The sequence below is a fragment of the Chitinophaga sp. OAE865 genome (assembly GCF_040546735.1).
Lineage (GTDB): Bacteria > Bacteroidota > Bacteroidia > Chitinophagales > Chitinophagaceae > Chitinophaga > Chitinophaga polysaccharea_A.
The window spans coordinates 1,918,155-2,033,497 of sequence record NZ_JBEPOF010000001.1; the positions used below are offsets into that span (position 1 = coordinate 1,918,155).

Sequence of the window (115,343 nt, forward strand, 5' to 3'; positions counted from 1 at the left end):
TGCAGATACTTTAGCCATCCGTTTACAGGCAGTAGGACTGAAGGAGCAAAGCACCGGTTCGGGGAAACAATTGGATGTGATATCCAATTCTGTTCAGCACAACGTACCTGCCTGGAGTATTTTTGCCATGTTTTTCATTGTGATACCTATTGCAGGGAACATGATCCGGGAAAGGGAAGATGGCAGCCTGTTGCGGATGAAACTGATACCGGGATCTTACCTCGCTATCCTTGCCGGTAAGATGCTGTTTTTTGTAGGAGTTTGTGTTCTGCAGTTTTACCTGATGATGCTGGTGGGTATTTATGTGCTGCCGCTGCTCGATCTGCCGCAGCTGGTTATGGGCCATCATCCTGGGGCAACATTACTGGTAGCAGGCGCAATTGGGTTGGCAGCAACGGCTTATGGTATCCTGATTGGCACGGTATTTAAAACGCCTAACCAGGCGCTTAATTTCGGAGCTATCTCTATCGTGATCTTGTCGGCTGTTGGCGGTATATGGATTCCGTTGGAGGTAATGCCCGCCAGGATGCAGCTGCTGGGGCATTTGTCGCCTTTAAGTTGGGGGCTTGATGCCATCAACGATATTTATTTGCGTAACGGAGATATGGCATTTGTGTGGAAGAATGTGCTGAGATTAATACTTACCGGACTAGCCATGCTGGCCATAGCCGGATGGGTGGAAAAAAGAAGAATGAACTGATAAATGTTTTCAAAACAATAGTAAAGCTGTATTTTTACTCCCCACAAGGGCATTCGCCTGTTGTGAACAACAGGTGATAAACCTACAACATTATGGAAGAATTAAAAAAGAAACTGAAAGAACAAATCATTGAGGCGCTCAACCTTCAGGACACCAAACCGGAAGACATTGATGACAATGCACCGTTATTTGGAGAAGGCCTGGGACTCGATAGTATCGATTCACTTGAATTGATGGTATTACTGGAAAGACAGTATCACATCAAAGTCGAAGATCCCCGCGAAGGCCGTAAGATTTTGCAGTCAGTTCAATCTATGGCAGAGTTTATCCAATCGAAACAACCGGCATAAGTAAGCAGGCTACATGGCGGAAAGAGTGTTTATAACAGGGATAGGAATGATCACCGCTATTGGTGATAATGTAGCCGGAAACCTGCGCAACCTGCGGTTACAGCACAGCGGGCTGGGATATAGCAGCTATATTGATACCGTTTACAAGAATGTATTGCCGGTTGCAGAAGTGAAACATGCCAGCGATTCCCTGTTTGCACTTGCCGGCATGCCGGCAAAGGAGGGGTATACCCGTACCACCTTACTTGGGTTGGCTGCTATGCGGGAAGCATTGCAGGATGCAGGTATTACCGACATACAATCTGCCCCCACAGGCTTTATCAATGCCAGCACAGTAGGCGGCATGTGCGATACCGAGAAGTTATATTTTGATATCATTGATCCTGGAAAGACAGGATCCTTTTTACAATACATAGATACACTGGATTGCGCAGACTGCACACAGCGTATAGCCGATACCGTAGGGTTCAGTGAACATATTGCCACCATCAGCACCGCCTGTTCTTCTTCTGCCAACGCGCTGATGTTTGGCGCGCGAATGATTAAGCAGGGCATGCTGCCACGGATGGTATGCGGCGGCACAGAAGCGCTCACCCGTTTTACATTAAATGGATTCAACTCACTCAAGAATGTGGATAAGCAGTTTTGCCGGCCATTCGACCAGCAACGAACCGGTTTGAACCTGGGTGAAGGTGCGGCATACCTGGTGCTGGAAAGTGAAACTTTCGCCCGGGCCAATAACAGTCGTATCCTGGCAGAACTGAGCGGGTACTGCAATACCAATGAAGCTTTCCATCCAACGTCTCCCTCGCCGGATGGAGACGGCGCCTATGAAGCCATGAAAACGGCGCTTGAAATGAGCGGGCATTCACTGGAGGAGGTATCCTACATCAATGTGCATGGTACAGCTACCCTCAATAATGATGTTTCCGAAGGAAAAGCACTGGAGCGTTTATTCGGCGATAAAGTGCCCCTTTTCAGTTCCACTAAACCGTTTACCGGTCATACACTGGCAGCGGCAGGTGCCATAGAAGCCATTTACTCTATACTGGCTATTCAACATGGGTTAATTTTTCCCAATCTCAATTTCTCGGAAAGAATGGAGGAATTGACTATCAGCCCGGTTACCACCCTGATGGAAGGGTACCCGGTAAATCATGTTATTTCAAATTCATTCGGCTTTGGGGGCAACAACGCTTCCCTGGTGATCAGCAAATATGAAGGGTAAGTGTTACATACAAGCAATGGCGGCCATCTCCCCGCAGCCAACTTTTGAAGGGGATATTTTTTCGGCGCAGCTGGTACATACAGACAGTAATCTGCTTGCCTGTGCAGAGCCTGATTATAAACCGTTTATTCCGGGTAACAGCCTGCGTCGTATGACAAGGGTGCTTAAAATGGGATTAACGGCTGCGCTTAAATGTAGCCAGGAGAGCGGCATTACCACACCAGGCCCTATTGTTACCGGTACCGGCAAGGGCAGTTTGCAGGATACTGAAAAATTTATCAAAGAAATCGTTGAGTACAAGGAAACCGCGCTGAATCCTACTCCTTTTATTCAATCCACCTACAATTCTGTAAATGGTTTAATTGCCTTACAGCAAAAATGTACGGCTTATAATAATACTTTTGTACACCGTGGTTTTTCCTTTGAAAATGCTTTACTGGACAGCATGATGTTGTTGCAGGAAGGCGCCACGCATACGCTTACCGGCGCTTTTGAAGAAATTACAAAGGAGCATTTTTACATTAAAAGCCGGATCGGATTCTGGAAAGATCAGCCCACAGATAGCCGGGAGCTATACCGTCATCTTTCACCGGGCAGCATTGCCGGGGAAGGCGCAACATTCTTCACACTAACGGGCACGCCTACCCCACAAAGCTATGCTGCTATTTCAGATTTCAGGATGCTGTATAAGCCAACCGGCAATAAATTAACGACTGCCCTGAAAGCCTTCACCAAAGCTCCCGATCTTATTATTACCGGCCGCAATGGGGATAGCAATTTTGAGCATTATTACCAGGAGCTGGATCGATGTTTCCCTGGCATACCACAGCTGCCATTCAAGCATCTTTGCGGTGAATATGATACGGCGGGCGCATTTGGTTTATGGTTGGCCGCGCGGATCCTTAAAGCGCAGCAAATACCCGCAGCATGGTTTCCCGGTATGGGGCATTTGCCTGCGCCTGTTCATTCCATCCTTTTCTATAATCACTTTTATGGCGAACAGCATGTTATGCTGAAGCTCGAGAGAGTTTGACCTTGCTTTCTTTTCTATTGCTTCCCGGAGATCCATGAATTCAACGAATATACTTTTCTGATGAGATCGGCAGGTGTTACCGGGCATTCCATTGATTGCTGTATTAACCTGGAAGTTTATGCAGATCTTTGTCCTGGTGATGCAGTCCGGAAATTATAACATCTTGCCTAATGCTTCTGCGTCAGGCAAAAACTCTTTCATATTTTCAGGCACAGTGTGCGCCTGGTAATGAGTATAAGTGCCTACGCTCATGGCTTTATCAATGGATTTGATGGCATAATCCACTACCATATTGTCTTTCTGTTTGCAGAGCACAATCCCGATACTTGGGTTTTCATGAGGCAGCTTTACTTTATCATCCAGTACGTTCAGATAAAAATTCAGCTGACCGGCATATTCCGGTTTAAATTTTTTACGTTTAAGCTCAATGGCCACGAGGCACTGCAGGTGCCGGTTGTAAAAAAGGAGATCTACAAAGAAATCCTGGTTATTTACTTCCAGTTTATACTGGTTGCCGATAAAAGAGTATCCTTTTCCCATACTCATAATAAACTTCCTGATATTGTTTACTATTTCGTTTTCAAGAATACCTTCATCATCTTCTTCATTGATATTGACAAAGTCGATGAGATATTCATCTTTAAATACTTCCAGTGCTTTGGACTTGATATTTTCCGGAAGGGTTTTATTGAAGTTATGGGGCATGTTGCCCTGGTGTTTGAAAAGATTGGCGTTGATCTGACGTTCTAATTCCCGGACGGACCAGAATTGTTCTGCCGACTGAATGATATAGAACAAACGCTCACTTTCACCAGTGCACTTTTCAAGAATGCGGTTATGATGTGTAAAACTTATACTGTAAAAGCAGGTTTGAAATTGGCCCATCACTGATGGGCCAATTTCAAACCTGCCATATACATCAAAAAACTGGCGCATTCTTTTTAGACTGCTTGCGGAAAATCCTTTAAGGCCAGGTAGTTGCTGTTCAAGATCAAAGGCTATTTGCTCTATCACTTTTGCTCCCCAATTCTCAGCATTTATCTTCTCAGAAAGCATCTGACCTATTTTAAAATACAGCTTTAACTGTTCCTGGTTGGCCAGCCTGGCAGCAATGTACCTGCTGCGGACAATGTTTTGTTTTAAATCCTGTACAAATTCCTTGTAAGACATGTCTTGGTTTTTTTATAAAGTGTATGATATGAATAGCCTGATATGGTTTTTATAACAGAGGAATCATCGTAGTCAACAAACGTTTAAACGCGCACGAATTTAAAGGATACATTAATAAAATCCCGTTCATTTTATTCAGAGGTGAAATGATCCGTTCATTCTCATGAACAGCATGCATAAAAAAAGCGGAGACATAAGCCCTGCTTATATCTCCGCTTCAATTGGTGAGAATATTTTATCGTACCCGGTATACCGGGTAGCGCATATATTCCGGCTCTGCATAGGGTGAATTTTTAAACACAAAATTTAACTGAGCACTGGCACTGTTGGCAAACGCAGTATCAGCTGCTTTTTTCTTATTTAATAATTCCTGCAGTTCCGGATGTTGTTTTAGATATTCAGCGCCGGTATCTTCAAAAACATAAGGAGAATATCCTTCCTTTTGTCCGAGTATAGTATCAAAAAAGTTCCATGCAAAAAATGAATCGCCGCCGGTAGGTTCCAGTGTTTCCATCAGGTAACGGTTAGCGCTCTGGTTCATCGGGATATAATAATCGCCTTTTCGGAACCTGATGGAATCTTTGCTGCTGCTTACTTTGATATTGGTATGCAGGTAATGTTTTTCAAATGGTTTTGTATAGCTCTGGAAGTCGGCAATATGATATACTTCCACGAATATGGTGGTATCATGTTGTAACGGCTGCATTTTTACCTGGTTGTTTTTCAGAAGGCCGATCACCGTCCACCAGCCTTGTGGAATGATATATGCTTCGGGTTTTTCCACAAAATTTTCTTCTGTGGCATAGTTATAGAATTTCACCTGCCGGGTATAAGGTTTGGTGCGGTCATAATATAACCTGGGCAGCCCGGAAATAGCGCTGGGCTTGTGCCCCGACGCGAAGCCACGGAAAGTGATCAGGCTGTATTTATTCATATCAAACTGCCAGGCCAGCGGGAAGGTTTTTTGTGTAAGTGCGGCTTGTTTTGCGTGTTCGCGCAATTGTTTAATTGTTTCGCTGTGTGTGGAGGTAAATTCAATGAAGCATTCCATCAGGGCGTAGGTAGCTTTTACGCGTAACGGATAGGGTTTCAGCATATGTGTTTCAGGCACAAAACCGAACGTGTGGAAAAGGGTGGTATAACCGCTGGAATAACGGGGTAAGTCGGCAAATTCTACCCAGCCGCTATCGGGTGTTTCCCCGAAATGATTTACGTAGGGCACCAGATCGTATCCTTTCTTTTTCATGAGAGCATATAAGCCGGGTTCAAATGTTTTGTTCATGAATTCGCCCATTGCTCCTCCTAGCTTATTATGCTGGGTGGTGAGCAGGGTCATGATATGCTGATAATCGGCCCCGTTGCTAACATGGTTATCTACAAACACATCCGGATCAGTGAGGTGATAGATCTGCTGGAAGGCAAGGGCATTCTTTGAATCGGCTTTTATAAAATCCCGGTTAAGATCCAGGTTCTGGGCATTACCACGGGAACCAAAGGCATCGGGGCCGTTCTGATCTACCCGGTACCAGGGAGAACGGTTCAGCATTCCGCCGATATTGTATACCGGGATAACAGCGAGAATGATGTTTTCAGGGAGATGGATTTTGCCCTGTGCCAGGTCGCGCAGGAGCATCATACTGGCGTCTATGCCATCGGGCTCACCGGGATGAATACCGTTATTGATGAGGATAACCCGTTTATTTTGCCGGTGAAGGCTTTTAAAGTCGAAATTCCGCCCGGGGGAATAAGTGACCAGGTGCAGGGGGAAACCGGCATCTGTAGCCCCGATAGCCTGTATATTTATTTGTGGGAAACGTTTGGCGAGCTGCTGGTAATATTGTATAACTTCAGTATATGTAGCCGTTTCGCGGCCATTGGTCTTTTCATATCTTGTTGTGAGGTCCTGCGTGTAGGAGAGCAGGGGAAACAGGGCGGCCAAAAGCAGAAGTATCTTTTTCATCATCTTGCTTGATATAACGGAAAAACAAAAAGCCCTTCCTTTTGGAGGAAGAGCTGTAAATATTGTTACTGAAGCAATTAAGCCAGAGTTAATACTCTCTTAGCCAGCTTGCTTTTCAGATTTGCAGCTTTATTCTTGTGAATAACGTTACGTTTAGCGAGTTTATCAAGCATAGAAGCTACCTCTGCCAGATCTTTCTCCGCTGTTGCTTTATCGGTAACTGCTTTCAAATCACGGATGGCGTTACGGGTAGTTTTACCATAGTAACGGTTACGCTCATTACGCTTTCTGCTTTGACGTACGTCTTTTTTTGTTGCTTTATGGTTTGCCATTTTTCAAATTTCAAGTTTCGGACGGCAAAGGTAACTATATTACCTTTACAAAACAAACTAAATGTAGTTTTTCCGGTGAACTGCAAATATAAGTACCTTTTATCACAGATAATCACTTGATTTTTTCTCATTTTTTCCAACCAGCGTATCAAAAAACGAGCGATATTTGCAATCCCATATATTAATATATTGGGATCAACAGAAAAGTATTTGAACTGAAGATCAGCAAAACTCGTTGTAAATGAAGGACTTCTCATTCGTCACCAACTCACATCCTGCTTACATTGAATCGTTATACCAGGATTTCCGCAAAGATCCCAACTCTGTAGACCCGGATTGGGTTAAATTTTTCGAAGGATTTGATTTTGCAGTATCCAATGTTAACGGCAAAGCGGCGGCAACAGCGCCGGTAGCAGGAGGCAGCACTTCGTTGCCGGTGAGCGACGACCAGCTGGCGAAAGAACTGGGTGTATACCGCCTGATACAGGCATACCGCAAAAAAGGCCACTTAATTGCTAAAACCAACCCCATCCGTGAAAGAAAAGACCGCAAGGCCAACCTCGACCTCGCCAGTTTTGGATTAGGGGACGCTGATCTTAAAACAGAATTTTACGCAGGAACCACCATCGGTGTGGGTAAAACCACCCTGGAAAAGATCGTTGCTTACCTGCAGCAGATTTATGCCGGTTCCGTAGGACTTCAATACACCTACATCAACGACCGGGTAAAGGCGAAATGGATGGAGAAGGAGTTTGAGACAATCATGCTGCAGCCTTTATCCCTTGAACAACGTAAACGCATCCTGCAAAAGCTGAACCAGGGCGTTATTTTCGAGAAGTTTCTTCACACAAAATATATAGGGCAGAAACGTTTTGGCCTGGAAGGCGGCGAAGCCACTATTCCCGCGCTGGATGCTATTATCAACGTGGCGGCTGAATACGGGGTGCAGGAATCCGTGATAGGAATGGCGCACCGCGGCCGTTTGAACGTACTGGCCAATATCCTGGGTAAAACCTACGAGCAGATCTTCAATGAATTTGAAGGACTGGCTGTTCCGGATATGACCATGGGCAGCGGCGACGTGAAATACCACCTCGGTTTCCGCTCCCAGGTAACTACTCCTGCAGGCAAACCGGTAAACCTGCAACTGATGCCCAACCCTTCCCACCTGGAAGTGGTAGACCCGATCGTTGTAGGATTTGCACGCAGTAAAGCGGATGTGATCTACAACAGCGACTACGATAAAATACTGCCCATCCTCATCCATGGTGATGCCGCAGTGGCAGGACAGGGAATTGTGTATGAAGTGGAACAGATGAGCAAACTGAAAGGATACTACGTAGGTGGTTCCATTCACTTTGTGATCAATAACCAGATCGGCTTTACCACCGATTTTGACGATGCCCGCTCCTCTGATTACTGTACCAGCGTGGCATCTATTGTACAGGCCCCGGTATTCCATGTAAACGGCGACGATGCAGAAGCAGTGGTGAAAGTATCCCAGCTGGCCGCCCGTTACCGCCAGGAATTTAATGAAGATGTGTTTATAGACATGGTTTGCTACCGCAAACATGGCCACAACGAAGGTGATGAGCCTAAGTTTACGCAACCGAGCCTCTACGCCCTTATTGAAAAACACGCTAATCCGCGTGAAGTATATACCCAGTTCCTCCTGAGCAACGGCGAGTCTGAGGCACAGGCGCTGGCCAAAGAAATGGAGAAAAGCTTCTGGGACGACTTGCAGGCCCGCCTGGATGATGTAAAGCAACATCCGCTGCCCTATGTGAGCCAGAAACCGGAACAATGGTGGCAGGCCCTGCGCAAAGCTACCCCCCAGGATTTTGAGACTTCCCCGGTAACTGCTATTAAGGAAGAAGATTTTAAACGGCTGTTCGACAGCCTGATGAAATGGCCGGATAACTTTGTTCCACTGCGTAAAGTGAGTAAACTGCTGCAGGATAAAGTAAAACTTTACCAGGAGGAAGGTAAGGTAGACTGGGCCACCGGCGAACTGCTGGCCTATGCCAGTCTCCTGATTGAAGGTAAAGACGTGAGAATGAGCGGGGAAGATGTAAAACGTGGTACTTTCTCCCACCGCCATGCAGTATTGTTTGATGAAAATACCAATGAAACTTACAGTCGCCTCAGTCATTTGCAGGAAAACCAGGGTAAGTTCAGAATTTATAACTCTTTATTGAGCGAATATGGCGTATTGGGCTTTGAATATGGTTATGCCATGGCCAATCCCAATAACCTGGTATTATGGGAAGCGCAGTATGGCGATTTCGTAAACGGTGCACAAACGGTTATTGACCAGTATATCAGCAGTGCAGAACAGAAATGGACTACGCAGAACGGCCTGGTGATGTTATTGCCACATGGTTATGAAGGAGGTGGACCAGACCACTCCAATGCCCGCCCGGAACGCTTCCTGCAGCAATGCGCAGAGGAAAATATGGTGATCACCAATATCACTACTGCGGCTAACTTCTTCCATGCGTTACGCCGCCAGTTAACCTGGCAGTTCCGCAAACCACTCATTAACTTCTCTCCAAAAGCCAATCTGCGGCATGTAGGCGCTTATTCAGCTATGGAAGAATTTACACAGGGCGGCTTTAAGGAAGTACTGGATGATCCGTTTATAGACGATGCAGCAGTAGTGAAGAAAGTATTACTTTGCTCCGGTAAAATGTATTTTGATCTGAGTGATAAACAGGCTAAGGATGATCGCAAGGATGTAGCGATTGTACGCCTGGAACAATTGTACCCGCTTCCGGTTAAACAACTGGAAACCATTGCACAGAAGTATAAAGGCGCTACCTTCTTCTGGGTACAGGAAGAACCGCTGAATATGGGTGCTGCAGCATTCCTGCAAATGAACCTGAAACAGATCAACTATGGTGTTATCAGCCGCAACCCGAGTGCTTCCACAGCAACGGGGTATGCAAAAGTGCACGCACGTGAGCAGCAACAGATCATAGACACGGCTTTTAACATCTAAAAAAATTCAAAGTATAAACAGAATAATCAGGCTTTACGTTAAAGGTTAACCGCTCAACGAAAAACCTGGTATCACCATCAACTGATTAAATATGGTTATCGAAATCAAAGTCCCTACGGTAGGAGAATCTATTAGCGAGGTAACAATTGCAAAGTGGTTGAAGAAAGACGGAGATTATGTTCAGCAGGACGAGGTATTGTGTGAAATGGAATCTGAGAAAGCAACCTTCGAACTGAATGCAGAAAAGGCGGGTGTCCTGAAGATAGCCCCTGCTGCACAGGAAGGAGCTACTTTGAAGATTGGTGATGTAGCCTGTACTATTGATACAGATGCCGCTGCACCGGCCACCGGCGCTGCTCCGGCTGCTGAACCTGCTGCAGCTGCAGCTACCGCACCGGCGCCTGCTCCCGCAGCGGAAGCACCGGCAGCTCCGGCGGTAAATAAAGGGACGATTGAAATGAAAGTGCCTACAGTAGGAGAGTCTATCAGTGAAGTAACACTGGTGAAATGGTTAAAGAATAATGGTGATTATGTAGAGCGTGATGAGGTGGTTTGTGAGCTGGAATCAGAGAAGGCTACCTTCGAGCTTAATGCAGAAGAAGCCGGTTCGCTGATTACCGTAGCAAAAGAAGGAGATACTTTGAAAATAGGTGATGTAGCCTGCAAAATAGATACAAGCGTTGGCAGACCGGCAGGTAAAGCCGCACCGGCGGCGGCAGCTCCTGCTGCACAACAGGCAAAGGCTGCACCACAACCGCAACAGGCGCCTGTTACCAGCATTCCCAACGATGTGAAAGCATCACCGGTGGCTGCAGCAGTGATTGCCGATAAACATGTGGATCCTTCCAGCATCAAAGGTTCCGGCGCCCATGGCAAGATCATGAAAGACGATGTATTTGCCGCCCTGCAAAACCCGGGCGTGGCTATCGGTCAGGAAATGTTCTCCCGCAATGAACGCCGCGAAAAAATGAGCAACCTGCGTAAAACCGTTTCCCGCCGCCTGGTGGAAGCGAAAAATACAACGGCAATGCTAACTACCTTCAACGAGGTAGACATGACCGAAATCATGGCGCTGCGTGCCAAATACAAGGAAGTGTTCAAAAAACAGCATGAGGTGAATCTCGGCTTCATGAGCTTCTTTACAAAAGCATGCTGCTTCGCTTTACAGGAATTCCCTTCCGTAAACGCCTATATCGACGGAGAAGAACTGGTGTACCACGATTACTGCGATATTTCCATCGCTGTATCTGCTCCGAAAGGACTGGTAGTACCGGTGATCCGCAACGCAGAAAGCCTGGATATGGCAGGTATTGAAAAAGCAGTAGTAGAGCTGGCTACCAAAGCCCGCGACAACAAACTGACGATGCCCGAAATGACAGGTGGTACCTTTACCATTACCAATGGCGGCGTATTCGGTTCCCTGATGAGCACACCTATCATCAACATTCCGCAATCCGCTATCCTGGGTATGCACAAAATCCAGGACCGCCCGATGGCCATCAACGGACAGGTGGTGATCCGACCAATGATGTACCTGGCGCTGAGCTACGACCACCGTATCATTGATGGCCGCGAATCAGTAAGCTTCCTCGTAAGAGTAAAAGAAATGCTGGAAAATCCTGAACAGCTGCTGTTCGGGAAAGACCCGCTGAAAGCATTGCTGAAACTCTAGTTTCAGCTGGCAACATATAATGAAATCCGGTCTGGCAACAGGCCGGATTTTTTTTATGCTATTTCCCGGGACGTCAGTATTAGCCCGTATCTTCGCATATGACCCGTTGGGAAAATTACTTAGCATCTGCAGAAAAAATTATCGGCGCCTACCAGGGCAGCCTGCCATTACATCATTTCCTGAAATCGTTTTTTAAGGAGCACCCTTATATGGGAGGGCGCGACCGGCGCTGGATTTCACAGCTGGTATATCATTATTTCCGGCTTGGGAAATGGGGAGAAACGCTTTCTGTAAAAGAGCGGATCATTGCCGGCGCATTTCTTTGCGAAACCGTTTCCAGCGATTTCCTGGCTGCTATCCGGCCGGCCTGGAATGAACAGGTTGCGTTGCCGTATGCAGACAAGGCAGCACTGCTGCCTGCTCCATTGACCGCCGATGCCCTGTTCCCATTTTTGACTGAACTGTCGGATACAATAGACCCTAACGCATACGCCTATACTATTTTAAAACAACCCCTGTTATTTATCCGGGTGCGCAATAATAAGCTCGATAAAATATTGCAGCTACTGGATAAGGCGGCCATTGCATACGAGCTGTTTCCCAATAATGCCACCATAGCATTGCCCAATGGCACTAAAATAGAGGTAATAGTGCCGGAGAAAAGCTGGTACGAGGTGCAGGATGCTTCCAGTCAGCGCACAGGAGAATTATTTCATCCGCAGAAGCAGCAGCGCTGGTGGGATTGCTGTGCAGCCAGTGGCGGTAAATCCGTTCTGCTCAAAGACCAGCAGCCGGGTGTGCAGCTATTGGTATCCGACGTAAGAAGGTCTATCCTGGAAAACCTGCAGCAGCGCTTCGCAGTAGCCGGAGTGAAGAATTATGAAGCCAGGGTGGCAGATCTTACTGCAGAAAATTTTCCTGCCTCCATGGGCAATCAGCAATTCGATGGTATTATCCTGGACGCGCCCTGCAGCGGTTCCGGCACCTGGGGCCGTACACCGGAAAGTATTACTTTCTTTAAAAAGGAAGAGATCAGCAAATACCAGCAGTTGCAACAGAAGATAGCGCGTAACGTAGCGCCGTTTGTAAAAAAAGGCGGCTCACTGATCTATATCACCTGTTCTGTTTTTAAGCAGGAAAATGAAGAAGTGGTAAAATATATAGAAACCATCAGTGATCTGCGGAAACAGGAAGGAGGCGTGATTGCCGGGTATGATAAAGGGGCGGATACGATGTACGCTGTGAGATTATCTTAGTTTTTTGATAAAAGAAAAAGGGTGGAAAGATCTCATCTTCCCACCCTTCCTTATATCTGATTTGCAAAATTATAAAACAGGCATACTCCGCTGGATAATTCCACCACCGATCACATCATCGCCTTCATAAAAAACTGCGGACTGTCCCGGTGCAATTCCCTTCACACTTTCATAGAAGTTTACCTTTACCTGCCCGTTTTCGTTGTACAGGTTACTCAGTGCGCCTTTATCTTTATAACGGATCTTGGTAACAGCCTCCATCCCTTCGGGAATGGTATCATATTTACCCATGTTAATGCCGCTCACAAACATTTCGCTTTTCTGGAGTTCGTCTTCATTACCTAAAACCACTGTATTGGTTTCAGGGATGATCTCAGTTACAAACACCGGGCGACCAAGGGCAATATCAAGCCCTTTACGCTGCCCAACAGTATAGAAGGGGTAACCCTTGTGATGACCTACGATCGTGCCGTCTGCCAGTACAAAATTGCCTCCGTTTACCCTTTCTTCCAGGCCTTCTACTTTTCTTTTCAGGAAGCCCCGGTAATCATTGTCAGGAACAAAGCATATTTCATAGCTCTCGGCTTTTTTAGCCAGTTCCGGGTACCCGAAATCAAATGCCATCTGGCGTATCTCTGTTTTACGGTATTTGCCCAAAGGAAGAATAGTGCGGGCCAGTACATCCTGGTGAATACCCCACAGCACATAGCTCTGGTCTTTGGTTTCATCCAGGCCTTTACTGATCACATAGCGGCCGTTGTCGTGCTGACGAATCTGGCCGTAGTGGCCGGTGGCAATAAATTCGCAATCCATCGCGTCCGCACGTTTCATCAGTGCGCGCCATTTTATATGTGTGTTGCACAGCACGCAGGGATTAGGCGTGCGTCCTGCAATATATTCCTCGACAAAATTATTCACTACAAAATCACCGAATTCATCGCGGATATCCAGCACGAAGTGCGGGAACCCATGATGAACCGCTGCAGCGCGGGCGTCGTTAAAAGAATCCAGGTTACAGCAACCGGTTTCCTTTTTACTGGCACCGGCAGATGCATAATCCCAGGTTTTCATGGTGATTCCCACCACTTCGTAACCCTGTTCATGCAGCATCAGCGCTGTAACAGTGCTGTCGATACCGCCACTCATGGCTACCAGCACTTTACCATGCTTGCTCATTTATAAAAGTTTAGAGCAGCAAAATTACTTAAATTTAAGCCAACGGCCATCTGTGCTTTATTGATCCTGACAATGGGCTGATTGATTCTGATTATATTTTAGCCTGTTTTAGTGATTATTCAGAGAAAATTATAAATTCTTAATTGTGAATTATATATTTATTAGTTTTAGCCACCTTTTAGCATAAATCAGTTACGATGCTACCTATATTAAATAAAGAATTTATATTAAAAAATCCAGATTCCGGTGTTCCTGTAAACACTTTCAGCTTTCCTGAAAAGATCCTGCAATTTGGTACTGGCGTGCTTTTGCGCGGCTTGGTAGATTACCTGGTAGACAAAGCCAACCGGCAGGGTATTTATGAAGGAAGAATTGTTGTCGTGAAGTCGACCGATGGCGATACTGCCGATTTTTCCAGCCAGGATAGCCTGTTTACCACCCACATTAAAGGTGTTTCCCAGGGAGAACTGGTAGATCAGGTCCTGATCAACGCCGCTGTTAGCCGGGTTTTGCAATCGAATGCAGAATGGGCGGCAATTTTAGCCGCTGTTCATCAGCCCGCTTTGCAAACCATTATTTCAAATACCACGGAAGTGGGTATCCAGTATGTCCCTGAGAAAATCGCAGATGGTGTTCCGGCTTCCTTTCCCGGAAAGTTGCTGGCTGTGCTATGGGAGCGGTTCACCTATTTCAAAGGCAGCGCCAATACCGGTTTTGTGATTGTTCCTACGGAACTGGTGGTAGATAACGGACGCCTGCTGAAAGATATAGTACTGCAGCTGGCCGCTTACAACGAATTGCCGCAAACCTTTATATCATGGGTAAACCAGGATAATCATTTCTGTAATTCACTGGTAGACCGGATTGTTCCGGGCAAGCCCCGCAATCTTGCTGAAATTGAGCAAAAAGCCGGGTATACCGATAAATTATGGATAGAAGTGGAACCTTACCTGTTATGGGCTATTGAAGGGAATGAGCATGTTCGTTCTGTATTATCTTTTTATAAGGCAGATGAAAGAATGCTCATTGAACCAAGCATCACACCATTCCGGGAACAGAAGCTGCGGTTGCTGAATGGCAGTCATACGGCAGCGGTGCCACTGGCTTTCCTTTCCGGCCTTAATACGGTTTATGAATGTATGCAGGATGACTATATGAGCCATTTCTTTAAAGAAGTGGTGCTCCGGGAAATACTGCCTACTATTGAAGAGGCCTGTCCTACCGCTACTGCATTTGCACCGGAAGTGCTGGATCGCTTTGCGAACCCGTTTATAGCACATAAGCTCATCAGCATTACTTTCCAGGAAAGTTCCAAGATGAATGCCCGCAATGTGCGCACACTGGTTCGTTATTACGAGAAGTATAAAACGCTTCCGCATCACCTGAGCCTGGGTTTTGCAGCCATGCTGCTATTCCTTTGCCCGGTGCGGGAAGAGGCCGGAAAATATTATGGTAACAGGAACGGAGAAGAGTATGTTATTACAGACGACAATGCCGCTGTATTTGCTGCCTGGTGGCGTGATCACAGCAATATAGATGATATGGTGACCGGTATCTGCAGCGATAAACGGTTATGGGAAACAGACCTGGCCGCTATTCCGGGATTTGCCGAACAGGTGGCCCATCTTTTAAAAATGTTGAAAAGTAATGGTGTAAAAGCATTTATTCAATCGCAGCTGCTCAAAAATTAATGATGTTATGAAGGAATTCCTGTCTGAAGATTTTTTGCTACAAACGGAAACGGCTAAACGATTATATTTTGATTATGCCGCTTCAATGCCGGTAATAGATTACCATAATCATCTGCCGCCGGATGAAATAGCTGCGAACAAAACATTTGCCAACCTGTATGCCATCTGGCTCAGGGGAGATCATTATAAGTGGCGCGCCATGCGTGCGAACGGCGTACCAGAAGAGTTTATTACCGGTAGCGCCGACGACTATACGAAATTTCGTCACTGGGCCGCTACTACGCCTTATACCATGCGGAACCCTTTGTATCACTGGTCGCACATGGAATTAAAAAATCCTTTTGGCATCACTGATCTTCTCAATGAAAAGACAGCAGAAAAGATATACCACGACTGTAATGCACAATTACCACAGCTATCCACACAAACACTGCTGCAGCATTATAAGGTAGATACATTGTGCACTACGGATGATCCGGTGGATTCACTGGAACATCACCGGGCCATTGCCGGTAAACCTTTTGGGACTAGAGTACTGCCTACTTTCCGCCCCGACCGGGCTATGGCGGTGGATAACCCTGAAGTGTTCAACCGGTTTGTTAATGAGCTGGCAGCAGTTGCCAATAAGGAAATCAACGGGTTTGATGACCTTATGGAAGCATTGCACAGCAGGCATACTTATTTTCATGAAACCGGCGGCCGCTTAAGCGACCATGGCATCAGTACTTTTTATTTTTCACCCGCCAGCGGAAAGGAACTGGACACCATTTTCCGGAATGCCCGTCAGCACGGGACTGTTACGCCATATGAAAATGCGCAGTTTAAAACTGCAGTGTTGCAGGCGGTCTGCGAATGGAACCAGGAAAGAGGATGGGTGCAACAGTTCCATGTGGGAGCTATCCGTAACAATAATTCCCGCTTACTGCAGCGGGTGGGGGCAGACGCCGGTGTGGATTCTATTGGAGACTGGCGTGTTGCTGAAACGATGAGCGCATTTTTTGACGCACTGGATAAGAAGAATAAACTGGCGAAGACGGTAGTATACAACCTGAACCCTTCCTATAATGAGGTTTTTGCCACCATGGCAGGCAATTTCCAGGATGGCACTGTTCCCGGTAAGATCCAGTATGGCTCCGGATGGTGGTTCCTTGACCAGAAAGATGGCATGGAAAAGCAAATGAACGTGTTGAGCAATATGGGATTATTGAGCAGGTTTGTGGGAATGCTAACTGATTCCAGAAGTTTTCTATCTTACTCACGACATGAATATTTTCGCCGTATTTTGTGTAACCTGATCGGCAACGATGTGGAACATGGTGAATTGCCAAATGATATTGCCTGGTTAGGAAAAATGGTACAGGATATATGTTACTATAACGCAAAAGCATATTTTGGATTCTAATGAAGCCGGTAAAAGTTATCACATTCGGAGAAATATTATTACGCTTGTCGCCGCAACTGGCGAAGAATACAGCCGCCATTTATGTTGGTGGCGCAGAAGCCAATGTGGCAGCGGCATTGGCGAACTGGGGCACAACGGTGGCCTATATCAGTAAAGTTCCTGAAAACGGCTTGTCGAAAGATGTGCTGGCGCAGCTGAGTAACCGTGGTATTTATACCGACAGGGTCCTCTGGGGTGGTGAGCGTATCGGTATTTACTACCTGGCGCAGGGCAGCGACCTTAAGCATGCTGAGGTGGTATACGACAGGGCCTGGTCTTCATTCAGCCAGATTACGCCGGGCACTGTAGACTGGGATGCCCTGCTTGGAGATGCTGAATGGTTCCACTGGAGCGCTATTACGCCGGCATTGAACCCTGATGCAGCTGCAGTCTGCAAGGAAGTATTACAGGCAGCTACCCGGAAGGGTATGACCATCTCCACGGATCTTAATTATCGCAGTAAGTTATGGCAGTATGGGAAAAAGCCGGTGGATGTAATGCCGGAGCTGGTGCAGTACTGCGATGTGATCATGGGAAATATCTGGGCCGCCAACAATATGCTTGGTACCGCACTGGATACTGCTGCGCTGGCAGCCAATACAAAAAATGTATTCCTGCAGGAGGCGGAAAAGGTAGCCGAAGAAATTACGGCTACGTATAAACGTTGCAAACGGGTGGCTTTTACTTTCCGTTTCAGTAATTCAGCCACGCATAACCTGTATTATGCCTTTTATTATAATAACGGGCAGATGAGCATTTCACGGGAATACGACACCAATGAAGTGGTGGATCGCGTAGGAAGCGGGGATTGTTTTATGGCCGGGTTGATCCATACACAGCTGCAGGGGTTGGATGATCAGCAGATCATTTCTTTTGCAGCGGCGGCCGCCTATTCCAAATTTTTTGTGGAGGGAGACTTCAATACCACTTCTGAAAAAGAAATAATAAAACTGATATAACAATATGGCACCAAGTTCCGAAACAATTATAGCTGCATTCGAGCAAAGCGGGATTATCCCGGTTTTTTATCACGACGACGAGAGTATTTGCCTGGAAGTACTGCAGGCCTGTTATGATGGCGGTTTACGCGTATTTGAATTTACCAGCAGGGGAGAAAATGCACGTAAGAACTTTGCTGCTATGCGCGACAGGAAACTGGCTGCTATGCCTGATCTGTATCTGGGCATCGGTACAATAAAGAATGCTGCGGATGCTGCAATATATGCCGGTATGGGTGCTGATTTTATTGTATGCCCGGTAGCGGATCCGGAAACGGCCGCGTATTGCCGGTCTGAGAACATCACCTGGATCCCGGGTTGTATGACGCCTACTGAGATCTCTGTTGCAGAAAAGAATGGCGCCGGGTTGGTAAAGCTTTTCCCGGGTAACGTGCTGGGCCCCGGCTATGTGAAATCCATTAAACCCCTGTTCCCGCAATTGAAATTTATGCCTACCGGTGGGGTGGAGCCAACACAGCTCAGCATGGACGCCTGGTTTGACGCCGGCGTGGTTTGCGTGGGAATGGGATCCAATTTACTGTCCAGGTCCCTGATAGAAAGTAAGGACTGGAGCGGGCTGAAAGAGAAAATAATGCAAACGTTTGCATTTCTCAGCGCGATGAAGTAACTTATGCACATTATAAATTCCAAATAGACCGTAATGAATTCCACAACTTTAGGCAAGTATCGCTGGCGGGTATGCGCACTTTTATTCGTAGCCACAACCATTAATTATATAGACAGGCAGATATTGGGGCTGCTTAAAACGGATCTGTCGGCAGAGTTCCACTGGACAGAAACGGATTACAGCAACCTGGTGATGGCGTTCTCCGCCTGCTATGCGATTGGCTTGCTTTTCTTTGGGGCATTGGTAGACAAGATAGGATCCAAACTGGGGTATGCGCTTTCTATTGTTGTGTGGAGCTTGTCGGCCATGGCGCACGGACTGGTACGTTCCACGCTGGGATTTGGCGTGGTAAGATCTATATTGGGAATAAGTGAGGCGGGTAACTTTCCGGCTGCTATCAAAGCCACAGCAGAATGGTTTCCCAAGAAGGAGCGGGCACTGGCCACGGGGATCTTTAACTCAGGTTCCAATATAGCTGCAGTGGTTGGCCCGGCAATGGTGTACTGGCTGGCTACTAATCATGGCTGGCGGAATGCCTTTGTATGGACAGGCGCCATTGGTTTTATCTGGCTGATATTCTGGTGGATCTATTATGAAGTTCCTGCCCGTCATAAGAAATTATCTAAAGCAGAATTTGATCATATTCATTCCGACCAGGAAGTGGAAGAGGTGAAACCCAAACCGGTTAAATGGGCTAAGCTGCTGGGGATCAGGCAAACCTGGGCTTTTATATTCGGCAAGTTACTTACCGACCCGGTATGGTGGTTCTTCCTTTTCTGGTTACCCGGTTACCTGGAATCCATTTTTCATGTAAATATGAAAGAGTCATTGGGATTGCCGGTGATCATTATTTATTCCATCACCAGTTTCGGCAGCATTGGCGGTGGCTGGTTATCTTCCTACCTCATTAAATCCGGCTGGCCGGTTTTCAAAGCGCGTAAAGTATCTATGCTGATCTTTGCGCTGTGTGTACTGCCTATTATGCTCATCCAGTACTCAAATAATGTATGGTTTGCCATAGCATTGATCAGCCTGGCTACGGCTGCGCATCAGGCATGGTCTGCTACTATATTCACCACTGCTTCAGATATGTTCCCTAAACGGGCGGTAAGTTCTGTTGTTGGTATTGGCGGTATGGCAGGATCCATTGGCGGTACCTTGTTCCCGATGCTGATCGGTGCCATGCTGGATCACTATAAATTAATCGGCAACATAGGTATCGGATACAATATCCTGTTCACTATCTGTGCATTGGCCTACCTGATAGCCTGGTTGGTGATGCACTTCTTTGCACCTAAAATGGAGCAGGTAAAACTTGATTAGTGCGTATTTTGCCGCAAAGGTTGTCTGACAACCTTCGCGGCAAAATACGCGTTAAAGCGAAACGCCTCTTTTCCACGGAATGAAATCGTCCTGGTTGAGTTGTTCTGCCTTAGTATGGACTTCACCACTGGCGGTCTTGATCACATATTCAAGGATCTCTTCGCCCATACCGGCAATGCTTTGTTCTCCGCTGATGATGGTACCGGTATTGATATCGATGATATCTTTCATACGGGTAGCCAGTTTGGTATTAGTGGCCAGTTTTACCACGGGGGCAATGGGATTGCCGGTAGGCGTGCCAAGTCCTGTAGTAAACAACACTATATTAGCGCCGGAACCAACTTCCGCAGAAGTAGATTCTACATCATTGCCTGGTGTGCAAAGCAGGTTCAATCCAGGCTTAGTTACATATTCTGTATAATCCAATACATCGGTTACAGGTGAAGTACCTCCTTTCTTTGCCGCTCCAGCAGATTTGATGGCATCTGTAATAAGGCCATCTTTGATATTTCCGGGAGATGGGTTCATATAAAAGCCGGAACCAACAGACTGGGCCTGGTTTTCATAAGCACGCATAATGCGGATGAATTTATCGGATGTTTCTTCTGTCTGACAACGGTTGATCAGTTCCTGCTCCACTCCGCACAGTTCAGGGAATTCAGAAAGAATGGATGTACCGCCCAGCGCTACCAGCAGGTCTGAAGTATGACCTACCGCGGGGTTAGCCGAGATGCCGGAAAACCCGTCGGATCCGCCGCATTCCAGTCCTATTACCAGTTTGGAAAGAGGACTGGGTTTACGCGTCTGTTTGTTAGCCTCCACCAACGCAAGGAAGGTATCTTTGATAGCGGCAGACAACATTGCAAATTCCGAGGCACTTTTCTGCTGTTCGTATACCAGTACCGGCTTGTTGAAGGCCGGGTTTAACTTTTTGAGTGATTCCTGGAGAATTGATACCTGTGCATGCTGGCATCCCAGGCTAAGAATGGTGGCGCCTGCCACATTGGAGTGATGGATATAGCCTGCCAGGAGGGCACATAAGGCATCTGAATCCTGGCGGGTACCACCGCAGCCTCCTTCGTGAGTAAGGAACTTTATACCATCAATATTGGGGAAAACCACATTTCGTTTGCCCGTTTCAGTTAGTTCGCCCGCTTCGTAATTTTTAATGGCTTCCAGGTCGCCGCTCCTGTAAAGAGCTACCAGGTCTGTTACCTGTTCGTTATATACTTCTGCAGGAGAGAAACCCAATCCCTTTTCGAAAGCGGTTTTAATCACCCCTACATTCCTGTTCTCACAAAAGACCAATGGAATTACCAGCCAGTAATTACGGGTACCTACCTGTCCATCGGCCCGGTGATAACCCATAAAAGTGCGGTTTTTCCATTTACTCACATCAGGGGCCTGCCATTCCAGTGAACTGTCTTTTTCGTGAAATGCGTTGGCATCATGTACCACATTTTCGGTGGTAATAGATTCTCCCTTTGCAATGTTCTTGCTGGCTTTTCCAACCAGTACGCCATACATTGTGATGGGATCTCCCTCCAGGATATCGTTGATCAGGAATTTATGTTTAGCAGAAATATTTTGTTGCAGTTGAATGTTATGTCCGTTAAATGAGATATCGGTTCCTACCGGTATATCCTGTAAGGCTACCAGCACATTATCGTCAGGATGAATTTGTAAATAAGCGTTCATAGCAGCTAAAGTAGTAAATAACTGCTCCGGCTGATGATAGTAAAATGTTAATCCTTGATAAGATTTTGACTATTTGATTATATGGCTGTAACACTTTGTGGGTGCCGGTCAGGAAAGAATTAGAAATTGTTAATCCGCTACCAGTTGGGTCGGGCTTCCCGGTATGCAAAAAGTATGTTTTGATCTAATGTTATGCAAACGTTTGTAATTCCCGCATATTTTGATATTTTTAAGTATGACAGCGGGTTTCAGGCAGCAAGGCCGATGATCCCTTTGCAAAAACGGGCACATTTGCCGGAACCGGCTAACGGTAATAAGCAGCTTTAGAAGGTTTCAGCCGGGAACAGTATTTGGCCGGATATTCCGGGGAATGAACAATTGAGTATTAATATTTTATCATTCTGACAATTATTCCATAGTGCCTTCAGCCATCTCTTATTAAATCCTGTTATTCATCTTATAAAAAAATAAATGTCAATGCACGTTAAAAAACTGATCTGTACCTTATTGCTTTTTTCAGGTATATCCATCAATCCCAAAGCCCAGGATGCCGGTAAAGGATGGAACTATCTATATGAGGAATACAGGAAAAAAGGGAGTGATGCCGCTTTTAAAGACATTACGCAATGGAGGAAAGAGCGATACAGGTCTGTTACGGAAAAAATTGCAGCACTGCCTGCTGCCAGCAAAGCTTTGTTGCTGAAAGAGGCAGATAAGGCATTGTCATTTAACTGGCCATCGTTACCGGCTACTTTATACCTGCAATACCGTGATAACGGCAACCGTGTAAATTTTGAAAATGCGCAGTTTGAGCGCCGCAAAATTTTGGCTGCATTAGTGGCGGGTGAGCTGGTGGATGGCAAAGGAAAATATATCCCGCAGATAGTAAATGGCCTGTGGTTGATACTGGAAGAAAGCACCTGGGTGTTACCGGCTCATATAGGCGCACAGAAAGCAGGCAGCGGGTTGCCCGATCCTGCTGAACCGGTGGTGGATCTGTTTGCTGGCGAAACTGCTGCCACGCTTAGCTGGGCCCGGTTTTTACTGCATGATCAGCTGGATAAATTTTCGCCGGTAGTAAATAAGCGGATCAACTTTGAGTTGCAGCGCCGCATCATAGCGCCCTTCCTGGAACGAACCGATTTCTGGTGGATGGGATGGGCCGGCCGTTCTGTGAATAACTGGAATATCTGGATCAATACCAACGTATTACAGACAGCCTTGCTGAGTATAAATGAAACGGATATACGAAATAAGGTAATTGAGAAAACAATACGCAGCGCGGATAATTTCGTGAATGGCTATCCTGATGATGGTGGCTGCGACGAAGGCCCTACCTACTGGGGACATGCCGGCGGGAAACTTATCGAGTTTATTGACCTGTTGAGCAGTGCTTCAAAACATCAGCTTGACTGGAGCCACAACGAACTGATTCACCGTATCGGCGCCTATATTTACAAAATGCATGTAGATAGCAGCCGGTTTGTGAATTTTGCAGATGCTTCTGCCAGCACTATCCCGCCGGGGCATACAGTTTATTTGTATGGTGCGGCCTTCCATGATCCATTACTTACCAATTTTTCCGCTTATTTGTCGCGGTTGGAAAACCCAGACAGTAACCGGGTTAAAACACCTTCCCTGGCTTTCTTTGTGTACAATATAGAATACCGTAGTGCATTGCTACAGGCCAAAGCAGCGGCGCCCTATACTGCTGAAAACTGGCTTCCTGATCTGCAGGTATTGTCTCTGCGTTCATCAGCCGGTGAAGCAAAGGGTTTATTCTTCGCAGCACAGTGTGGTCATAATGCAGAAAGCCATAATCATAACGACGTGGGGAACTTTGTGCTTTATATGGATGGTAAGCCCACTCTTATTGATGTGGGTGTGGGCACTTATACCAAACAGACTTTTAGCGCCGATCGCTACAAGTTATGGTTTATGCAGTCGCAATGGCATAATTGTCCTACAATAAATGGTGTTCAGCAACGCGATGGCCGGCAGTTCCAGGCCACTGCTGTGCAGTATGCCAATAATAAGCTGAGTATGGATATTGCCGCTGCGTACCCTGCAGAGGCACAGGTGCAGTTGTGGAAACGTACCTTTACGTTCAATCCTGCAAAAACTTCCCTGCAATTATCTGAAGCATACCAGCTTAAAGAATGGAAGGAGCCTTTCCTGTTGCATTTCATGACCTGCCTGCCTGCTGATACCAGTGCGCCGGGGCGGATAATGTTAAAAGGCAGTACCGCTAACCTTTTACTTACTTACGATCCGGCCTTGTTTGAAGTGATAGCGGAAGAGCAGGAAGTGAAAGACGGCCGGTTATCACCGGTGTGGGGTGATCATGTTACACGCATCAGCCTGAAATCACGTGGCAAAGCACTGGCCGGTAAGCATTCCGTTGGATTTACCATGAGCCATAACCCAAGGTGACAGCTTTGGATGGATGGTTACCGGTAGAGCAGGGTTGTTCTGGTGCTGCTTCTTTTACCCTGGCTCATATGTTCAGCAGCGCCATAGAAGACTTTTTAAATAAATACTTGATTTTTGCAAACGTTTGCATTATTTTAGAGCTTTCACCCGAAACCGTTATGCTGAAAGGGCTGTATCCAGCTATGTTATCAATAACCTGAAAATATTAAAACACAATATGAGTACCACGTTCGAATCAAGATATGCCAGCAGTCCGGCTGAAGTAAAGCAAATGGACACCACACAGCTCAGGCAGGCATTTTTAATAGAAAAAATTTTTGACGCAGATCATATCGCATGGACGCACACACATTACGACCGTTACCTTACAGGTGGTGCAATGCCCGTGAAAGGCCCAATAGCACTGGAAACAATTGATCTGCTGAAAGCAGCTTATTTCCTGGAAAGAAGGGAACTGGGAATGATCAACGTAGGTGGTGATGGAATAGTGGAAGTAGATGGAGAGAAATTTGAGCTGGCGTACAAAGAAGCGTTATACATCGGCAAAGGAAAACAACAGGTGATCTTCTCCAGTAAAGATCCGCAAACACCCGCTAAGTTTTACCTGAACTCCACACCTGCACATCATAGCTATCCAACCCGCAAAGTGTCCAGGAAAGAAGCGGAAGTAGTAACACTTGGCGCATTGGAAACTTCCAATCACCGTACCATCAACAAACTGCTGGTGAACAGTGTACTGGAAACATGCCAGCTACAGATGGGTATGACAGAGTTGCAACCGGGCAGCGTATGGAATACGATGCCGGCGCATACGCACGACAGGAGAATGGAAGTATACTTTTATTTTGAAGTGTCGGAAGGGCAGTCTGTATGCCACTTTATGGGACAGCCGCAGGAAAGCCGTCATATATGGATGCAGAACGAACAGGCGGTGATATCCCCGCCCTGGTCTATCCACTCCGGTGCAGGCACCAGCAATTATACTTTTATATGGGGTATGGCCGGTGAAAATCTCGACTATGGTGATATGGATCACTGTAAGATCACTGAACTACGTTAATGAACTGATAATAGCTGCTATCATGATGATGAAAAAAATTATCGCAGGAAGCTTGCTGGGCTTGTCTTTCCTGCAAGCCGGCTTACCGGTGTATGCAACAGGGCCGGTTACGGGCCGGCACGCCGTGGTTGCCGCCGATGCTTTCACTGCGGCTGCCGTGAGAGCACAAATGGAAAAAGTTGCATCCTGGCAATGGCATCATATTACAGCCAATGGCTGGAATCATGCACCCACCGATTGGACCAACGGCGCCATGTACGCCGGTATGATGTCGCTGGCACAGGTAACTTCCAACCCTTTCTTTATTGACCGTCTTGTGCAGGTAGGGAAGGATAACGACTGGAATACAGGACCGGACCGTTTCTTCGCAGATGAATACTGCGTAGGACAGCTGTATTCACAATTGAGCAGTGTGTACAAAGATCCGGTAATGACAGAGAAGTTCCGTAAGCTGGCAGATAGTATTGTAGCGGCGCCACATACCGAATCGCTCGAATGGAAAGATGGTATACATCACCGGGAATGGGCCTGGTGTGATGCGTTATTCATGGGCCCTCCGGCATTGGCTTATTTAAGCACTGCTACCGGCGATTCCCGCTACCTGGAAACAGCAGACAAGTTATGGTGGAAAACCACCGATTATCTGTACAACAAGAAGGATAGTCTTTATTACCGTGATGGAAGTTACATCGGCAAAAAAGAAAAGAATGGTATCAATGTATACTGGAGCCGGGGAAACGGTTGGGTGATGGGCGGCCTGGTACGTATGCTGGATAATATGCCGGCCGGTTATGCCGGCAAGGCACGTTTTCAGGATCTGTATAAGCAAATGGCTTACCGCATCGCGGCACTGCAAACAGCAGATGGCACCTGGCATGCCAGCTTACTGGACCCGGACAGCTATCCGGCAAAGGAAACAAGTGGTACCGGCTTTTACGTATATGCGTTGATGTGGGGTGTGAACAATGGCCTGCTTCCTGAAAAAGAGTTTTTACCGGTGATACAAAAAGGATGGGAAGCGCTTACCGGTTGCGTACAGCCAAACGGTAAACTGGGCTTTGTGCAGGAAATAGGCGCTGCGCCAGGAAAAGCCACTGCCAGTGACACAGAAGTATACGGCGTAGGTGCGTTCCTGTTAGCTGGCTCTGAGCTCATCAAATATGATCTCAGGAAAAATGCTGCAGCTCACCTGGTCATCTCTAATAACACTGGTATCAACAGGCTAGAAGAAATAACAGAAATTCCCTACGCTGATTTCAGTGCAAAGCTGTCTAAACAAACGCTGAAGGGGTTCAAAGTAACAGATGTATTAAGCGGGCAGGAGATTCCTTACCAGTTGGTTTATGAAGGCGGTAAATCTGTGAAGAAGATATTGTTACAGGTAACCGTACCGGCAGCCGCCAGTTTATATGCAGCAGTGGCAGAAGGTACTCCTTCACCTGTAAAAGCAAAAGCCTATGGTCGTTATGTGCCGGAGCGCAAAGATGATTATGCATGGGAAAATGACCGCATGGCTTATCGTATGTATGGTAAAGCGCTTGAACAGGTACCCAAGGAAATGGCCTATGGCATTGATGTTTGGGCCAAACGCACTACCGATATGGTCATTGATACCTGGTATAAACTGGATAACTATCACCACGATAACGGGCAGGGACTGGATTATTACAGCGTAGGCTTAACGCTGGGAGCCGGTGATACGGCGCCATACGGAAAGGATACCATCTATTTCCCTAAAAATTACCGCCATTCCAAAACTCTTGATAACGGACCGTTGCGTACCACTTTTTCCCTTACTTATGATACCTGGCAGGCAGGCAATACTGCCGTTACCGTTACCAAGACAATTTCCCTGGATGCAGGTTCCCAGCTTAATAAAATGCGGGTACAGTATAGTTTCAAAGGGAGCAGCATCCCGGTGGTAACAGGTATTGTAAAACGCAAGGAAGCTGGTACAGTGCTGCTGGATGAGAAAACCGGCGTGATGGGTTACTGGGAGCCGGTGCATGGAGAAGACGGCACCTTGGGCGTAGGCTGTGTTTTTGCCCGTGAAATGCCCGGGATGAAAACAGACCAGGTACATTTGCTGAGCCCCGGAACAGCAGAAAACGGGCAGCCATACGAATACTATTTCGGAGCGGCCTGGAATAAAGGAGGAAGGATCACTTCAGCCAAAGAATGGTTCCACTACCTGGAAACATTTGCGCAAAAGATTAAACAACCTTTACAGGTAAAAATTCAATAACTTTTCAGCAGGCTGGTGAATGGCCTGCTGAAAAATACCTATCTCATTTATCATGGACTTATTTCAGTTAAAAGGAAAAACTGCGCTGGTTACCGGCTGCAAACGTGGTATAGGAAAGGCAATGGCAGTAGCGCTGGCTTCTGCAGGCGCTGATATTATAGGGGTTTCTGCCTCCCTGGAGCTGAACGGCAGCGAAGTGGAAAAGGAAGTAACGGCACTGGGCCGCAGTTTTAAAGCCTATCAGTGCAACTTTTCCGACCGTACCAGTCTCTATGCCTTTATCAGGCAACTGGAGCAGGATGTGCCGGTAATAGATATCCTCGTTAACAATGCAGGCACTATTCTCCGGAAGCCCGCAGCAGAGCACCCGGACGAGTACTGGGACGAGGTAATTAACATCAATCTGAACGCCCAATTTATCCTGACCCGTGAAATCGGGAAGGGAATGATTGCCCGTGGAAACGGAAAAGTTATCTTTACAGCATCTTTGCTCACCTTCCAGGGAGGAATTAATGTACCAGGGTATGCCGCCAGTAAAGGAGCTGTAGGATCGCTGGTGAAAGCATTTGCTAATGAATGGGCATCAAAAGGGGTGAATGTGAATGCCATTGCCCCGGGATATATTGCTACGGATAATACCGCGGCCCTGCGGGCAGATCAGCAACGCAGCAGCTCCATACTGGACCGTATTCCTGCAGGCCGATGGGGAGAGCCGGAAGATTTTGCAGGACCTGTAATATTTCTCGCCTCAAAAGCGGCAGATTATGTGCATGGTACTATCCTTACAGTGGATGGTGGCTGGATGGGAAGATAAAGAACATTTACAGCTAATAGTCTCTATACATGAGCAAACGTACCGAAAAAACGATTGTAGATATTGCAGAAGAGCTGAAGCTCTCAGTATCTACCGTATCCCGTGCCCTGAATGATAATCCTAACATCAGCGCACGTACGAAAGACAAGGTGAAGAAGATGGCCCGTAAATTAGGCTATCGTCCCAATGCGCTGGCTGCCGGTTTGCGTAACAATAAAAGCAAAACCATCGGGCTCATTGTGCCGCGTATCTCTATGTTCTTTCCAGCTGCTATCAGTACTATTATTCAAAACAAACTACAGGAACATGGTTATAACCTCATCATCTGCCAGTCGAACGATTCATATGAACAGGAAGTAGCGTTGGTAAACACGCTGTATTCCGCGCGGGTCGACGGCCTGGTTGTATCCACCACTTTGTACACCACCGATTTTTCCCATTTTGATGTATTCAAGGACAACAAAATACCATTGATATTTTTTGACAGGGTGCCCAAAGATTATAATGTAAAAGTAATTAAGGGAGATGACTACGTAGGAGGTTATACCGCAACTACTCACTTGATAGAAAAAGGATGTAAAGATATTGTTCATATATCAGGCCCGCTTAGCTGTAATCTTTATGTGGAAAGGGTAGCGGGCTATAAGAATGCATTGCAGGAATTCAAATTACCATTCAAAAAAACACGGGTATTCTACCATGAGCTTACCCGCGACAATGCCTGGCAAACCTGCGAAAAAATATTCTCGCAACCACCGTTTCCCGATGGCATATTTGCCTCCAACGATACTACTGCCATTACCATTATGCAGTATTGCCGTAAGATCAATATAAGGGTGCCCGAAGATCTGAAAATAGTGGGTTATTCCAACGATCCACGCACCGAAATAGTTACGCCGTCTGTTACCAGCATCGACCAGTACCCGGCCATGATGGGTGAGCGCGTGGTCGCTGCCCTGATGGAACTGATCAATACTGCACCATCCAATACGCCACGTTATTCACAGGAAATAATACCTATTCAACTGATAGCCCGCGAGTCTTCTGCCGGTAAAGCAAAGAGCGGCGGAAAAAAGAAATGATCATACTATAATCACGTTATTATGAGAAAGAACCTGTTCTTTACGGTACTGTTGGTACCCGCTTCCTTGATGCAATCGTATGCACAAGCGGGAAAAGCAGATAAGGCTTTACTTGCTAAAGCAGATGCCACCCTGCAATTTGCCGCCCGGCAATATAAACTGATGATGACCCACGTACCCGATACCGTATTACCACGCAGTACCAGCAAAGATGGCAGCCTGATGACATCCAACTCCAGCTGGTGGACATCCGGTTTTTATCCCGGCACCAACTGGTATCTTTTTGAGTATACAAAAGATCCGGCCTTTAAGAACGAAGCGCTTAAGAGAATGGCCTTGGTAAAAAAAGAACAGTATAATACAAATACACATGACCTTGGATTTATGATGTACTGCCCTTTCGGAAATGCGCTGCGCATTACGAAAGACACCGTCTATAAAGCAATTTTGCTTACCAGCGCGCGGTCATTATCCACCCGCTTTAATCCAACGGTAGGGTGTATAAAATCCTGGGATCATGGCACCTGGAAGTTCCCTGTGATCATTGATAACATGATGAACCTGGAACTGCTCAACTGGGCCACGCGGGAAAGCGGTGATAAAAGGTTTGCAGACATTGCACGTATACATGCCAACACTACGATGAAGCATCATTTCCGCCCGGATTACAGCTCTTACCATGTGGTAGACTATGATCCTGCCACCGGCGCCGTAAATGAGCGTAAAACGCACCAGGGGCTGGCAGACAGCTCCGCCTGGGCCAGAGGACAGGCATGGGGGTTATATGGTTATACACTTATGTACCGCGATACGAAAGATAAAGCTTACCTGGAACAGGCGCGTCATATTGCCGACTTTATACTGAATAATCCGCATATGCCGGCCGATCTGGTGCCATACTGGGATTACGACGCACCGGATATCCCAAATGCCCTGCGTGATGTATCGGCCGCTTCTGTGGCTGCATCTGCCCTGCTTGAACTGAGCCGCTATACAAACAAGGCGGATGGCAAACGTTACTGGAACGTGGCAGAGAAAATGCTGACAAGTCTTTGCAGCCCTGCTTACCTGGCAAAGGAAGGGGAGAATAATAATTTTATATTGATGCATAGCGTAGGCCATCTGCCCGCTAAATCCGAAGTGGATGTACCGCTTACTTATGCTGATTACTATTTTGTTGAAGCATTGCTGCGGTATAAACAATGGGCGAAATAATACGGTAAATTTTTTTGCATGGACAGACGTTTTTTTATCAAAGCTATTCCCATGGCGGGCATAGCCAGTTCCATAGGTTCGGGGAAAGGAGTTCTGGCAGCAATGGCTGCGGATAAACCATTGCCGGGTGACAGGGCATATAATGTGGATCTGATGATTCGTATATGCAGCCCCGTTATAGAGCAGCTTAGCAGGGGAAAACTGAAAGCCACAATGCCTACCGAAGTGGCACCCGGTTACTCAAAACCGGTGGAGAAAGTAACCTACCTGGAGGCGTTTGGCAGAACCCTTGCGGGGATTGCTCCCTGGCTTGAGTTGGGAGATGATAATACACCTGAAGCCGGCAAACGTATGACCATGCTGGAAATGACCCGTAAGGCAGTTGAAATGGCAGTAGATCCTGCATCGCCAGACTATATGAACTTTACCGGTAAGTTTGATGCACAGCCGTTGGTAGACGGCGCCTTCCTTGCACATGGATTACTGCGAGCACCCAAACAGGTATGGAGCCGGTTACCGGCAAAAACGCAGCAGCAGGTGATTGATGGATTGACCAGCCTGCGCAGCATTAAAGCATTTACAAATAACTGGGTATTATTCTCCGCCATTATTGAAGCGATGTTGCTGAAGTTTGGCGCCAATTGGGACCGTAAGCCAATAGACCTCGCTGTGCAAAAGATCATGGAGTGGTATAAAGGCGACAGCATGTATGGGGATGGCGCACATTTTCATTACGACTATTACAACTCTTTTGTGATCCAACCTATGCTGGTGGATGTGCTCAGGGTGATGGCTGAAAAAGAAGAAAGCAGTAAAGCAAACTATGAACTGGCATTGAAACGTATGCAACGTTATGCCGCTATCCTGGAAAGACAAATATCCCCCGAGGGCACTTTCCCTGTTGTAGGCCGCTCTATGCCCTACCGCAATGCGGCATTTCAGGCATTGGCACAAATTGCACTGGAGGAAAAGCTACCGGAAGGGCTTTCGCCGGCCCAGGTAAGATGCGCACTAACGGCAGTGAATAAACGAATATTTGAGGCGCCTGGTACCTTCGATAAAAAGGGATGGCTGCAGATAGGCTTTTGCGGGCATCAGCCGGACATTGCGGATATCTATACCTCTACAGGCAGCCTGTACCTGTGCAGCACCGGCTTCCTGGCATTGGGATTACCGCCTGCGAATCCATTCTGGTCGGATTCAGCGCAACCATGGACAGCTGTAAAGGTATACAGTGGCGCTGCGGTAAAAAAAGATCATGCTATTGACTACTGATGTAACATTGTTTAAAATGCCGGTTCAGCAATAATACGGATGTCTGTAGCAGGAATTGCTACTCCCTGCCGGGCGATGGCGGAAATAACCGGACTGGTTTTTCTCCGTCGGGCGTAAGCCATTTTTCATACACCAGCCGCACCGGTTCATAATTTTCCGATACCAGGAACTGTTGCATACGATGGTTGTTGGATAAAGTATACCTTACTATCCTGCGTACACCCATCTCTACATATATCCGTTCCAGTTCTTCATTCATCATCCTGTAGATGCCCTGCCTGCGGAATTCACTGGCCACATAACCATCAGAAACGTACAACGTATTGCCGGTGTAATCTTCAATCCGGCTTTCATCTGCTTCTTCCAGGTAGGCAAAAATAAAACCCGCCGGCGTAGCATCTGCATAGGCCAGCAGGCAGGTGCCGTTGCAGGTTTCCTGCATTTCCATCACGTGCTGCATATAGCCGACAGCGATGCTATCCCAGTCTGCTGTTTTGAGGAAAAATGCTTTTTCCGAAAGATGCAGCTGTTTCATCATGGCATTGATGAGATCGTAGTGCTCCCTGATCTGTATAGATGTAATTGTGATCATTTCGTATAGCTGAAAACGTTAGTCTGGTTTAACCGGGCTGCCTGTCCAGCTGGTACCCGGTTGCAGGTTTTCTCCTTTCATCAGCAGCGATAACGGCGCAATGTTTACATCATCTCCCACCTCACTGTCGTACAGGATGATTGACCTGGCGCCAATGCTGCTCCTGCGGCCTATTTTAATAGGTCCAATCTTCATTACCCTGTCTTCAAACAGGTGTGTTTGCGGACCGCTGTCTTCATTCAGCACACTGTCTGTACCTATTTCCACCATATCAAATTCGGTGATGTCTGCGGTGTTCAGTAATACGCGGCGACCTGTTTTTACACCCAGTAAGCGAAGCAGTACCGGTAGCCATGGGGTGCCCTTCAGGTATTCCAGCAGGAAGGGGATAGAAAGCGCTTCGTAGGTAGAAGTGATGGCTTCACTGCGCCATACCTTGGAAGTCCACATAGGGCTTTGTAAAGCCCTGTATTTGCCGGTAAGTATCCACTTAAGCAATACGGTAAAGAGGAATGCAGGCAGCCCCAGGAAAAAGAGATAATAGAAAGGGAACTGCAGCAGGATCATCCACCAGGATTCATCTGTTACCAGGTCATGCGCATAGGCGATGAAGAGGATACTGCAACAGATCACTACTGTTTCAGGAATAAGGATGCGGATAAACTCCACAGTAGCCCTTGCCAGTTTACGTTGCGGAGAAGGATGGGTGGTTAGTTCCGGAGGAAAGAAATGACTTTCCTGGCGCCGTGGCAGCGCAATAGCCGGCGAACCAAACCAGTCGCGCGCGGTGCTTGCCGCCAGTTGTTCTTTGGAGGGTGGTGTAGACAATACGCCTATCAGCATATTTTCCGGCAGTTCATATCCCTGTGGTATCAGCGCGCTGTTGCCTACAAAACTTGTATTATGGATAATCGTTTTTTCCAGTATCAGTTTTTGTCCGCGTACATCTGATTCACCGAGTGTTACTGCGTCGGCAATAAAGGCGCCATCACCAATTTCCAGTAAAGGATGGGTAACGCTGCTGGCGGTAGATACTTCTGTGTTACGGCCGATTTTAGCTCCCAGCGCGCGGAACAGGGAAGAAATATACACCGTAGCAAAAATAGGATGTATCACGATCAGTGATAAAGACATGAGCTGATCGGCGAACCACTTACGAGCATAGAATGCACTGTAAACCGGGTAGGTGCCTGGCTTTATTCCCCATTGCAGTAAACGGGTGAGCAGTACGGTTTGCGCGGTGAATAGTATAATATAGCTCAGCGCCAGCGCCGGTGTGATCACCATGTAATTAAAATTGTAATCCGGCGCTGCGTTATCCATCTGGTTCAGTGTGATGATGGTGGGCAGTAACGGGAGTAACACCGTGAATGGGAATACCAGCAGGAACATGGAAAAGATAACACTGTATTTTCTGCGGGTTGCATTGGATACTGGTAATGGTTGCGGTAAGTCGCTGATATTTTTGGTTACTTTTAATACAGCCGGACTGCCTTGCCATACTTCACCGGATTTTATTGTGCTGTTGGCAGGCAAAAAGCTAAGGTCCTGTAATTCGCTCCAGTCTTCCATTACAGTGCTGCCGCCAATGACCGCGCTGCTGCCTATATAGGCATGATCACCCAGGTGCACTGTACGCAGTTTTAACAGGCCGTCTTCGATAAAAGCATTATTAATCACTGCCTGTGAGCTGATGCTCACATCACTGCCAATGGTAACAAGATCTTCTGCGCCGATCGTCACTGCACCGAGTTGCGCATCCGGCGCTATTTTCACGCCAAGCATCCGCAGGTAAGCGGGGTATAGCGGTGTACCATTAAGGAACTGGGATGGCATCAACCGCTGGATTGTTTTTACCAGCCACCAGCGGAAGTAATAAGTACCCCATAATGGATAATCGCCTGCTTTCATTTTTCCTATCACCAGCCATTTGGTACTGATAATAAGAATAGAGAAAAGAGGTGGTAGCAGGCAAAACATCACCAGCGCGGTAATAATAGCATATCCTAAATGACTGGTATCCTGTTCTACATAGTAGTATCCCAGGTAAGGCAGGAATATCTGCATCGCAAATAATCCAAAAATCACCAGTACAGCAACGGTTTGCGCTATCCAGCAGCTGAGGTGGCGCCACCAGGGTATTTTATTAAATACACGTGGTGGTTTCTGATCTGCCTGTGGTTGTGCCGCCCACACGTTTACCAGTTCCTGTAAGGGGCGGTGTATATAAATATCTTTGAGAGATGCATTAGGCACATTGGCCTCGCGGCGCAGCCGTGATACAAAAGCGGCTGCCAGTAAGGAATGTCCGCCGAGGTCTGTAAAAAAGTCCTGCTGAAGATCGATTGTCCGGTCAGGAAATACTTTCGATAGTATAGCAGTGATCCTTTCCGCTACAGGCGCATCCGGATCGATAGCTTCATGGGTGGTTACTTCTGCAAAGGCCGCCGGCAGGGGCAGGGCTTTGCGGTTTATTTTTCCGCTGGGAAGGCGGGGCATATCTTCCAATGCTACAATAGTGCCCGGCACCATATAGGGCGGTAATACCTTCGCAAGTGCGGTGCGGAGGGCCTGTTCATCAAAAGGGGCATTATCTTCCTTCAGGATATAACCTACCAGCTGATCCTGGTCGTTGCTGTCTTTTTTTACAGCCACTGCTGCTGCCGCGATACCGGCAATGGCATGCAGCTGGTTTTCAATTTCTCCCAGTTCGATCCTGTATCCCCGTAATTTGATCTGGTCGTCCAGCCGGCCCTGGAAATCGATACTGCCATCGGGTAAAATGATAGCGGCGTCGCCGGTGCGATACAGGCGGTCGCCGGGCAGTTCAGTCATACTGGCTGGTTTATCCACAAACTTCTCATGTGTAAGCTCGGGTCTGTCGATATAACCTGCGCCTACACCGGGGCCGGAGATCACCAGTTCTCCACGTTCTCCCAGCGGGAGGATATCCAGCTTCTCGTCTACAACCGCCATGTTGTAATTAGGCAACGGCTGGCCGATGGTAATATAATCCCCGGGTTTAAGCGCAGCGAAAGTAGCGCTTACGGTGGTTTCCGTAGGGCCGTAACTGTTATAGAAGCGGCGTGGAGGAATGGCCCACCTGGATAATACCTGGGGGGTACATGCTTCTCCGCCGGCATTGATGAGGCGCAGCGAAGGAATATTATCGTCCATGATGGCAAGTAAACTGGGAACAGCATGCAATATGGTGATATTCTCCCGGCGCAATACATCGCCCAGTTCATCGATGGCCTTGGCCGTAGTTGCGTCGGCCACCCAAAGGGTAGCGCCGGCAAAATAGCTAAGCCAGGTTTCTTCGCACCACATATCGAACGATACGGAGAAGCCCTGGTATACTTTATCAGTAGCGCGGATGTTTAATACGGTTTGTTCCGCCCTGATCAGATGACAGATCTGCCGGTGGCTGATCGGGATGCCTTTAGGTTTACCGGTGCTGCCGGAAGTATACAATACATAGGCGAAATTTTCCGGCTGCGGACCAGCGCTGAGGGAAAACACCTCGGAATGATCCGGTACCAGGGGTACGGTTAATATTTCGGCGTTCAGCTGCAGGGGCACTTCGCTGAAACAGGCTGCAGCCTTTACTTCAGTAAGCACTCCTTCCACTCTTTCCGCGGGCATTTCCCGGTCCAGCGGTACATAGGCGGCACCTGCCTTTATAATGCCAAGTATAGCAGCATGCAGTTCCAGGCTGCGTGGCCACCATATGCCCACCACGCTTCCAGGGCCTATTCCTTTTGATTGAAGATAGGCGGCAATAGCGTCACTCCAGTGATCCAGCTGTTGGTATGTAAGTGTTTGCTGCCGGAATACCAGTGCGGTGTGTTGAGCGTGTTCCTGCACGGTTTGGGAAAAGATATCCGCCAGTGTTTCATGATGAAGCAGCTCTGGCTGTTGGGGCCCTTTAACTATACTGTAAACATTCATAAGTTCGCGTTCCCGTAGGTTTGGTAATGCAAAGTTAGGGGGAAGAATCGGAGCACAGCCTTATAATAGGCTTAAAAATAATAGGTTCTTTGGGGAAAAAAGCGTATGATTTGTTAAGGTGTTTTTAAGGTTACATCTTCAGACAGCTAAACTTTAAATATCATTCATAAAAAAAGGCGGATTACCTTTGCAGGTATGCTTCTATTTTATCCAATACACCTTTCCAGTAATCGTTCATTTTAATTCTTTCTTCCTCATTTTTCAGCCATTCGTGATGAAAGGCGATAACAGTTTTTTCCCTGGCCGGAATCACCCTTATTTGCAGGGTAGACGCATCTGTATCGGGAGCCTGCTGCCATTTCATCCTGATCACTTTCCCGGTAGTAACGGAGGTAACCCTGATAGTGATACCTGAGCTGGTGGTATAGGTATCGCTTTTTTCGAGGGGAAGGCCAGCGTTACTGTCCAGCCAGTATCCGAGAACGGGTTGGGTAAACAACGTTTCCCAGGCATCTGCCGGAGCGATGGTAAAAGTGCGTCGGATGCCGGTTTCCCAGCCCTGGAAGTTAGTGAGGCCAACAGGTGTCTTTCCGGAGCTCATTGTTTTTCCGGAAAGATAAGGAAACCCACGGATATTGGTATATGTAAAGGATTGATGCTGAATATTGATATAGCTTTTGTTCATCCCGTGGAACAGACGCAAAAATTTATATATGGAAATGCGAAATAATTTTTTATTTTTAAGGTAACCTATTAAGCACTACTGAGCATCTGCGAGAGGATGTGTTTATAGCAACCAAAATCTGAAAAACGGAATTATCACAAACGATATACTAACTTGATTAACATCTAAACCAGGCGCTGATCTTTCGTGAGAAACTAATGCGCATGCCTGCAGGCATGTGATGACGCATATACAATAGTGATATTTTTGACTTTCTGATAAATTTTTTTCCTCGTCTAACCGGCAGGCACTATTTAGTGCTGGTCCTTTTTTTCATAAGCAAAAACGGGGCTGTCCTACACAAGCGGGCAGCCCTTTGTTTTGATTGCTACTGAATGTTGATAAGAAGAGGAAAGGGGAAGATGATTATATTTTCATCCGTCTTTATTCCCTTTTTTTGCAGCTTCCCACCCGATGATCGCGCTTTTACGTGTGCTTCCCCAGTGGTATTGGCCGGTATCGCCGCTGGCTTTAATAACGCGGTGACAGGGGATCAGGAATGCCACCGGGTTTTGGGCTACTGCGGTGCCTACTGCCCGGGATGCGTTCGGATGCTTAATGGTTGTTGCCAGATGCGAATAAGTAGTCAGGTTCCCCACCGGGATTTTCAGAAGCGCTTCCCATACTTTTAGCTGAAAGTCGGTTCCCCTCAGGTGCAGTTTAATTTCAGACAGCCGGCTCCAGTCCTGTGTAAAAATATACAGGGTATTCTGCTGGATAAGATCTACCATCTGGGTAAACCGGGCATGGGGAAATTGGGCGGTCAGATCCTCAAAGGCCTGCTGTTGGTTGTCTGCAAAGGCCATGTGGCAAATACCTTTGGAAGTAGAAGCCACTATGATATCGCCAAAGGGGCTTTCTGCAAAACTATAATTAATGTGCAGTGCTTTACCGCCGTTTTTGTATTCGCCCGGCGTCATGCTTTCTATATTGATGAACAGGTCATGCAAGCGCCCGGTACCTGAAAGCCCCGATTCAAAGGCTGCATCGAAAACGGTCACCTTTTCCTCCCTCAGTATTGTTTTTGCATAATCCAGTGTGAGATATTGAAGGAACTTTTTAGGAGTTACTCCGGCCCACTCTGCAAACACCCGCTGAAAATGAAACGGGCTCATATGTACGGCTGCGGCAATTTCCTGGAGATCCGGCTGCGTTTTGAAATGCGCTTTTATATAGTCTATTGCGGAGGCAATGGTGTTGTAATGATTCATGGCTTCAATGTTTTTTAAACAAAGGTAGCTTCGTGAATATCGGCAAAAAACCCGGTTATTGCGGATTAAATACTGCGGCAGGTACTTTTTTGAGGGATCCGCGGCTGTTATGCCGTATTGCTGTACAGGCAAATTGAACTGCTGCAGGTAGACGGGTACCTGCAGCTGGCCGGGGATTGATGAACAGAAATATCCCGGCCCTGAACAGCCGCCGTTCCGGAAGCTGTGCCCGGCAGGTACCGGTGATGCCTATACGTTAACAGGATAGGATGAGTAGAAAAAATCCCTTTGTGAATTAAATATATAAGATGCTGATAGCTAGTATCAGCGGATGCTTAACGTACTTCTGAAAGAATGAACCGGCAGTAATTTTTTTTACTGCAATGAAAATTGGAATTTCTTTTTTATTTTTAAGCTACCAGTAATACTGGCAACCTTATAATGTAATTGTAGCGGCAACCAAAAATCTGAATCTAAACCTTTAAATATTGTAACTAAACCTAAAATTCAATACTGTAGAGCATTGTAGCTAATTTAGTAACCTGGTCTTTTTATGCATCCCAATCCGGTTTCATGAGCCGGAACAGGGTGTTTATTGCCAAAATCTGAATACTACCATTGTAATTTTTATCAACAATTAAATCTAACTGACATGAGGAAACTTCTACTCGTGCTGGCAGGTATGCTATTGGTCGCTACCTCGCTGCTGGCACAGCATTCCCGTACCGTGAAGGGAAAGATAACAGACGATACAGGGAATGGATTGCCCGGTGTTTCTGTAAGCTTGCCCGGAGGAAAAACAGGCACCGTCACCGATTCAAAGGGAGAGTTTTCCCTTTCTGTACCAGAGAATGCGCAATCACTCAAAGTATCTTTTGTAGGATACGAAACAAAAACATTAGCTATTAACGGTAACACAGTAGGCAGTGTAATCCTGATGCCCGATTCAAAAGCTATTTCAGAAGTAGTGGTGGTTGGTTATGGTACGCAGCGAAAGAAAGATGTAACCGGCAGTATTGCTTCTGTTAAAGGAACCGCTATCGCTGAATTGCCGGTACAGAGCTTTGAAGCCGGGCTGGGCGGACGTGCCGCCGGCGTACAGATCACAGTGCCCAACGGGATTGTGAATAACCCGCCGGTATTCCGTATCCGGGGTTCCAACTCTATTTCCATGAGCGCATATCCGTTAATTGTTATTGACGGGGTACCTGCATTTTCAGGAGATGTAGGCGCCGGTATTTCCAACTCTCCCCTGAACCCATTATCAAGTATTAACCCGGCTGATATTGCTTCTATCGATATTGCAAAAGATGCTGCAGCTACCGCCATTTACGGTAGCCGTGCTGCCAATGGTGTAGTGTTTGTAACCACAAAAAAGGGAAAGCCAGGCCGTCCGAAAGTAACCTACGACGGATGGGTTGGTACCACCAGGCCTACCCGTCTGCCGAAAGTGCTGAACACGGAACAGTTTCTTGAAATGAAAAATGAAGCACTGGCAAATGCCGGTAATACCGATCGCTATGTAGCCAATCTGGATGCCAATGGCAAAGTGATCGATACAAAATGGATGGATGTGATATACCGCGATAAAACCATATCGCATAATCATAACGTGAATGTTTCCGGCGGCTCGGAGAATACCAGTTATTATTTTTCAGCCGGATACACCAAGCAACAGGGTATCCTGAAGAAGAATGACTTTGCCCGTAAAAGCCTGTTGTTCAGTATAGACCAGCAACTGGGAAAAGCATTTTCGATTGGAGCGCGGATGTCTTATTCCAATGAACAAAGCCTGATCTCCGGATCATCCGGCTCGCTGGAGGGAGAAGCCTTTAACTCTGGAGGGCTTGCTCGTCTTGCTTTTCTTACTTCTCCACTGGTATCCCCATATAACAACGACGGAAGCTATAATATCAGCGGCTCGGGTATGAGCGGCGGAAAAAATACACTGCCCATCGGTATCTATAACCCACAGGTACTGCTGGATATGGATCATTCCAATACAGAAGCCAGTCATATCCAGGGTAATGTTTACCTGCAGTTAAAGCCGGCCGACTGGATCACGTTAAAAACCCAGTATGGTGCGGACTATATCCTGATGAATAATGATATCTATCTTAATTACCTCTCGGGCGATGGTGTTTCTTCTACCGGCGATGTTAACAGTATTTATACGCAGAACAAACGTTGGGTATGGACAAATACCGCACAGCTGGACCGTTCCTTTGGAAAGCACAACCTTAGCCTGCTGGCTGGTTTCGAACAACAGCGTGATGCCCGCGAACGCTATGGCCTGCGGCGTCAGAAGCAGATGGATAATTATTTCAATAACAGTGAAGGTGGCTGGCTCACGGACCTGTCGCGCTATTTGCTGCGTAAGGAGAACTACCTGTTATCTGCCTTCGCCCGTTTAAATTATAATTATAACGAGAAATATTATTTAAGCGCCAATGTGCGACAGGACCAGTATTCTGCCTTTGGTCCTAATTTTAAGAAAGGTACCTTCTATGGTTTTTCTGCAGGATGGGAAATTACGAAAGAAGCATTCTGGACAAACGCCGGTCTTAATAATGTGTTCAGCAGTTTCAAGATCAGGGCTAGTCATGGTAAGGTGGGTAACTTCGCGGGCCTTGGCGACTATGATGCATTATCATTGTACAAGCCTTCTCCTTACGGCGGCAGTCCTTCTATTTATTTTAACCAGGCGGGCAATCCTGATTTGAATTGGGAAACCAGTAAGAAAACAGATATAGGGTTTACCTATGGTATATTAAACAACAGGATCAGTGGTGAATTTTCATACTACTATAATGATATCAATGGGTTAATCCTGTTTGTACCGCAGATGCCGTCTGCCGGTATCCCTATTACCAGTATCACTGCTACTATTGCCACTATTCCTACCAACGTGGGCAGTATGTATAATAAAGGAGTTGAGTTCAGTGTAAATGCAGTAGCTATCGATAAGCGCGATTTTTCCTGGAACATAGGTTTCAATATTGCGCACAATAAGAATGAGATAACATCGCTCGCCGGCGATATCACTGCTATTCCTTTCGTTACCAGCAGCCTGGAACAAACCAGTATCAATAAAGTAGGGTATCCTGCCAGTATGTTGTATGTAGTGCGTACCGATGGTGTAGATCCTGCCACCGGCAGAAGGATCTTTATTAATGCAAATGGCGATAAGGTCTATTTTAATAATGCCGATGCGGTTAAGTATAAATATGAAGATGGTAAAACAGCGCCTACTGTTGGTGTGAAAGATGCTGTTGCCTATAGGAACACAAATCCGAAAGTATTGGGTGGACTGGAAAATACTTTCCGCTATAAAGCTTTTGAACTGAATGTACTGCTTACCTATCAGACCGGTTTTTATGTTTACTATGGCAGTAATGCAGGGTTAAGGGATCAGCGTTACTGGAACAACAGCACAGATGTGTTGAACAGGTGGAGGCAACCGGGGGATCAGACAGATATGCCGCGCGTAGTATATGGCGATAACATTTCCAACGGTTCTTCCTTTGCCATTGCTGCGAATGTTTTTAAAGGCGATTTTGTAAAATTAAGTACGGCAGCACTTACCTATAATATTCCTGATAATGTTGCAAAATCCATACGGTTACAGGGCGCCAAAGTGTATGTAAGGGGCCAGAACCTGGCATTGATCACAAAGTACCCGGGACCCGATCCGGAAGTTTCCTCCAATGGTAATAATGCTTCCGGCCAGGGTGTGGACCGTAATACACTTGGCAATGGCCGAACATTTACAGTGGGGCTTAATGTTAACTTTTAAACTGAAGGAAGATGAAAAAATATGCTTTAAATATATTGGTTGTTGCAGTGATAGGTTTGAACGCCTGCCAGAAAGATTTGCTGGACCCAGTGCCATCTACAGATATCCCCGATTTCAGGGCTTTTGAAACTAAGGAGCGGATTGCCAGCCAGGCGAATGGGCTGTATTCTGTAATGAAGCATGGTAAGTTCCTGGGCGGGAAATACCTGATCGCCAATGAAGTGAGAGGAGAGGACTTTGTAAATGAAAAATCCAACAACGTAACATTGAATGCCAGCTGGAGAATGGTGCCAACCGGCGAAACGCAGGAAGTAAAGGAGATATGGTCGCAGGGATATATCACTATTAACAACGTAAATGTTTTCCTGGCAGGCATGAATGCAGTTGGTAACCAGGTAGTGGGCGACTCTGTAGCAAAGCTGTATGCCGGCGATGCGAAGTTTGTACGTGGCGTAAGCTATTTTTCATTGCTGCAACTATTTGCACGTCCTCACTGGGACGGGGCAGGCAGCAAACCCGGTTTAATCATTCATACAGAAGGCCATGCTAAAATCGGAAATTATGCACGTGCCCGCAGCACTGTGAATGAAACCTATGCACAGATTATCCGCGACCTGGATTCAGCGGAGGCATTATTGCCAAAACCCGCTGCCGGGGCATTAACTTCTATTACACGTGCCAATGCCTATAGCGCCATCGCTTATAAAACCCGGGTATACCTGTTTATGGAGCAGTATGATAAGGTGATAGCAGAGGCGGCAAAGCTGGTATCCGGCAGCGCACCGTTTGTTTCACCGGGAGGGCACGCATTGGAAGCAGATATTCAAAAAGTATTTGCACCGCCGTATTCTACAAAGGAATCAATATTCTCACTGCCATTTACCGGTTCTACAGATGATTTCCCGGGTACGCAAACCCAGCTGGGATATTATTTTACACCTGCTTCCAAACCGTTTACAGGTAATGGGGAATATTCAATGCATCCCAATGGCGTGATCGCTGATTCTTCCTGGAAGCCGGCCACAGATGCACGCAGGAAGTTCATTGTTCAATCGCTCGGGAAGAACTACTGGACGAAGTTCCCTACTCCCAGTCCCTTTACAGATTATATTCCTGTGATCAGGTATGCAGAAGTGTTATTGAACCTGGCAGAGGCCAGGGTGCGGCAAACCAATTCAGTTGATCCGACTGCAGTGGCGTTATTATCCGCAGTAAGACACCGCTCCGATGCCACGATCACTTATACCATTGCCGATTTTGCCAATGCTGCTGCATTGCTGACAGCCATTACCCGGGAAAAACATATTGAATTGCTGGGAGAAGGCTTCCGGAGCATGGAAGTTACCCGGCTGGGTATCCCGTTCCCTGCCAAAAGCAGTACAGTGCCTGTTATTGCACCAACTGCAGCGCAATACATATGGCCTATATCTTCCGATGAGCTGATCTATAACAAGCTTTGCGTTGACAATAACTAAGTCCTCTTAATAGCAAAAAAAGCCCCCGTATCCATTTGGGTGCGGGGTTCTTTTTTTCAGTTGTGCAGCGGTCTGTTTGGACCCGGCACCGGTTGCACAGAAGAAAAAGCCGGTAGATACCCCTACTACCTATTGTTCTTTTTTGTAGATTCCTTTCTGAAGGAAGCATTTATAGACTTATTTAAACCCATTGTCAATGAAAATCAGGAAAAGCTATGTAGTGGTGGCGGCATTTATGGCTGTCGGTACCCTATGTTCACACGCATTGCCTCAGGAGCCGGAAAAGGCCACTAATCTGAAGGTATTACCGAAAGACATCAGTCACGACGACCTCATTAAGGTAATGCGGGGCTTTAATGCCGCCCTGGGTGTGAAATGTAATTTCTGTCATGAGCCTCGAAAGGACGATGCAAAGAAGCTGGATTTTGCCAGCGACGCCAATCCGCATAAGGGCACTGCCAGGGATATGATGAAGATGACCAAACGTATCAACAAGAAGTTCTTTAAGGGCAGTGAAGTAATGGCGGTTTCCTGCTATACCTGCCACCACGGGAATGAAGAACCAAAAACCAAACCCGATGCCGCACCGGAAACGGCAAAGTAAATTTTTAGAGAAGGCATATCATGTATGATATGCCCTCTCTCTATCAGGAGCCTCATGGACCGGCCGCTGTTTAAACAAAGCCCCGGTGTCTTCATTTATTTTTTGATACACCTTTTTTGTTTAATCCCCGGATAACGGCAATTTCAGGCGTTTTTGCACCCGGGCAGACCTGGTTCATATGTCTTTTTTTTAATTTATCCACATCCTGACGAGAAAAATCAGTATCTTTGCTCCCGTCTGTTGAGTTAAAAGCATAAAGCACAGAAATATCTATTCTCTCCAGTCCGGAAATCTTTTCTTTACTGCTCTCCTCAATTGTGATAACGCTAAAGACGAAGAAGCGTTATTTTATATTTATTACATCAGATATATCAATATGTTATTTGAGCAACTAGGGCTTATTGAGCCCATTTTAAAAGCAGTTAAAAACGAAGGGTACACCACACCTACTCCAATACAATTGCAATCTATTCCTATTGTATTGGAAGGGAAAGACCTTCTCGGCTGCGCACAAACGGGTACCGGTAAAACGGCCGCGTTTGCTATCCCCATCTTGCAGTTATTACATAACAGTACCCCGGCAAAACAGGGCTTTAAACATATCCGTACACTGATCCTCACACCTACCAGGGAGCTGGCGGTGCAGATCGATGAAAGTTTTGCCGCTTATGGCAAACACACTGGTCTGAAACATGATGTGATCTATGGTGGTGTTCCCCAGCACAGGCAAACCATTGCCCTGCGTAACGGAACCGATATCCTCATTGCTACGCCAGGCCGTTTGCTCGACCTGATGAACCAGGGGTATATATACCTCAGTCACCTGGAAATATTTGTATTGGATGAAGCCGACCGTATGTTGGATATGGGCTTTATCAACGATATCAAGAAGGTGATCAGGGAACTGCCACAGCAACGCCAAACGCTTTTCTTTTCGGCTACTATGCCGCCAAGCATTGCGCAACTGGCTAACTCCTTGCTTTATAAACCGGAGAAAGTTACCATTACACCGGTATCTTCCACCGCAGAAAGGATCGAACAATCTGTTTATTTTGTAAAGAAGAAAGATAAACAGTCCCTGCTGGAAACGATTCTGAGAGACCGCCGTATTGAGCGTACCATCGTGTTTACGCAAACCAAGCATGGCGCCGACAGGATCGCTAAAAACCTGAAGAAATGCAATATCAATGCGGATGCCCTGCATGGTGATAAATCGCAGGCTTCCCGTCAGAATACCCTGAACAATTTTAAGAGCGGCCGCCTGCGTGTATTGGTAGCTACGGATATTGCCGCCAGAGGAATTGATGTGGATTCACTGGAGCATGTAATCAATTACGATCTGCCAAACGTGTCTGAAACTTACGTACATCGTATAGGCAGAACCGGTAGGGCAGGTGCAGCAGGTTATGCGCTTTCTTTCTGTGATACCACTGAAAGGCCATATCTCCACAGCATCAACAAACTTATCCGGCAAACGATTCCATCTGTGTCACATCCGTTTGAAGAGGCGGCCCTGATGGAAGCCAACAGTGCCAACCCCGATATGCCAAAGGCCCCGCCAAGAAGGCCCAGACCGCATAACCGCAGAGGCAAAGTTGATAAGCGCGACAAAACGTTTTAATGTTAGAAGATAGTTATAGTGACAGGGATGTTGTATCACAGCATCCCTTTTATTTTGTATATACCCGCCGGCCTGCAGCCAGTGAACAGCAAGATGCAGGTGCGCGCCAGCCGGGAACTGAAGGCACTACCGGTAACGGGTAAACGTGTATTTCACTTTATTCCGGGGGCCATATACGGCCTTCTCTCAAGCGGTTATTGAGCTTACTTTTTCCTAAATAAGAGATACGTATCAGAACATTATCTATATTTGCTGTACCTAAAGAAAAATCTTTACCCCGGTTTTATCCGTAAATACCAGGAATAAGCTCATTTTAACCGAACCCTTAACCAATCCTGATGGATCAGCAGCACTATATGGAGCAGCAACTGCGTAACATGGGCCTTAGTGAAGAAGCTATTGCCATGTACAAGCAGCAACTGGCACACCCGGCTAGCCGGTCTGATTGGCCAGCCCTTTATAAGGATAGTGTGAAACAATTCAACCAGTTATTTTCAGGCGATGATGCAGATGTAACCGATGGAGATGAACATCCGCCGGTCATATATCTGAATCAGCACAGCAGGCTGGATGCCGCACAGCAATGGGCCGTTGCCTGCGGGGCGGATGTTGCCTTTGTAAACCGCCAGTACCTGAACGATCTTGGCACCGGCGCCGGTAAGGAACAATGCCGTGAGCAGTTGTTGGAATGGTGGGACATAAGGGATACCGCTACATTGCAGGAAAAGCTGGGCTGGTTAATGGAAAGCGGCCACCGGATAGAATATGATATTATCTGGCAGGCCATCAATGCGGTATCTATGAAAGAAAGTAAGGCCTTTCTGAGAGAACACATTGCTACCAATGAGCTTGAAGAGGCTGTAGTGATGGAACGTCTGCGTAATACCCGCGATGCGCTTGACCTTTTCAGAAAGCGAAAACTGATCAGTGAAAACCTGCAGCCGGATATGCTTATCTGGGACTTTGCCCGCATTATAAACCTCAGCCGCCTTGGGTATGATGCCGGTTATACCAGTTATGAGCAGTCAAATGAGTATATCCTGGCCTGTGTTCCGCTGATTAAACGTACCTATACTTCCTGGAAACAGCTTTCCGTTTCCTACCAGTTTGCCCGTTGTGTATGGAACGGTGTGGAAATGGGCAGCTTTGATATCCTGCGTAATAATATGGAATACCTGTTAACTGCGCCCGAAAGCCCCTGGGTGCAATTGTCGTTCAACCCTGGCCGTTAGTGCTGCATAATCCTTCTGCTCAGTGTTTTTCGGGTATACCGGGATATGCTTAGGCAAGCTGTAGGAGTCCAGGTTTTTCAGCCGGCGATGAAATCACGTTGACGGTTAAACGTAGAGTTGTTCATAATAAAGATGTAATTGCATAGGAGGTTATAATTATCCCTTTTCTGGGTGCTCTTTTGTTGCCCAACCTATATTCCCAGTGTAGGTCTTAAGCTGCATCCCCTGCTTTAAGTTTATAGCAAAACCCGTATTCTGTTATATAGACCATCGTTGATGGTTAATGAAGTGGATAAACTTCTGGTTTACATCACGGCTCAATTCTGTTTTTGAAATCTCTTCCCGGCTTATCTTTTTTAAGAATTGATAAGCGGTATAATTTGCCGGCAGTTCTGTCCTGCTTATAATAATACGATTATAATACGGAAACAGGTCGGCGTAAGATACGTGCAAGACTTTTGTATTCTTAGATAATTTCATCTTAGTGGTAACAAAAAGATGAAATTATGATGATGAAAAACAACCAGTTCATAGCTTTATCACCAGGTAAATTGCTATGGGAAAAGATCAATAACTTCCCTTTGGATGAACCAGGCATAAAGCTGCCGTTTTCAAAGAAGCTGGCCGGGGAACAAGGCTGGAGTGAGACTTTCACAAGGCAGGCGATACAGGAGTATAAGCGGTTTATTTATCTTTGCTGTATTTCTCCAACGGGTGCTTCTCCCTCCGGGATTGTAGATAAGGTCTGGCATCAGCATTTGCTTTACACGCAGAATTACTGGGAAGTATTTTGTGAGAAAACATTGGGCAGAAAGATCCACCACTTCCCTTCCGGTGGAGGGATGGCAGAGAAACGGAAGCATGCCGCCTGGCAGGAGGATACGCTGCAGCTGTACCGGCAGTGTTTTGGAGAAGATCCCCCGGAGGCTATCTGGTTAAATAAATCCCCCCTTATTTTTTCTTCCCTGTTCATGCGCTTTAACCTGTTTCCCCGGCGCTGGTTAATCCTTCCCCTCTTCTTTTCTTTCTTTTTCTTTACCGGTTGTACAGGTAACAATGGTTCTTTCTTCGGTTTTATGGCAGTGCTAATGCTGTTTGCATTTCTCCTTACGGGAAGTAATAAAGACAAAAAGACGAAAGCGGACGGCGATGTTGATACCAGTGGAAGTGGCTGTAGCGGTGGCAGCAGTTGTGGTAGCAGTTGTGGAAGCAGTTGCGGCAGCGGGTGCGGAGGTGGGTGTGGAGGCTGTGGGTCCTGATCTAAAAAATGAGCTATGAAAAATAATATGTTTCCCCGGGTACTATTCGTTTATATTCTCGCTGCCGGCATTTTTTCTTTACCCTTCCTATATGTTTACCATGTTACATTGCAGTGGAATCCTTTTGCCATTAATGGGAAGGAATTCCTGGTTTTCTATGGCACCGGCATTATCACTGGGTACTTCACATTATTATTATCCCGGAAATTCGCCGTTTTTTCCCTTTTTTTAAGAAGATGGATGATTGTATTATTTGTGGCCGGCTTAGCCAGGTTATGCCAGGGACTTTATTATCATAAGCCGGTTGGTTACCTGCTGTTATTAGTGATGAGTTTGCTGCTGCTCTGGCAGCAGGTGTTATATATTAAAAAGAGATAGACAAATTGCCTATCTCTTTAGAGCTGTAAGGGGGAAATTCATAGTGTTTCCATAGAATAGAATAGTATTAGCAGGTAGATGTTCTTACCCTCGGCTGTAGTCTTTTTGGAGTTCACAAGGGACAAAATTCGCTAGGTTTTCTGACCAGATTGGTGTAATATTATTAATAAATCGAATGTCAGTTTTTAAAGTGACAATGGTAACAACAATGGATGAAAGATATCTTTTATGCAGCGGACTGCACTTTCATCATTGTTTTTGTAGAATTTGTAACGGCAAAGAGCTTAGCCAACGAATATATTCAGGCTTACATCTCAAAAGTCAGCATTTAATAACTGGTAATTAAACTTATTAGATGAATTGACTAATAAACGCGACAAAAATGCGGTTGTGTCCAACATTGTGTACTTTGAGAGATTCCGGAAGGCATTCATAATGTGTAAGTTATAGAAAGGAAGTACTATTTGTATAATAGTAATAATTTATATGATAAAATAAAATTCAGATTCGTAAAGTATTTTTATTTTACTTGCTTCCTGCTTACTGTAAATTATTTATATTCAGGGATACGATGCTAGCTTTTTTCAGACGTAAGACCAACGGAGAGCCGCCTGATATCAGCCGGAAGCTCATGGAATGGTTTTCTTTTTTCCTATCTGATAAGTATTATGGAACTAGAGTAAGGATATGGGCCCATGTGCTTATGTGGGGATGCATGGCATTATTATATGCTTTTCTGCTAAGCTCAAGTTTCGGGGTATCAATAAGCGCCAGCCTGGTGTTTGTGGTCCGCAATATTCTGGGCGCAATGTTTTTCTTTTACATTGTTTTTTACTTTATTATACCCAAAGTTTTACTTAAGGGCTATTTCTTTCTGACGATATTATTTTTGCTGATACCTTTTTTGTTCTGGTCTATCATCAATTATCTTTGTTCATTGTATGCGGTTGTTTTTCTGGATATTACGGATAGCGCGCTGAAAAGTTTCCTGGTAAGAGTAGTAAATGCGGGATGGGTTGATACTTTTTCACCTAATCACCTCTTTAAAATCTTTCTTCCTGTATTGATGACTGTAGCGCCACCTATGTCACTCAAGCTGATCCTGGATATTATCCGTGCGTCTACCCGGACGTTGAGGCTGGAACGGGATAACCTGAACCTGGAAGTAGATTTTCTCCGTTCCCAGCTCAATCCGCATTTCCTGTTCAATACGTTGAATAATATTTATTCACTATCTATCAGGAACGATTCGCTGGCATCAGACTTGATTATGCACCTGTCGGAAATGATGCGCTATACACTCTACGATTCCAACACGGAAATGGTGCCGCTGCACCTGGAAGCAGAGTTCTTAAAAAACTACATAGAGCTGGAAAGTGTGCGCTATGGAAAAAACGCCAGTATACGCTTCGATTGCGATACAGAAAAAATGGATGGTTACCAGATAGCGCCATTATTAATGTTCCCTTTTGTAGAAAATGCCTTTAAATATTCACATAGCACCACAACAGATAAATGCTGGATCCATGCATCAATGGACGTATCAGATAACAAACTGAAATTTGAAATTTCAAACAGCAAAGGAGAGCTGCCGGAAGGCAAAAAGATAGCTGGAGGGATCGGATTGAGCAACACCCGTAAAAGGCTTATTCTGTTATATCCTGATCAACACATTTTATTTATTGAAAATAATCCCGAATATTACAAAGTTGTCTTGACACTAACGCTGAATTAGAAAAATATGGATCAAGTAATTACCTGCCTTGTAGTGGACGATGAGCCGTTTGCGAGGGATCTGATGGAAAATTACATTGGAAGGGTGCCTTATCTGCAACCTGTAGCTTTTTGCGAAAACGCCTTTGATGCAATCAATGAACTGCAACGGCAGCCTGTAGACCTGCTGTTCTCCGACATCCAGATGCCCAATATTAATGGTATTGAAATGATCCGTTCTTTGAGCAACCCACCTGTTGTAATTTTTACTACCGCCTCAAAGGATCATGCCATTGCGGGATTTGAACTGGATGCGGTAGATTACCTGGTGAAACCCATATCTTTTGACCGCTTCCTTAAAGCGGTAAATAAAGCACGGGCCCACATCAGCCAGCGATGGCAGCCAACAGCTGCTGAAACAGCCAAACCCAAAGCCCAGGTTACCAATCACCTGTTTGTAAAAGACAATAACAAGCTGACAAAGATCCTTTTCGACGATATTTATTACGTGGAAGGGATGAAAGACTATATAAAGATCGTGTGCAGGGAAAAAAATATTATCACCTACATGCGGATGAAGGCCATAGAAGACATTTTGCCGCCCGACCAGTTTATGCGCATCCATAAATCATATATTGTACGGCTCCAGGCCATTAAATCCATCATGGGGAATACAGTGGAAGTGGTTAACGGTCAATCTGTGATCATCTCCAAAGCTTCCCGGCAGGACCTTAAGCGCCTGCTTGGCATTGCTAACTATAACGATGAGGAGGATGAATAGCAATAGACTCAACCCGGTCGGTTTGTCGAAGAAATGTGCAATTATGTCTAATAAAATATGATATTTGGGATCATTGGGCGAGCTTCGGTTGTGGATTTATAGATCAGGTCACTTTAAATGCATATTTTATGTTGGAAAACAAATTGTCTGTGAATCGCCGCCCTATGTTAATTTTAGAAAAGGAAATTATTTCAAAAGCTGATATAAATACAATAGAAAACATAAGGGCTTCCAAGAATGAAGGAGCAGTAACAATACCATCCAGTATTCCGACTACTCCTACTACTTTAACAGGAGGTTTTGTACGCTAGATCTTAAAACAAATTTGATTATTATTCCTAATTGATTAACCCCTTTGGTCAGAAATGCAATACAGATGTGCCATAGTAGATGACGAGCCTCTGGCATTAGATATACTGGAAAGCTATATCCAAAGAACCTCCTATCTGAAACTTGTAAAAAAAGCATCAGAGCTGGATACTGTGGAAAGCCTGATCGCTGAAAGAAAAGTGGATGTTGTTTTTTTGGATGTTAACCTGAGAGGCAATACAAGGGAAATTATAGCGCAGTTTCTGAAAAAGGACTGTGTTTTTATTCTTGTTACTGCCTATTCCAGTCGTGAGGTACAACATCTTTGCCGGGAAGAAAGACAGGGTTACCTGGGTAAACCCGCCAGTTACAAAAAATTTGTAGATGAAATGGAAAGAGTGATTCCGGGTGTCAAAATAGCAGTTACCTGAGATCCTGAAAACATTTTATCTTTATTCAGGCATACGAAGCAGGGAAGCCTGGCTTTCCCACTAAAGTAAGTATGCCCGTCATGTATGTCCCGTCTGCGTATCTGCGATTTCTTTTTATTGAGAATGCCATTATTGTCATATGAAGAAGTGTTGCAACTTCACCGTAACACTTCCAATGACCAGGACGCTTTTGTAGCTGCCCTCCGGAAAATATATTCCCGCCCGTTACTACAGGAAGCTGTTTTCCTTGCCAGCCCGGAACTGTATACTGAAATGATGAAGTGGCTGCCGGCAGCAGATAATTCCCTGAAACTACCGCTCGCCCTGTATCGCTATCTGCTGAGGATGAGCACCCGCTGTACTCCCTACGGTTTATTCGCCGGATGCAGTACGGGGTATATTCATACAGGTCCTACACAGCTGCCGGCCCCGGCCATACAGCAGCATCAGCCGGTGGCCAGGCTGGATATGGCGTATTTATCCGAACTGATGGGGGCACTGACCCGGCTGCCTGAAATTGGCAACCAACTGCACTATTTCCCCAACAATAGTTTATACCGCTCCGGCGGCGGCTACCGGTATTTTGAGTACCAGCTACGCGATAAAAGACGGCATTATTTTCTCAGTGCCTTTTCACAGAATGATTATACGGAAGCGCTGCTGGCAGCCGCCCGCAAAGGAACAGACCTGCCAGGGCTGATTGCTGTATTAACGGGCATGGATATCCCGGATGCGGAAGCCCGGGCTTTTATTGAAACCCTCATCCACAACCAGATACTGGTAGCCGACTTATCACCACAAATTACCGGTGGCGACAACCTGGGTAAACTGATCGGAAGCCTGCAGGCCCTGAGTCCTGTTCCGGCTTGTGTGCCTGCATTACAACGGGTACAGCAGCTTTTACAGCAACCTGCAGAGGGCATAAGTAGCTACCTGGAAGCGATTGATATCCTCGCTTCACATTTTCCGGCCCTGGGCGCCAAAGATCCTATACAGGTGGATCTTTTTTTTAAGCCCGATTCCGTCCGCCTGGCTGAAACCGTTATCAATACCCTGATGCAACGGTTGGAATGGTTGCGTGTATTCGGCAATCCGGGTGCCGGTGGCGACCTGCAGCAGTTCAAAGAAAGATTTCTCCGGCAGTATGATCAGCGGGAAATCCCCCTGATGATGGCGCTGGATAGCGAATCAGGAATCGGATATGGTGTAGCAACCGGGGAATATGCCAGCTATACCCCCCTTATAGACGATCTTGTTATGCCTGCGGGGAAAAAGGACAGCATGGTTAACTGGAACGCCCAAACGAAGTTTGTATTAAAGCATTTCCTTGCGTCCCGGGCCTCGCAGGCAGCCGTAATTTCGCTAACGGATGCAGACCTGGACGAACTGGCGGCGGGTACAGACCAACCGGAATTACCCCCTTTCCTTTGCCTTATGGGCTCACTGATAGCTGCTACTGCGGCCGATATGGATAATGGCAACTTCAGTTTTTTACTCAAAGCCTGTCATGGCCCCAATGCCCTGGCCCTGATGGGCCGGTTTGCCGCTGGTAACCCAGGGCTGGAAAACCTGTTACGCGATCTTACTAGAAAGGAGCAGTTGTTGGAGAAAGACAGGCTGCTGGCAGAAATTGTGCATCTGCCGGAAGGCCGTATAGGAAATGTTCTGCTACGGCCTTCCCTGTACGATTATGAAATACCGTTCCTGGGAAAGAGCAGTCTGCCTGAGGATTTCCAATTGCCGGTAAGCGATCTGCTGGTAAGTGTGCGAAACAACCGGGTGATATTGCGTTCGCAGCGATGGCAGAAAGAAGTAGTACCCCGGCTCACCAGCGCTCATAATTTTACCCGTGGGCTATCCGTCTATAAATTTTTGTGCGATCTGCAACAGCAGGACGCCTTTTCTGTGCAGTGGAACTGGGGAATATTACAGGAGGAGCCTTTTCTTCCCAGGGTGGTATACCATGAAGTAATCCTGGAAAGAGCCAGGTGGTACCTGACCCGCGAAGCCTTTGAATCACTGCTGGCATCTCATCCGGCTGATGATGCATTACTGCTTTTAAAAGAGCAACGCCAATTGCCCCGGCATGTACAGCTGGCAGAAGGGGATAACGACCTGCTGATAGATTTCACCAGCGCTTTTGGCCGCATGTTGCTGACCGATAAACTGAAGAAAGGAAACGTAATATTATATGAATGCCTGTTTAATGAAACCACCCGCCTGTCTGTAAATGAACAGGGTGCTTTCTGCAATGAAATTATTATACCGCTATGTAATACCGTCTGGCAGCCGCCTGCCGGTTTAACGGCAGTGCCGTCCGCAACAGGCCTGCAGCGTAGCTTTGCCCCTGGCAGCGAATGGATGTATATCAAAATATATTGTGGCCCTAAATGGATGGATAAGCTGCTGCTGAAAGTATTGCAACCCCTGACCAGGGAATTGCAGCTGGCTGGGATAACGGACCGTTGGTTCTTTACCAGGTACCAGGATCCGGATCATCATATACGGCTCCGCTTTCATCTTCCACAATATCATCAGCACAGCAGCATGGTGATGCAGCGGGTAGAAGAAATATTACATCCTTATCTTAACAACGACATTGTCCGGAAAATACAACTGGATACCTATGTACGCGAACTGGAGCGTTATGGCCCGGCTTTAATGGAACATAGCGAAGCTTTCTTTTTTCACGACAGTGAAGCGGTGCTGCAGCTGTTGCAAACCATTGGCGGTGCCGAAAACAAGGAGCGCTGGCTGCTGGCATTAAAAGGAGCTGATGAGTTATTGAACAGTTTTGGCTATACACCAATGATGAAAATGAAACTGCTGCAGCAGCTGCAGCAACAGTTCTTTTCAGAACATCATGGGAATGCCGCATTGCTATTGCAGCTAAACAATAAATACCGTACACACAAGAGACTGATCAATGCAGTGCTGCTGGATAACGCACACGATTATACGTTGCCCGATGGGGCGCGCAAAGCATTCATAAAGCGTGCGATGGCATGGAAGGATATTATTCAGGACCTGCAAACTATACAGCAGAATGCAATAACGGAATTACCACCTCATTACCTGCACATGTTCCTGAACCGGATGTTTACAGCCAATGTACGTTTACATGAGCTGGTAATTTATCATTACCTGATGAAATATTATGTATCCCTGGTTGCCAGGAGCTAATGCCATTCATCCATAAATTACGGATTCCATAAAAACCTTATTATTTTTACAGGGTAAGTTTAAATATCCCCTCATCAATCATTGTAAATAGAAAATCATGAAAACACGAATAGTTCTCCTGGGATGTTTGTCCGTGATGACCCTGTTATCTGTTCAGGGCCTGGCCAATAACGGTGACAGCAGTGCCATTCGCCGTCCAGCAGCAGATCCCGGCAATGCAGGGCTGAAGCTGCCTGCCGGCTTTAAGGCCACCGCAATAGCGGAAAACCTGGGCGCCGCCCGCCATATAGCGGTAACACCGCTGGGGGATGTCTATGTAAAAATACAGACTTCAAAACCGGGAAAAGCCATTGCGGTTATACATGGAAAGGACATAAAAACCTTTGGCACCTACCGGGGGACCGGCATGGTGATTAAAGACAAATACCTGTATGCCTCCTCCGATGAGGAAGTATACCGCTACGCCCTGAATGATAAATTTGAAGTGATCAATCCCGATCAGCCGGAGAAGATCGTAACGGGGTTGATTAACCGCCACCAGCACGAATCCAAATCTTTAACGCTGGATAACGAAGGCAATATTTATGTGAACATCGGGGCTTATTCCAATTCCTGCCAGGTACAGGATCGCGCAAAAGGGTCCAAAGGAATAGAAGGATGCCCTATCCGTGATTCCGCAGCAGGGATCTGGCAGTTCCGCGCAAATAAGCAAAACCAGACGTATGGCGATGGTACGCGTTATGCTACCGGTCTCCGTAACGTGGTGGGGCTTGACTGGAACACACAGGATAACCAGTTGTTTGTAATGCAGCATGGAAGAGATGGCCTGTTTGATATGTTTCCTGAATATTACAGCCTGCAACAAGGCAACGAATTGCCTGCGGAATGCATGTATGCCCTGAAGAAAGGAGACGATGCCGGCTGGCCTTATATTTATTACGATGGACAGCAGCATAAAAAAATACTGGCGCCTGAATATGGCGGCGATGGGAAGAAAACAGGTGGCGAAAACGCAATTGACCCGGTGGTGGCATTCCCTGCGCACATGGCGCCCAACGGTTTATTATTCTACACCGGCAGCCAGTTCCCTGCAAAATATAAGAACGGCGCCTTTATTGCCTTTCATGGTTCCTGGAACCGTCAGAAAGGACAAAAGGGTTATTTCGTAGCCTTTGTGCCATTTAAAGATGGTAAGCCATCCGGCGAATGGGAAATTTTTGCAGATGATTTTGCCGGCGTGCCGGATATCCAGTCGCCGGGCCAGGCAAAGCACCGCCCCTGCGGACTGGCACAGGGCCCCGATGGTTCCCTGTATGTAACAGACGATGTGAAAGGAACGGTTTACAAGATCACCTACAGTGGTAAATAATGATATGGTATGAAGAAGATCATTTTAACAGGTGTTGTACTTAGTACAACACTTTCTTTTTTATCTGCACAAACAAAAAAGCCCAATTCCGGCAGCGCTGCAGCCAGGGGAAAAAAAGTGTATGAACAGTATTGCCTTACCTGCCACCAGGTAGATGGCAGCGGTGTACCGCATTTAAATCCTCCGTTGATCAAAACCTCTTTTGTGCTTGGCGATAAACCAACATTGATACAGGTTATATTAAAGGGAATGCAGTCGTCTGTTCCGATAGATGATGAGTATTATTCCAATAATATGCCCCCGCATAATTTCCTGAAAGACCAGGAAATAGCGGATGTACTTACTTATGTAAGAAACAATTTCGGTAACAAGGCCAGTGCGGTTACGGCCGCTGAAGTAAAAGCGGCCAGGGCTAAAAATTAACTGAAAACTCTGTAGAAGAGGCCGGATCAAACGCTGATCCGGCCTCTTGCCGTTTAATGCGGACCTGTATTATGTGCCTCGTTTATCGTATTTTTAAAATATGAAGATCCTCTGGAACTATTTGAAGCCCCACAGGTGGCTTGTCATTTTATCTTTATTACTGGCGGGTATCAGCCAGATACTGGTGATGACAGATCCGTTGATCTTCGGCAAGATCATCGATGATTACGCAGGTAATGTAAAAACACTGCCGGAACAGACATTGGTAAAAGGCGTATTGTTCTGGCTGGGTGTTGCCATTGTGGTGGCCCTGATGGCGAGGCTGGCTAAATCCTTCCAGGAATATTTCCTGCGCCTGGCGGTACAGAAGTTCGGTATGCAGGTATTCAACGACGGGCTCAAACAAACCCTGCGGCTGTCGTTTGAGGAATATGAAGAACAACGCAGCGGCGAAACACTGGCTATATTACAAAAGGTAAGAACAGATACAGAAAGGTTCATCACTGCGTTTATTAATATTTTGTTTACCTCGCTGGTAGGCATGGGCTTCCTGATCTGGTACGCTATTACCAAACACTGGGCGCTGATTCCGGTATTTGTGATCGGTATTATTTTCCTGGGTGGGCTCACCGGTTTGCTCAGTAAGAAGATGAAAACGGTACAAAGGGCTATCAACCGCGAAACCCTGCAGCTTTCGGGCGCTATTACGGAATCTCTCCGGAATATAGAACTGGTAAAGAGCCTGGGGCTTACCTTTCCAGAAATAAGACGGTTGAAAACCTTTACCAAAGAGATTTTTGACCTGGAAATGGAAAAGACCCGGCAGGTAAGAACGTTGTCTTTTTTACAGGGCACCACGCTCAATGTGTTAAAACAAAGCATCCTGTTTATTTTGCTGTGGCTGATCTTCCGGAATATACTCACCACCGGTGAGCTGATCACCATGCAGTTTATTACCACGGCTATTTTTGTACCGTTGCAGGACCTGGGTAACATCATTATCCAGTACCGAGAAGCGGAGGCATCGTTGCAGCTGTTTCATAAACTCATGCAACGCCCGGTGGAAGAGCGCCCCGAGGAACCCGTGGAGATCGGCGACTTGCGGCAGATGCGCTTTGATGAGGTAGTGTTCCGTCATAAAACCGCTACTTCCAATGCTATTGATCATATTTCATTTTCCGTGAAAACCGGCGATACTATTGCGTTTGTTGGTCCGTCTGGCTCAGGGAAATCTACCCTGGTAAAATTACTGGTAGGACTGTATAAACCTGTGGAGGGAGAAATATATTTTAATGATGTGCCATCAGGTGATATCCGGTATAATGCGCTGAGAAGGCAAATCGGATTTGTAACGCAGGATACGCAACTGTTTGCGGGCACTATCAAAGAGAATCTCTTGTTTGTAAAGTCGGATGCTACGGATGAAGAAGTGATTGAAGCCCTGGAGAAGGCCTCCTGTACCGCCCTGCTGGCGCGTTCCGGCAAAGGGATCTATACCAGGCTGGGAGAGGGCGGTGTGAAGCTGTCAGGCGGGGAAAAGCAGCGGATCTCCATTGCCCGCGCGCTGATCCGGCACCCGCGCCTGCTGATCTTTGATGAGGCTACTTCCGCGCTGGATTCTATTACAGAGGAGGCGATTACCGATACTGTAAGAAGCATTTCCGCCCGCAGGGAGCAGATCACGGTGCTGATTGCGCACCGGTTGTCGACCATCATGCATGCCGACCGGATCATTGTACTGGAAAAAGGTAAGATCGCTGAAACAGGTACACATGAGGAGCTGGTAGAGCATAAGGGCCTCTATTACGCCATGTGGCGCCAGCAGATTGGGGAAAGAAGGACCGCGGAATTAGCCGTGGAAAAGGAAACGCCTGATGAAGAAGATGAGCCCGGCTGGGATGCTTTATAATGACGCCCGGGGCATACATAAATTCCCGGAATTACAAGATTGTCTGTTAAATCCTATTTAAACTTATATTTTTGTGCTCCAAATGATCGTTCCGTGGGCAAAAAATATTATATAATTGATTTTGACAGCACCTTCACACAGGTGGAAGCATTGGATGAACTGGCGCGCATATCCCTGCAGGACCATCCGGAAAGAGAACAGATTTATAAAAAGATTGAAGATCTGACCAACCTGGCCATGGAAGGGAAGCTTTCTTTCAGGGAAAGCCTGGCTGCCAGGGTACAATTACTGGAGGCCAACAAAGACCACCTGAAGTTATTGGTAAAACATCTGAAAAAACTGGTATCCACTTCTTTCTCCCGTAATAAAAATTTTTTCAAACATCATGCTGATGATGTGTTGATCGTTTCCGGCGGATTTAAAGAATTTATCACACCGGTGGTGTTACCTTTTCATATCAAAAAGGAGAATATTTACGCAAATACTTTTTTGTTTAATGAAGAAGGGAAAATAGTGGGCTATGATGCTGCCAATCCTCTTTCCAACGAAGGCGGTAAAGTGAAACTGCTGCATGAATTGCAGCTCCAGGGTGAAATTCATGGTATCGGCGACGGTTATTCCGATTTCCAGTTGAAGGAATCGGGAATGATCAAGAAATTTTATGCGTTTACAGAAAATATAGAACGCAAGTCGGTTACCGAGAAAGCAGATCATATTACGCCAAGTCTCGATGAATTCCTGTATGTGAATAACCTGCCCTCCGCAATTTCCTATCCCAGGAACCGTATTATTTGCCAGGTAGCAGGAGATGTACCGGAAGCTGCTGTAAAGTACCTGAAGAAAGATGGCTTTACGATTAAGCATGCAGGAACAGATGATAAGTTATTGTCGGCTGCGGGGATATTGTTGTTGGGAGAAGGAGAGAAGATCAGTGCAGAGCAGCTTAAAAAAGCGGTGAAACTAAAAGTGATAGGTTACGCGGGCAACAGCAAAAAGCATATACCGCAGGAGCTTTGCACGGAAATGGGGATTGTGATTTTTGACAATATCCGCAAACCTGAATCCGTGGCAAAAAGAATTGCCAGGTTTATCAACAACGGAGATTCGTTTAAGAGCAGTAACTTTCCCAATATCCAGCTGCCCGAAGTGAAGAATGCGCACCGCTTTATCCACATTCACCGCAACGTTCCGGGTGTAATGGCAAAAGTAAACCAGGTACTGGCAGATCATCGTATCAATATAATTTCACAGTTCCTTATGACCAACAAAGCGATCGGGTATGTGATCACTGATACCGCCAGTGAATATGACAAAGGGATTTTGAAAGAACTGAAGAAGATTAAAGACACCATCAGCTTCCGGGTATTGTATTAAGGGAGCTGGATAATTATATTAATAAAAGCCGCATCGTTACCGGACGATGCGGCTTTTCTCTTTTGCAGCGTTCCCTGTTTTTTCCGTATTGCGTAAACCATTTTCCCGAATCCGTAACCCTTGCACCTATACCATGAACTAATTTTGCGCCTGATTTTTCAAACTGATTTAACTAACCTATATGCGTATACTTATCAACCGGATCGCGGTACTCTTATGCTTTTCATGTGCTGTATGTTTTTCCAATAATGCGTTGGCTGTGGCTGAGCCATTGTCCGCTATCAGGGGACTGGTAGTTACATCAGACGGCGCGCCTGCAGCTTATGTAGCGGTGCAGATCAAAGAAAGGAACAGGGGAACTCTTACCAATGAAAAAGGTGAGTTTGTATTCAGGAAGCTGATGCCTGGCAAATATACTTTGCAGGTAATGCTGATCGGTTATAAAACAATGTCGAAGGAAATTATTGTGGAGGAAGATCAGATTGCGCAGATAAAACTACAACTGGAAGCATCGGATAAGCAACTGAAAGAAGTAATTGTAAGTGGTGCCAGGAACAGGTATAAGAATGACAGCCTTTCCGGATCATTGCGATTGAGAACGCCTATTCTTGAAGTGCCGCAGAATATACAGGTAATATCTGCCAATATAATTGCAGATCAGCAGGCATTTGACCTGGTAGATGGTATTACGCGCAATGTGAGCGGTGCTACGCGGGTAGGGCATTGGGACAACCAGTATGCCAACATCCGGATGCGAGGTTCCAAGATACCTGCTTTCCGTAACGGTATGAACATAGAAGCCAGTTGGGGGCCAACAGCAGAAGATGCTGCTATGATTGACCGCATTGAATTTGTGAAGGGCCCGGCAGGCTTTATGCTGGCAGGCGGAGAGCCCGGTGGTTTTTATAATGTGGTTACCAAAAAGCCGACGGGCATTACCAAAGGTGCGGTCAATATCAGCATGGGAAGTTTTAGTACCTATCGTGCTGCCGTGGATTTAGATGGCAAACTGAGTAAGGATGGGAGGCTGTTGTACCGGTTGAATGTAGCAGGCCAGCAAAAAGATTATTATACCAAGTATAACTACAACAATCGTTACCTGTTTGCACCGGTATTAAAATACCTGGTAGATGACCGCACGACTGTTACACTGGAGTATACCTACCAGGGAGCTACTTACCTGGCTAATGGTAACTATGTTTTTTCTAAGAATAAATTATTGGATGAAAAGATTTCCAATGATTTCTTTTATGGAGATCCTTCCTTTACTCCGGGCAAACTGAAAGATCATAGTGTATACCTGTACTTCGATCACAAGTTTAACGACAAATGGGAAGCACATGCACAGGTGGCATATTTTAATTTCAGTATGGTAGCTAATAGCGTATGGGCCGATAGTGTAGCGGTAAACGGAGATATGCGCAGAACATACAGCATTGCGGATGAAGCAGGACAGAACCGTTTTGCACAGGCTTCCATTTCAGGTGAGGAATATACCGGAACGGTGCGGCACAGGATATTGGCAGGTGTGGATATGGGAAACAAAAAATTCTGGGGTGATTTCAGGCAGCTAACTTCCGATCTGAAAATGGGCGGAGGAAAAATGTTCAACGTGTATAATCCAGAATACAGCATTCCTTTTGCATCGTTCCCGGTAACAGACCGTACGCAATCTTTGGCTATAAGAGCAGGTGCCGGTGGCTATGTTACTTCCGTGAATTACACATCCGCCTATGCGCAGGATGAGCTGGGCTTCTTTAATAACCGCTTGCGTTTATCGCTGGCAGGGCGTTTCACCTATGCGGAAACGGTGGGCAGAACCAAGGCGCTGGCTATTAAGGACAATGTATTTACACCACGGGTTGGCCTGAGCTATTCGATAGATAAATCCACTACTATTTACGGTTTGTTTGACCAGTCGTTTGTACCGGTGGCTGGTGCAGACTCAAACCAGCATGCATTTAAGCCTGTCAAAGGCGTAGATGTGGAAGCAGGGGTGAAGAAGGAATGGTTTGATGGTAAATGGGTGGCATCGGCTACCGTATACCGCATTGCCCGGCAGAACTCAGTGGTGAACCTGGATATAAAGGACAGTCGCGGCGCCAACGTACAGGAACACGCTGGGGAAAACACTTACCAAAGGTGTGGAAATAGATATTAACGGGGAAATATTGCCGGGGTTGAATGCTACTTTGAACTACGCTTACACCGATTCAAAAATCTCTAAGGAAGCGCCAACGGCCATCATCAAAACAGTAGGTAATATAACGCCGAATACAGCCACGCACATTACTAATGCCTGGCTGAACTATCGCATTGGTAAAGGATTTTTAAATGGCTTTGGCGTAACGGGAGGAATTCAGTGGATGGCAGACCGGTATGTGGGAAGTGCTACCAGGGTGTTCAGTATACCCAATTATTTCCGTACCGATGCGGGTCTGAGCTATGTGAAAGGAAAGTATAATGTTTCCCTGCTGGTGAATAACCTGCTGGATAACCAGCAGCTGCTTACAGCCGCTTCTATTCCTACTACTGCCAGCGGCTTTTACAATTATATCGTTGAAGCACGGCGTAACTTCAGGATGACGATAGGGTACCGCTTTTAGTATCTATCTTTCTAAAGTAAAAAGCAAAAGGTGTACTGGTAAAAACAGTACGCCTTTTTTTATCACTATTGTTGAAGTCGCAAATGGCCCTGTATAATGTCGCGTTAATACCTTCCCGGAATGCCCGGATTATGGTAATTTTAAGAAAGCATTCAGCGGTATGAAAACAGTAAGTACTATTGATCAGTATATTGCCGGTTTCCCTGAGGAAACGCAGGCATTGCTGCAGCAGATAAGGGCTGCTATCAGGGCCGTTGCGCCCGATGCGGGAGAAAAGATAAGTTATGGCATTCCTACTTTTACATTGAACGGCAACCTGGTGCATTTCGGGGGGTATAAACAGCATATAGGATTTTACCCGACATCCTCCGGTATTAAAGCATTTGAAAAGGAGCTTTCCGTTTATAAGGGATCCAAAGGTGCTGTGCAGTTTCCGCTGGACAAACCGCTGCCCATTGCGCTGATAAAGAAAATAGTAAAGTTCAGAGTGGAGGAGAGCAAGGCGAAAAATACCCGCCAGGCACAATGCCGCTCCCGGTGACCTTTTTGCATCTCTTTCCGCGCCTGCACGCCGTGCGCTGGAAAGCAAAGGGATCAGGACGGTGCAGCAGCTTTCCAGGTTCAGCGAGGCGGAAGTACTGGCGCTTCATGGCATGGGTAAAAGCTCTATGCCTAAATTGCAGCGCGCGCTGGAGGAGAAGGGGTTATCGTTTAAAGAGGGGAAGTAATTACCGGGGAAACTGCTGAATTTTATTCATACTTCTACAAATACCCCTCCTTCTTCTCATATTTTTTGAGAAAAAAGGGACATACCTTTGTTTTGGGTACTATTCCCAGAATGATTATGAAGATAAAACGTTACACCATTGCCATACATGCCCTGGTTTGGATACTATTGCTGGTGATTCCTTACATTTCCACTGATCAGCTTTTTGACGCGTTGGATCCTACGTCCGACAAAAAATATCTTCTGCGCTGTTTTGCTTTAAGTACCGTACTGATAGTAATTTTCTATTTCAATTACTTCTTTCTCATTCCTAAATACCTGCTCACCCAAAGATACTGGCTTTATTTTTCATTCCTGTTATTGGCAGTAGTAACCGTTTTTTTACTTTCCGCAGTAATGTTTTTTTATCCTGATTTTAACTCAGGAGCATCGCCCGAAGTAAGCCGGGTAGTTGAAAAGATTTTTCCCGTTATAGTAGTGAATGCTCTTTTGTTATGGCTTTTATCTATTGTGTCGTCTATTTTATGGACAGTCTATAACAGGTTGAAGCAAACAGAAAGCGAAAAGCTTTCGGCACAAATAACTTCACTTAAATCACAGATCAATCCTCATTTTCTGTTTAATACCTTGAACAACATTTATGCTACCGCCATTGATTCCTCTCCCAAAACGGCGGATATGGTTGATAAGCTTTCAGAAATGATGCGATACACTATGAAAGATACTCAACAGGACTTTGTTTTACTGGAAGATGAAATAAATTACATCAGTAATTTTATTGAATTACAAAAGATGCGTTTAGACAGAAGCGTAAAGCTGGAATACCATATCCAGGAAAATATTCCCGCTTTGCGGATTGCTCCTATGATGCTTATTCCATTTATTGAAAATGCTTTCAAACATGGAGTGAACTCCGAACAGAAAAGCCGTATTAAAATTGAAATAATAATGGACAGAAGTGAGTTTCAGCTAAGTGTACTGAATAATAAAGTAGATGTGCAGCGCGATATTTCCGAAAGGAGCGGATTGGGAATTGAGAATACAAAGCATCGGCTGAATCTGATTTATCCTTCTAAACATTTGCTGGTTATTAATGATACTGAAAAGGAGTTCTTTGTATCTTTATATATCAACTTACAATGATAAACGCTATTGCCATAGATGATGAACCTTTAGCACTTACAGTGATTAAATCGCTATGCCATAAAAGTGGGATCATCCATCTGCAAAAAACATTTACACAACCAACCGAAGCGATAGCGCATTTACGCAAATTTTCAGTCGACCTGATATTTTGTGATATCCAGATGCCTGCTATGACTGGTATTAATTTGGTAAAGTTGCTGCAGAAGAACACAATGGTGATTTTTACCACTGCTTTTAGCGAATACGCCGTTGTTAGTTACGAATTGAATGCTATCGATTATTTACTCAAGCCTATCAATCAAAAACGCTTTAATCAGGCCGTTACGAAAGCGCAGGAATACCTGGACTATCTGAATAAAAAAGACAGCAGCTCAGAAAAAAGTATATTTATCCGTGCGGATTTCAGTTTGGTTAAAATTCCTCTGGCTGATATTCAATACATCGAAGGATTGGCTGATTATCTCAAAATTTATATCAGGGATCGTAAAACTGTTGTAGCAAGGATGTCTATGAAAGATATGACGGAAAAGCTGGGCTTTACTGATTTTATTCGCGTACATCGCAGTTTCATACTTCCATTTAGTAAAATAGAGGCGGTGAGAGGAACTACTATTTATATTGGCGATAAGGAGTTTCCTATTGGGCGGACTTACGCCGAAGAGTTCTTTAACCGCTATTCTTCTTAAACAGATCTTTTTGTTTGCAGCTATCTGTGAAACTCTTGCGTTCTTCGCATAAATCTTTCCCTTCTTCTCAAAAATTTTTAGCGGGTAGTTTTTGATTTCATATTTGTATCGTAATCATAAAAATGATTGTCGCATGCAAACTGGAACAGACAAACGAATATGCCGATTCGCTATCAGGTCAAAGAAATTAATAGTAGCGAACCTTGTACTTTTATTAAGTACAACGCTGCTAATGGGGCAATCAAAATTTACCATCAGCGGAATGGTAAAGCAAAAATCTACGGGTGAATCACTCATAGGTGTAACTGTAGTGGTGGCAGAAAAACACAACATAGGGGTAATTACCAATGAGTACGGATTTTATTCTATTTCGCTCCCCCAGGGCAACTATACATTGCGTTTCTCTTATGTTGGATATAAGCAGGAAATAGTTCCTGTGAATTTAACATCGAACGTTACTGTGAGCATTAATATGACCGATGAAAGCAAGCTTCATGAAGTGGTAATAAGCGCCAGGAAGGAGAATGATAATCTTACTAAAGCCACCATGGGCACGGAAGTACTGAATATGAAGGAAGTGGCGAAGTTGCCGGTAATATTTGGTGAAAAGGATTTGGTAAAGACAATTCAGTTATTGCCTGGTGTAAAATCCAACGGTGAAGGAAGCAATGGATTTTCTGTGAGGGGGGGCGCCACTGATCAGAACCTGATATTGCTCGATGAAGCACCCGTGTATAATGCGTCGCATCTGCTTGGCTTTTTCAGTTCTTTCAATAGTGATGCCATTAAAGATGCCACTATTATCAAAGGAAACAGTCCCGCGCAGTATGGAGGCCGCCTTTCATCAGTGCTGGATGTGAAAATGAAAGAGGGTAATAGTAAGGATTACCAGGTGAGTGGCGGGCTGGGCCTGATTAGTAGCAGGTTGACATTGGAAGGCCCTATTCAGAAAGATAAGTCTTCATTCATGATATCCGGCAGACGCACTTATGCCGACCTTTTAGCCCGGCTTTCAGATGATATGAAAGATGTTAAGTTGTATTTCTATGATTTGAATGCCAAAGCTAATTGGGCCATCAACAGTAAGAATAAGTTATACTTCTCAGGGTATTTTGGAAAGGATGTATTCGGCGTATCATCGTTGTTCGGAAGTGATTGGGGCAATGCTACCGCAACGTTAAGATGGAACAGCATATTGAACAGCAGGTTGTTTTCCAATACCTCTTTCATTTACAGCAACTATGATTTCAATGTTGGGTTTAAAACCGATGCCAGTGAGATGAAGTTTAACTCCCATATCAGGGACTTAAACCTGAAACAGGATTTTACCTGGTATGCAAATGCCGGCAACACCGTACGCGCCGGTTTTAATATTATACACCATACCATAACGCCTACCAAAGCCGGGGGAACAGATATTGTAAGTGATAAGAAAAGCCGTAAAGGATTGGAGAGCGCTGCATATATAAGCAATTCGTGGAAGGCTTCCGACCGAATTGATATTGATTATGGGTTAAGGTTTTCGCTTTACAATTTGTTAGGCGGTGATACCTATAATATCTACAAAAACAATAAGCTCATAGATTCCATAAAATTGGCTGATGGAAAATTTGGGGAAAGTTATTACAATCTTGAACCGAGGGTTTCCGCAAGTTACAGGATAAACAATACTGCAGCCGTAAAAATAGGTTATGCCCGTAATACGCAAAACCTCCACTTGATGAGCAATTCAACCGGGGGTAGTCCTACGGATGCATGGATCGGTAACAGTTACAACATTAAGCCCGAAGTAGCCGATCAGTTCAGTGTTGGTTTCAGCAAAAACCTTAAGAACAATGTATATGAAGTAAGCGCCGAAACCTACTATAAAACCATGCAGAACCAGATAGACTATAGGGATGGCGCCGATATAAATACTGTTCCAGATATTGAAAGTGAATTACTCTTTGGCAAAGGCCGGGCCTATGGTGTGGAACTTTTATTGAAGAAGAAACAGGGAAGGCTTACAGGATGGATCGGTTATACGCTCTCCAAAACAGAAAGACAAATAAACGGTATAAACAATAATCAATGGTATAATGCGAAGCAGGATCGTACGCATGACTTGTCGGTTGTAGGTGTGTATACACTTTCCCCACGATGGACTGTATCGGGTACATTCATATACAACACCGGTAATGCCGTAACATTCCCTACAGGCAAGTATGTTTTGAACGATATGGTTGTTTATCAATATGGTGCCCGTAATGCCGACAGGATGCCGGCAACACACCGGCTGGATATCAGCTTCACTTATGAAAAACCTTCAGGGAAAAGATGGCAGGGCTCATGGAATTTTGGCCTGTACAACGTTTACGGCCGTCGTAATCCATTCGCGATTACATTTAAAGAGAATAAATATAACCCGCAAAAGATAGATGCCGTACAAACATCGCTCTTCCAATGGGTACCGAGTGTAACATATAATTTCAAATTTTAAGAAAGGATATAAATGAAAAATATTATCAGCATACTATTGACAGGATTACTTTTTACAAGTTGTGAGAAAGTGATTGATCTGGACTACAAAAGCAATGAATCCAGGATTATCATTCAAGGGAACATCACCAATGAGGCCGGGCCGTATTATGTGAAAATTACAAAATCAATTAGCCTGAAGGATACCGGAAGTTATCCAGTGATTGATGATGCCATAGTAGCCATCAGCGATGATGTAGGAAACAGTGAAATGCTTACTGCAGTTGGAAACGGAATGTACCGCACCAGGGCGCTGACCGGCGTAGAGGGTAGAACATATACGTTGGATGTGCAGGTAGAGAATCAAACATATACTGCCAAAAGTACTATACCGCAACGGGTGCTATTTGATTCTATCAGGGTAGAGACTCATCTGGTTACCGGTGAAACTGAGTACAGTTTTATACCGGTTTACCCCGACCCGATAGCAAAGGGGAATAATTACCGGTTTGTATTATGGTTAAACAATAAACTGGTTAATCAGCATTTTTTGCAGAATGATGACGTTAGGAATGGTGTTCCCAACTCTGTAAGACTGGAAGTTAACGATGATGACATTGAGTTTAAGCCTGGAGATTCGATCACCTTACAAATGCAATGCATCGATAAGAATGTAGCATTGTATTACAGAACGCTGGCTTTAATGGGCGATAGTGGCCCCGGTGGAGGTACCACGCCTAACAATCCTCCGAATAATATTTCCAATGGCGCGTTAGGTATATTTTCGGCTCATACAGTGGAGTCGAAGAGTGTTGTAATTCCATAGTGGGATTGTTTAGCTGCGGCGGAGTTCTGCTTATGGATACCCATGATTCCCGGAAGAAATAAGAACGGGCCCTGCTGCAATTATCTTAAGCGAATTAGAATGGTGCTTTCATTCCGGCAATTCTACCTATTGTAAGCTCAACTGCCAGGTAATACCAAATTTATCCCCAACCCAGCCAAATTTCTGGCTGAAGCCATAATTATCTAAAGGCATGAATATTTTTCCGTTATCAGAGAGCTTTTCAAATAGTTTTTCAATTTCGCTGTCCGTTTTACAATCCACGAACAGGGAGATCGCCGGTGTAAAATTCCATTCATGTTTTACAAAGCTATCGCTGCAAATGAAATGCTTTCCATTCAGTTCAAACTTGGCTACCATTACTGTACCTTCTTTCCCGGGGCCATCCTTTCCATAGCGTTTGATTTCTGTAATTTTAGAATTGTCAAATAATTCGATGTAGAAGTTCATTGCTTCTTCAGCATTGTTTTCCTGGAATGTCAGGAATGTTGTGATTTGTGTTTTCATATCGATTTTGTTTGATTACAGGCAGAACTGACAGGGGAAATTAAGGGGAAACGACTAACTAGTCAATTAAAATAGAAAAACCCGCTCAATGAGCGGGTTTCTTCGAGATTTCCGCGGACCGGACGGGACTCGAACCCGCGACCTCCGCCGTGACAGGGCGGCATTCTAACCAACTGAACTACCGATCCTTCCTACAGGCAAGCCTTTCAGCCATTCTGTATTCCCCGTTTGGGGTTGCAAATATATAAATAATAAATTCAATTCTCCAAATATTTCTCTCATTCCTTTTTTCTACTCCGGTGATGCATCTGGTGAATACGCGTAGTTTACCGCAGCCCCCTGTATAAATGAAACAAACAGAAATACCTTTTTTAAGGTAAGATCTACGCTTTATAAATATTCTTTACCGTTTGAAAAAGTAAATTTATATTTGGCTAAGACCAATCAGTCCACATTAAACGATCAATCAAAATTATTTTTTTACGAATGAATAGTACAGCAATAGTACTACCTCCATTTGCCGGGATTTGCTAAATCGATTTTTACTGGAAAAAAAGAGCTGGAATTCGCAACGTTAATATCCACGTAATATTAGACAATTACTTTTGTAGGGACTGTTATATTTCAACTTATGTCTGCGCTTAAGAAAGTATCTTTCCATCATACAACCGGTATGTCCGGTCAGGCTCATTTTGAAGCAGCTGTAGCTGCTTACTGGGATAAGTTACTGGGCATCGCCGTGGCAAAAACAAACCCGCACGACGCGTTTGACATTGTACAGGATGTACTACTTTCATTATGGGTGAAGTGGGAGGAAGTGCCGAAAGATGAAACACTGGAATTTTACCTGCTCAACGCACTGAAACTGCGTATCTTTAAATATTACCGTACAAATGGCCGTTACCAGGCACATCTGAAAAAACTGGAAATATTATTAAACGACACTCTGGAATCGCCCGGGGCCATTGCTTCCAATGAATTGCACGGGTTAAAGGAAACCATTATCAGTGAGGCGCTGGAGATCCTTTCACCCAGCCAGCGGCAGTTATTTATCCTTCGCGTAAACCATCATTATTCCTACCAGAAAATAGCACAGCAACTTGGTATAGACGCAGGATCGGCGCGCGTTTTATACAGCCGTGCCCTCAAACAGGTAAAAGCACATATTAAAGCAAATCCGGCTTTGTCTGCCAGTCTCGTTTCCTCATTTTTGCTGTTTACAATTTCTTAACCTTAGGGCGAGTTAACATTTTTTGTGTTGCGGGTATTCATTAACAGATGGCAACACAAAAATATCCCAGGGCCGAAGCCCTGTTGAAAAAGTTTTATGCGGGAAAATGTACGCCCGAAGAACTGGCACTACTGGACAACTGGTATGACGGTTTAAACAGCGATGCAAACCTGTCGGCCCTGGAATCCAACCTTTACCGGCAACAGTTCCTGGCCAACTTCCATAGTATGCTGCCGGCTGCACCTGTGGCCTGGTGGAAAAAACGTTCCATCCAATGGGCGGCTGCAGCCAGTATATTATTACTGGCAGGCGCCGGGTTTATGTGGGCCCGTTATACAGAGAAATCATCTGCTCCCCTGGCTGGTTTAAAATCATTCCAGGTAACCAATGAAACCAATGAGATAAAACTGGTGGTATTGCCGGATAGTTCCCGCATCTGGCTGAATACAGCTGCTTCACTTCGGTGGAAGGAAGACTTTAATAAACAAAACCGCAGTGTACAACTTACCGGAGAAGGCTTCTTCGAGGTACAGGGCAACAGGAACAAGCCATTCATTATCCGCACCCGCGATCTCGCTATCCAGGTGCTGGGCACACAATTTAACGTGGAAGCCTATGCCGGCGAAGGACTTACCCGCGTGTCCCTGGTACAGGGTAAAGTAAAAGTACGCACAGGAAAAGACAGTACTGTATTGAAACCCGGCTATGCCGCTGCCTATAATAATGAAGACAAAGCACTAAATATTTCCGCTACGGAAGCAGGAAAAGTGGCTGCCTGGAAAGAAGGCGCCTTCAGCGCTACTGATCTCCCTTTCAAAGATGCCGTAACGCGATTGTGCACACGCAACGGTTATCAGGTGAAATGGGAAAATACACAGGGCATCGAGAAGAATGTTTCTGTGCTTTTCAAAAAAGACAGCTTCGGAAAAATGCTGGGAAATCTATGCTACATCAGTCGTAAACAATTCCGTATTTCTGACAGACAGGTGATCATCTATTAAAAAACACGTGAACGCTCCTGAAAAATTCAACACATGAAAATGACATTTACTTCCGCTGATCAGCATACCCGCAGCAGCGGGCCGGCTGTATCCCGCCTGAAAAGATTCCTGCTATTGGGATGTGCCCTGTTGCCAGCTACCTTTGGATACGCCAGGCAGCAAGGGTTGAGCGAAAAAGTGAAACTGGATATTTCCCGAGCCTCCCTCTCCCAGGTGCTGAGCGCCCTTGGGCACCAGAGCAGTTTTACATTTAACTATGTTAAACAAGACTTCGACAAAATTATTGTCAGGGATTACAAGGCAGATAATATTACATTGAACGAAGCCCTCAATATACTCCGTAATAAGTCAGGTATAGAGTATAGCGTGAGCGATAAAGCCATCCTGCTGAGGAAGGCGGAAAAAGACCCGGAAGTGCAAACTACCCAGGCAATCACCCGCAAAATCACCGGCCGTGTAACTGCGGAAAATAATGAGCCTATTCCCGGTGTATCCGTTTGGGTAAAAGGCACTAAAACCAGAACGGTGACCGATGCGGATGGTAAATTTGAAATCACCCTGGAAAGCGACAAGGCAATACTCAGCTTCAGCTACGTGGGCTATGAAACAGTAGAAATGCCTGCCGGTACTTCCAATACGCTGAACCTCACGCTGAAAACCAGCAACAACGCATTGAATGAAGTAGTGGTACTGGGTTATGGTACCGCTAAAAAGGGCGATCTGTCCGCAGCGGTGTCAGTAGTGCCTGATATGAAACAGATCAAGGAACGTCCTGTACTGGATGTGGCCAATATGTTGCAGGGTAAAGTGCCTGGTATCACGGTTGTAAGTAATGGAGGGCATACCAGTAATGCCAACAGTGTAGTGATCCGCGGGGTAGGATCCCTGAACGATAATGTACTGTATGTGGTAGATGGTGTGCCCGGCGCCCCCTATAACCCTGCAGATGTGGAATCGATCACAGTATTGAAAGATGCGGCTTCCGCTTCCATTTATGGTGCTTTCTCCGGCGCCGCAGGGGTTATCCTCATTACTACCCGCCAGGCCACAAAAGGAGTGCCTAGTGTGCAGTATACCGGTTTCGTAGGCGCCAAGCAACCATGGCGCACCTTACAATCGCTTACAGCGGAACAACAGGGTAAAGTATCTGATCTGGCACAAACCAATGCCGGCCTGCCTCCGCTGGAAGGATGGAATCCTGCCAAAAACCCGGATGGCCTGGTAACCCGTACCAACTGGATGGATGAAATTTTCCGCACCGGCCTGATACAACGTCACAATATCAGCGTAAACGCCGGAACAGATAAGTTCTCCACTCTCTTCCAGGCCCGTTATGAAAAGGAAGAAGGTACACTGATCAATACCTATAATAAAAATATCTCCCTGAGATTTAATGCGAATTACGAGTTTAACAAGCATGTTAAACTGCGCCAGGATCTCTTCTGGAATAATAATGATAACAGGGATGCGGAAACTGCCAGCGGTTACAGTGGCGTTATACTCTCTGCCCTGTACATGCCACGCTCTGCTACCCCATACTACAGCGACGGTACCTTTGGAGGCGTAGGACCGAGAGGTTCCCAGTATAACGGTATCTATGGAGATGTGATCAATCCTGTAGCCACCCTGCTGAGAAATAAGCCCTATAACAAAAGAAATGACCTGCAGTCGGTGACCGAATTAACGGTGTCAGATATTATTCCCGGCCTTACTTACCTCTCCCGCTTTTCTTACCGTCAGCAAAATGCGCTGTGGAAAAACTTTGAGCCTAAAAGAACAGAGCCTGGAAAACCAAATGATCAGAATACATTAACCTATTCTACCGATAAAGGTTATAAATGGATCTGGGAAAATACCCTTAACTATAATAAGATCATTAACCGGCATAACATCGGTGTAATGTTATCCATGACCGGCCAGGAAGAAGCTAACCGCAATTTTTCTGCCGCTGCAAAAGGATTTGAGAACGAGGCCGATTGGGCACAGTTTTTTACCAATGCCACCATCTTTGATCAGAATCAGCCGGCTGATGATGAATGGAAAGACAGAACAGTATCTTATGTAGGAAGGGTATCCTACAGCTGGGCCGACCGCTACTTTGTAACTGCCAGTTACCGTAATGACGTGGCTGGTAGATTGGCAGAGGGGCACAGGTCTATAGGAGTTCCCGGTGTAACTGCCGCATGGAAGATCAGTTCGGAATCTTTTATGGATAATGTAAAGTGGCTGGACCTGCTCAAGATCAGGGGCAGTTGGGGAAGAATCGGCAACCTGGGCTCTATTGGGCACTACTACGGTTATGCCAAGCTCACGCCGGATTATACATTCCAGATTGGTGATGGAGCACCAAGGTCTAATTCCCTTGCAGTAACAAGTGCATTTAATCCATCGCTTTCCTGGGAAACTTCCCAACAATCAGATATCGGTATCGATATCGCCATTCTGAAACAACGCCTGTCAATTACCGCCGATTATTTTGATAAACTTACCTATGACCTGATCCAGCTGCAGCAATCCAACTGGCCTAATACTTTTGGTATAGGCGCACCGCTGATTAACAAGGGGGAAATCAGTAATAAAGGTTTTGAAGTAGCTGTAACCTGGAACGATCATATCGGTATGGTAGGATATAACCTGGGAGCTAATATTGCCACATTAAAGAACAGGGTGAAATCTATAGATGAAGACCCGGCTTCTGTATGGGTGCATGGCGATGCTTTCAGGGGTGTGCTCACGCCTTTCCGTTCTAAAGCAGGAGAGCCATTCTATTCTTACTGGCTGATAAAAACCGCCGGCATCTTCCAGTCGGACGATGAAGCAAAAGCTTACCAGAAAGACGGTAAAATGATCCAGCCTAATGCAAAGGCCGGCGACCTGAAATTTGTAGATCAGAATGGAGACGGCGCTATCAATGATGGCGACCGCGTATATATGGGGAACGCATTTCCCAAACTCACTTACGGGTTCACTGCCAGCTTTACCTGGAAAAATTTTGACCTGAGCCTGTTTATGCAGGGCGTAGGCGGTGTAAAACTGTTCAACGCTTTCAAAATGACTACCCTAAGCGGCTCCGAACAGGGATACAACCGTTGGGATAAAATCCTCGATGCCTGGTCTCCGGAAAATAAAGGATCCAATATTCCCCGCATCTCCGCTAATGATCCCAACAAAAACTTTCAGACCAACTCCGACTGGTACCTGGAAAACGGTAATTACCTGAGATTAAAGAACCTGCTGATCGGCTATACCTTTAAGAAAATGAGCTGGAACCAGGGACTTCGCGTATACTTCAGCGGCGACAACCTGCTCACCTTTACCAAATACACCGGTATGGATCCGGAAGTAGGTGGTGTAGGGCTTGATGGCGGACAGTTCCCGGTATCGCGCGTGTTTTCCCTGGGTGCAAATATTAAATTCTGATCAAACCAAATGCTTTTATGAAAACAACATTCAAACATATATTCCTTGCGGGGTCACTGATGCTGGGGGCAAGTGCCTGTAACAAATGGGTAGATACAAAACCCAATGGTGCGCCTACTACTGCCTATTTCTGGCAGAGCGATAATGATCTGCGGAAGGCTACCAACGACATGTATGTGGCCATGCGTAATGAATCTACCTGGGGCCGCGACCTTTTCTGGGTGCAGGATGCCAGCGACGACCTGATTGTAGGAAGAGCGAAGGCCGATGGTGAAAATATCAAGAACTTCATTCCAAGTGGCCGGGAAGGCTACCTGACAAGCGGCTGGAGCGATCTGTATAAAATGATGAACCGGGCCAACCAGGTGATCCAGAATGTGCCCACTTCAAAAAATACCACGGAGGCTGCCCGCAACCAGGCATTGGGCGAAGCGTATTTTATGCGCGGGTTCGCTCATTTCTGGGTAGCCTATCTCTGGGGGCATAAAGACCAGGGCGTGCCTTTCGATGGACCGGAAAATCCGGAGTTCGGAAAACGCATTCCACCACAACTGCCATCTGTAACAGATAACTATGCACAGATCATCAGCGACCTGGAAAAAGCAGCCAGCCTGCTGCCCCTGTTTGAAACATACAGCACCTCCGACCAGGGTCGCGCGCATCGCGCCGCAGCCTGGGGATACATGGTAAAAGTATATGCTTACTGGGCACAGTACGACGCTTCCAAATGGGCGCTGATCCCCGCTCTCGCAGATAAGATCCGGGACGAAGGACACCGCGCGCTCATCAAGGGCCAGGCAACCAGCCAGCAGAATTACCGCGCTGTATTCAGCATCGCCAATAACTGGAGCTCAGAATATATGTGGTCAGTTACTTCCGGTGTACAGGGCGGCTCCGAGTTTCCCGGCGTAGTACTGGAAAATACCGGTTGGGCTATCTTCAACGGCTGGGGCTATTTCCAGCCTACAGAAGAACTGTATGACGAATACGAAGCCAATGACCCAAGACGGGAAGTGACCATCCTGAAATTCGGGGATAAATTTACCTTCTTTGGCCTGGTGCGCTCTTACTACTCCACCAACAGCTTATCCGGTTTCCAGATGAATAAGTACATGGAGCCCTATTCCTATGGTAAAGACGGCGTGATCACTACCAACACTAATATTAACCAGAGCCCGGACTATCCAACCACTGCGCTCAATTTACCGTTGATGCGTTATGCAGAGATCCTGCTCTTTAAAGCAGAGGCGCTGATCAAACTGGGCAGGAGCGGCGAAGCTGCCGCACCGCTGAATGAAGTGCGCAGCCGCGTAGGACTGGCCGGCATTGCAAATCCTACCATGAATGATCTCAAACATGAGCGCCGTGTGGAACTGGCCTGCGAATGGACAGACAGGCTGCAGGATCTGAAGCGTTGGGGCGATTATGCGAAGATCAATGCGCCTTTACATGGCCGTATCCACAGCGATAAGGTAAACCCGGCATCGCCTTACGAAATAAAACAGGTATGGCCTGCACGTAATTTTGATCCGGCTAAGCATATGGCATGGCCGATGAACCCTGATGTAATAGCGCAGAGTAACGGCGTTTACAAACAGGTGCCTGGCTGGAGGAATTAACCGGCAATAGCGAACAATGATACAGGCGGATGGTAAGCGTAAAGATATTTGCATATCTTCATGCTTGCCATTCGCCTCTTTTGTTCATTCCTTATGCTATTGTACTATGCCACGGAATCATTTGTTCACCGCCATTATCTTCTTCTTTGCCGCGTTTACAGTTAGTTGCGCGGAACGCAGCCCTGCACAAACTGAGCCTGATACCACCGATTCAATACCCGGTACCAGCCGGCCGTTGTTCAGGGATTTTATGGGACTTAACGGCCATGTTACACTCAAGCCTGACCTGTACAAACAGGTATGCAGGTTGTTACGCAGTTATCATAACATCAGCTGGGATGTGAAAGCTCCCGGCGATTCTATCACCATTCCCAACACCATTAATAACATTAACTGGAAACGCGATGTATACGGCCCGTGGAAAGCGGCAGGGTTTGAAACAGATATCTGTATGCAGTTCCTGGGAGTGGGATTAGGTAACCCGGATTATAAAAAGTTATGGGCTGGGCATGAGCAATGGGCATATGATTACGGGAAAGCAATGGCCACTTATTACGGCCCTTCCGGGGCAGAAAAATTATGTACCTCCGTGGAAATTGACAACGAGCCCGGAACGCGTTTTGACCCGGCGCTATTCAAAACCCTCTTCACGAAGATGGCGGAAGGCGTACGTGCCGGGGATCCGCAGATGAAGATCGTTACGCCTGCAGTGGCCGTGAAAGCAGATCCTTACTCACAGGGACTGAATGATCTGTATGGAGATAAAGAGATACTGCCTCTTTATGACGTGATCAATATACATACTTATCCTACCATCGAAAAATCGGCCAACAGTGAAAACAGCTGGAACAGGAGTTACCCTGAAGATAATTCCCTGCAATACCTGAAGGTGATTGAAGAGGCAATTGCCTGGCGTAACAGGTATGCAAAAGATAAGGAAGTTTGGGTAACAGAATTTGGTTATGATGCCTGTACACCGGAGGCCATGAAGCACCGGAAAGACTGGGCATTGAAACTAAACTGGCAGGGGGCAAGCGATCTGCAGCAGGCGCAGTACCTGGTGAGGTCTTTCCTGGTATTTGCCACGCTGGACATCAGGCGCGCTTACCTGTATTATTACAATGATGAAGACGAGGCCTCTTTCCACGCTGCTTCGGGGCTTACACGGAATTTTGTTCCGAAGATGTCGTTCTGGGCGGTAAAGCAATTGTACCAGACATTGGGCGATTACCGTTTCCGGCGGGTGGTGAAAAAAGAAGCAGATTCCCTGTACGTGTTTGAGTTTGTGAAGGGAAATGATTCACGGTCGCTGGCCTGGGTGGCATGGTCGCCAACCGGCGCCCGGACCCATGAACAGAAAGGGTACCAGCCGCGTGTAGTAAATGCGGAACTGCATGACCTGCCATCATTGCCGGTAAGCGTTACTGCTATGAGCACCACCAGCGAACCTGCAAAAGAGGTGACATGGGAGAAGACAGGAGTTACCAGTATCCGTTTACCGGTTAGTGAAAGCCCTGTTTACATTTTGTTCCAGGCTGTCTTGGAACACTGATTATGGTGATTATAATGATTATGATGATTTTATTTTGGAAATTGAAAAGAGATAAAGGCAGTAATATGCTTTCATTTCAGCAAAACCTCCAAAGTAATAATCATCATAATCCTGGATCAGACAATCTCCGCTTATATCTCCCCCTACAAATCCCCAAAGTATAATCATCATAATCATCATAATCCTGAGTTAGACAACCTCCGCTTAGATCTCCGCTCCAAAAACATAATCCTTAGTCAGACTAAGACCCGCTCCGGGATCTGCTAATTTGTAGTACATTTAAACAAAATTATCACATCCTCTTTTATGGGAATCGGGAATTTACATATTGATATTGAAAAGGTGAGTTATAAAACAATGGCAGACGAAGTGGAGATGAAGCTGCTGGAGTATCTTAAGAAGAAATCGTTCAAGCCCGGAGATGCGCTGCCTAAGGAAATGGAGCTTACAGAAGCGCTTGGAGTGAGCCGTAACGTACTGCGGGAAGCCCTCAGCCGCCTGAGGATGCTGGGCATGATTGAAACAAAAAAACGCAGGGGAATGATATTATCCAGCCCTGATATCCTGGGATCGCTGGAACGGGTAATGGACCCGCTGATCATTGACGATGCCACGCTGCAGGATATTTTTGAACTGAGGCTTACCCTGGAAATGGGACTGGCCGATATTTTATACATCCGCAAAACAAAAAAGGATGTCGAAGAACTGGAGAAAATTGCCCTCAGCCAGAAAACAACTTCTACTAAACAAAATTTCCGGATCAAGCATGAAGTGGAGTTCCACGGCAAAATTTACCAGATGACCGGTAACCGCACTATGCAACGCTTCCAGACCATGCTGCTTCCTATTTTTGGGTACCTTGTAAATGAAGAGAAAGTACCGGTTGTAGGCAAGGTATCACATACCGACCTCGTAAACCTGCTGAAGAACGGTACCAGGGAACAGTTCAGGGAAGGCATGCGGGAACATCTTGAACATCATTTCAGGAAACTGAAATAGGACGCTGAGTGAAGCAATATTCCTGCCGGTTAGTACCTGCAATAGCATGAGTATTTTGCCCAATGCTTATTCTATCGTAGCTCAATTGCCCGATATAGTTTTCAATCCGGATCTTTCTTGAGCTTCAAAGTCATCCTCCTGGATTGCATCATACAAAAATGATAATCCTTTAAACTTAAAAAGCCAGCCTTACCGCATTTGTCATTCTGTGTAAACTGATGCAGCTCATGAATACCAATCAACTTCAATAACATAAAACAAATTATTTTTCATTAAAGCCATCCCTTTCCTCTCCTCCCTCCGGCAAAATATTTAACCACTCCCTTCTTTTTTCTGAAAATGTTTTGCGGTGTCGATTTTTTTATCCAATTTTAATATGTAGTACATAAGTATTTAATGGCATTAGCGCAGGACTATTGAAGCAGGTTCCCCGTGTGAAAATTGCGGGGTACTACCCTGCATAAACAGCCGGTTTGTATCCTGGCTCCCGGCTAACCTAATAAAAGTATCATTTCATGAAGCACGGACATATTGAAGGACTGATTGCCGCCGCATTTACTCCCTTTCACGGCGATGGCTCCCTGAACCTGGAGCTGATACCCGCTTTAACAGATAAGCTGGTAAAAGACGGCTTAAAAGGCATTTTTGTTTGCGGCAGCAATGGCGAAGGCCCCAACATGACTACCGAAGAAAGAATGCAGGTAGCAGAAGCATTTGTAAAAGCGGCCAATAAGCGGTTGCTGATCATAGTGCACGTGGGACACAGCAGTATTGCTGAATCGCGGAAACTGGCAGCACATGCGGCAGCCATAGGCGCTGATGCGTTTTCCTCGGTAGCGGCATTTTATTTCAAACCGGCTTCCGTACAGGTGCTGGCAGATTGTATGGCGGATATTGCAGCTGCGGCGCCGGCATTGCCTTTTTACTATTATCATATTCCCACGCTTACAGGTGTAGGAATGGATATGATGGAGTTCCTGGAAACAGCAGGCAACAGGATCCCCAACCTGGCAGGCATAAAATATACTTCTTCCACTATTCACGAATATCAATCCTGTTTTAATTACCAGAACAAGCGCTTCGATGTATTGTTCGGATTCGACGAGCTGTTATTACCTGCGCTGGCAGTGGGTGCAAAAGGGGCTATTGGCAGCACTTATACTTTTGCGGCGCCGTTATACCTGCAAACAAAAGCGTATTTTGAAAAAGGCGATATAGAAGCCGCACAACAGCAGCATTTATTCATGGTGGAAGTGATCAGGATCTTTGCAAAATACCCACCCATACCGGCGCAAAAGGCCATTATGAAAATGCTGGGCTGGGACCTGGGGCCATGCCGGCTGCCACTCACCACGCTTAGCCCGGCTTTATATGACCGGTTATATAAAGAGCTGGACGGGATATCGTTTTTCCGGAAAGTACAACATTCATGAAACGGATACTTTATGCAACAATATTCATGATGACGGTGAACATAGTAAGCGCCCAGGAGAAAAGTGTACGCAAAGTAGAGTGGTCGGTCGCAGCAATGCTTCCGCCTGCGGCCGGGCTGCATCAGCAGCCCGGTGTGGCCGGGCCGGTAGCGGGCATCAGCAATGGTCTGCTGATCGTTGCCGGTGGCGCCAACTTCCCGGATGGCATGCCCTGGAACGGTGGTGTAAAAAAATATAAACAGGATATTTATATTTTCCGGCAAGATGAAAAAGGCCATATGCTACCAGGGAATGTAAGCCGGCAAACATTGCCGCAACCGGTAGCTTACAGCGCCAATGTAAGCATGCCGGACGGACTTATATACCTGGGCGGGGAAAACACCAACGGCCCCACCGGTAATGTAATACGGTTAACGGTAAACAATGATGGTGAAATCAATTTTACCAGGTTGCCACCATTACCATTGCCCCTCACCAATTTATCGGCAGCTTGCTACGGGCATACCTTGTATGTAGCCGGCGGTGAGTCTGTGAATGGAACCTCCAATAAATTCTTTTCACTGGATGTATCCACACCAGGCGCCGCCTGGCAAACGTTGCCGGATATGCCCACGGCGGCTTCCCATGCAGTGATGGCTGTACAGGACGGGGGCGTGTACCTCATTGGCGGCAGGCGTAAGAACAGCAACGGCATCAGCGATATTTTCAACACTACTTACCGTTACGATTTGCAGAAGCATACCTGGGCTCTGAAAGCGCCGCTTCCCTATGCAGTAGCTGCAGGATCGGGAGTAGCCATAGGAGCGCATGAGATCCTGTTTTGCAGTGGCGACAGGGGAGAGGTATTCAGCAAAGCAGAAGTACTTAATGCAGCTATCAGCAATACAACAGATACACTCAGAAAGGCAAGGCTGACAAACGAAAGAAAAGCGCTGCTGAACACGCATCCAGGATTCACAAAAGAAGTGTGGTTGTATAATACCCTTTCCGGCCGGTGGACGGCAACTACTTCCCTCCCCATGGAGGGCCCGGTTACCACTACTGCTTTATTATGGAAGGGAAAGGTTATCATTCCTTCAGGGGAAATAAAGGCGGGTGTTCGCACACCAGTGATCATATCGGGCAAAATTATTTTTAACTGATCTGTATATCATGGCCAATAAAGGAAGTTATCGTTGGGTAGTAGTAGGGTTGCTATGGGTAGTAGCCTTGCTGAATTATATGGACCGGCAGATGCTGTCGACCATGAAACCCGCCATGCAGGCAGATATTCCCTCATTGCAGTCGGCTGCCAATTTTGGCTACCTGATGGCCATTTTCCTCTGGATCTATGGATGTATGAGCCCTTTGTCCGGCATCATTGCAGACCGGATCAACCGGAAATGGCTCATTGTATGCAGCCTGTTTGTTTGGTCCGGCGTAACCTTTGCAATGGGCTATGCTGCTACATTCCGGCAGTTGTATTGGTTACGCGCCGTGATGGGAGTGAGCGAGGCTTTGTATATACCTGCAGGGTTATCGCTGATTGCAGACTATCATACTTCCTCTACACGGTCGCTGGCCGTTGGTATTCATATGACTGGGTTGTACATGGGGCAGGCACTGGGTGGTTTTGGCGCAACTATCGCCGCCAGGTTTTCCTGGCATTCCACCTTTCATGCTTTTGGTATGGTGGGTATTGTGTATTCCCTGGTACTGATAGCATTCCTGCGCGAAACCGTGAAAGCGCAGGTGGAAGTGAAAGAAAAACCACCTTTTCTGAAAGGGATTGGTTTGCTGTTGACAAATATTTCTTTCTGGATATTGCTGTTCTATTTTGCCATTCCGAGTTTTCCCGGCTGGGGAATTAAGAACTGGTTACCGACTTTATTTTCTGAAAGTTTACAGATAGATATGTCGGCCGCAGGCCCTCTATCTACCATTACTATCGCGGCGTCCTCCTTTTTCGGTGTGATCTTCGGCGGCATACTGTCCGACAAATGGGTACAGCACCATACGAAGGGCAGGATCTATACCAGCGCTATCGGGTTGTCGCTGACCATACCGGCCCTGCTACTGATAGGAATAGGGCACAGCCTGGTGCACGTAATAGGAGCAGCCGTTTTGTTTGGTGTTGGCTTTGGTATGTTCGATGGCAACAATATGCCTATCCTTTGTCAGTTTGTACCATCCGGTTACCGCGCTACCGCATATGGTATCCTGAATATGTCAGGCGTATTTGCCGGCGCTGTCATCACCGATCTGCTGGGACGCTCCACGGATGCGGGCAACCTGGGGCAAAGCTTTGCTATGCTGGCAGGAATTGTACTGGTGGCTATTATTATCCAACTGAGCTTTTTGCGTCCCAAAGCAAATGATATTGACCTGGTAAATAATAAATAATGATGATTAAAAAAATAGTGACAGCGTTCCTGCTCATATGCCTTGGCACTGCATACGCGCAGCAAAAAGAAGTACCGGTTTTTGTTTCGGGAACAGATGGTTATAAATCATTCCGTATCCCCGCCATTATCGCACTGCCGGATGGCGATCTACTGGCATTTGCAGAAGGCCGTGTAAATGGTGGTGATGATTTCGGAGATATTGATCTGGTAATGAAACGCAGTAAAGACAAAGGCAAAACCTGGTCGCCCATGCAGATAGTGGCAGGGGGCGATAACCTGCAGCTCTCCAACCCCGCGCCCGTGGTAGATCTTACAGACGCGGCCTATCCCGGCGGAAGAATCTTTCTTTTTTACAACACCGGTACTCACCGGGAAAAAGATATCATTAAAGGGATAGGAATAAAGCATTGCTTTTATATCACCTCCACAGATGGCGGCCGTACCTGGGCAGCGCCGGTGGATATCACGCTGCAGGTACACCGGCCCAAACAACCGGGGATAGACCCTGCGTTTAATTTTGCGGAAGACTGGCGCTACTACGCCAATACGCCGGGGCATGCCATGCAGTTTTCCGAAGGAACTTTTAAAGGAAGGATCTTTATTGCCGCCAATCATACTGCAGGTAAGGCATTGCCCGGTGCGCGGCATTACATAGCGCATGGTTACTACACTGATGATCATGGTAAAACATTCCATTTAGGTAACAGCGTTGATTTACCTGGCAGCAATGAATCCATGGCGGTACAGCTTTCGGGCAACAGACTGATGATGAACAGCCGCAACCAGGCAAAAGATGTGAAAGAGCGGATCGTATCTATCAGCAGCGACGGTGGCGCTACCTGGGATACCACTTATTTTGATCACCAGCTGCCAGACGCTGTATGCCAGGGCAGTATACTGAACGTGGGTACCTTCAAAGGAAAAAATATCATTGCTTTTTGTAATGCTGCCGATTCACTGGAAAGGGATAATCTTACGCTCCGTATCAGTTTTGACGACGGGCGTACCTGGAAAAAAAGCTATGTGATCTATAAAGGCAACGGATCAAAGAAGGCCGGTTATGCCTATGCTGCCTATTCTGATATTGTACAGACAGGCAGGAAAAAAACAGGCGTCCTGTATGAAAAGGACCACTATTCGTCGATAGTATTTACGGTAGTGAACTGGAAATAAGCCGTATTGTGGAGGCTGTCGCAATTAGTACGCTATTTTGTCGGATTTGGCCATGCCGGGTATAAAATACTCGTGCTATGTTTGCATTAACAACAACGGTTAATATTTAAATCTTACAAAAATGCAAACAACTAATAACGCTACAAAGATCACTGTAACTGCAACTATCAATGCACCCGTTGCGAAGGTGTGGGAACTCTGGAATGCACCTGAGCATATCGTAAAATGGAATACTGCTTCCGACGACTGGCACAGCCCGAAATCTGTGAACGACCTGCGCCCGGGCGGTAAGTTCGAAACACGCATGGAAGCCAAAGATGGCAGCTTTGGTTTTGATTTCGGCGGTGTATACGACGAGGTGGAGGAAAACGAGCTTATTGCCTACACTATGGGCGATGGCAGAACTGTACGGGTTATTTTCTCTGTAACCGGCAATACTACCACTGTTACTGAAACTTTTGATGCAGAAGATACACACAGTATTGAAATGCAACAGGGAGGCTGGCAGGCTATCCTGGATAATTTCAAAAAATATACAGAGGCACTGGCTCAGTAATTCCCGGGCAGCCATTCTTTCTGCAATATATTCAGCCGCACGGATCACCCGGTCCATGCGGTTTTTTGTATCTTGCCCTTATCACTTAAACCTGTAGTATATGGGACTTATTTTCCTGCAGATCTTACTGGGAATTACGGCTGTCTCCACTGCATTGACAGGTGGCCTTTTTTATGCCTATTCCTGTTCTGTCAACCCCGGGCTGGGCCGGTTACCAGATAGCAGTTACCTGTTGGCCATGCAATCCATCAACCGGGCTATTCTCAATCCTGTTTTTTTCGCTTCCTTTTTAGGGTCGCTGGTATTGCTGCCTGTTTGTACCTGGGCATATATCAGTTATGATGTATCACCGGGAAGCTGGTGTTTGCTGGGGGCTACCATTATTTATATAGCGGGTGTTTTTGGGGTGACGATGGGCGGTAATGTGCCGCTCAATAATGCGTTGGACAAAGCGGATCTTGCAGCTGCGGATAAAGATGAGCTGGCGCGGCGCCGGGCTGCTTTTGAACAGCCGTGGAACCGCCTGCATACAGTGCGCACGGTTGCGGCGGTGGTTACGGTAGGGTTGGTAGTAGCAGGATGTATCGGGTTAAAGTGACCGGACTTTATGTTTCACATAAGTTTGTTTCCCATGCACATAATAATAAAACAAGGCCCCGCCAAAGTAGGCCATCACATCCCAGGCATCGCCGGTATAAACAGGCGAAAACCGCGGCATTACCCATTCAAAAACAACAGACATATACAAAGCCATAAACAGTAAGTAATACAGGGGATAGTTGTAGTGCTCATTATGTACAATATACCTGCGTGTAAAAGTAAGGGCCACATGTGCTATAGCTGGTACTGCAATGAAATCGGTAAGGTACCCGTTCAGCAGCGGAACCGGCAGGTGCATATACCGGGAGAACCGGATGATGCACCAAAGGGCGCAATAAACAAGAAACAACGGATCAAATAAACGTTTCATTTTTATAACACGAACATAATGGCGCCTCCGAGTAGCAGCGTTACCAGTAACGCCATTACAGCAAACAGGTAGAAGCCACTGTTCTTCAGCAGTTTTACGGGTACGGAATCTGTTGGTTTAACCGGGAGCACACTGCTTCTGAGCCTTTGCCATATGGGCTGATTTTCTTCCTGCTGATCATACGATTCATTATTCATACCATCTGTATTTAGAACAAATGTACTAATTAATTTAGAACAAATGTTCTAACCTGCTTCTTTTTTAGATCAATTGTTCTAAATTTGGGAATGGATACGAGGACAAATATTCTCAAAACAGCGCTGGAACTTTATAACAGCCAGGGAGTGAACACCATTACCAGCAGGCATATAGCAGCAAAAATGGGGATCAGCCCTGGTAACCTGCATTATCACTTCAGGCAAACAGATGAGATCATAAGAACGCTGTATGAATTCCTGGCTGCTGATTTCGACAGGTTGATGTCGGAACTGGAGTCGGTTACGCCCGCTACCCTGGACACGCTTAATGATTTCTCTGTCCGTTCGCTGGAGCTGGCATATAAGTACCGGTTTATATTCTTACATTTTGTGGAGATCAGCCTGCGCGTGCCATCTATCAGAAAAGATTATTACGCCTTAACCCGGCGCCGAACAACAGAGTTCTTTACTATTTTCAGACAGCTGAAGGCCGACAGGGTATTCCGGGATGATTTGCCGGAAAGCGTTTGGGAGGCGCTGATCGCGCAGATCTTTATTGTGGGCGACTTCTGGCTATCGAATAATGAGTTAACAGGACGGCTGAGGGGAGGCAATGCTATAAAACATTATAGTAAAATTATTGAAGGTATGTTTTATCCTTACCTCACCCCAGCCGCGCAACAGCGTATGAGGAAGTAACCAGGCTATTACGCTTTTAGATGATCCTTACCTCACCCCACCACACAATTACATATGGCGGAGTAAACCGCCCGGTTATGATCTTAGAAATTCAATGATCATGGTGGTTACCAAAACAGGTAATTTACTCTGCTTATCAGGCGCGCAAACTTCTCCTATATAGTCCCCATGGCCTCCCGGCAGGATGGCCGCCTGCGCATGCGGTAATGTGCGCGCCAGCAGCAGCGCATGTTCCGGCAGTATCGGCTCGGTATAACCGTTGATCACCAATGCCGGCGCCTGGATGCCTTTTATGGCTTCATCGCTGATGTCCTTAAAGTTTTTCATTCTCGCCACATCCCGGCGGAACATAGCTTCAAACCCTTTGAGGTCGGGATTGGCAGCCAGGTAAGCTTCTTTTAATTGCGGGGGCATCTGGTTAATCGTGATGTTATTGAAGCCTTCAAAAAATCCAGGCGGTGTACCGCTGCGTTTGTAGAGCGCAGAAGCGAGTACCAGCTTATTCACCAGCTCCGGGTGCCGTATGGCAATTTGCAGCGCTGTGGTACCTCCATTGCTGAAGCCCATAATATTTGCTTTGGTGATATGCAGCTGCGCAAGCAATGCGGCTACATCATCGGCATCCTGTTCAAAGCTCAGTGGCCGGTCAATATCCGCGGTGTGGCCATGCGCCTGCAATTCTATGGCTATTACCTGCTGGCTTTTTGCCAGCTCCGGCAGGATGACGCCATAATTGGAAACGATAGTGGATCCACCGCCATGCAGTAATACCAGCGGCGTGCCGCTGCCGTGGATTTCATAATACATTTTTAAACCGTTTACCATTGCATAGTGACCTGCCTGCTGCTGTGCTTTCATCTGGAAATGTGCCAGTATTAATAAGAGAACAATGATGGATATGCGTTTCATGCGATATTTAATTTTGATAAGGCAAACCTACATTAAAGCAGCAGACCCGGATGGGGGCAAAAATGTCATTTTGAAGGGCTATTACGACAAACCATCTTCCTGTTTTTAAAGCGGCTTTAAGCATGGCTTTTTTCCCCAACTTGGCTTATATTGTCGTTATTTAATTGTTTAACCTGATATTCTTATGACCCCCGGGGAATATAAACAAAGATTCAGAGAGGAAGACGCTGTTGGTTGGCTTTCTATAGATGATACCTTGGAAAAGGTATATGGTAAAACAGAGCCCCGTCACTATGGGCCGCTTTGCGGCATACATTATATGGCGGGAGGGACAGATCCGATAGATGGCGCCAGTATTTATGATTCTACCAAACAAGACTTTCACCGCCATATTATCAGTTATGGAATGTCGGAGCTTTACTACGACAGTGAAAAGGCAGGTGGCGAATTCAGTAAATGGGGCTTTGAATTTACTTTCAGGCTGAAGCCATTTGCCGAAGACCAGGCGGACCCTTTATGGGCGGTGCATGTTATGAATAACCTGGCGCGTTATGTATTTAACAGCGGGAAATGGTTTGAAGAGAATCATTTTATACCTGCAAAAGGCCCTATACGGCTGGATACCCAGACAGAAATAACTGCCTTCGTGATAGCGCTTGATCCGGAACTGGGAAGAATAGAAACTCCGCATGGAGAAGTATCTTTCCTGCAACTGGTAGGGATCACCAATAGTGAACTGGAGAAATTAATGCGGAACCCTACTACTACAGAGGTGGCCGCATTGATCAGTGATTTGAGGAAAGATAACCCGTTACTGATAACAGATCTGAACAGGAGATCTTAAATAATGAGCCGGGTGAAGACGTTCCGTTTCCACCCGGCTTATGCCTTACAACAACCTGCTTAACTGCGCAGCAGAATAGTTGACAGATTTCAGCGTTTTATTATCCGACTTCCGGTACACCAGGTAAAGATCATCAACCTTTGTATAATAGCATTCTGTATTTTCAGTTTTGCTGTAATGCGCAACAGTGCTTTCAGCTTCTTCTGGCGATTTACAGGCTTTACTCATATTAGACCTGTGTACCTCGTTAAAAAGCGCATTGAATTTCTCTCCCAGCCCAAACTCCAGGATGGCGCCGGATAATACATATTGCAGGTCGCAAAGCGCATCTGCTATTTCCACTATATTGTTTCCCGCAATAGCTTCTTTCAGTTCGTTCAGTTCTTCCTGGATCAGCGATACCCTTAAATCACATCTTTGCGGGCTGGGGATGGTAGGTGTTTTTTCAATTGGATGTCTGAAGGTGCTGTGAAATTCCGCAACACTGTTTAGCGCTTTTACATCTTCCATGATCAGATAATATTTATGTCCGAATGTAAGGATTATTTGAAAATTATGTATTGCGGCAACCAGCCTGTTGAAAGATGTATGGTTATTGCGCAACGATTAGGTAACTTCCCGCATAAATTGATACAGATCCAATGGATGGACAGGCACTGATTCTCCGGAATGTCAGCAATTATATCTCCATTACCGGGGAGGAGCAGGCATACTTTCTTTCGCTCCTGCAACCAAGAAATTATCAGAGAAAAGAATATCTGCAGCGGGAAGGCAGCAATTGCAATAACTTTACCTTTATCACTACCGGGTGTGTGAAAAGCTATCTCCTGGATCAGAAGGGAGAGGAACATATACTTACCATTGCACCGGCAGACTGGTGGGTGGTTGACTACATGAGCTTTGTTTTTGGGCAACCCGGCAACCTGTTTATTGAAGCCATCGAAAATACCAGTACCCTGATACTTACAAAAGAGAAACGGGAAGAATTGTTCAGGAAGATCCCTCCGTTTGAACGGTACTTCAGGATCCTTACGGAGAGGGCCTTTGCTGTGAATCAACAGCGGGTCACGGATATATTAAGTCTTACAGCGGCGGAACGTTTTGAAAAATTTCAGCAACGTTACGCACACATTGCCAACTCCCTCACGCAGCAACAAATCGCTTCCTTTATAGGCGTAACACCTGCCTTCTTCAGCCGGATGCTGAAGGCAAAACGTAAATAGTTCCCTGTGCATTATTTAACATCCGGGTTGATCTAGGTCAATCCGGATCTGTTGCATTGTGCCCACCTTTGTTTAAACTTTTCAGTAAAACAAAAAACAATGGGAAAACAGGCATTACTTATTATCGATGTTCAGAACGATTACTTCAGTGGAGGTAAAATGGAACTGGTAAACCCTGAAAGCGCAGCAGGAAATATCAGCAGGGTATTGAAAAAGAGCCGGAAAGAGGATGTACCGGTCATTTACATTCAGCACATGGCCACCGATCCTTCTGCAGGGTTCCTGGTAGCCAATACCCCCGGTGTTGAAATTCACTGGAGCATAGCCCCCGCAGCCGGGGAGAAGGTGATTGTAAAACAGTATCCCAACAGCTTCCGTGAAACGACATTAGAGGAATATCTGCAGGGGCTGGGAATTACCCACCTGGTCATTACAGGGATGATGACGCATGTATGTGTGGCAGCCACAACCCGGGCAGCGAAAGACCTGGGCTACAGCTGCACCGTTATTTCCGATGCCTGTGCCACCAGGGCGCTGGATGTTGAGGGAGAACAGATAGCAGCTTCACTGGTGCAGAAGACTTTCATGGGCGCACTGGCTTTTTATTATGCGGATATCAGGACCACGGAAGAGTTCCTGGGGCACTGACTACATCCGGGGATCCGGTAACGGATCCCCCGGTTACTTTGCCCATACTTCACGGATACTTCACGGATGCTTAGGAGTCGTCTATGTGTGGTACTCCTCATATAGTCTCCATATAGTCATTATACTGTACTCATGCACTACTGACGCACTTCCAATGCTTAGTGCATGCACTTACCCTGATTACGGCTACGAAATCCGGCAATAAGCGGCAAAACCGGCTGATTGGGCTTGTCGCTTATTGCCCGGATGTTAATTTAGCGGTAGATCTTAACATATAAACTTAAAATAGCGTGAACCGGTGTGACATAGGGTTGTCACACCCTGCCTGTAGCTTTGTTAAAAGCAATGATTTTCAAAACTAAAAAACCAGATCAAAATGGAAAAAAGAATCATCGATCCCTGGAAATGGGCAGAAGCAACTAACTCAGCACAGGCGGTTGAAGTGAAAAACCCAACCGGAACGCTGTATTGTTCAGGACAGGTAGCCATAGATGCCAACGGAGTGCCAGGCGCTGCAGATATGCGCTCCCAGCTTATCCAGGCAATAGAGAACCTGGAACATCTTATTAAAACCGCAGGCTACGAATGCAGTGGAATTGTAAGACTGAATGTATACACCACTTCTGTTTCAACTTTTTTTGCAGAGTGTGCAGATATTTATGCCGGCTTCATTGCCAGGTATGGTATCAAACAGGCAACTACCCTGCTGGAAGTAAAGGGGCTTTTTGCAACGTTAACAGTTGAACTGGAAGCTACTGTTGTAAGATAACAAAGGGGCAGGGGCTGATGTTAATCCGGTCCCTGCTCTTTTCAGTCAATGACAATCAATACTATTCCCTGATGGATATTAAAAAGCGGCTGGAACGAATTGTTCATATTTTCTTTTTACTGCAATCCAGGTCACTTGTTACCAATAAGGAATTGCAGGAGCGGTTTCATATCGGGCGCCGAACGGTTTACCGGGATTTAAAAGTCCTGGAACAGGCCGGGGTTCCGGTAATTAATGAATCCGGGCATGGATTTTCGATAATCGAGGGATTCAGGATGTTGCCATCCAGGTTTAGCCAGGAAGAGGTACTAAGTTTAATGGTGGCAGAAAAAGTGATGCAAAAGCATGAAACAGCATTTGTGAGACGGCATTTTGAAACTGCTTTAATTAAGATCAAAAGTTCGTTTCGCGCACAGCAGAAAGATCATATATCGCACCTGGAAGAGAAATTACAATTGAGCGGGCCTTTCAGGGAAACCAAATACCTGCCTGATATCATTGATGTACTGCTAAAGAGTATCCTCAGTAAAAGAGTGACGGAAATCTCCTACTTAAAGAGTGGGGCCAGCCAGAAATCCGTCCGTATAATTGAGCCTGTTGGATTGTTTTATGAAAATGGCTCCTGGTATGTGCTTGCCTATTGCCGGTTAAAAGGGGGATACCGGCATTTCCGGTTAGACAGGATCAGGAAAATAACGCTGGGCGATGATCACTTTAAACTGGATCATCCATCTGTTGATGAATTACGAAAAGCTGATTCCCAAAATAATATTACCCCGATCGTTATAGCTGTTGACCCCAACTATGCCCACTTCTTACATTGGGAACGCCAGAACTATGGATTTTCCAGGGAGGAGGTCCTGACGAATGAAATAATAATGTATTTTGATTGCAGGCAAAGCCCTGTCTCCTTTGCCAGGTGGTTTATGCGCTTTGTTGATGTTGCAAAAATCCTTGAACCGGCTTATCTTCCTGATGAAGTTAAGCGTATATTGAAAGCAGGTATGGATAATATGAAGGCATAATTGATAATGATAATGCCTACTTTTGTTTTTCTTTGCGTGATAAATATTCAATATTTAAAATCCGGCATTTAATATACTCTCCTGCGAAAATCCATATTTCAGAATTATTCTATTTTACGGTCTAAATGTTAACAACATAGGATTGAGCAACAATAATTTAAATATGGAACAGGGGGAGCGGGAGACGCTGAAACTGATTGCACTGGGAGATGAGCGGGCATTTAACCGCATCGTCAGGAAATATTCCCAGGTAATCTATCCCTACCTGCTTTACTGGCTTAAATCACCTCAGCTTGCCGAGGAGGTAGCCCAGGACGTTTTTTTGCGTATCTGGAAAAACAGGCACAAACTTCCCGACGTCAGCAATTTCCCGGGCTATGTATATGTGGTTACCAGGAACCGTGTTCATTCCCAGTTCGAACGTGGATTGCCGGAAACAGAAACCCCGGATGTTGTACAGGCCGACCAGGCGCTGACCAATCCTCAAACAGCCCTGGAGACTAAAGAGCTGGCAGCAATTATGCGCCGGGCTATAGAATCCCTGCCGCCACGGCGCAAAGAAATATTCCTGTTAAGCCGCAACGAACAGTTAACCTACGAGGAAATTGCCGCCCGGTTAGGGATTTCAAGGAGCACCGTGAGGGAGCATATGGTGGAAGCATTGGTTTTTTTGAGGGCGTATCTGAAGAGGAATGCCGGGGTTATTATCGCCCTGCTATGGGCATTCATCAGCCTGCTGTAAAAAGACGATAAAATATTTATAAGTTTTTTTTACCCCGACCCGTCCTACCAGTAATCAAACCGGGTCTTTAGTACAGAATAGAATGACTGAACAGCAACTGACATATTATTTTGAACGATACGCACAGGGAAACCTGAGCAAAGATGAGCGCGTTGTTTTTGCTGATCTGCTGAAAGATCCGGCTAACAAGGAAATGGTACAGCAGATCCTGGACAGGGATTGGCCATTATGGGAGCACAATCAGCTGGATTTTTCGCATGAAATTGCCCGTATAGAACAGGGCGTAGCCGCTATGATCCGCGCCGATCACTCCTTCTCAGATCCTCCTCCTGTTCGCCGGGTACGTTTCCTGGAAAAATGGGGCTGGGCTGCTGCAGTATTGATCCTGCTGGGAGCCGGCACTTACTTCTATATGACCTCAAAGAAAACGCAGGTGGAGGTGGTGAAAGGAAAAGCAATACCAACACCAGGTATTTTGCCGGGGTCTAATAAGGCGTTGCTTACTTTATCAGATGGAACTACCATAGCGCTTGACAGCGCCGCCAGTGGCGCTATTGCGCAACAAGGCAGTTCTTCAATTGTTAAAACAACCGGAGGCGACATTATCTATGATGCCAGGGGCCTTTCCCAGGGAGAAGTAATGATGAATACAATGTCTACACCCCGCGGAGGGCAGTATCGTCTCACACTTCCGGATGGAACAACCGTGTGGCTGAATGCAGCAAGCTCTATTACTTTCCCGGCTGCATTTACAGGCAGTAACCGCAAAGTGAAAGTTACCGGTGAAGTATATATGGAAGTTGCAAAGAACGCTAAAATGCCATTTATGGTAGATGTTGACGGAAGGGCCACTGTTGAAGTGTTAGGTACCAGTTTCAATATTAATTCCTATACCAACGAAGACGCAATTGCAACAACACTGGTAGACGGTAAGGTCAGGGTGTTGCCTGGCAATATCACAGCCGTTTCTGCATCAGCGGATGGGCAATATGAAGCACATGCTGTTACGCTAAAGCCTGGACAGCAGGCATTACAACCAAATAATACCACCGTTGTCAATATTAGTTCCAACACCAGCCTGGAACAGGTGCTGGCATGGAAGAATGGTATTTTCAGTTTTACAGGTAAATCCTTTCGGTCTGTAATGAAAGACGTTGAAAGATGGTATGATATCCAGGTGAAATATGAAGGAGCTGTTCCAACCAGAAAATTAAAAGGAGAAATGGACAGGGGAGTTCAATTAACTGATTTAATTCGTTTCCTGCAGGCTTTCGGCCTGCATGTTGAACTGAAAGACAGGGTATTGGTTGTAGGAGAAAAATAAGTAAATCCAGGCCTTCTGAAATATGATATGTTCGTAAAATAGTATTGCCAATAAACCAACCAATCAATCAGGACATCACAGTACAGGTATCGATTCCAGGGCTATATTCCCTGGCGGTGAAGTATTGAATAAATGTCCCGACAATTTCTCCCTTACTTAAAACAAAAGGCCAATGATGGGGAAACATCATTGGCCGGGCAGTTTAGGTAACATTCAAAGACAAAGTCTGCACAGACCGCTTATTCAGCACCTAAAACAGTTTCAAAGGTATGACAAAAACTGCTTTTTGTGGATGGCCTGCCCGTGGAGGTGGCCGTCCCTTAACCAAAATCGTGTTAGTAATGAAACTAACTTTCTTTTTTCTTACTGCCGCTTTTTTTAATGTGGCCGCCAAAGGGTTTTCTCAAAGTGTCACCTTCTCGGGAAAAAATGTAACGCTCGAGACAATTTTTTCAGCTGTAAAGCAACAGACAGGCTACCTGTTTTTATACCAGGAAACAGATTTATCAAAAGCCAAACCAGTAACTGTTCAGGCTGCCAATGAGCCGCTTTTCCAGTTTCTTGAAAATGTATTCCGGAATCAACCTTTAAAATACCTGGTTGTAAGCAAAACAATAAGTATATACCCTGCGGTACCGTCGGCCGGAAATGTGGCTATATCTCCTGACCCGCTTCCGCCATTCTCCGTCAGCGGCACTATTCTTAACCGCGAGGGAGAACCGCTTCCCGGCGCCAACGTATTTATAAAGGGTACAAAAAAAGGCACTGCAACAAAAAACGATGGCTCTTTTACTATTGACGCCAATGCAGGGGATGTTTTATTGATAAGCAGGATTGGATATGGAAGTATAGAATTAAAATTAAACTCCGCCACAAACGCCGTTGTAATTGCTTACCCCGAAAGCAAAGCGGGTGGGGGAGCGCTTAAAACCGGTCAAACTGTTTTTTCCGGTTCATCAGGATTTACATTTATACTTCCTCCCTCTGTTTCTAAACTTGATGAAGTGCAGGTGATTGCTTATGGTACCACAACACAGCGTTTTAACACGGGCAACGTTACCAGTGTGAAAGCAGAGGAGATAGAAAGGCAACCGGTAAGTAACGTGCTTGAAGCATTACAGGGCAATGTGCCAGGGCTCTTCATCACCCGTTCCAGCGGCAGCCCCGGCAGTCAGATGAATATTTCCATCCGCCAGCAGCAAACGATCCCGCTGCCTAATGTGAACAAAAGTATGCCGCTATTTATTATTGATGGAGTGCCTTTTGTAGAAACGCCATTTTCCAGTGCAGGGGCTTCCGGACCGGTAGATCCTATGAACTCCATTAACCCGGCAGATATCGCGGAGATCTCCGTATTGAAAGATGCCGACGCCACTGCCATCTATGGTTCCAGGGGTGCTAACGGTGTCATCCTGGTTACCACCAAAAAAGGTAAGACATCAGAACCACATTTCGATTTCAATATCTATTCAGGCGCCGGCAAGGTAACCAACTATTTACCGGTGCTGAATCTTTCCGAATACCTGGCGATGCGCAGAACCGCTTTCGCCAACGATAATGTAACACCTGATTTTTCGAATGCCCAGGATCTCATTGTTTGGGATACTACAAAATCAAGGAATTTCCAGAAAGATTATATCGGCAACACCGCCAGGCAAACAGAGGTTACCGGTGCGTTTTCAGGCGGGAATCAATATCTGCGTTACCGTTTTTCAAATACCTTCAGGCAGGAATCTACGGTGTTTCCGGGCGACTGGGGATATAAGCGCTACTCATCCCACCTGAGCATTGACAACACTTCGCGTAACGGTAAATTCACACTGGGAGTTTCGGCAATGTACACTAAAGAGTCCAACAACCAGGTAGCTACTGATCTTACACGCGTAACATACATATTGCCTCCCAACTATCCCGTACATAACCAGGATGGAAGTTTAAACTGGACCGGTGGATTCACTAATCCTGATTCCTACCTGCTGCAATCGGCCAATTTCAGTTCGAATAACCTGCTGGCCAATGCCAGTTTGCGATATAGTATACTACCGGGATTAGATGTGAAAGTAAATCTTGGATACAATAAAATAGCACAAACAAATGAAACATATCTTCCTAAAACCTCTCTTGATCCCAGCAGCAGCTCTGGCGAATCAGTTGCTACCTATACTTCCGACTACATTGAAAGCTATATAGCAGAGCCCCAGTTAACTTATAATAAAACACTGGGTGAGGGAAAGCTTAGCGTGCTGGCAGGAGGCACCTGGCAGCAATCCAGTTTTGCAGAGCCATATTCTGTAAGAGCCACAGGCTTCTCCAACGATAAGCTGATGAGCTCCTGGACAGCCGCTTCCAACATTTCGTACAAAAGCAGCAGCTTCAGGGAATACAAATATGTTTCTGCATTCGGACGTATTAATTACATACTGAAAGACCGCTATATTTTTAATTTAACAGGTCGGAGGGACGGATCCTCCCGCTTTGGCCCCAACCACCAGTTTGGCAATTTTGGATCCATTGGCGGGGGATGGATATTCAGCAGCGAGGAGTGGACAAAATCAACCCTTCCGTGGTTAAGCTATGGTAAGCTCAGAGCCAGTTATGGAACAACCGGCAACGACCAGATCCCCGACTATGGATACCTGGCATCCTATGGTAATCTTTTTTATCAGTATGGCAGTACAGGCATTTATCCTTTGCGTAGCGCCAACCCGGATTTTGGATGGGAGGCTAACCGTAAGCTGGATATTGGCCTGGAAACGGGGTTCCTGGATGATCAGATCTTACTCTCTGCTTCCTGGTTTTCCAGCCGTACGGATAACCAGCTGGTTATTTCACCCTTATCTTCCCAATCAGGATTTTCTTCTTTCACCGGCAATATGCCGGCGCTGCTGCAAAGCTCAGGATGGGAATTTGAGCTGAAAACAAAAAATATCATCCGTAACGGTTTTTCCTGGAGCAGTTCTTTCAATATTACTATCCCCCGCAATAAGCTCATCTCTTTCCCCGGTTTAAAAACAACCGCCTATGCCTATGTTTATATAGAGGGGCAACCCATCAACAATTTAAACGGATATCATTATACAGGCCTGAAAGATGGAATTGCCACCATTGAAGATCTCAACAAGGATGGAAAATTTACACAGGGCTTGTTACAAACAGCCAATGGCGATTACCAGGTGATAGCCGCCGGTATGCCTGATTTCTATGGCGGTTTCAGCAACTCCCTCAAACTCGGCAGGTTCCAGCTGGATATCCTGTTACAGTTCGTGAAGCAAACCAAATCTTCCATTCGCTCTTCAGTAGGCATGCAGCCAGGTGGCTTATCTAACCAGGATGATAAAATTATTTCCGATGGCTTCAGGCCGTCTGTACTATCCGGCAGTGAGGCCACTTATGCCTATAAAAATTATTACCTGCTATCGGATGCCAGCTATTCAGACGCCAGTTTTATAAGACTTAAAAACCTGAACCTCTCCTATGAGCTGCCATCTTCCTGGACAAAATCAATCAGGTTAAAATCAGCCGGGGCATTTGTGAGGGCGCAAAATCTATTTACCATCACCAGTTACCTGGGATTTGATCCTGAAACTGCCGGCGCTGTATTACCGCCGTTAAAACAAATTGCAGCAGGCATTCATTGCTCACTTTAAATAATGAAGAAATGAAAAAAGCACTCTTTTTATATACCTGTTGGCTGTTATTGGCCGGATCAATGATGAGCAGTTGTAAGAAGCTGATAGAAATAGGACCGCCAAAAGACCAGCTGGCCTCCAACAGTGTGTTCCTGGATTCCACTACGGCGGAAGCAGCCATGATAGGTTTATATGCCAATGTAGCCAACCCGAACCCGGGCAATGATATGGGCACTGCTATCACCGTATTCAATAGTATGTCGGCCGATGAAACCTATGCCTTTTCCATGAACTTCTATGATGATTTTACAAATAACTCTTTAACTCCGCTGTACTATTACATAGATGGATTATGGAGCACGATTTATAAAAATATATACATCGCCAATTCTGTTATCACCGGTATGCCGGGATCTCCTTTATCTGAAGCATATAAACAAAGAGCTGTAGGAGAAGCCAGGTTCATACGCGCATTCTGTTATTTCTATTTAGTGAATGAATATGGAGCAGTACCATTAGTGCTGTCGACCGATGTAAACACTACTACCATGCAACCCCGCGACAACGTGGATGAAGTGTATGACCAGATAGAAAAAGACCTGACTGATGCACAAAAAGTACTGCCTGCTACATTGGACTATTATGGCGGCAAGCGTATACGCGCTACCACCTGGGCTGCAGATGCCCTGCTGGCAAGGGTATATCTTTACAGGGGAAAATGGCAGCAGGCCGAAAGTATGGCAACTTCCGTGATCAACAACCCGGGGTTGTTTAGTCTGAATGCCTCTCCCGACCAGGTATTCCTGGCCAACAACCAGGAAGGTATCCTTCAGTTTGTGAATAGTATTACCAGTTCATGGATCGCCAACAACTTCGTTCCTACTGCATTGAGTACAACACCCAAATTTGTATTGAAGGATGGTTTGCATGAGGATTTTGAACCGGGAGATAAACGGAAAACCAGCTGGGTTGGCTACAAGAGCTATGGAGGCATTAACTATCCGTATCCTGCAAAATATAAGTATATGGCGGGTGTTGGCGCGGTGGAATACAACCAGGTATTACGCTTGTCTGAACAATATCTGATCCGTGCTGAAGCCCGTACGCAGCAATCCAATTATACACAAGCCGCAGCTGATATTAACAGCGTCAGGTCAAGAGCGGGCCTGTCAGCTACCAAAGCCACCGATAAGGCAACGCTGCTGGCCGCCATTGAACATGAGCGCCGCATCGAATTCTTCTGTGAATGGGGATATCGCTGGTTAGACCTGAAAAGATGGCCCGGCCTTAGTGATCCGGCTGTTTCCCGGGCAGATGAAGTATTGTCTCATCTTAAAGGAAATCAATGGCAGCCAACGGATGCGCTTTACCCTATTCCGCAATCGGCTATCAATTCCAATGTAAACTTAACCCAGAACAAGGGATACTTTTAGAGCTAAACAGAAACCAGATATATTATGCGCTATCCATCATTATTCAGGCAATGGCTGCCTGCCGCCCTGCTCATGACCGGAACGGTTGCAGCACAGGCGCAGCAGGACCGCACAAAGCCGTTCACATTAAGCGGGCAGGTAACTGCACCGCAATACACCGGTAAACTTTATCTTCAATACGAGCTGAGCGACAGGGAAATGGCAACTGATTCCGTTACGCTGCAAAAGGACGGGCATTTTATATTCAACGGCAGGTTAAGCAGACCCGCATTGGCAAGGGTATATATGAAACCTTCGGCCACGAACTATGTTGTCAGGCGGTTTTATTTGGAACCGGGAAAAGTTGAAATGAAGGCAACCGGCTCTATCGATGCCGCCACTGTAACAGGTAGCCCTAACACCGCTGTGCTGGATGAATTTGTACGGCATGGAGATAAGTATACAACTGTTTTTTCCAGCCTGAGCACAAGGGCCTACTGCAATCGTGGTATGAAAGATTCCGTGCGGGCTATTGATGCAGAAAAGGAGCATGTAACGAGGCAGTTTAATGAAGAAGTGGCCGGTATTATCAGGCAGCACCCCAATGCTTATGCTTCCTGGGATATGGTGTATAGCTATCGCATAGCGTTGGATCCCGAAACAATTACACCTTTATTTGATGCGCTCAGTCCCAGGTTCAAAAATTCTGAAGAAGGAAAAGCGCTGGCAAAGCAAATCGCCAATGTCCGTAAAATAATGGTGGGCTCGCCCGCCCCTGATTTTACACAGGAAGATGTAGCAGGAAATACCATCAAACTATCCTCTTTCCGCGGAAAGTATACGCTGGTTGATTTCTGGGCCAGCTGGTGCGGTATCTGCCGCGCAGAAAACCCCAATGTGCTGCGTGCCTACAACGCTTATAAAAATAAGGGCTTCACGGTGCTGGGTGTATCGCTCGACGATTCCCTGCACCGCCAGCAATGGATACAAGCCATTAAGGATGATAATATGCCCTGGCAGCAGGCATCGGACCTGAAAGGAAGGAATAATGAAGCTGCTATTCAATACGGCATTAAAGGAATTCCGCAGAATGTGCTCATAGATCCTGATGGTAAGATAATAGCAAAGAACAAACGTAACAGGGACCTGATGAATACATTGATGGATATCTTTGATAAAGGATACAACATGCGCATGGATGGGAACATAACAGGGGAGAGCAGCAGCATTGTTTTTAAATATTATAAAGACAATAAATACCAGAACGATACGGTATCCATTCATGATGGCAAATTTACCTGGCTGGCCGAAATGCAGGAGCCACAGCGGGTAAATGCAATCATCTTCCCCAAAAACAAAGAGCTTAGCTTTTTCTCCGATATTGGTTACCTGCAATTATCAGTTAATACAGATTCATTACCCAACCTCAATTTAGAGGGCTCCGATATGCAATATGAAGCCAACCATTTCTATGCTTCCACAAGGGAGCTTGATCAGGAGCAAAAGGTGCTGTTACAACAACTTACTGATGCTCCCCGGGAAGAGCAACCCAAAATAGGAGAGCGGCTGCTAACGCTGGCCAGAAGCCGGTATACGGAAAGTGTTGAGAAGTACGTAAAGGAGCATCCCAACAGTTTGTTTTCCTTACAGCTGGTAAAAGATATGGCGGAAGATTTTTCAGGACCAAAATACAATACCGTTTACCCGCTTTATACATCGCTTACTGAAGTGATCCGGGGAACGCCTTCCGGCAGAAGAATAGCGGAGATGTTACCCATCATGAAAAGAAGCGCAGAAGGAGCTATGATCGCAGATCTGTCCCAGGCAGATTCCAGCGGGCATGAAGTTTCTCTTACCGGCTTTAAAGGAAAATATGTGCTGATAGATTTCTGGGCCAGCTGGTGCGGACCCTGTCGCGCGGAGAATCCCAATTTGCTGAAAGCATACAATACCTTCAAATCCAAAGATTTTACAATAGTGGGCATCTCCCTCGATACCGACGCCGGTAAATGGAAGAAGGCCATCAAAGAAGACAAACTGCCGTGGACACAATTGTCTGATCTGAAAGGCCGGGAGAATGCGATTGCACAGTATTACAACGTGCGTGGCATTCCCTGGAATATACTGGTGGATCGCGATGGTAAGATTGTGGCCAAAGATTTAAGGGGTTTTGCTTTGGAAAAGAAATTAATGGAGATAATAAAGTAATTTATTCTTCCCCTATAAAAGAGCCTGCTGTGGTACTATCCCGGCAGGCTCTTTTTTATTTATTCCCGGGTTCCCGGTATCAATTGCCTCCGTTTTGTTAATAAACAGGCATGAAAGCCCTTTACGTTTTTTCAAATCAGGTAACAATCTTACAGCACATGAGCGTTATGATAAATTTTGCCGCGAAAACCCTACTCTTTTAAACCGGGTGAATTTAGGCTATATAGCTTCCTTCCTTGGTATTACCCAGCAGTATCGCCTCCAATGTACAGATATATACTGCCACACACCCGGTGGAAATGCAGGAGCGCTTAGTGGAAGGCTGGACAGGCAATGAAGAGATACCCTATTTCCGTACTTTCGCACTGCCGGTTAAAATAGAGGATAATGTGTGGATAGGAGGTGGAGTAATTATACTACCCGGTGTAACCATCGGTAGAAACTCGGTAATAGGCGCCGGTAGCATTGTTACCAGATCTATCCCTGAAAATTGTGTTGCATTTGGTAATCCATGCCGGCCGGTACGTTCAATCAATAAATCATGAAGGTAAGTTCCTGTTACTGTTTCAGGTAGTGATGCGCCACACATCCGGATTTGAAAGGGATGGTATCAACCAGCTTTAAATTAAGTTTTTCATGAAGACTGCCATCATCCATCAATCGTCTGCCTTTTCCCACTATCACCGGATGAACAACTATACGGAACTCATCAATAAGGCCTGCTGTTATCAATTCAGGCAGCAGGCTTATACTGTCTATCGCAATTTTTCTGCCGGGTTGCTGCTTTAGTTTCACTAATTCTTCCGCCGGATTGCTACGAATGATCCGTGTATTTTCCACTGCGTGTGCATGGTCCAATGTTCGTGAAATAACCACTTTCTCTATCGAAGTATATCTTTCAGCAAACCTGTTTTCATCTGCTGTGCCGGATTTATTTTTTGCCATATCAGACCAATAGGGAAACATGAGCTGATACATGACACGGCCGAAAAAGAGCAGGTCTACCTCGTTCATCATCCCTGTGAAATAGTCATGAAGCTCTTCATCAGGATTACCGATAGTGTGATCGCAATAGCCATCTATGCTAATGTTTATACCGAATATTACTGTTCTCATTTTAATGGCTTTTATTGGATTTAAGGATATAAGCCAAAAGTAAGACATGACATTAAATATTGGGAGGGCAATCCGGACAAAAAAAGGGACTTTCAGGCCAATGGCTATCATCCCGGTCCTATTTTTCCGGGGCCATTAAAGAATCAAATTTTGCAGCAATCGCATTCGGATCAATACCTTTGGCAAATTCACTGATCAGGTAATGCCGGTCATCTCTCGGCGCTAAACGCCACAAATTTGTTCCATCTTCAAAAATATGGTTATAACCACGTTCTTCTAATCTGAAATAAGGCAGATGTCCTTTAATAGCCACATACACGGCAATTATGTCGGCGCTGTGATGCCAGCTCCTGTTCCAGCCTTTCAGGTACAGTTTATAAGCATGCGCCATGGGGGTGTGCTTATATTTTTCCAGGAAAAAGATCTTTCCTGTTTGTACACTATCCGCGAAAGCGCCACCTCCGGTGAAATAGATGCGGGTTGGCCATTCTGCCACTACATGGCGGGTGGAGCGCGGATCGGGTTTGAAATTACCCCATGGATTTGGATCCACATCAGCAGGGTATCTGCCTCCCATACAAATGAGGCGTTTTACTTTTTTTCTTACCAGGTCAATGCCATTTAACCCGCTGAATTGATCCGGTCCTGATTTTAGTAAGTTGGACAGATTGGTAAGGTCGCCCACCGTTACAACAACCACGCTTGTATCCTGCTGGGATGCCAGTGTTTTCCGGTACAGCATCGTAGCCTCCGGCGTGTCTTCATCCAGCTGGGTGTTGTATTTAAATTCTTCGCAAAGACTGCGGGCATACTTCGACTTATGGTATACGCCAAACCGTTGAACAGCGCCGATGGGAATACCTGGTCTGCCATAGTAAGTGTTGATCACATCCACCGCTCCGGGCGACCAGGGATTAAGGCTGGATACCATAACTGCCAGTATTTCGGCGTTTCCCAGGTTGGCAAACCCGTGTAGCATGGCGAGCGCTCCCACATCATCCACATCGGAGTCCATATCAGTATCAAAAATGATTTTTACATTTTGCGCCAGCGCAGGGTGGCATAACAGCAGGTTGATGATCAATAAGCCTATATACTTCATTCGTTTCATAATGTCAATAAGAAGCCGCCCCATTCAGCGATGGGGCGGCTTTCCTGTTTTAGATTTTAATGATCCGGAAGGTTTTGGTGTTCTTTCCGCCTTCCAGTATCAGCATGTAAGTGCCCGCAGCCAAAGCACTGATGTCTTTGCTGATTTGCCGCTCACCTTTTTGAATATTCCATTGCCGCAATATATTGCCACGGATATTCAGCAGTGTCAGCCGCCGGTACAACTGACCTTTCAGGTCTATGGTCAGTTGCCCGTTGGTTGGATTGGGATAAAGGACAGGCCCTTTGCTATCTGTTTCTGCCGCAGGATATTCCGCTTTGCTGTAAGCCATACGGGATGCGGGTTCGTTTGCCGCGCAATTATCAATACTGAACCAGTTAAATTTCGGGCTGCCAGACAGTATATGCACGCCGGTATAATTGAGTGCCGGCAGCCTGATGGTATCCGTAACTGTTTGCCACACCCCATCGGTGGATGGTATATAGATAGTATCAAATTTATAGGTACTGTGACCGATCCATATTTTAGACGGAGCTGTGGACAATACCCTGAAACTGATATTGTATCTGCCGGCTACAGGTACCACCAGGTTACTGTATGCAAACCAGTCGCCCGCTTTCAGGCTGGTAAAGTTTTGTCCTCCTCCTGTGTCTGTACAGGTTTCCAGTACGGGTCCGGGAGCACGGTTGGAAGCGCTTTCGGCCTCGTATTTATTATTAACGGTACAGGTATAATCAACGTTTACAACAGCGCTGTCGGATATACCATTTCCTGTGGCTATGATGGCGAATGTTCCGGGCGTTGCACCGGCAGTAAAGACGCCGTTTGTATCGATGCTGTTTCCTGTGCCGGTGATACTCCAGTTCGCCTTAAAGGTATAAGGGTTGTTGTACTGGTCATATCCTTTTGCCGCGTATTGCTGGGAGGCACGCAATGGTACCGTTAACGAATCCGGTGTGATCACAATACGCGTAAGCGCAGGAGGAGTAATTACATGCACGATAGCAGTGTCTTGTTTATTTCCGGCGGTAGCCATCACCAGGTAATCACCTGCAACATTGCCATTGAACAAACCGCTGCTGCTGATACTGCCACTGTTAGAGGCGGACCATACCGGCAACACAGGTAACTGGCTGCTGTCCTGCGCATATCCTGTTGCAGTAAACTGCTGGACCTGTCCTAAAGTAATGGTTGCGCTGTCTGGTTTTACAATAATGCGGTCAAGATGAACAGAGTCTGCGTAAATAATGCGTAGCCAGTTGAAGTTCCATCCGTCTTTGTTGGCGATAATGCGGATGGTTTGCTGACCTTGCTCCAATCGTATAGGCGCTGACGTAACAGTAGTCCATTTCTGCCATCCGCCACTTGCCGGCAGGCTTACCGTTTGCAGTGTAGTGGTATCCAGTTGAACACGGAGACCTGAAGCGCTGTTGGCGGCAACACGAAACTGTATCCTGTAGGTGTCGCACACCGGCACATTAATATCGTACTCAAACCAGGTACCGGATCCTATATAGCTCATATCCAGTCCTCCTCCAACGTCTGAGCAGGGTTCTGTACGATTGGAATTACTATTGTCGAAATTTTCCGCTTCTATTTTAGCGGGTATGAGCTTGTAGTTGGCAGTGCGCCGGTTCACAAAGGCCTTGCCGGTCTTGGTGGTGCTGTCTACGGTAGCAGTGGCAATTACCTGCCCTGAATTGTTCAATGTAGCAAGCCCGTTGGCCGTTATCGTATTACCCGTGCCGGTGATGCTCCATACCGGTGTAATAGCTATGGTATGGCCGTTTTGGTCCAGGGCGCTGGCAGTATACTGTTGCTGCTTCCCTGGTAGGAATGACAGGTCTGCCGGTGTTACCGTGATGCTGTCTAATACCGGTGTACCAAGGCCTTTCTGGTAAACGCGTGCATAGTCTACCAGCATACTGTCCGGCCAGTCCGCCTCCACAATTGAGCCACCCATTCCCCCGCCAATAGCCAGGTTCAGGATGAGATGGAATTTCTGATCAAAGGGCCAGTCTTTCCAGTCGGTATGCGGGTTGGCATAAGACAGGATCTGCGTGGTGTCATATATGAACCTGATGGTATCCGGCGCCCATTCCATAGTGTATACATGATATACAGTATCAGCATCCATCAGTTTTTTGCTGTTACTGATACCTCCGCCATTGGTCCAGTTATGATTTTGTGTGTGAATAGTGGACAATACTGTTCCGAAGTTATTGCCAACATGCTCCATAACATCCAGTTCCCCGCTTTTAGGCCATCCGCCATAGGCGCTGGTGGTGGGCATCAGCCATATAGCGGGCCAGGAGCCGCGCGCGCGTGGCAGCCTGGCTCTCACTTCAACCCTGCCATAAAGGAAATCAAATTTGCCTTGTGTAATGAGCCGGGCGGAAGACCAGGGCTCAGTAGTGTTCCCTGTGGGGAAATCTTTTTTCCCGGTGATCACCAAACGGCCGTTCCTCACCTGGGCATTATCGCGGGTTGTATCTGTATATACCTGTTGTTCCCCGTTGATCCATCCTTTGGGGCGCGGATCCACTGTCCATTTGGTGCGGTCGGGTTTTCCACTGCCATTGAATTCATCTGCGAATACCAGTGTCCAGTTGGGATTGCCTTCAAATAGCACGTTTCCTTTTGCCGTATAGCTGGCAACGTTAGCAGTGGTCAGCTCTGCACCGGCAATACTGAGTTTCAGGGTGGTCCTTGAATAATTGGCCGGAGAATTCCCGCTGAGCGTAATACTTGCCGTGCTGTCATTTACCCGCTGAACGCTGCTGATTGTAACGCCTGGCGGCAAATTAAGGGCCGACCAGTTAGAGGGTGTCAGCGTTGGCTTCAGTGTGCCTCCTATTACGGATGCCGTCAGCACCGCCCCGTTTTCATGTCCCATCAGGATGGTGGTATCTTTTAATACAATGGCGGTAGGGTTTGGTCCCTGTATCAGGTCGAAATACAGGATACCATTCGCTTTTTTGCCATCAATGTATTGTATGGCGATGGTGCTGAAATCTGTCCGGGTCTTCACGCTCTGGAAATTGTAGGTGGCTTCTTCCCAGTGGTTCACACGGGAAGGCTTGAAGGTAAAGAAGACGGCTTTGCTGTAGTTGTTGCCGGGTTGGAGTTTGAACATAATTTCATCCAGCGTGCTGCTGTACACGAGCATTTTGAATGTACTGTTGGTAGAGAGATCAAACGAATCTCTCAGCTGACAGCTCGCGCTCATATACTCAAAGCAGCTGGTGTCTTTTGTGAATTTGGCTACCAGCGGACTGGTATTCAGGCCTGAAGGATCAGGATTGGCTACGCCAAATTCCACTTTGCCGGTAGTGGTATTGCCGGCATAATAAGTCCATTTGCCGGAGCAGAGGCCATGCCCCTCCATATCGTCCAGCAGCAGGTATTGCGCGTTAAGTGTGCTGCACAGCAAACATAACGGGAGCAATAATATTAAAGGGAATATTTTCAACCGGTTGCTGCAGGTTTGCAGCAACCAGGTAGTACGTCGCAAAGAGGTCCTTTTGCGAGCGTCAGATCTTGGTTTGCTCGTTTTCATAACGGTTCATTTTAGGGTGGAATAGCCGGTACAGCTGTTAGCCGTACCGGCAGGGTTTTTCGGGCTTTCGATGTTATAAAAGAAAGAACAGGAGCTTCATTCGTCTATAGGTCATAAATTGGGATTCACTACTGCATCTGCGCCGGGTATAGGCATCCAGTAGTTTGCTTTGGTAATATTGCCGTTCAGTTGCAGATCGCCCGCAGCCTTATTGGCATTGGCGGCTTCTACCAGCTCCAGTCTTACCAGGTCGAACCAGCGGTTCCATTCACCTGCAAATTCCCAGGCCCGCTCGTTTACAACAGCTGAGGCAAAGTTGGCGCCTGACATACCGGTTTGTAGATCAGGTAAACCGGCCCGGCGCCTTACAGTATTAATTGCCGTATAGGCTTCACTGTTAGGCGTACCTGTGGAGCGTGCCTGCGCTTCTGCATAGATCAGCAGCACATGCGCATAACGCATCATAATAACAGGGTTATTGGACATGTACACATCTTTTTTACCCGACTGGATAGTGAACTTTTTATAATAAGGGTGATGTGTACTGGTTTGCTGCCAGGGAATGGTGGTGCCATTACTCAGTTTGAACTCCGTGCTGAAAGTGGCGTCTTTCCTGGGACCGGCGGGGAAGTTGTTGAAGAAATTAAGCTCCGGGAAAAAGTCGCTCCACCCTCCTTCATCTTCCGGCATGGTAGACAATCCGTAAAATGAATTGTAAGTGACCCAGTTTCCGCGTGTGAAAAGCGTAAATACATCTTCCACGGTTCCTCCAGCAAAAATTTTCAGGTAATCGCCGCTGTAAAGGTCAAAACCATAGGTCGCTTTGTTGTCTATCACCTCTTTGGCTTTGGCAGCTGCCAGTGCATACTTTGCCTGGTCCTTCAGCGGCCATCCTGCTTCTGTGAGATATACGTCTGCCAGCAGGGCCTTTGCCGATCCTTTATTAGGCCGCCCCCCGGTACGTCTGCCATTGGGCATCCATTCTTCGGCCCGGAGAAGGTCTGCTTCTATCAGCTGGTATATATCAGCCGGTTTACTTTTTTTCAGGTTAAGATATTCGGGCAGGTATTTCTCTGATGGAATAATGGGAACTTCTCCCCAAAGCCTCGTCAGCCAGTAATAGGAAAGCGCGCGTAAGTAGCTGGCTTCGCCCACCATCGCCCGGATAGTGTCCTGATTGCCATTCAGCACCTTGTCATAGTTGTTAATGATGTTGGTGGTCGACTGTATCGTCTTGTAACAGCCCAGCCAGATGGGATTCATCCTGCTGTTCAGTGATGATACTTTAAAAAGATCAAATTCCCTGAACTCCTCCTTGTTAGAGCCCGGATGTGTAGTGAGGTCGTCTCCGCCCATCGTCATGGCAATTTGTGATACGGTAGTGAACCCACTTGTCCAGGGCACCATCAGGCTGCCGTAGGCGCCTGTAAGCACGGTTTCCAGGCCAGCCTGACTGGTTAATGCGTCGTCACCGGCCACCAACCCCCTGGGGCTTTCCGTTAGTTCCTTACTGCATCCCGCTGCCAGGATCAGGCCGAGGAACAGGTATATCGTATATTTCAGATAGTATCGTATAGTCATAACTGTTATTTTTAAAAGCTCAGTGTTACCCCTCCGGTGATGGTTTTTACATTTGGATAAGTCCCAAAATCAATACCCTGGCGGATATCGCCGGATGATGAATTGCTTTCCGGGTCTATGCCGGAATAGTTGGTCCATGTCAGGAGATTGGTAGCGCTTACAAACACTTTGATGCCTGTAATATTTTTCAGTCTGGATTTGGAAATACTATATGCCAGACTGATATTTTTCAAGCGCAGGAAGTCGCCCTTTTCCAGGAAGCGGGTGCTTTGCGTGATGTTTTTGTTGGTTGAGCTGAACGCAGGTATATCTGAAGTTTCATTCACACCGGGAATATAACGGTCCTTGATGTCAACATAGGTGGCTTCACGTGCATCAGCGCCATAATACATGGCAACCGCTTTATTGTAGTTCAGCCTGTCGAACCCAAAGAGCCCCTGGAACAACAGGTTCAGCGTAAATGCCTTATAGGTGATGGTGTTGTTCCAGCCAATGGATGTTTTAGGAATACCGGTACCGATGATATGATAGTCGTCTGCATCTATTTTTCCATCGTTGTTCATGTCTACATAACGGGAATCGCCTGGCTTGGCGCCAAACTCACCTGCTTTGGAATCGCCCGGTTTCCATGTACCGAGATAAGTGAGCCCCCAGATAGAGCCCAGCGGTTGGCCTGGCATTACTACAAATTCAGACTGGGGAGACATGCCGCCGCCAATCTTACGGGTATTGGGGTCAAAGATCCTTGTTTTACCTTCACCCAGGGAAACTACTTTGTTCTTAATGAGAGACACATTGAACCCTGTATTCCACCGGAAGGCTCCCTTATCGATCACATCACCATCAACAGAAAATTCCCAGCCTTTATTCTGTACAGCTCCCACATTTCGTGTAATAGAGTTGCCTCCCAGGTACATCGGAACGGTTTCCTGTAACAGCAGGTCACGTGTATCTTTGATAAAATAATCGGCGCTGACAGACATCCTGCCTTTCAGCAACCCGATGTCAACTCCTATGTCTTTCTGTTCTGTAGTTTCCCATTTCAGATCAGGGTTACCGATATTGCCAATCACCAACCCTACCTGGTGACTGCTGTTGTTAAACGATGTTGCTATATTTGAATAGGATGAAATAGTGCTGTAGGGACTAATTGCCTGGTTACCGGTTAGCCCCCAGCTTCCGCGCAGTTTTAAATAGTTGACAGCGCTCACTTGTTGCATAAATGGCTCATTACTTACTACCCATCCTGCCGATACAGAAGGGAAATAGCTGTACCTGTTGCTGCCACGGAATTTGGAAGAGCCATCCCTTCTTACTGCGGCAGATAAAAGATATTTGTCGTTATAGCCATAGTTCACACGTCCCACCAGGGAAAACAATGCCCATTTGGAATAGCCTGAGCCGGGATTGCCTGCTGTGCCAAGAGCAAGGTTATTCCATTGAAAATTTTCATAGGTGAGGTTGGAAGATCCGGCGGAAGAGTAATTGTAGGTAGATTGCTGGTACTCCATTACTGCGGTAGCGTCCAGGCTATGCACCCCGTTGAATACCCTGCTGTAATTCAGGGTATTGGTATTCTGGAGTACAATTTCCTTATTGGATCTTATACTGGCGCTGGAGGTATTATTATTGGTGATTTTTCCGCCAAAGGACTTGTCCTCATACTGCAGGAAGTTAGCTCCATATTGCATATTGAAAGTCAGTCCCGGCAGTATTCCGAATTTAAAACCACCAATGAGGTTTGCAAGCATCCTGTCTCTTACAGCCAGCCTGTTAACGGTTAGCGCCACCGGATTGTATGACAGTGAGCCTACCGGATCACTCACTACAAAACTGCCGTCTGCATTATACACAGGCGTTGTAGGAGCCCAGGTAATGGCCTGTGCCAGTGGGCTGCTGGCGCCATCTGCCGGAATATCTATATTTTGTGCTGTACTGTAAGACCCGGTAATATTCAGAAAAGTAGAGATGCTGTTGCTAAGGTTGGCGTTAATATTGGAACGTAATGTATATCGCTTATAAAACGAATTGTTGATCACTCCATCCTGGTTGAGATAATTGCCGGAAATGAAATAGCCGCTTTTATCGGTACCACCGGCCAGGCTGAGCATATATTCCTGTGCCGGCGCTCTTCTGAAAATTTCATTTTGCCAGTCTGTACCACCTTTAGCGCGGAAATCAGCGATCTGTGCATCTGTGAATTTTGGTGTGGTACCAACAGCTGTAGCATGTGCATTAACCGTTTCTGCAAAGTCGGCGGCGTTCAGCAGGTCCAGTTTCTTAATAACCGTGGATGTTGACTGCCGTGTTGTGAAATTCACTTTCAATCCGCCTTTGCTGCCTTTACGGGTAGTGATCAGAATTACACCATTAGATCCGCGGCTACCGTAAATGGCTGTTGCAGCCGCATCTTTCAGTACCTGTATGGAAGCAATATCATCGGGGTTGATGGCAAAGAATTCCGCACCTACAAAACCATCTACCACGTATAACGGGTCATTACCGCCATTCACAGAATTGGAGCCGCGGATGCGGATACGGGCGGCGCCGCCGGGAGATCCGGCGGAGTTGGTAACCTGTACGCCTGTAGCGCGGCCTTGTAATACCTGGTCGAGACGGTTCACCGGCGCATCCTGGAAATCTTTGGCGGTAATAGAGGAGATAGCGTTAGTAAGTGTTCCTTTCTTCTGCTCTCCATATCCCACTACTACCAGTTCGTTGATATTGGAGGAAGATGGCTCCAATGCGAGAGACAGCTCCTTTTTTCCGTTCAGCGGCATCTCCACTTTGTTGTAGCCAATGGAGGAGATGATCAGCACGATGTTGCCATCAGGCACGGTGATTACATATTCTCCATCCACGTTGGTGAACACCCCTTTGGTTGTACCTTTCACCAGAACCGTGACGCCGGGTAGAGGCTCTCCTTTTTCATTGGTGATCCTGCCCCTGACTACCTGGTCTGGCGGGGTCACAATCTCATCTGCCGCAGGTTTGCGTTTAATGACGATGGTTTTGTCTGATATGCTGTAGGTAAACGGCAATCCCCTGAAGCACGCCTCCAGTGTTTCTTTCAGTGAAGCGTCCTTCAGTTGCAGGTTTACCTTCCGTTCCTGTAGCAGCTGTTCATCGGTATAAAGGAAGGTATACCCGGTCTGTTTCCTGATCTCCTGGAAGATCTTGTCCAGTGGCGCATTGCTCCGTGAAATGGTAACTGTCTGAGAATACCCTGTTGCATGCACCTGCAGTAGGACAACGGTTAGTAAGAGTACCGTCAGTTTCATGATCAGTAATATTTTTTTCGATAATCGTGGAAATTTTTTATCCCACGCAGCGCGAAGCTGCCTGCTTTGGGAATAAAGCATCAATTGCATACTTTTGTATGGTTTGGGTAAATAATGAATAATTGCTACGAGCGATTTTACATACAGACCCAGCTTTCACCGGGAGCGGGCCAACGCTTCCGGTTTTTTGTGTCAGTATGGTACAGGGAGTGGAATTTTAAGGACTCATATTGTATCAGTTTTTAGTATAAATGCATCAGGGAGATACGATGATCTGTTTTCCTTTGATCTCAAAGTGTACTTCTCCGGTCATTTCCATCATATTCAATACCCGCGATACCGGCACATTCCTGGGTATGATACCCCGGAAATGCGCAGGAACGGAAGCGGTGTATACCACATCCACATCATACCAGCGTGCGATCATACGCATGATGGATGTTATATCGTTCCCTTCCAGCTGAATAAAGCCGTTTTTCCATGCTACTGCTTCTTCGGTATCTGCATGCTGTTGTAGAGCAAGCGTATGATTTTGCCTGTCCAGGTAAGCGCCCTGTCCCGGCGCCAGTTGTTTACTGACCCCGCTATTGCTCACTTTTACCGCACCCTCCAGCAAGGTGGTTTTCACCATGGTTTCATCGGCATATGCCATGATATTGAATTGCGTGCCCAGCACGGCTACTTCGAGGCTGTCGCGCTGACCGGTGCGCACCATCACTTTAAACGGCATTGCCTTATTATGCGCTACCTCAAAGTAGGCTTCCCCGGTTAGCTCTACCTGCCTGGAACTGCCATTGAAGGCAACAGGATATTTCAGTGAGCTGGCCGCGTTGAGCCATACATTGGTCCCATCAGGTAAGGTTACCTGGAACTGTCCTCCCCGTGGTGTACGCAGGGTGTTATATTGAACAATATCAACGTTCTCCGGGCTTGCTGTTTGCGGGGTATACAGCAGTTGCCCACCAGCAGGTTGTATAATACTGGTGTTGCCCTGTTGCGTCAACGCCCCGTTGGTGGCACTGTCTAAAGGGATTTCGGTACCGTCTGCCAGTACCAGCATGGCCTTGTTTCCCCCGGGAGTAACATCATTGGATGCCGTGGTTTGGGCAATAGTAGTAGTGGATTTGCGGGCAGCTGGCTGCAAAAACCAGTAGAGGCCGAAGGCTAATACCAATGCGGCGGCAATAGCTGAAATCCAGCGCAAACGGCGCCATGGGTTGAGGTGAATAACTGCAGGCGGTAAACCTGTTTCTCCTGTTGAACTATCTCCCTGTGCTGCAGTTTCTTTTTCCGGCTTATCGGCTGTCAGGATCCTGCTTGCTATATCATCCCAATAGCTCATATCGTAGCCGGCAGCGGCATTATCCGGAAGCTCCTTTAACAGCATAGCCTCCACCTGCCGGGTAATGATGCCATTATCATCTTCCCTGATCAGCGTTATCAGTTCCTGCAGCTCTGTATCAGTAGCAGAGCGCTGCATTGCCTGCCCAAGCAGGTATGTAAGGCGGTTTTGTGTTGACAATTTGAGATTGGTTTACAGTTTTTAAACGGGATGATTTTGGTGTGTTCTTCAAACGTGAAATATCCCTCCTATATAAAAAGACGCGCAAGTTTTCATTTAGGACCTATGGGAGGGAAAAATATTTTTATAATTTCAATAACCACAGAATAACTGCAGGAAAGAGCATGCCCAACTGCTCCAGGTGTTCGCGGATGGAATGCAGGGACCGAACAAGGGAATTCTTTACAGTATTGGGCGAAAGGGAGAGCTTTGCTGCTATTTCGGGTATCTTCAGTCCCTGTTCCCGGCTTAGCAGGTATATCCGTTTGGCCTGTGGGGGTAATTGCTGTACGGCAATGCCTACCTGTTCTCTCATAAAGGCATAGGTCATATCCTCTTCGGGGCTAAATACCGCTTCGGCCGGAAGATTGGCTATGGCCTTATGATGCACTGCCTGTTTACGCAGATAGGTAAAGCACTGATAGAGCGCGATACGGTATAACCAGAAACGGGGTTGTTTTATTTCTTTCAGTTTGTCGCGGCTAATCCACAGCCTGAGAAATGTTTCCTGGATAATATCTTCGGTGACAGATTCATTTTGAATAATGCGGAATGCCATTGCCCTCAGGTGGGGAGCATATATGTGAAAAAGCTGTCTGAAAGCCGTTTCATCGCCTTCGGAAATTAATTGAAAAAGTTGGTTGTTATCCTGTAGGTATGCATTCATGTGGGACAGCCTTCCCGCGAAAGTAGCAAACATTTCCTGATGGTGCATACCTGGAGCCGGCTATTTCGCCAGGCCCTTCCTGCTGCGAAGGAGCTCATATACATAAAGCGGCACCGCCCATCCCATCCAGAACAAAGGCGTAGATATTTCTTCATAGCTGCCCAACTGCTGCACATAAGGGATCTTATAGGCGAAGCCCGAAATGAGGAAAGCCACAGTAACGATATAACTGCGCGTCATCCATTCCCGGTGCAGCTGGAATTTCTTTTTAACCGCGGTATAATAAGCCATGAAAGTAGCGCTGATCCATACGGTTGCCCATACCTGGAGCGTAAAGGCATTGGCCCAGTTCACCTTATAGGCTGTAGTAAAGGCCAGTACCAGGGCACAGCTGCTGCTCACCAGGATCGCCAGCAGGTATACAAAACCAATAAAGCGATGCAGTTTCCAGCTGTAGTTGCGCAGCTTTGGCCAGAACTGGATAATACCGGTAATAAGCGCTCCGCCGCCTGCCGTAATATGCGCGATCAGCACCCAGCGTAATTCGAAATATTTGCCAAGGGCTTCCGGTGTCAGTTCCAGGAAGCGGTCGGCGCCATGCATAAACAGCCAGGTCATAAAAATGACGGCGATCCAGATCAGTAAAGGAACCATGTCGGTGGAGGAAGGCCTGAATGCCGCTTTGCTCTTGTTGTTCATCTGTAGTCTTATTTTATACAAATGTCTTACCCGCCCTGCAACCATACAATAACCGAAAAAAAATTCGGTAAGCACCATCATCATTCCTTAGAAAGGAATGCTTAATTTTACCGAAACCTATATGCGATGTACACCAAAAAGATAGAAGAAGACCTTGACTGTGGTATCCGCGTAGCTTCTAAAGTGTTTGGCGGCAAATGGAAATGCTGTATCCTGGATGCCATCAACAGGGGCATTAACCGCCCGGCCGATATTGGGCGTTATATTACCGATGCTTCGGCCCGCGTGATCGAAATGCAATTGGCTGAACTGCTGTTCTTTGGCGCTATTGAGAAATGCGCTGAAGAAAGTTTCCCCAAGCGTACTGAATACCGCCTTACACCGCTTGGCGAAAGTATACTGCCCATCCTTGAGCAGATGGATCGTTGGGGGCTCACCCATTCCGGATTCATTAAAGACCGGCAACGGGAGCTGGAAAATGCGGAGGTGTGAGGAGCCTTCTCACAAAACATCGGGTTTATCCTGCCACCGACCTGGTTTTCTATTTAACAACAGGGAAATTCCCACCATCGATAATCAGATTCGTTCCTGTTAAATAGGACGCAGCCGGCGACACAAGGAAGTAAATAAATTCCGCTGTTTCTTCCGGTTCTGCCATTCTTCCTATCGGCACGCCCCCAACTCTTTCAAAAAGTTTACCGGACATTTCTTC

At 46.3% G+C, this 115,343-nt stretch carries 90 protein-coding genes, 1 tRNA gene and 1 pseudogene (2 of these 92 cut by a window edge); 68 read left to right on the forward strand and 24 right to left on the reverse strand.

Going from position 1 to position 115,343, the window contains the following annotated elements; genetic code table 11:
* From ABIE50_RS08050 to ABIE50_RS08065, 4 genes are all read left to right on the forward strand, one after another.
* Positions 1 to 700, forward strand: partial view of an ABC transporter permease gene (locus ABIE50_RS08050; RefSeq protein WP_142683644.1) — the 3' portion only. Its footprint begins 593 nt before the window's first position; the window shows 700 of its 1,293 coding nt (coding positions 594-1,293); its start codon lies off the left edge, out of view; it ends in the stop codon at positions 698 to 700.
* Between the two features lie 92 nt (positions 701 to 792).
* Entirely contained in the window at positions 793 to 1,050 is a 258-nt protein-coding gene (locus tag ABIE50_RS08055) for a phosphopantetheine-binding protein (RefSeq protein WP_127035163.1), read from the forward strand.
* Between the two features lie 13 nt (positions 1,051 to 1,063).
* Positions 1,064 to 2,278 (forward strand): beta-ketoacyl-[acyl-carrier-protein] synthase family protein, encoded by a 1,215-nt coding sequence (locus tag ABIE50_RS08060; RefSeq protein ID WP_142683643.1) that lies wholly within the window; start codon positions 1,064 to 1,066, stop codon positions 2,276 to 2,278.
* Between the two features lie 16 nt (positions 2,279 to 2,294).
* Entirely contained in the window at positions 2,295 to 3,311 is a 1,017-nt protein-coding gene (locus ABIE50_RS08065) for a beta-ketoacyl synthase chain length factor (protein ID WP_209864829.1), read from the forward strand.
* A gap of 153 nt (positions 3,312 to 3,464) precedes the next feature.
* Here the strand turns inward: ABIE50_RS08065 and ABIE50_RS08070 are convergent, their stop codons facing one another.
* From ABIE50_RS08070 to rpsT, 3 genes are all read right to left on the reverse strand, one after another.
* Complete coding sequence (locus tag ABIE50_RS08070; RefSeq protein WP_209864827.1) at positions 3,465 to 4,481, reverse strand: PDDEXK nuclease domain-containing protein; 1,017 nt, start codon at positions 4,479 to 4,481, stop codon at positions 3,465 to 3,467.
* Positions 4,482 to 4,716: 235 nt separating this feature from the next.
* Positions 4,717 to 6,441 (reverse strand): M14 family metallopeptidase, encoded by a 1,725-nt coding sequence (locus tag ABIE50_RS08075; RefSeq protein ID WP_209864825.1) that lies wholly within the window; start codon positions 6,439 to 6,441, stop codon positions 4,717 to 4,719.
* A 77-nt stretch (positions 6,442 to 6,518) separates the two neighbouring features.
* Positions 6,519 to 6,773 (reverse strand): 30S ribosomal protein S20, encoded by a 255-nt coding sequence (rpsT, locus tag ABIE50_RS08080; RefSeq protein WP_142683640.1) that lies wholly within the window; start codon positions 6,771 to 6,773, stop codon positions 6,519 to 6,521.
* A gap of 241 nt (positions 6,774 to 7,014) precedes the next feature.
* Here rpsT and ABIE50_RS08085 point away from each other — a divergent pair, with 241 nt between their 5' ends.
* The 3 genes from ABIE50_RS08085 to ABIE50_RS08095 all read left to right on the forward strand — a co-directional run bounded on the left by ABIE50_RS08085 (position 7,015) and on the right by ABIE50_RS08095 (position 12,702).
* The gene (locus ABIE50_RS08085) at positions 7,015 to 9,774 is read left to right on the forward strand and encodes a 2-oxoglutarate dehydrogenase E1 component (protein ID WP_209864822.1); all 2,760 of its coding nucleotides are present in this window, start codon (positions 7,015 to 7,017) and stop codon (positions 9,772 to 9,774) included.
* Positions 9,775 to 9,865: 91 nt separating this feature from the next.
* Complete coding sequence (gene odhB / locus ABIE50_RS08090) at positions 9,866 to 11,446, forward strand: 2-oxoglutarate dehydrogenase complex dihydrolipoyllysine-residue succinyltransferase (RefSeq protein WP_209864819.1); 1,581 nt, start codon at positions 9,866 to 9,868, stop codon at positions 11,444 to 11,446.
* A 98-nt stretch (positions 11,447 to 11,544) separates the two neighbouring features.
* Positions 11,545 to 12,702, forward strand: a complete 1,158-nt coding sequence (locus ABIE50_RS08095; RefSeq protein ID WP_209864816.1) for an RsmB/NOP family class I SAM-dependent RNA methyltransferase — start codon at positions 11,545 to 11,547, stop codon at positions 12,700 to 12,702.
* Positions 12,703 to 12,771: 69 nt separating this feature from the next.
* Here the strand turns inward: ABIE50_RS08095 and mnmA are convergent, their stop codons facing one another.
* On the reverse strand, positions 12,772 to 13,878 hold the full coding sequence (mnmA, locus tag ABIE50_RS08100; RefSeq protein WP_209864813.1) for a tRNA 2-thiouridine(34) synthase MnmA: 1,107 nt from the start codon (positions 13,876 to 13,878) through the stop codon (positions 12,772 to 12,774).
* A 197-nt stretch (positions 13,879 to 14,075) separates the two neighbouring features.
* On the opposite strand from mnmA, the gene ABIE50_RS08105 reads away from it, so the two are divergent.
* The 5 genes from ABIE50_RS08105 to ABIE50_RS08125 are packed head-to-tail and all read left to right on the forward strand — an operon-like array spanning position 14,076 to position 19,959.
* Positions 14,076 to 15,569: a tagaturonate reductase gene (locus ABIE50_RS08105; RefSeq protein ID WP_209864811.1), complete on the forward strand. Its 1,494-nt coding sequence runs from the start codon at positions 14,076 to 14,078 to the stop codon at positions 15,567 to 15,569.
* Positions 15,570 to 15,576: 7 nt separating this feature from the next.
* Positions 15,577 to 16,971, forward strand: coding sequence for a glucuronate isomerase (gene uxaC, locus ABIE50_RS08110; protein WP_209864809.1), 1,395 nt, complete (start codon positions 15,577 to 15,579; stop codon positions 16,969 to 16,971).
* Complete coding sequence (locus ABIE50_RS08115) at positions 16,971 to 17,969, forward strand: PfkB family carbohydrate kinase (RefSeq protein WP_209864807.1); 999 nt, start codon at positions 16,971 to 16,973, stop codon at positions 17,967 to 17,969. Before uxaC ends, ABIE50_RS08115 begins: the two co-directional genes overlap by 1 nt.
* Before the next feature lie 4 nt (positions 17,970 to 17,973).
* Positions 17,974 to 18,636 (forward strand): beta/alpha barrel domain-containing protein, encoded by a 663-nt coding sequence (locus tag ABIE50_RS08120; protein ID WP_209864805.1) that lies wholly within the window; start codon positions 17,974 to 17,976, stop codon positions 18,634 to 18,636.
* Positions 18,637 to 18,669: 33 nt separating this feature from the next.
* Positions 18,670 to 19,959 carry an MFS transporter gene (locus ABIE50_RS08125; RefSeq protein ID WP_142683631.1) on the forward strand — a complete coding sequence of 430 codons (1,290 nt, stop codon included), beginning with the start codon at positions 18,670 to 18,672 and terminating at the stop codon, positions 19,957 to 19,959.
* Positions 19,960 to 20,010: 51 nt separating this feature from the next.
* Here ABIE50_RS08125 and ABIE50_RS08130 read toward each other — a convergent pair whose 3' ends face one another.
* Positions 20,011 to 21,657, reverse strand: a complete 1,647-nt coding sequence (locus tag ABIE50_RS08130) for a UxaA family hydrolase (protein WP_209864802.1) — start codon at positions 21,655 to 21,657, stop codon at positions 20,011 to 20,013.
* A gap of 477 nt (positions 21,658 to 22,134) precedes the next feature.
* Between ABIE50_RS08130 and ABIE50_RS08135 the strand changes: the two genes are divergently transcribed.
* The 7 genes from ABIE50_RS08135 to ABIE50_RS08165 all read left to right on the forward strand — a co-directional run bounded on the left by ABIE50_RS08135 (position 22,135) and on the right by ABIE50_RS08165 (position 31,781).
* A complete protein-coding gene (locus tag ABIE50_RS08135) occupies positions 22,135 to 24,090 on the forward strand; it encodes a heparinase II/III domain-containing protein (RefSeq protein WP_209864799.1) in 1,956 nt (651 codons plus the stop codon).
* A gap of 217 nt (positions 24,091 to 24,307) precedes the next feature.
* Positions 24,308 to 25,150 carry a 5-dehydro-4-deoxy-D-glucuronate isomerase gene (kduI, locus tag ABIE50_RS08140; protein WP_209864796.1) on the forward strand — a complete coding sequence of 281 codons (843 nt, stop codon included), beginning with the start codon at positions 24,308 to 24,310 and terminating at the stop codon, positions 25,148 to 25,150.
* Positions 25,110 to 27,395, forward strand: a complete 2,286-nt coding sequence (locus tag ABIE50_RS08145) for a BT3233 family polysaccharide utilization protein (protein WP_209864793.1) — start codon at positions 25,110 to 25,112, stop codon at positions 27,393 to 27,395. The genes kduI and ABIE50_RS08145 overlap by 41 nt, the downstream gene beginning before the upstream one ends.
* 52 nt (positions 27,396 to 27,447) lie before the next feature.
* A complete protein-coding gene (locus tag ABIE50_RS08150; RefSeq protein WP_502913906.1) occupies positions 27,448 to 28,209 on the forward strand; it encodes an SDR family oxidoreductase in 762 nt (253 codons plus the stop codon).
* A gap of 29 nt (positions 28,210 to 28,238) precedes the next feature.
* Positions 28,239 to 29,291, forward strand: a complete 1,053-nt coding sequence (locus tag ABIE50_RS08155; protein WP_209864789.1) for a LacI family DNA-binding transcriptional regulator — start codon at positions 28,239 to 28,241, stop codon at positions 29,289 to 29,291.
* 21 nt (positions 29,292 to 29,312) lie between these two features.
* Positions 29,313 to 30,506, forward strand: a complete 1,194-nt coding sequence (locus tag ABIE50_RS08160) for a glycoside hydrolase family 88 protein (RefSeq protein WP_209864787.1) — start codon at positions 29,313 to 29,315, stop codon at positions 30,504 to 30,506.
* An 18-nt stretch (positions 30,507 to 30,524) separates the two neighbouring features.
* A complete protein-coding gene (locus ABIE50_RS08165) occupies positions 30,525 to 31,781 on the forward strand; it encodes a DUF2264 domain-containing protein (protein WP_209864784.1) in 1,257 nt (418 codons plus the stop codon).
* Between the two features lie 58 nt (positions 31,782 to 31,839).
* Here the strand turns inward: ABIE50_RS08165 and ABIE50_RS08170 are convergent, their stop codons facing one another.
* The 4 genes from ABIE50_RS08170 to ABIE50_RS08185 all read right to left on the reverse strand — a co-directional run bounded on the left by ABIE50_RS08170 (position 31,840) and on the right by ABIE50_RS08185 (position 38,259).
* Positions 31,840 to 32,373, reverse strand: a complete 534-nt coding sequence (locus ABIE50_RS08170; RefSeq protein ID WP_209864783.1) for a GNAT family N-acetyltransferase — start codon at positions 32,371 to 32,373, stop codon at positions 31,840 to 31,842.
* A gap of 18 nt (positions 32,374 to 32,391) precedes the next feature.
* Positions 32,392 to 36,324, reverse strand: coding sequence for a Pls/PosA family non-ribosomal peptide synthetase (locus ABIE50_RS08175; protein ID WP_209864780.1), 3,933 nt, complete (start codon positions 36,322 to 36,324; stop codon positions 32,392 to 32,394).
* 181 nt (positions 36,325 to 36,505) lie between these two features.
* Complete coding sequence (locus ABIE50_RS08180; protein ID WP_209864778.1) at positions 36,506 to 36,925, reverse strand: SRPBCC domain-containing protein; 420 nt, start codon at positions 36,923 to 36,925, stop codon at positions 36,506 to 36,508.
* A gap of 497 nt (positions 36,926 to 37,422) precedes the next feature.
* The gene (locus ABIE50_RS08185; protein ID WP_209864775.1) at positions 37,423 to 38,259 is read right to left on the reverse strand and encodes a bifunctional transcriptional activator/DNA repair enzyme AdaA; all 837 of its coding nucleotides are present in this window, start codon (positions 38,257 to 38,259) and stop codon (positions 37,423 to 37,425) included.
* 652 nt (positions 38,260 to 38,911) lie between these two features.
* Here ABIE50_RS08185 and ABIE50_RS08190 point away from each other — a divergent pair.
* The 24 genes and pseudogenes from ABIE50_RS08190 to ABIE50_RS08305 all read left to right on the forward strand — a co-directional run bounded on the left by ABIE50_RS08190 (position 38,912) and on the right by ABIE50_RS08305 (position 68,564).
* Positions 38,912 to 42,055 carry a SusC/RagA family TonB-linked outer membrane protein gene (locus tag ABIE50_RS08190; protein WP_209864772.1) on the forward strand — a complete coding sequence of 1,048 codons (3,144 nt, stop codon included), beginning with the start codon at positions 38,912 to 38,914 and terminating at the stop codon, positions 42,053 to 42,055.
* 11 nt (positions 42,056 to 42,066) lie between these two features.
* Entirely contained in the window at positions 42,067 to 43,530 is a 1,464-nt protein-coding gene (locus ABIE50_RS08195) for a RagB/SusD family nutrient uptake outer membrane protein (RefSeq protein ID WP_209864770.1), read from the forward strand.
* Positions 43,531 to 43,726: 196 nt separating this feature from the next.
* On the forward strand, positions 43,727 to 44,134 hold the full coding sequence (locus ABIE50_RS08200) for a c-type cytochrome (protein WP_142683616.1): 408 nt from the start codon (positions 43,727 to 43,729) through the stop codon (positions 44,132 to 44,134).
* 376 nt (positions 44,135 to 44,510) lie between these two features.
* Positions 44,511 to 45,755: a DEAD/DEAH box helicase gene (locus tag ABIE50_RS08205; RefSeq protein WP_209864767.1), complete on the forward strand. Its 1,245-nt coding sequence runs from the start codon at positions 44,511 to 44,513 to the stop codon at positions 45,753 to 45,755.
* The gene (locus tag ABIE50_RS08210; protein ID WP_209864764.1) at positions 45,755 to 45,898 is read left to right on the forward strand and encodes a hypothetical protein; all 144 of its coding nucleotides are present in this window, start codon (positions 45,755 to 45,757) and stop codon (positions 45,896 to 45,898) included. The genes ABIE50_RS08205 and ABIE50_RS08210 overlap by 1 nt, the downstream gene beginning before the upstream one ends.
* Before the next feature lie 195 nt (positions 45,899 to 46,093).
* On the forward strand, positions 46,094 to 46,987 hold the full coding sequence (locus ABIE50_RS08215) for a DUF1266 domain-containing protein (RefSeq protein ID WP_209864762.1): 894 nt from the start codon (positions 46,094 to 46,096) through the stop codon (positions 46,985 to 46,987).
* A gap of 506 nt (positions 46,988 to 47,493) precedes the next feature.
* Positions 47,494 to 48,246 carry a glycine-rich domain-containing protein gene (locus tag ABIE50_RS08220; RefSeq protein WP_209864759.1) on the forward strand — a complete coding sequence of 251 codons (753 nt, stop codon included), beginning with the start codon at positions 47,494 to 47,496 and terminating at the stop codon, positions 48,244 to 48,246.
* Between the two features lie 15 nt (positions 48,247 to 48,261).
* A complete protein-coding gene (locus ABIE50_RS08225) occupies positions 48,262 to 48,624 on the forward strand; it encodes a hypothetical protein (RefSeq protein ID WP_209864756.1) in 363 nt (120 codons plus the stop codon).
* 889 nt (positions 48,625 to 49,513) lie between these two features.
* Positions 49,514 to 50,359, forward strand: a complete 846-nt coding sequence (locus ABIE50_RS08230) for a sensor histidine kinase (protein ID WP_209864753.1) — start codon at positions 49,514 to 49,516, stop codon at positions 50,357 to 50,359.
* Positions 50,360 to 50,365: 6 nt separating this feature from the next.
* Positions 50,366 to 51,118 (forward strand): LytR/AlgR family response regulator transcription factor, encoded by a 753-nt coding sequence (locus ABIE50_RS08235; RefSeq protein WP_209864750.1) that lies wholly within the window; start codon positions 50,366 to 50,368, stop codon positions 51,116 to 51,118.
* A 128-nt stretch (positions 51,119 to 51,246) separates the two neighbouring features.
* Positions 51,247 to 51,429, forward strand: coding sequence for a hypothetical protein (locus ABIE50_RS08240; protein ID WP_209864748.1), 183 nt, complete (start codon positions 51,247 to 51,249; stop codon positions 51,427 to 51,429).
* A 54-nt stretch (positions 51,430 to 51,483) separates the two neighbouring features.
* The gene (locus ABIE50_RS08245) at positions 51,484 to 51,858 is read left to right on the forward strand and encodes a response regulator (protein ID WP_142683609.1); all 375 of its coding nucleotides are present in this window, start codon (positions 51,484 to 51,486) and stop codon (positions 51,856 to 51,858) included.
* An 84-nt stretch (positions 51,859 to 51,942) separates the two neighbouring features.
* Positions 51,943 to 55,041 (forward strand): lantibiotic dehydratase, encoded by a 3,099-nt coding sequence (locus tag ABIE50_RS08250; RefSeq protein WP_209864745.1) that lies wholly within the window; start codon positions 51,943 to 51,945, stop codon positions 55,039 to 55,041.
* A 97-nt stretch (positions 55,042 to 55,138) separates the two neighbouring features.
* Entirely contained in the window at positions 55,139 to 56,410 is a 1,272-nt protein-coding gene (locus ABIE50_RS08255; RefSeq protein WP_209864741.1) for a PQQ-dependent sugar dehydrogenase, read from the forward strand.
* A gap of 9 nt (positions 56,411 to 56,419) precedes the next feature.
* A complete protein-coding gene (locus ABIE50_RS08260) occupies positions 56,420 to 56,833 on the forward strand; it encodes a c-type cytochrome (RefSeq protein WP_209864738.1) in 414 nt (137 codons plus the stop codon).
* 100 nt (positions 56,834 to 56,933) lie between these two features.
* Positions 56,934 to 58,742, forward strand: a complete 1,809-nt coding sequence (locus ABIE50_RS08265) for an ABC transporter ATP-binding protein (protein ID WP_209864735.1) — start codon at positions 56,934 to 56,936, stop codon at positions 58,740 to 58,742.
* 93 nt (positions 58,743 to 58,835) lie between these two features.
* Complete coding sequence (locus ABIE50_RS08270) at positions 58,836 to 60,116, forward strand: HAD-IB family phosphatase (RefSeq protein WP_354027924.1); 1,281 nt, start codon at positions 58,836 to 58,838, stop codon at positions 60,114 to 60,116.
* A gap of 181 nt (positions 60,117 to 60,297) precedes the next feature.
* Positions 60,298 to 62,722: pseudogene (locus tag ABIE50_RS08275) on the forward strand (TonB-dependent siderophore receptor).
* A 160-nt stretch (positions 62,723 to 62,882) separates the two neighbouring features.
* Positions 62,883 to 63,263, forward strand: coding sequence for an iron chaperone (locus ABIE50_RS08280; protein ID WP_354027925.1), 381 nt, complete (start codon positions 62,883 to 62,885; stop codon positions 63,261 to 63,263).
* Complete coding sequence (locus ABIE50_RS08285; RefSeq protein WP_354028282.1) at positions 63,232 to 63,450, forward strand: DNA-directed RNA polymerase subunit alpha C-terminal domain-containing protein; 219 nt, start codon at positions 63,232 to 63,234, stop codon at positions 63,448 to 63,450. Before ABIE50_RS08280 ends, ABIE50_RS08285 begins: the two co-directional genes overlap by 32 nt.
* A gap of 359 nt (positions 63,451 to 63,809) precedes the next feature.
* Entirely contained in the window at positions 63,810 to 64,592 is a 783-nt protein-coding gene (locus ABIE50_RS08290) for a sensor histidine kinase (protein ID WP_209864729.1), read from the forward strand.
* On the forward strand, positions 64,589 to 65,281 hold the full coding sequence (locus ABIE50_RS08295; RefSeq protein ID WP_209864726.1) for a LytR/AlgR family response regulator transcription factor: 693 nt from the start codon (positions 64,589 to 64,591) through the stop codon (positions 65,279 to 65,281). Before ABIE50_RS08290 ends, ABIE50_RS08295 begins: the two co-directional genes overlap by 4 nt.
* 262 nt (positions 65,282 to 65,543) lie before the next feature.
* Positions 65,544 to 67,760: a TonB-dependent receptor gene (locus tag ABIE50_RS08300; protein ID WP_354027926.1), complete on the forward strand. Its 2,217-nt coding sequence runs from the start codon at positions 65,544 to 65,546 to the stop codon at positions 67,758 to 67,760.
* Between the two features lie 12 nt (positions 67,761 to 67,772).
* The gene (locus ABIE50_RS08305) at positions 67,773 to 68,564 is read left to right on the forward strand and encodes a DUF4249 family protein (protein ID WP_209864720.1); all 792 of its coding nucleotides are present in this window, start codon (positions 67,773 to 67,775) and stop codon (positions 68,562 to 68,564) included.
* Between the two features lie 126 nt (positions 68,565 to 68,690).
* Here ABIE50_RS08305 and ABIE50_RS08310 read toward each other — a convergent pair whose 3' ends face one another.
* A complete protein-coding gene (locus ABIE50_RS08310; RefSeq protein WP_209864717.1) occupies positions 68,691 to 69,089 on the reverse strand; it encodes a VOC family protein in 399 nt (132 codons plus the stop codon).
* A 114-nt stretch (positions 69,090 to 69,203) separates the two neighbouring features.
* Positions 69,204 to 69,277: transfer RNA gene (locus ABIE50_RS08315), tRNA-Asp, on the reverse strand.
* 443 nt (positions 69,278 to 69,720) lie between these two features.
* Here ABIE50_RS08315 and ABIE50_RS08320 point away from each other — a divergent pair.
* The 12 genes from ABIE50_RS08320 to ABIE50_RS08375 all read left to right on the forward strand — a co-directional run bounded on the left by ABIE50_RS08320 (position 69,721) and on the right by ABIE50_RS08375 (position 85,055).
* Complete coding sequence (locus ABIE50_RS08320) at positions 69,721 to 70,320, forward strand: RNA polymerase sigma factor (protein ID WP_209864714.1); 600 nt, start codon at positions 69,721 to 69,723, stop codon at positions 70,318 to 70,320.
* A 47-nt stretch (positions 70,321 to 70,367) separates the two neighbouring features.
* Entirely contained in the window at positions 70,368 to 71,321 is a 954-nt protein-coding gene (locus ABIE50_RS08325) for a FecR family protein (RefSeq protein ID WP_209864712.1), read from the forward strand.
* A 33-nt stretch (positions 71,322 to 71,354) separates the two neighbouring features.
* A complete protein-coding gene (locus ABIE50_RS08330) occupies positions 71,355 to 74,741 on the forward strand; it encodes a SusC/RagA family TonB-linked outer membrane protein (protein WP_354027927.1) in 3,387 nt (1,128 codons plus the stop codon).
* Between the two features lie 17 nt (positions 74,742 to 74,758).
* Positions 74,759 to 76,360 carry a RagB/SusD family nutrient uptake outer membrane protein gene (locus tag ABIE50_RS08335; RefSeq protein ID WP_142683590.1) on the forward strand — a complete coding sequence of 534 codons (1,602 nt, stop codon included), beginning with the start codon at positions 74,759 to 74,761 and terminating at the stop codon, positions 76,358 to 76,360.
* Positions 76,361 to 76,466: 106 nt separating this feature from the next.
* Entirely contained in the window at positions 76,467 to 77,912 is a 1,446-nt protein-coding gene (locus tag ABIE50_RS08340) for a hypothetical protein (protein WP_209864710.1), read from the forward strand.
* Between the two features lie 306 nt (positions 77,913 to 78,218).
* Complete coding sequence (locus tag ABIE50_RS08345; RefSeq protein WP_209864707.1) at positions 78,219 to 78,911, forward strand: FadR/GntR family transcriptional regulator; 693 nt, start codon at positions 78,219 to 78,221, stop codon at positions 78,909 to 78,911.
* Positions 78,912 to 79,426: 515 nt separating this feature from the next.
* Positions 79,427 to 80,344: a dihydrodipicolinate synthase family protein gene (locus ABIE50_RS08350; protein WP_209864705.1), complete on the forward strand. Its 918-nt coding sequence runs from the start codon at positions 79,427 to 79,429 to the stop codon at positions 80,342 to 80,344.
* Complete coding sequence (locus ABIE50_RS08355; RefSeq protein WP_209864702.1) at positions 80,341 to 81,486, forward strand: Kelch repeat-containing protein; 1,146 nt, start codon at positions 80,341 to 80,343, stop codon at positions 81,484 to 81,486. The genes ABIE50_RS08350 and ABIE50_RS08355 overlap by 4 nt, the downstream gene beginning before the upstream one ends.
* A gap of 10 nt (positions 81,487 to 81,496) precedes the next feature.
* On the forward strand, positions 81,497 to 82,726 hold the full coding sequence (locus ABIE50_RS08360; RefSeq protein WP_209864699.1) for an MFS transporter: 1,230 nt from the start codon (positions 81,497 to 81,499) through the stop codon (positions 82,724 to 82,726).
* Positions 82,726 to 83,901, forward strand: a complete 1,176-nt coding sequence (locus tag ABIE50_RS08365) for a sialidase family protein (protein ID WP_209864696.1) — start codon at positions 82,726 to 82,728, stop codon at positions 83,899 to 83,901. Before ABIE50_RS08360 ends, ABIE50_RS08365 begins: the two co-directional genes overlap by 1 nt.
* A gap of 121 nt (positions 83,902 to 84,022) precedes the next feature.
* A complete protein-coding gene (locus ABIE50_RS08370; protein ID WP_209864693.1) occupies positions 84,023 to 84,457 on the forward strand; it encodes an SRPBCC family protein in 435 nt (144 codons plus the stop codon).
* Between the two features lie 100 nt (positions 84,458 to 84,557).
* Positions 84,558 to 85,055, forward strand: coding sequence for an anthrone oxygenase family protein (locus ABIE50_RS08375; protein ID WP_209864690.1), 498 nt, complete (start codon positions 84,558 to 84,560; stop codon positions 85,053 to 85,055).
* Here ABIE50_RS08375 and ABIE50_RS08380 read toward each other — a convergent pair.
* A complete protein-coding gene (locus ABIE50_RS08380) occupies positions 85,047 to 85,427 on the reverse strand; it encodes a hypothetical protein (protein WP_209864687.1) in 381 nt (126 codons plus the stop codon). The genes ABIE50_RS08375 and ABIE50_RS08380 overlap by 9 nt on opposite strands.
* Before the next feature lie 2 nt (positions 85,428 to 85,429).
* Positions 85,430 to 85,624 (reverse strand): hypothetical protein, encoded by a 195-nt coding sequence (locus ABIE50_RS08385; RefSeq protein ID WP_209864685.1) that lies wholly within the window; start codon positions 85,622 to 85,624, stop codon positions 85,430 to 85,432.
* A gap of 90 nt (positions 85,625 to 85,714) precedes the next feature.
* On the opposite strand from ABIE50_RS08385, the gene ABIE50_RS08390 reads away from it, so the two are divergent.
* Positions 85,715 to 86,323, forward strand: a complete 609-nt coding sequence (locus tag ABIE50_RS08390; RefSeq protein ID WP_209864682.1) for a TetR/AcrR family transcriptional regulator — start codon at positions 85,715 to 85,717, stop codon at positions 86,321 to 86,323.
* 75 nt (positions 86,324 to 86,398) lie between these two features.
* On the opposite strand, the gene ABIE50_RS08395 is transcribed toward ABIE50_RS08390, so the two are convergent.
* On the reverse strand, positions 86,399 to 87,232 hold the full coding sequence (locus ABIE50_RS08395) for an alpha/beta fold hydrolase (RefSeq protein ID WP_209864679.1): 834 nt from the start codon (positions 87,230 to 87,232) through the stop codon (positions 86,399 to 86,401).
* Between the two features lie 184 nt (positions 87,233 to 87,416).
* Here ABIE50_RS08395 and ABIE50_RS08400 point away from each other — a divergent pair, with 184 nt between their 5' ends.
* Positions 87,417 to 88,076 carry a suppressor of fused domain protein gene (locus ABIE50_RS08400; RefSeq protein ID WP_209864676.1) on the forward strand — a complete coding sequence of 220 codons (660 nt, stop codon included), beginning with the start codon at positions 87,417 to 87,419 and terminating at the stop codon, positions 88,074 to 88,076.
* A gap of 45 nt (positions 88,077 to 88,121) precedes the next feature.
* Here ABIE50_RS08400 and ABIE50_RS08405 read toward each other — a convergent pair whose 3' ends face one another.
* Positions 88,122 to 88,586, reverse strand: coding sequence for a pyrophosphohydrolase domain-containing protein (locus ABIE50_RS08405; RefSeq protein WP_209864673.1), 465 nt, complete (start codon positions 88,584 to 88,586; stop codon positions 88,122 to 88,124).
* 131 nt (positions 88,587 to 88,717) lie between these two features.
* Here ABIE50_RS08405 and ABIE50_RS08410 point away from each other — a divergent pair, with 131 nt between their 5' ends.
* The 10 genes from ABIE50_RS08410 (at position 88,718) to ABIE50_RS08455 (ending at position 101,601) form a co-directional block, all read left to right on the forward strand.
* A complete protein-coding gene (locus ABIE50_RS08410) occupies positions 88,718 to 89,299 on the forward strand; it encodes a Crp/Fnr family transcriptional regulator (protein WP_209864670.1) in 582 nt (193 codons plus the stop codon).
* 99 nt (positions 89,300 to 89,398) lie between these two features.
* On the forward strand, positions 89,399 to 89,947 hold the full coding sequence (locus tag ABIE50_RS08415) for a cysteine hydrolase family protein (RefSeq protein ID WP_209864666.1): 549 nt from the start codon (positions 89,399 to 89,401) through the stop codon (positions 89,945 to 89,947).
* Positions 89,948 to 90,323: 376 nt separating this feature from the next.
* Positions 90,324 to 90,716 (forward strand): RidA family protein, encoded by a 393-nt coding sequence (locus ABIE50_RS08420; RefSeq protein ID WP_209864664.1) that lies wholly within the window; start codon positions 90,324 to 90,326, stop codon positions 90,714 to 90,716.
* A gap of 71 nt (positions 90,717 to 90,787) precedes the next feature.
* Positions 90,788 to 91,741 carry a helix-turn-helix transcriptional regulator gene (locus ABIE50_RS08425; protein WP_209864661.1) on the forward strand — a complete coding sequence of 318 codons (954 nt, stop codon included), beginning with the start codon at positions 90,788 to 90,790 and terminating at the stop codon, positions 91,739 to 91,741.
* Positions 91,742 to 91,904: 163 nt separating this feature from the next.
* Positions 91,905 to 92,483, forward strand: a complete 579-nt coding sequence (locus tag ABIE50_RS08430) for an RNA polymerase sigma factor (protein WP_209864658.1) — start codon at positions 91,905 to 91,907, stop codon at positions 92,481 to 92,483.
* Between the two features lie 82 nt (positions 92,484 to 92,565).
* A complete protein-coding gene (locus ABIE50_RS08435) occupies positions 92,566 to 93,807 on the forward strand; it encodes a FecR family protein (RefSeq protein WP_209864655.1) in 1,242 nt (413 codons plus the stop codon).
* A 341-nt stretch (positions 93,808 to 94,148) separates the two neighbouring features.
* The gene (locus ABIE50_RS08440; protein ID WP_209864653.1) at positions 94,149 to 97,454 is read left to right on the forward strand and encodes a SusC/RagA family TonB-linked outer membrane protein; all 3,306 of its coding nucleotides are present in this window, start codon (positions 94,149 to 94,151) and stop codon (positions 97,452 to 97,454) included.
* A gap of 11 nt (positions 97,455 to 97,465) precedes the next feature.
* Positions 97,466 to 98,869: a RagB/SusD family nutrient uptake outer membrane protein gene (locus tag ABIE50_RS08445; RefSeq protein ID WP_209864650.1), complete on the forward strand. Its 1,404-nt coding sequence runs from the start codon at positions 97,466 to 97,468 to the stop codon at positions 98,867 to 98,869.
* 24 nt (positions 98,870 to 98,893) lie between these two features.
* Positions 98,894 to 101,056, forward strand: coding sequence for a redoxin domain-containing protein (locus tag ABIE50_RS08450; RefSeq protein WP_209864647.1), 2,163 nt, complete (start codon positions 98,894 to 98,896; stop codon positions 101,054 to 101,056).
* Positions 101,057 to 101,292: 236 nt separating this feature from the next.
* Positions 101,293 to 101,601 carry a DapH/DapD/GlmU-related protein gene (locus tag ABIE50_RS08455; RefSeq protein ID WP_354027928.1) on the forward strand — a complete coding sequence of 103 codons (309 nt, stop codon included), beginning with the start codon at positions 101,293 to 101,295 and terminating at the stop codon, positions 101,599 to 101,601.
* Positions 101,602 to 101,614: 13 nt separating this feature from the next.
* Here the strand turns inward: ABIE50_RS08455 and ABIE50_RS08460 are convergent, their stop codons facing one another.
* The 8 genes from ABIE50_RS08460 to ABIE50_RS08495 all read right to left on the reverse strand — a co-directional run bounded on the left by ABIE50_RS08460 (position 101,615) and on the right by ABIE50_RS08495 (position 114,631).
* Entirely contained in the window at positions 101,615 to 102,172 is a 558-nt protein-coding gene (locus ABIE50_RS08460; RefSeq protein ID WP_209864644.1) for a dihydrofolate reductase family protein, read from the reverse strand.
* 118 nt (positions 102,173 to 102,290) lie between these two features.
* On the reverse strand, positions 102,291 to 103,283 hold the full coding sequence (locus ABIE50_RS08465) for a nucleoside hydrolase (protein WP_209864643.1): 993 nt from the start codon (positions 103,281 to 103,283) through the stop codon (positions 102,291 to 102,293).
* 49 nt (positions 103,284 to 103,332) lie between these two features.
* On the reverse strand, positions 103,333 to 106,842 hold the full coding sequence (locus tag ABIE50_RS08470; protein WP_354027929.1) for a carbohydrate-binding protein: 3,510 nt from the start codon (positions 106,840 to 106,842) through the stop codon (positions 103,333 to 103,335).
* A gap of 111 nt (positions 106,843 to 106,953) precedes the next feature.
* Positions 106,954 to 108,423: a RagB/SusD family nutrient uptake outer membrane protein gene (locus ABIE50_RS08475; RefSeq protein ID WP_209864638.1), complete on the reverse strand. Its 1,470-nt coding sequence runs from the start codon at positions 108,421 to 108,423 to the stop codon at positions 106,954 to 106,956.
* An 11-nt stretch (positions 108,424 to 108,434) separates the two neighbouring features.
* A complete protein-coding gene (locus ABIE50_RS08480; protein WP_209864636.1) occupies positions 108,435 to 111,704 on the reverse strand; it encodes a TonB-dependent receptor in 3,270 nt (1,089 codons plus the stop codon).
* Positions 111,705 to 111,960: 256 nt separating this feature from the next.
* Positions 111,961 to 113,226, reverse strand: coding sequence for a FecR family protein (locus tag ABIE50_RS08485; protein ID WP_209864633.1), 1,266 nt, complete (start codon positions 113,224 to 113,226; stop codon positions 111,961 to 111,963).
* 124 nt (positions 113,227 to 113,350) lie between these two features.
* Positions 113,351 to 113,932, reverse strand: a complete 582-nt coding sequence (locus ABIE50_RS08490) for an RNA polymerase sigma factor (RefSeq protein ID WP_209864630.1) — start codon at positions 113,930 to 113,932, stop codon at positions 113,351 to 113,353.
* A 60-nt stretch (positions 113,933 to 113,992) separates the two neighbouring features.
* On the reverse strand, positions 113,993 to 114,631 hold the full coding sequence (locus tag ABIE50_RS08495) for a DUF2306 domain-containing protein (RefSeq protein ID WP_142683558.1): 639 nt from the start codon (positions 114,629 to 114,631) through the stop codon (positions 113,993 to 113,995).
* A gap of 126 nt (positions 114,632 to 114,757) precedes the next feature.
* On the opposite strand from ABIE50_RS08495, the gene ABIE50_RS08500 reads away from it, so the two are divergent.
* Positions 114,758 to 115,123 (forward strand): winged helix-turn-helix transcriptional regulator, encoded by a 366-nt coding sequence (locus ABIE50_RS08500; RefSeq protein WP_209864628.1) that lies wholly within the window; start codon positions 114,758 to 114,760, stop codon positions 115,121 to 115,123.
* Positions 115,124 to 115,172: 49 nt separating this feature from the next.
* On the opposite strand, the gene ABIE50_RS08505 is transcribed toward ABIE50_RS08500, so the two are convergent.
* Positions 115,173 to 115,343, reverse strand: the end of a protein-coding gene (locus ABIE50_RS08505) for an SDR family oxidoreductase (protein WP_209864625.1). It continues 618 nt past the right edge of the window; only the last 171 of its 789 coding nucleotides appear in the window; the start codon falls outside the window, past its right edge; it ends in the stop codon at positions 115,173 to 115,175.

Bases quoted from the DNA above. Each gene is read 5' to 3' on its own strand.
- ABIE50_RS08130 (WP_209864802.1), bottom strand. From the start codon at position 21,657: ATGAACGCTTATTTACAAATTCATCCTGACGATAATGTGCTGGTAGCC.
- ABIE50_RS08075 (WP_209864825.1), bottom strand. From the start codon at position 6,441: ATGAAAAAGATACTTCTGCTTTTGGCCGCCCTGTTTCCCCTGCTCTCC.
- ABIE50_RS08430 (WP_209864658.1), top strand. From the start codon at position 91,905: ATGGAACAGGGGGAGCGGGAGACGCTGAAACTGATTGCACTGGGAGAT.
- ABIE50_RS08105 (WP_209864811.1), top strand. From the start codon at position 14,076: ATGCTACCTATATTAAATAAAGAATTTATATTAAAAAATCCAGATTCC.
- ABIE50_RS08245 (WP_142683609.1), top strand. From the start codon at position 51,484: ATGCAATACAGATGTGCCATAGTAGATGACGAGCCTCTGGCATTAGAT.
- ABIE50_RS08300 (WP_354027926.1), top strand. From the start codon at position 65,544: ATGGTAAAGCAAAAATCTACGGGTGAATCACTCATAGGTGTAACTGTA.
- ABIE50_RS08170 (WP_209864783.1), bottom strand. From the start codon at position 32,373: ATGATCACAATTACATCTATACAGATCAGGGAGCACTACGATCTCATC.
- ABIE50_RS08475 (WP_209864638.1), bottom strand. From the start codon at position 108,423: ATGACTATACGATACTATCTGAAATATACGATATACCTGTTCCTCGGC.
- ABIE50_RS08460 (WP_209864644.1), bottom strand. From the start codon at position 102,172: ATGAGAACAGTAATATTCGGTATAAACATTAGCATAGATGGCTATTGC.
- ABIE50_RS08470 (WP_354027929.1), bottom strand. From the start codon at position 106,842: ATGAAAACGAGCAAACCAAGATCTGACGCTCGCAAAAGGACCTCTTTG.
- ABIE50_RS08305 (WP_209864720.1), top strand. From the start codon at position 67,773: ATGAAAAATATTATCAGCATACTATTGACAGGATTACTTTTTACAAGT.
- ABIE50_RS08320 (WP_209864714.1), top strand. From the start codon at position 69,721: ATGTCTGCGCTTAAGAAAGTATCTTTCCATCATACAACCGGTATGTCC.
- ABIE50_RS08115 (WP_209864807.1), top strand. From the start codon at position 16,971: ATGAAGCCGGTAAAAGTTATCACATTCGGAGAAATATTATTACGCTTG.
- ABIE50_RS08155 (WP_209864789.1), top strand. From the start codon at position 28,239: ATGAGCAAACGTACCGAAAAAACGATTGTAGATATTGCAGAAGAGCTG.
- ABIE50_RS08335 (WP_142683590.1), top strand. From the start codon at position 74,759: ATGAAAACAACATTCAAACATATATTCCTTGCGGGGTCACTGATGCTG.
- ABIE50_RS08215 (WP_209864762.1), top strand. From the start codon at position 46,094: ATGGATCAGCAGCACTATATGGAGCAGCAACTGCGTAACATGGGCCTT.
- ABIE50_RS08220 (WP_209864759.1), top strand. From the start codon at position 47,494: ATGATGATGAAAAACAACCAGTTCATAGCTTTATCACCAGGTAAATTG.
- ABIE50_RS08280 (WP_354027925.1), top strand. From the start codon at position 62,883: ATGAAAACAGTAAGTACTATTGATCAGTATATTGCCGGTTTCCCTGAG.
- ABIE50_RS08120 (WP_209864805.1), top strand. From the start codon at position 17,974: ATGGCACCAAGTTCCGAAACAATTATAGCTGCATTCGAGCAAAGCGGG.
- ABIE50_RS08295 (WP_209864726.1), top strand. From the start codon at position 64,589: ATGATAAACGCTATTGCCATAGATGATGAACCTTTAGCACTTACAGTG.
- ABIE50_RS08210 (WP_209864764.1), top strand. From the start codon at position 45,755: ATGTTAGAAGATAGTTATAGTGACAGGGATGTTGTATCACAGCATCCC.
- ABIE50_RS08325 (WP_209864712.1), top strand. From the start codon at position 70,368: ATGGCAACACAAAAATATCCCAGGGCCGAAGCCCTGTTGAAAAAGTTT.
- ABIE50_RS08165 (WP_209864784.1), top strand. From the start codon at position 30,525: ATGGACAGACGTTTTTTTATCAAAGCTATTCCCATGGCGGGCATAGCC.
- ABIE50_RS08355 (WP_209864702.1), top strand. From the start codon at position 80,341: ATGAAACGGATACTTTATGCAACAATATTCATGATGACGGTGAACATA.
- ABIE50_RS08420 (WP_209864664.1), top strand. From the start codon at position 90,324: ATGGAAAAAAGAATCATCGATCCCTGGAAATGGGCAGAAGCAACTAAC.
- ABIE50_RS08085 (WP_209864822.1), top strand. From the start codon at position 7,015: ATGAAGGACTTCTCATTCGTCACCAACTCACATCCTGCTTACATTGAA.
- ABIE50_RS08185 (WP_209864775.1), bottom strand. From the start codon at position 38,259: ATGAATCATTACAACACCATTGCCTCCGCAATAGACTATATAAAAGCG.
- kduI (WP_209864796.1), top strand. From the start codon at position 24,308: ATGAGTACCACGTTCGAATCAAGATATGCCAGCAGTCCGGCTGAAGTA.
- ABIE50_RS08435 (WP_209864655.1), top strand. From the start codon at position 92,566: ATGACTGAACAGCAACTGACATATTATTTTGAACGATACGCACAGGGA.
- ABIE50_RS08445 (WP_209864650.1), top strand. From the start codon at position 97,466: ATGAAAAAAGCACTCTTTTTATATACCTGTTGGCTGTTATTGGCCGGA.
- ABIE50_RS08360 (WP_209864699.1), top strand. From the start codon at position 81,497: ATGGCCAATAAAGGAAGTTATCGTTGGGTAGTAGTAGGGTTGCTATGG.
- ABIE50_RS08180 (WP_209864778.1), bottom strand. From the start codon at position 36,925: ATGAGCTCCGGAAAGACACCTGTTGGCCTCACTAACTTCCAGGGCTGG.
- ABIE50_RS08240 (WP_209864748.1), top strand. From the start codon at position 51,247: ATGTTGGAAAACAAATTGTCTGTGAATCGCCGCCCTATGTTAATTTTA.
- ABIE50_RS08340 (WP_209864710.1), top strand. From the start codon at position 76,467: ATGCCACGGAATCATTTGTTCACCGCCATTATCTTCTTCTTTGCCGCG.
- ABIE50_RS08095 (WP_209864816.1), top strand. From the start codon at position 11,545: ATGACCCGTTGGGAAAATTACTTAGCATCTGCAGAAAAAATTATCGGC.
- ABIE50_RS08490 (WP_209864630.1), bottom strand. From the start codon at position 113,932: ATGAATGCATACCTACAGGATAACAACCAACTTTTTCAATTAATTTCC.
- ABIE50_RS08310 (WP_209864717.1), bottom strand. From the start codon at position 69,089: ATGAAAACACAAATCACAACATTCCTGACATTCCAGGAAAACAATGCT.
- ABIE50_RS08370 (WP_209864693.1), top strand. From the start codon at position 84,023: ATGCAAACAACTAATAACGCTACAAAGATCACTGTAACTGCAACTATC.
- ABIE50_RS08070 (WP_209864827.1), bottom strand. From the start codon at position 4,481: ATGTCTTACAAGGAATTTGTACAGGATTTAAAACAAAACATTGTCCGC.
- ABIE50_RS08500 (WP_209864628.1), top strand. From the start codon at position 114,758: ATGTACACCAAAAAGATAGAAGAAGACCTTGACTGTGGTATCCGCGTA.
- rpsT (WP_142683640.1), bottom strand. From the start codon at position 6,773: ATGGCAAACCATAAAGCAACAAAAAAAGACGTACGTCAAAGCAGAAAG.
- ABIE50_RS08425 (WP_209864661.1), top strand. From the start codon at position 90,788: ATGGATATTAAAAAGCGGCTGGAACGAATTGTTCATATTTTCTTTTTA.
- ABIE50_RS08055 (WP_127035163.1), top strand. From the start codon at position 793: ATGGAAGAATTAAAAAAGAAACTGAAAGAACAAATCATTGAGGCGCTC.
- mnmA (WP_209864813.1), bottom strand. From the start codon at position 13,878: ATGAGCAAGCATGGTAAAGTGCTGGTAGCCATGAGTGGCGGTATCGAC.
- ABIE50_RS08175 (WP_209864780.1), bottom strand. From the start codon at position 36,324: ATGAATGTTTACAGTATAGTTAAAGGGCCCCAACAGCCAGAGCTGCTT.
- ABIE50_RS08260 (WP_209864738.1), top strand. From the start codon at position 56,420: ATGAAGAAGATCATTTTAACAGGTGTTGTACTTAGTACAACACTTTCT.
- ABIE50_RS08145 (WP_209864793.1), top strand. From the start codon at position 25,110: ATGGTGATATGGATCACTGTAAGATCACTGAACTACGTTAATGAACTG.
- ABIE50_RS08410 (WP_209864670.1), top strand. From the start codon at position 88,718: ATGGATGGACAGGCACTGATTCTCCGGAATGTCAGCAATTATATCTCC.
- ABIE50_RS08265 (WP_209864735.1), top strand. From the start codon at position 56,934: ATGAAGATCCTCTGGAACTATTTGAAGCCCCACAGGTGGCTTGTCATT.
- ABIE50_RS08480 (WP_209864636.1), bottom strand. From the start codon at position 111,704: ATGAAACTGACGGTACTCTTACTAACCGTTGTCCTACTGCAGGTGCAT.
- ABIE50_RS08065 (WP_209864829.1), top strand. From the start codon at position 2,295: ATGGCGGCCATCTCCCCGCAGCCAACTTTTGAAGGGGATATTTTTTCG.
- ABIE50_RS08345 (WP_209864707.1), top strand. From the start codon at position 78,219: ATGGGAATCGGGAATTTACATATTGATATTGAAAAGGTGAGTTATAAA.
- ABIE50_RS08400 (WP_209864676.1), top strand. From the start codon at position 87,417: ATGACCCCCGGGGAATATAAACAAAGATTCAGAGAGGAAGACGCTGTT.
- ABIE50_RS08350 (WP_209864705.1), top strand. From the start codon at position 79,427: ATGAAGCACGGACATATTGAAGGACTGATTGCCGCCGCATTTACTCCC.
- ABIE50_RS08390 (WP_209864682.1), top strand. From the start codon at position 85,715: ATGGATACGAGGACAAATATTCTCAAAACAGCGCTGGAACTTTATAAC.
- ABIE50_RS08255 (WP_209864741.1), top strand. From the start codon at position 55,139: ATGAAAACACGAATAGTTCTCCTGGGATGTTTGTCCGTGATGACCCTG.
- ABIE50_RS08135 (WP_209864799.1), top strand. From the start codon at position 22,135: ATGCACGTTAAAAAACTGATCTGTACCTTATTGCTTTTTTCAGGTATA.
- ABIE50_RS08450 (WP_209864647.1), top strand. From the start codon at position 98,894: ATGCGCTATCCATCATTATTCAGGCAATGGCTGCCTGCCGCCCTGCTC.
- ABIE50_RS08235 (WP_209864750.1), top strand. From the start codon at position 50,366: ATGGATCAAGTAATTACCTGCCTTGTAGTGGACGATGAGCCGTTTGCG.
- ABIE50_RS08190 (WP_209864772.1), top strand. From the start codon at position 38,912: ATGAGGAAACTTCTACTCGTGCTGGCAGGTATGCTATTGGTCGCTACC.
- ABIE50_RS08405 (WP_209864673.1), bottom strand. From the start codon at position 88,586: ATGGAAGATGTAAAAGCGCTAAACAGTGTTGCGGAATTTCACAGCACC.
- ABIE50_RS08395 (WP_209864679.1), bottom strand. From the start codon at position 87,232: ATGAAACGCATATCCATCATTGTTCTCTTATTAATACTGGCACATTTC.
- ABIE50_RS08385 (WP_209864685.1), bottom strand. From the start codon at position 85,624: ATGAATAATGAATCGTATGATCAGCAGGAAGAAAATCAGCCCATATGG.
- ABIE50_RS08440 (WP_209864653.1), top strand. From the start codon at position 94,149: ATGAAACTAACTTTCTTTTTTCTTACTGCCGCTTTTTTTAATGTGGCC.
- ABIE50_RS08160 (WP_209864787.1), top strand. From the start codon at position 29,313: ATGAGAAAGAACCTGTTCTTTACGGTACTGTTGGTACCCGCTTCCTTG.
- ABIE50_RS08375 (WP_209864690.1), top strand. From the start codon at position 84,558: ATGGGACTTATTTTCCTGCAGATCTTACTGGGAATTACGGCTGTCTCC.
- ABIE50_RS08365 (WP_209864696.1), top strand. From the start codon at position 82,726: ATGATGATTAAAAAAATAGTGACAGCGTTCCTGCTCATATGCCTTGGC.
- ABIE50_RS08415 (WP_209864666.1), top strand. From the start codon at position 89,399: ATGGGAAAACAGGCATTACTTATTATCGATGTTCAGAACGATTACTTC.
- ABIE50_RS08250 (WP_209864745.1), top strand. From the start codon at position 51,943: ATGTCCCGTCTGCGTATCTGCGATTTCTTTTTATTGAGAATGCCATTA.
- uxaC (WP_209864809.1), top strand. From the start codon at position 15,577: ATGAAGGAATTCCTGTCTGAAGATTTTTTGCTACAAACGGAAACGGCT.
- ABIE50_RS08495 (WP_142683558.1), bottom strand. From the start codon at position 114,631: ATGAACAACAAGAGCAAAGCGGCATTCAGGCCTTCCTCCACCGACATG.
- ABIE50_RS08150 (WP_502913906.1), top strand. From the start codon at position 27,448: ATGGACTTATTTCAGTTAAAAGGAAAAACTGCGCTGGTTACCGGCTGC.
- ABIE50_RS08380 (WP_209864687.1), bottom strand. From the start codon at position 85,427: ATGAAACGTTTATTTGATCCGTTGTTTCTTGTTTATTGCGCCCTTTGG.
- ABIE50_RS08060 (WP_142683643.1), top strand. From the start codon at position 1,064: ATGGCGGAAAGAGTGTTTATAACAGGGATAGGAATGATCACCGCTATT.
- ABIE50_RS08330 (WP_354027927.1), top strand. From the start codon at position 71,355: ATGAAAATGACATTTACTTCCGCTGATCAGCATACCCGCAGCAGCGGG.
- odhB (WP_209864819.1), top strand. From the start codon at position 9,866: ATGGTTATCGAAATCAAAGTCCCTACGGTAGGAGAATCTATTAGCGAG.
- ABIE50_RS08205 (WP_209864767.1), top strand. From the start codon at position 44,511: ATGTTATTTGAGCAACTAGGGCTTATTGAGCCCATTTTAAAAGCAGTT.
- ABIE50_RS08200 (WP_142683616.1), top strand. From the start codon at position 43,727: ATGAAAATCAGGAAAAGCTATGTAGTGGTGGCGGCATTTATGGCTGTC.
- ABIE50_RS08125 (WP_142683631.1), top strand. From the start codon at position 18,670: ATGAATTCCACAACTTTAGGCAAGTATCGCTGGCGGGTATGCGCACTT.
- ABIE50_RS08465 (WP_209864643.1), bottom strand. From the start codon at position 103,283: ATGAAACGAATGAAGTATATAGGCTTATTGATCATCAACCTGCTGTTA.
- ABIE50_RS08225 (WP_209864756.1), top strand. From the start codon at position 48,262: ATGAAAAATAATATGTTTCCCCGGGTACTATTCGTTTATATTCTCGCT.
- ABIE50_RS08195 (WP_209864770.1), top strand. From the start codon at position 42,067: ATGAAAAAATATGCTTTAAATATATTGGTTGTTGCAGTGATAGGTTTG.